The organism is Chryseobacterium sp. FR054 (assembly GCF_056844565.1).
In genome coordinates, this window is the sequence record NZ_JBXDSA010000003.1 from 515064 (window position 1) to 630406 (window position 115343).

Below are 115343 nucleotides of genomic sequence, written 5' to 3' on the forward strand. Positions count from 1 at the left end.
TAAATGAAAGTGTTTGTTAATGTGTGATTTATGATATGAATTAAAAATATTTTAACAAAATTACCCACCGTGTTGTGAAAGATGAAAAAAATATTATATTTGCCATCAAGGGGAAGTCAAACAATTGAATTTACAACCTTCGTGGTAGAAAAATACAGGCCGTGAGATCCTGTCTTCCCTTTTTTAAATAAAAACCCAATGATAACCAGAAGAAAATTTATTGCACTAGGCTCTCTAGGAGTACTCTCCGTAATTTTCCCTAATTATTTATTGTCAGAAAACAAAAACTTATCAGGTTTTCTTGATGTGAATGCATTATTGAAAAATGCGAAAGTTCTCAGAAAACAGGGTAACAGCAGCCAGGCAAAACAGATTTATCAGCAGATCATTTTACAGTACCCCAATGAAATCCGGGCTTATGACGGATTGAGAAAGGTTTTGCTTGCCCAGAAAAAAAAGGAATGGGAAGTGATATTGATGTTCAAATCCGCCCTCCTTCTAAATCCTGATAATCTTGAGATCAAGCAAAGGCTGTACAGGGAATACTTTAATGCGGCTTTGGGCAATAAAAAAATTAAAAAGGCTATTAATTTCAATGGAAGATTACTGGATGACATTAGGCAGAAATATGAGACTTTTGTTCAAAAGCATCCGGATAATAAGAATCTGCAAAAGCAATTTGTTAAAATTAAAAGATTGCTGGACTGTAATGCCGATTCACAGAATCCAAACAGTAATATATCTTTAAAGATTCACAGGAAAAGTCAATATAAAAATTTCAAGAAAAGGTTTGAAGATGTTTCCAACTCAGAACTGGAAACAAAATTAAATATATTGCTGGCGAAACCTGCTTCTCCGGACAGGAAACAGCATATCAGAGAGCTTCATAGCCTGATTGTGCAGAGGTACAGAAAAGAAAAAAATAACCAGGAAGCTCTTAATAAAGCTGTTGCTTATTATAACAGCATCGATAAACAGGATCCTCTTTTTCTAAAATATATCCGGGATCTTTCAAAGCTTCAGAAAAGATTTGATCTTTTAATCAGCATTGAAAACCAGAACCATGCTTTAAAAAATACATTTTGGTCCGGTATTGCATTGCTGGATGTTCATTTGAAAAAAGCAGAAGACCAGAATGCTCCCGTACCCTCACAGCTCAACCCGCTGCTTCAGTTTTTAGAAGCTGATGTGGATAGTCCCGATAAGAAATTTGAGCTCAACACCCGGAAAATAAAACTTGATATTCTCAGAAATCAGACGGATGCGGCCAGAGATAAAATAATGCTGCAGTGTAGGAATATGTTTGGGACTTCCAATACCCATTCTATTGACAGGATGAACGTATTGATAGCAAAATATTACGCGAAAAACGGTGATACGGAAGGGAAAAGCAAAATCCTGAATGTGGTTTTCGATCCTAAGCCATACTTCGGAAGTGCGGATCCCCTCATCAAATCAATAGCCCTGATGAATCAGAACAGGGCTTCCGGAAAACCTGTACATCTGCAAAATCTACAAAAATTAATAAATAAGCTATGACAATGAAATCAACTGCTTGTTTTCTCCTGTTCCTTTCAGGGCAGCTTTTCTACTCCCAGTTGTTGATTACGGAAGTATATTACAATACACCCTATAATGAAAAACTGTATTTCAACAAAAAAATAAACGGGGTTCCCACCTCTGAACTTATGGATGCTAAAAAACATCACCGGGGAGAGTTTATAGAAATATATAATTACAGTGATAAAGATGTTAATCTCAAAAACTGGTATATAAAAGATCTTCTGAAAACGTTCTGGCTGCCCGAAAAGGTGATTAAGAAAGGTGAATTTATGGTGATTGCCTACAGTACCTTACCTTCCAATACGACTCCTTTCACCGAATATTTTAGTACAACAGCAGGAAAAGAGAACCAGATTATCTTACAGGATGATATTATCCTCAGAAATAAAAGAGAGGAAATAACCTTAGGATATACCTTTAATGGCTACAATTTCCTTAATAAGAGCAGATATATGTGGGAGTATATTGATGAGCCTGCTCCTAATTTTATAAAAAATATTTATCAGGATCCTTCCCAGTTCTATTATATCAATTCTTTACAATACAATCCTAATACTTATCCGCATATCAACTATGAAGCCGCACCCAATCCGCTTTCTGCCAATTACGTACCTGCCACACAGAGCTACGATGATATTGTAAGAGATGATTTTCAGCAATACTATTCCTATTTGGACTGGAGCGAAAACGTTAATCTTTTAGTGGATAAAACATGTCCTGTTACGATTGAAAAAATTTCCCAAACTCCCAATGAATCAGGCACAGGCAATGGAAGTTCCTGTTTTACTTATGACAGTGCCGGTAATTTAATTGCAGGAGGCGGATGCACCAGTGAGAATATGCCGGATACCGGATCATCCGGGCTTTCTGCGGATGAGCTGGAACTCATAAAAAACAGTATCATTATATCTCCCAATCCCACAAAAGCATCAGATTCCTATAATGTAACACTTACATGGAATGGGCCTGCCTTAAATAAAATAAATAATATTCAGGTATTTAATTCATCAGGAACAGCGGTTTATGGTTTTGCTCCCGGAGCGGGGGTTAATACCACCACTTTTAACCTTCAGAATCAGCTCCCTGGAGTGTTTATCGCAAACTTTATACTTAGTACGGGGCAGGTTGTGTCTAAAAACATCTTAAAATGGTAAAAATGATGAAGCGAAAATTATATTTTTTAAGTGTATTTTTTTCAACTTTTTTGTTGCTGAAGGCGCAGGAAACGCAGGAAATTCCATTACAGTACAGTACGGCCGGATATGCGGAGAATACAACTTCCGGTTCGCTGGGAAAAACAACTCCCGATGTACTGGTTCCTTCTGTTAAAGCCGAAATGAATGTTAATGAGTCCGGCGCTCTTACCTATATTTTACCCATAGAAATCGTAAAAGGTGTACATAGCTTTCAACCTAATATCTCACTGGCGTATAATAGCCAGAGTGCTAATGGCCAGGCGGGATGGGGCTGGAATATCGTAGGGCTTTCTTCCATTACCCAGGGAGGGAAAAGTAAGGAAATCGACGGAATTACCATGGGGGTACAGTTTGACAGTACAGATCCTTATTACCTGGACGGGCAGAGATTAATCAAAGTTTCCGAAACCAATTATGCTACCCAAAGATTTTCCAAATTAAAGATCACCAAGCAGACTTCCGGGGAATTTTCTTTTGTGATTCAGTATCCGGATGGGAAAATAGCAAAGTATAAAGAATTAATTTCAGGGCAGCATTATATTTCCGTTTTTACGGACGCTTTCAGTAATGAGATTCATTATACCTATCAGGTTGAAAACAACATCCCTAATATTATAAAAATATCCTATGGAGGAACAGCTCCTTCCAATGATAAATCCGAGATTAATTTTTTATATAAAGCAAGGAAAAAAAATATTCAGGTATACAGGAACGGGATTGCCTATACCAACTCAAAGGTTTTATACGAAATCAATTCAGGGACCACCTATACTTCTCCTTCGCTGTACCGGAAATATGCCCTGTCACATGATTTTATTGAAGATAACAGTGTGGAACGTCTGCGGACTATTAGTGTCAGTAACGAAAATGGGGAGACTTTAAAACCTCTTAATTTTAATTATAATACTGTAAACCAGGGAACAGTAAGAATCGTTTCCCATATTCAGACCGGACTGGGGAGCGTTACAGGTCTGGGAAGCGTGACAATGGGTGATTTTCTTGGAAACAATACCGAAAAAATACAACCTGTTTTCCAGATAAGGTCAGCTGCTGGCGGGTATGGATTAAAAGTAGGAGCGGGCGCAGAGTCTTTCCCTGTGAATATAGAAAATAACCATTCAGGAACCCAGCTGTTTTCCGGAAAAGTACTGGATTTTAATAATAAAATTACAGAAAAAGACCAGCTGATTAATGTCTATGAAAATATTACAGGAACCGGAGATCCTAATAGTTCCAACAATCCTGGCAACCAGCAGCTTAAAGATGAAGCTGTTTTTCAGGTAAAAAATCTCATTACAGGAGAGGAAAGAAAGATAACCGTTCCTTTAAAAGGAGGAATGATAGAGGTACAAAACTATATCCCGCCGGATCCTTACGATAATTATTCTTCCGGAAGCTATGAAACTTCCTATACCAGAGATCATACCCGGAGAAATTATGTTCAGGGAGATTTTAATAATGACGGGCTTGTAGACTTTCTTATTATCGAATCCCATAATGTGAACAGAACCGACCGTGTATATTGGGCCGAAATAGGAAAAACCAATTCAGGAACGGCTGTCCAGCTGAACCCGGTTCTTTTGAATGAAGGGACCATTTCTCTTTATAATAAAGATGTTTATCCAATAGAATTCGATGGGGATGGACTGCCTGAATTACTGACGGTAGATAAGTACACGGCAAAATTTACGGTATATAAAATTGATTTTGCAGCCAATTCTTTAAGAGCTCTGGTTTCTGATCAGACGCTTTCTAATTTTGGAAGTGATACCCCTCTTTTTTTAGGAGATTTTAATGGAGACGGCCTTACCGACTTCCTTACCCCGCAAAAAGTATATGCGATTCCTGAGGATGACAATTCCGGGGTTAAGATGGGAAATACCTATTTCCAGATGCAGACGGAAGCTTTACTTTGGTGGAAGTATACAGGGAATGGTAAAACTTTCATAAAAAACCAGGAAGATTATACCCAGCAGAAAATTGCCTATTTAAAACCATCGCAAAGTAATTATATCAAGAGATCTACTTTCTGGCAGAAATTCTGGAACGGAAAACCGGACGAATATGCGTATACAAGGTATTCCACACATAATATTATCATTACCGATTTTAATAATGACGGACGTTCGGATATTATTACATTAAATAAAATAGGATCTGCAAAATATAATGTGGATGGCTCATTATCCAATGTTCCCATTAATAATCTCAGCAATATATTAACCCGGATGCCTTCTCCGCTGAATTATCAGGTTTTCAATTCTGATATTACCAACCGGATGAATTTTTATGAAAATAAAAACCTTCAGGGGGGAACTTTCCAGATGCTTACCTCCTATTCAATAGAAAATAAAAAAATATCGCCATTATCACTTATTGTTTCTGCCACCAATTTTGATTACCTGAATACATCAAAAACAGGGGTCTATATTTATGATCCTCTCGGGGGGGACCCTTTTAGCTATCAGGGAGAGTCCACAAATATTACGATAGACAATAGTAATTTTCTGGAAAAACAGATTCAGGAAGTCAATAATGGGACAGATGTCGTGCAGAGGGTCGACTACAGGAATATGATTACAAGCCCGAACAGCACTGAGTCTACCTATCTTTATAAAGCACAGGATTTTAAATATCCTTATTTCATCCATCAGGCCAATCCGGTTCTTTATATGGCCCACAAAATACATACGGTTTTTGACGGAAAGATCCTTTCTAAAGAGTACCGATATGAAAACGGGATACAGCATTTAACTGGAAAAGGATTCTTAGGATTTCAGAAAACATACACCAGTGATGCCTATGAATCTGAAATCAAAAACGGGAAATATGTTAATAAATACCCTGCAAGAGCTGTTTTCTGGAATATACTGACCGGAGATCCTGAAATGGACAATGTAACGGTGAAATCAACCTATGGAGGAATTAATAAGTTTTTCACCGAAAATACGGTAACCAATAAAAAGTACGATAAGGGCAATCATCAGTATTTAATATTATCTACGGATGAGGTTTCAAAAGACTACCTTAAAAAAATTACCATCAGTAAAAAATATGAATATGACGAAAATGATGATCTGAAATTAAAAACAGCCTATACAGATTATAGCGGTGTGGGATCTTCTATATCAAAGTACACGTACAAACCTGAATTTTCAAACGGGAACCATTATTTCTATGGTAAAATATCATCCGTTGAAAATACAACCTATAAAGACGGCCTGTCTTTTACGACCCGCGACGAATCTGATTATTTCCAGAATGGAAATGTTTCCGAAACCAGGAAATACGGAAATCAGTCCAACGCTTCACCTGTTGTCAATACCTACACCTATGACAGTGCCGGAAATACGAAAACAGAGACCGTATCTGTGGCCGGTATCGCTCCACAAACCGTCACCTATGAATATGATGCCACCAACAGGTACGTCAATAAAACCATTACCCCGGACGGGCTGTATTCAACAGCCAATATTAATGCGCTGGGCCGTACAATCTCTGAAGTATCTTCATTAGGATTAACGACTTTCTATACCTATGATACCTGGGGAAATATTACTGATATAACAGATTTTCTAGGAAAGAAAACCACCATTTCAAAATCTGTTGCTGATGCGTCTTCCGGAGGAGTCTATAATCTCCATAAGAAAAGAGAAGGAGGAGTAGAGACCATCGTTACATTCGATAAATTCGACAGAGAAATTCAGTCTAAAACCCAGTCTGTGAACAATAAATGGATGGTGTCAAAAACAGAGTATGATGTTTTAGGGAGAAAAATAAAAATATCGGAATCTGCCTTTGAGGGAGAACCTGTAAAGTGGAATACGATAGAATATGATGAGCTGAGCCGGCCTGTAAAAAATATCGCTTTCACCGGAAAAGTGATTACCACCTGCTATGAAGGGATGAAAGTAACCGTAGATGACGGCTACAAAAAATCTTCGAAAACACTGGATGCCATGGGGCATGTAGTAAGACAGCAGGACCACGGAGGAGTTTTAATATTTTCCTATTATCCTAACGGCACCCTGAAAGAAACCAATTATGAAGGAATAAAAACAAAATTTGAAATTGACGGCTGGGGAAATAAATCAAAAATGACCGATCCTTCCGCCGGAACTTTTACATACGAATATGACGGGCTGAGCAGGATTACCAAAGAAACGAACCCGAAAGGATACACCCTTTATACCTATGATGATCTCGGAAGACCTCTTACAGAGAAAACCTATGGAAATACCCCTGCCGAAAATACCAATATTGAGAAAACCTATACATATAATGGCCAGACAAAGCTTCCCGAAACCATTACAGGAACAAGTAACGGAAACACCTTCACCTATACCACCTACTATGACCAATATTACCGTATAAAAGGCAAAAAAGAGGAAACTCCTGATTTCACCTACACCTCATCCACTACTTTCGACAGTTTCGGAAGAGAGGATGTTGTAAATATTTCTACTTTTTTACCTAATTCTAATTACACTTCTGTTTCTTCTGTAAAAAATGTATATGATACCAATGGGGTTCTTATTCAGCAGAATAATAATGATACCGGAGCAATGATATGGCATCTGTCGGATATCAATGCACAGGGGAAAATTACTCAAATGGAATATGGTAACGGATATACGATAACCAATCAGTATAATCCAAGTGATTTTTCTCTTTTCAATACCAAACACCAGAATACCACTAATGGAAATGTTGCTCTTGATATAGATTATAATTATGACGTTAATAAAGGAGTTTTAAACTGGCGCAGAAATAATACGTTCGGCAAAAAAGAAAACTTTACCTATGATAAACTGAACAGGCTGCTGAGCGAGACCGTTAATGGTGTTTTAACGAACGAATATACTTATGACAAAAGAGGGAGAATAACATCCAATACAGAACTCGGAAAGTATAATTATAATGAAAGCGACTATAAGCTTCAGGGGATTAATTTTAATGCCAACGGCCAGAATGTGAATACCCAGAGAGGTTTTGCCACAATTACTTACAATGCTTTTAAAAGCCCGAATACCATTACGGGTAATAATGACGATATAAGCTTTAGCTATAATATCCTGAAGTCAAGATATTCAATGAATTATAATTATTCGGTAAGCCGGAAATTTTATACTTCCGATTTTGCTGTGGAAATATCGACAGTCAGGAACAAAATATCAGAAAAAGTAACGATTATTACCTATGTTACCGGAGACCCTTATTCGGCCAATTATATTAAAAGAGAGGTGGTCGACGGAGGCACGCTTACCGAAAACGGAAATTATTTCCTTCATCGTGATAATCTGGGAAGTATTCTTGGCATTACGAAAGCGGACGGATCTGTAGTAGAGAAGCGCTTCTTTGATGCATGGGGTAATTTGAAGGCTTTAACCAATACTTCAGGGCAGTTAATTACCGATCAGCAGCAGCTGGCTTCAGGAAATCTGTTTTTAGACAGGGGATATACAGGGCATGAGCACTTATGGAAAGTTGGGCTGATCAATATGAATGCCCGTTTGTATGATCCTGTAATGAGAAAGTTCCTAAGCCCGGATAACCTGGTTCAGGACCCTTTCAATACCCAGAATTATGACCGGTTTGGTTATGTATACAATAATCCTCTTTTATACGTAGATTTGGATGGTAATGAGATTTCTTTGGGCGTAGCGGTTGTTATTGGGGTTGCCGTTGCCCTTACCACGAAAGTCATTATCAATATGATCAATGGAATACCAATCTGGTATGGCTTAGGAAAATCTGCCTTTATGGGTGCCGTTTCCGGGGCGATAAGCTTTGGAATTGGTTCTGTGGCTACTTCGGCGTTTCAGGAAGCGGTCTCGATAGGAAAGGCTTTATTTGAAGCCGGGATGCATGCTTATACAGGCGGGATCATGTCCGCGCTGGATGGAGGCAGTTTTGGGGCAGGGGCATTAAGCGGAGCCATTTCTTCTATCATGGCAAGCAGCATACAGGGATTAGGTACAGATTTTGGTGCTTCAAAAGCAGCCGGAAAAATGGTGTATAATAATTTTGGAAAAGATTTAATGAAAACCACAATGATTGTTACCGGCGGTTTGAGTGGAGGAATAAGTGCGGCTATTGCAGGAGGAAACTTCTGGGACGGTTTTAAACAGGGGATTATTACGGCTGGATTGAATCATGTGGCACATATGACATTATCGGGAGGAAATAAGACTTTATCCGATTATGAAGAAAAAATAAATGAGAAATTGGATAGAAGAATTGCCAAATTGAATAAAAAAATATCTGATAACCAATCGAAAATTAATAATTCTACTAATGAAAATAAGATAGCAAATTTAACAGAGAAAAATATAGAGTATAATAGTCAAGTTACTGAATTAAATCAAGCCAAGTCAGTATTAACTTATTTACTTAGTGCAGAAAATTCATTTAATGTTTCCGTTGTTCGTGGAACAACATCAGTAGGAGATTTTCAAGTATATGGGACTGTAAGATGGGGCGAAAATGCTAATAGTTTAATTCTTAACCATAATGGAGTTAATACTATTATTCATGAAATGATTCACGTCTATCAAATATCTACAGGAGCATTTCGATATACATCATTTGTTGCTGGAGAAAGAATAGGTTTTTATGGTTATGGAGCAGAAATCGCAGCCTATAGAGTGTCCTATAGTCTGACTGGTTTAAGTGGAATTAATAATATTAACAATATTAATCAAGCATATATACAATCGAGAGGGTATTAAATTAAATTTAAAAAAATGAAAAAAATATTTTCGCTTATTTCGCTGTTTTGGATTATAATATTACTATCCCAAAATACTTTAACTGGAACATATCGAAGTAAAAAAGGGTCTTTGCTAAAAATAAATTCCAATAATACCTTTTTCTATCAAAAAGAGAGCATGATTACTCATGATGTTGTTATACATGAAATTAAAGGGTTTAGTTTAGGTAAGTTTAAGCAAGAAAAAGATTTATTAGTATTACAAACTATTTTTAATCAAAAAATTGCGGACTCTATAATTAATAAAGGAATCCGCATAAAAGAGGAGCGTAATATTGATAAAGATTCTGTAGAAATAATATTAAATCCTGTAAATAACATGTTAAAAGTATTTATTTGTGGAACAGGAATCGAATATAGATATAACAACAAAGATTTTAGTGGTTGTTATTTACTAAAGGACAGAAATATTGTTCCCGTTTTCTCATCTAAAGATTTCTATTTCCGGATATATCCAAATATTGATAATCCAATTATCAGAAGTGAATATCATATTAATACTATGTTTTTTGATACAAAAAAATTTAGTAAAAATGTTAATAATAACTTAGAAATAAGTATTGTATTTGATTTGCTTAATTTCTCAATGATTTCTTTTGATGGAGAAACTGTTTTGATCGGAAATAATAAACTATCTTTTTTAAATGAAGATTTCTTTAAAGAATAAAACGGTTAGTGATTAAAGATGTATTGAAGACTCTCCATATACAGGAAGCCAAAAGTTTGTAAATAATGATGGTTATCTTGTCTTGATATCATTTTCTTTTTGCAGAATACAATCCCGGAACTTTAAAAGCTATGATAGTTACATCAGGAGATTTAAGCGGAGGGGATCAGCTCAACAATTGCAGGAGGAAATTTCTGGGATGGTTTTAAACAGGGGATTATTAGTGCAGGGTTAAATCATGTGGCGCATATTGCTGCTACACCCTCTGATCTTGAATATAGTGATAAGTCTTTGACTGAATGGGTAAGAGAGACTTTTAAAGGAGTAGAAGGCGCAGACAAAATAAAAGTTAAGACGGGCAAAGCACCTAAAGGAAGAGTCTATCAGGACGGGAAAATATATGGGAAAGATAAATATGGTAATTATACGGTCCATGAATGGGGAGTACAAGATGGAAATAAACTTTATATTTCTCAGCATACATTTGACCAAGGGATTCAATGGCTCTATTTAGTTACAGGACATGAATTAATGCATTATTCCTTTGATCTATTATTTCCGACCGTAACAGCAGCATATCAACATGTTACTATACTTGATTGGCAAATAAAGCAACTAGAGTCATGGGGGATTAAAGACGGCTGGGTGTTTAAACAATCTGAAGGTCCATTAAAAAATCTTATGAATACTTACCCAAAAGCAATGGATAGTTTGATAAAAAACAGTAAGACATGGGAAAATACAGGAATGAAACTAATTAATAATATACCATGAAACATATCTTTATTACAATTTTGATATTTATTCTTTCCTTAAACTTTAGTTGTATAAGTTGGGAGAAAAAGAATCAATCAGATTGTGCAACAGAGTATTTAAAATATTATAACTATAATAATAAGAAAGTACTAAATGAAATTAATTATATGTCTAATCTTAAGGAGATAGACAATCAATCATTAAACTTTTATTTGGAAAACGGAGTAAATTCTGAAGAAATTAAACAGGATCAGATTATAACTTTACCAAGAAGTGAGTTTTTTAATAATTCTGATTTAATAGGAAATATTTCAATTTATGTTATGGGATACATTGGAGATAATAATATTAAACAATATGTAGTATTAGAAATAAATGTAGGAGAGCAGAGTCCATTATATATAATTAATCAGGTTAACAATAAAATTAAATCTGCTTTTTTGGCTTATTCCAATTATAGTACGGGTTTTAGTAGTGAATCTATTGAAACAAAAAGGCTATCTAATTTTGATTTTCAAGTAAAAGTTTATTATACTTCCGATACAAGTAGCAAAGCAAATAACTGTAATTACTTGCTCACGCTATCTAATGAGGGATATTTTACAAATACTATTAATCACGAATAGTGTATGTATCGCTCTAGAATTTTATAAAGCTTTAGTATTCTTTAGAAAAAGGTTTTTCAATCCTTTTAATTAGTAGTGTCGTTTATACATGCCTGGTTAAAATTGTATATAAATTTAAATATGTATAGGTGAAATATTTATTCATAACACTATTTGCATTTCAATTCTCATTCTGCCAGAATGATATTGGTATAAAAATCATAAATGACACTATTAAAAAGGTGTCAATTTATGATGATAACAATATATTATTAGAACTACGAAACAATTCTAATAATAGTTATTCCATTGTACTGAATCCTTTAGGGTTTAATACATCACTGGATAATTATGTAGAGCCTGTTTTTACAGGTTTGTTGGATTATGATATTTCTGAAAATAATGCTTTACTAACTCCTTTATATGGTCTGTATAATTCAGATGGGTTTCATGATCTTATTCGTGGAGATGATTATGAAACCTTTAAAAAGAAGTATGCTGATCATATTAAAGAGCCTGATGTTGATATTGCTTATCAAATTTATAAGAATACCATTTTTTTAGCCCCTAAAGAAAGAAAGGTTTTTAGTATAAAGATTGATTTCCCAATATATAAATCAAAAGTTGATAAGACTACAAAGTTTTATGATTTGAAAAATAATCATTTTTATAATTTAGAAATTTCTTTGAATAACCCCAAAGAAGTCCTAGAAAGATATTTTATTGCACCAGAAACTCATCTAAAAAAAGCTAAAATATTTACAGGAAAGATACATTCAAATAGGGTTCCTTTAATTTATCGAGTATATAATGACAAATAGTTAGTATTTACTATCTTTTTAAGTATTCTGATTAGGAATGAATACAGATTATATTTATAGATGGCTGGTTAATATTCCTCAACTCGGAGAGAATTAATGAAAACCACCATGATTGTTATCGGCGGCTTAAGTGGAGGAATCAGTGCGGCAATTGCAGGAGGAAATTTCTGGGATGGTTTTAAACAGGCGATTATTAGTGCTGGGTTGGAAAATATCATATTGTCCGTTCAATACATTTAATCTATTTTTTAAATTTTATGTGATGAAAAATATGGTTTTAAAAAATGTATTTATTATTGTTCTATTTCTCAATATAAAAGTGGGATCTCAAATATTGGTAAATAATGATCCATGCTTTCAAATTTATTTGGATAAGGAATTTATGATCAATGATTCTCCTGCTTCATATCATAAAAATTCTTTTATATTGATTAATAATACAAATAAAAATTACGTCATCAATGCCCGTGGATTTATGGGAAACTTCGGAGACGTTTATAAAAACGGAGAGAAATTAACTCCTTATTTATTTCGCCCTCCGTCTAAACCTGCGGATTGGGGTGAAAAAGAATGCAGGGATAATATTCTGATAATACCTGCAAAAAAGAGTATTAAAGCAGTATTGCACCTTTCTGCTTTGAGGGGCTGGTATAAAATATCAGATGACGCTGATTATATAGTTGACTTTGAAACGAAACATACTAAAGAATCCCCGTATTACTATGGCTGTGAAAAATATGTAGATAGTCTGATCGGTAAAGGATATAAAATTTATGAGGGAATGCTTAGAGGTAAAGTAAAATTGATTCCGGAGAAATAAGACAGCTTTGCTGTACCCGCGGCTTTAGGTATTAGCATAAGAAGAACTATGTGACCAAACTTTGAGATAAAGCATGAAAAAGCTAATATTCCCGATAGCTTTTTCGGCTTGTTTAAACCGGAAAAAATTCCGTTAATAACTGGTTAAAGCAATAGCAATGATTATTCTCTGAAACATAGGATTACTGAGAAATTATCTGTTAAACGGATATTCATTAATCCAGTGAAAACCACGCTTGTTGAGCAGATAATCTTCCTTTTTCTTTATTTCTGTTTCTATTCTTACGGTGTCGTTACCGATATTTCCTGTAAAAATAACGTTGTCTTTTTGAGTATGATAATGCAGATAAGCATATCGGCTGTCGCGTTCTGTTCTACGGAGTGTAAGTGTATTTTTTTTAGGATCTGTAACACCCACAAATGCTTCAGTACTGTCATTGTTAAGTACTACATTTGCCCGGCCGGAATAGCTGATGATCAGTTTTTTCCATCCTGTGGAATCGGTTTTGCAGGGCGGTATTTCCTGATTGTTTACCTTAAATTTTTTAACCGTATATGCGCCCTCCAGTGGTACGGAAGGAGGGGTGTAGAACAGCATTGATGAAGAACTGAATATAAAAAAAGCTACTACCAGGCATTTCAGGCCAATGAGGGTAATGCGCTTCCATCTTTTGTCGGCTGTCCGTTTTTGGAAGCGTAACTGAGACGGCTGATGCAGAACAAAAAAACGGTACAGTGCAATGGCATCGCCACTTACAATGAACACACAGAATAAAACAATATGACTGGAAAATATTTTTACAGGTACATCGTAAAAAAAGTTCAGCAGAGCCACATTGATCATCACCGTCATGGAAAAAAGTGCACCAAAGGTTTTGGTCCGCCTGAAAAGAAGTAAAAGTCCCCCAACAGTCTCCAGCAGCCCGGAAACAAAGGTATAGCCTTTGGAAGCCCCCATCATCGCCCATACCATCCCCATAGGTGACATGTCTCCGACTCTTTCTTCCAGCCGCCCTATTGAATTGGCGGGAAACTGTCCGTTATGCAGTTTTGCAAAACCGTAAGAAATCATGATCATAGCTACATAATAGCGCGCCACAACTACCGTAAACCAATGAAGATCTTTAAAGGTCCGCTGTTTTTTATCGGCAAGAAGTATAATGAGTGCGGCTGCCGCAGCTAAACCAACGTTGACAAACACTACCCAGTAATCCAACGAAGTGTCGCCACTGCCGGTCATTGTTATATATTCTACCTGCTGTTGCTGAAAAATATTTTTACACAACCATAATACCCCGTTTTTATATAATCTCTCTAAAGGCGAAAACTGCGAAGTGAATATAAAAAGATACACATAAGAAATAGCATACAGATGCAGGAAACGTAACAGAGCATTGCGCTTTCTTTGATGGGGAAAATGGGCAGCATTGTCCATGGCAGTAATATTTTTTTAAAGGTAATAAAATTGAGTTTACGAACAGCCTGTGAAGGTGATCAGAAAAAATCAAGACAGCACTGATTATTGTGCTGTCTGTTACGTTTTTCAGAGCCTTATAGAGATACAGTCTGCTGGATGACGGGGTTATTCAAAGATAGATGAACAGTCGCTTCCCACAGCTTCCACTTTTTCTCTTATACCCATTTTTTCAGCCTGCTTGATAAGTTCTTTAGGGGGTGCCTGCCCGGATTTTAAGCTATTCAGTTTATAAAATACTTTAAGTTCTTCAAGACTTAATTTTTCACCCAGATCTTTTGTAAAACAATCCGCAAATTTTTCAGACTTTTCTTTAGAGGTACCGTCTTTCATTGTTTCTTTAGCAAGATTATTACGCATTGTCTTTAGCATAGAAGCTTTGGTTGCTGTGGATTTAGACTGTGCCATTGCCAGCTGAGTACTCCCTAAGATCATAATGAAGGAAGCAAAAAAAAGTTTTTTCATTGTTATTTAGTTTAAGCACCAAAAATAAGGTTATTTTATGATAATCAAATACCTGTTTCTGTTTTCCGGTTTATTGCTCTTTTATATTTCGGTTTCAATATATGATGTTGAAAACTGGCCTAATAATTTGTTTTTAAAATAGCTTTCTTTAATAAAAATATCCGGCAGTATTTCATGTAATGAATATAAATATTGTATTAAAGCTGTGCTTTTCTCTTTTTTATTTTCTTTATCATATTTTTCAAGCAACTGTTCAGTCAGAAATGCAATTAGTGTATATTTATTTTTATCATCCGAATATATCCTGTCCCAAAAATTAAAAAGAGTTTCTATCACATCAAGAAAATACAGTTCCATATTATTGCAATGTTTAACCATATAAGAAATAACATTGAATTTAACTGGAGCTCTTTCTTTATTGTTATAAAAAAATAAATGTTGTAAATAGTCCGTTTCCCAATTTTCATAATCAATTCCCCTTAATGCCAGATTATTCAGTATTGCATTTTTTTCGTAATCAAAATAGAAGTACATATCAGTCACTTTATCCTTTTCATTTAAAATATTGGCAATTGCACCGGGATCGTCCTGAAAAATAATTTTATTATAGTTTACGAACTGGAAAGTGTACTCATTTTTTTGCCCTTCATCCATGATAAAATCTTTAATATAATAAGGCTCAAAAGGATAAGTGTTTATAAACCTATTCTTTGTATCAATACTATATCCTTTTTGATTCGGGAGGATGATTAAACTTTCATCATTGTTTTTAATCCCGAAACAGGTATAAAGCTTTTCAGCAAAATCCTTTCCGGTTATTTCTTTAAGACCATTTTTTATTAATACCGATTTTAAAACCGGGGAAATATCTTCCATGCTAATTTGTGGTGTTTAAATCGAATTTGTAAAACAGATAAGGAGATTTACTTTTAGCTCTTGCAGAATTTACAAGATTTTCTGCGTTTTTGATATCATCTGAGGTTCCATAGAATGCATTATCCTTTCTGGTAAGTATTAAAATTAATTTCTGCTCTTTTCCTGAAATACTTTTCGGAGGAGAGGTATCATCTTCATTTTTCTCATATAATTTGATCGTATTTTCTGAAATATTAAAATCACAATCATAATTTATTGAATATCCACCTGGAGATTCAGTTGGAAATTCACTTTCCATTCTGTCATCATTACTGAATGTAATTTTTTCCGGACTTATTTTTAATTCGTACCATCCTATTTTTTCTTTTATTTTCTGATAATCAGTTAGTTTGTTGTTGTCGGAATTAAGATAAATTCCTGTCCAATCTTTAAGAGATGCTGTATGGGACAAATCAGCGGAAACATTTATATTAAATTTAGAAATGATACGTTCTCTCCATTCACGGGCTTTTGCTTCGTCATTTTCTTCACGCACAGAAAACGTATCGGCTACAATCCATTTGTTATTCTCTGAAATATATTGATATAAAAATATTTTTCTGGGAATCCTGGGCGTATAGGGTGCGTCCATATGGGGAGTGTGCTTCAGATATTCCTTTGGGGTCTGAAATACCCATATATTGAAATCTTTACTAAGGGTTTTAAATGTTTGTTTATTTAAATTTTTCTCAATAACCTGATCTGCATCCTGACTGTTTATTTTGTGTACCTGCTCTGAATACCATTTTTTTGCACCTGTTTTTGGAACTAAAATGAATGTGGTTTCTCCATTCTGATATTTAAAATCAAAATTTCTGTAAATTCCATCATATTGTGTTGAAGTAATGCCCTCCAGATCATCTACCGGATAATTGATGAAATCAGGTTGAGAGCCGGAAACAGTTGTTATGGCATTGGAAGTGCCTCCGTTTTTATTATTGTTTTTCTGACAACTTATTAATTGAAATAATAAAAAAAGGATTAAAATATTTATTTTCATATAATTATAATTTTTTAGTGTAGTTTTTGGGTCTGAAGTAACCTTTCCAGCCTCCGTGCCCCCATAAGGCGCCTTTTAATCTTTTGTATTTTGCAGTTCTTGAGCAGCCGGTACCCGCATAGCCTCCGTTTTTTACCTGATCTTTCTCACTTACTGCTCCAACATTGCCTATTGCTTCTAAAATAACCACCACATCATTGGCGGAATCATAGGAATATACTATCCCGGTATGCCCTGCATCACTTCTCCTCCAAACAAAAATATCTCCTCGCTGAGGGGAAAAGTCTTTTCCGTCACTGCCTATCACTAAATCTATATTGTTATTTCCTATAACTTGTCTAAAGGCTTTTTCACTGACCATGTTATCTGTTGTCATATATTTTATGGAAGATGTAATTCCTAATTCATGCAGGTATCTGCTTACAAACTCCGAACAGTCCATTTTTGAAAGACCTTCTGCGGAATCATCTGTTCTTAAATGATCGGTTTCCTGTTTATAGGTATGATGCTGATCGGCAATTTTCTTCATTTTATTCAATACACCCTCCTCGTCTGACGTAATAGCTTCATCAACAGGGTTTAACTTTTTACATTCCTTTACGCGAAAAATAGATTTCATAGAATCCTTCTCTTTTATAGTATGCGACGGTTCAGTTGTCTTGTCATCTTCATACCAAACTCCGCCTAAAAGATGAGCAATCCTCTTGGTTTTTGATTTTGTTTTACTGTTAATTATTTTAATTACATTCAGGCAGGCTTCTTCTGTAACTCCTGATTTTGCAGGAATATACATTTTATGCAAATCCCAATCTCCCAATCCGGATAATAATGCTTCTGTGGCAGTAAACTTATCGTTATATTTTCTGCCTTCTTTAATATTCAGGATCTTCTCATTTAACGTTTTATTTACATGAGCTTCAATATCCGCATAATTATTTCTTCCTGTAATCTGAAGCATTCCTCTTCCCCGGAATCTCCAGCCTTCATTGTTTTCTTCACTTAAATCCTGATTATTTGCCGGAGCCTTGTTACCCAGGCTCTTCGCTTTGGGATTTAGCCCGTATACAAAGTTGGCGATTTTTATTTGTCTGTCTATGGAAAGAGCTCCTTCGTCTTTTTTTCTTCCCAGATCGTCTGCCATTTTAATTCCGTTTTTATTTCCAAACATATATGAAGCAGAAACATTCAGAAAACCGGTTGTTTTTAAGGCACTTATCTTATAATCCATGCTTTCACCGTTTATGGCAGGAACTAAAGAGTTTCCGCTTTCCTGCTTTGCCTGTGCAAAGAAATGAGCTTTAAGTGTACATGTATTAACATTAAATTTTTCACAGTATTCATTAAATGACTTGACGATTTCTGTGATTAATGTTGTATTGGTTACCGATGGAAATACGGCTTTTAATTCGTCCTCTGTAAGTTTTTTACACCTTGGGCAAACATCATCTTCAGTATTTTTTTGAGAATTTTGATTAACACTTGTTGCGGTTAATCCATCTTTAGCTGCGGATACTACATTTTCTATACCATTGGCTACCACTTCAGCCGCTTTTCCAATTAATCCGATTAATCCGTCAGAAGAATTGCCGGTTTTAGGATTTGGGGGACTTGTTTTGCTTACCTCTACACCTTCTTTATTATTTACTTTTTTATTGTTGAAAACAGCTGTGACAAAAAATTTTTTAGTTGAAGAACCTGCCCTGAAGAAATCCATTATTGTATTTTGTGATGCATATTCCATCATATTAAATTGCACACTCGCGATTCCGTTTTTATCAACTCTGGAGTATTTAGGGTTTTTGTATTTATCAGATTCCGGTGCCCCTTCTTCCCATAGATAAAATGTAAGTTGTCTTCCAACCAGATTGGAAGTCCTGGCTTCTGCCGTAAGATTTTCATTAAAGTTTGCTTTATTTACATTTTCTTTTCCTTTATTAAGCAAAATTACCCTGCCAATTGCAGGCTCTTTTGAAGATATGGGAGTAACGATAAGTTGGGCAACCTTTTTTGTTTCTTTTTGTTTTAAGAAATTGATGACTTCATTATGGACCATAATTTTGTATGGAATACCGATCACTTTTTCCCCGAAAGTATATGGAACCTTTTTTCCATACTTTACATTGTTGGCTACCTGTACCCATTGATTATCCGTCTGTTTAAATAAAGTCCAGACATACTTTTCTTTTTCTGTAAACAGGGGGGTGCCGAAATCCGGTATAAAATCTGAAAGCTCATAAAAATTCTTTTCTTCTGCTTTGGGCGCGATATTTCCTTTTATTGTTTTCATAATTTATAAATTATTCTACTTCAAATAAATCCGGACCATTGATTTCTTCCTTTAACTCCTCAAAATTCACAATGGGATTGTAAATATGTTGCTCTTCAGGTTTTGCTTTTGCCATATTGCTTTTCTCAACTTCAGACTGCTGGCCATGTTTTAAAATCGTAATTTTTCCTCCCATAGTACACATCAGTTCTGAAATCTCCGTCACACAGCTCTTACCCAGTATTCCTACTTTTTTGTACGTTTTTTGCCATTTACCAACGGGCGCATAAGTGCAGGGGAGATAGCCTCCTGTTGTCGGTTTCAATTTACAGTTTCCAAAAGGCATTGCCGATGGATCAAAAGTTAAATCGTCTTCCGTAACTGCGAGAAAGTCGGGGTGTCCGTCTTTATCATTCCAATAATGTTTCTGATGAGAGGTTACCTTAAATTTCGGAAATTTGAATCCCTGGTTGCATTGGCAGATTCCTTTCTGGATTACGAAATACTTGCCATCATGGAGTGAAGTGTTTTCAGACATTTTGCCGGTGTTTTATTTTTATACTATGCAAAAGATATTTTTCATCTTCAAAATGTATTTGAAGAACTGCTTCAATTGACTTCATCTGTTTCTGAAGTTTTGAGGTTTCATATCGCAATTCTATTTCAGCATCTATGGATTCTGTCTTTTCAATATTTTCCGTTCTACGCCCCATTAATAAATCTCTTAATGAAACAAAATCATCTGTTTTTCCTGAGAAAGTGGTAAAAATATTTTCTGAGTCCGAGTGATCCTGCTGAGGTGAAAAATGAAAGTTTATAGGAAAAGAATTCGGTAAAAGTATCCATTTCATTTTCCATGAGTCTTCTTTCCAAAACCATATTAAATCAGGAAACATCACCTGTATAAAAAGGGTAGAGCAGAGTCGGCTTAGTAGTAGTTCTTTATTTTGAACTACTTTCCGCATCTTATCAAGATAAATCCGGGTAACTTCCCCGACATAAAAATCTTCTAAATTACGTCTTTCTTTCTCAAATTTTTTTAATAATTCAGCATGCTGTTTAATTTCCTGGATCTGGCCGTTCTCTGTCACTAAAAAAGAAATAGGAAATAATATATCCATGCTTTCAATTGCCAGAGAGTCCATTTTAGAATCCGGTTTTTCTCTATTGAAGTTCATGTTTTTCCTGTGCCAGGAAATGATATGCCGTCCGTTTTCATTGTTTTTGAAAATAAAATCTGCTTCATAGCTAAACAACTGGACCGGTTCATCAATTTTTTCAATGGTTTCCTCAACATGATATGAATTAAATAGAAAAAAAGGAGAAAAAATTTTATAAGGCCTGGACCTGTTTTTCTCCTCTGCAGCTTCGGCCGGGCTTTTATAATTTGCCGGAATAATAAGTGTCTTTATTCCTAAAAGATTATCAAACCAAAGCTTTTCAGTGTTTAAACAGTGTTGGTTATGAAAAGTCTTTATCTCTTCGGCAGGAATATTAAAAAGAATAGATACTGATGATAAAGTATCCCCATTTTTAACCTGATATGTCAGAAAGTCTTCCATAAAATTCAACATTGTATGATATATTAAAAGTAATGATTTTTAATTCAGAATTTTTATTCTAATGTTAAATCTCAGAATTTGTAGTAATTCTACGATTTTGTAATACCTACCGGATTTTGAACTCAGATTGTAATATAAAGTTTAACTGTGGAGAGCCCGGCTAAACATTTTACTGTTTTTTGTTATTGGTGAAATTTTGTGAAAATTATTTCCTTTTGTGGAGAAATGATTTTAACTTCAAAAACCTAAATAAAGATCTTGTAAAAATATATTCAGAGGTGAGTTCTTTTTTCGTTCAACCCGCGATATCATTTTTATATTTTTATTTTGACAGAACGGAAAAAAATTGCTATATTTATTTCACAAACAGTTGATTAAGCCCTGGCGGTCTTCTGAATTTTAATCAGGATTTTTAAATATAATTAAATTGCCCATTCTTGCATTCTGGAATGACTTCATATAAATCGATTACAGAGCGACAGAGAGGAACTTCATTTAAAAAGTAAAAACAATTTACATAACCAAATAAAATTTATCAATCATGAAAAAATTAAAAACATTCAAATCAGGTACACCTGAAGTACTTACAAGATCACAGTTAAAAAACATACTGGGAGGAGGCAGTTGCTGCTGGCATACAGCAGAGTGGGATATATACCAATGTGGCCTCAGTATGTCCGATGCCCAATTTCTGGCCACTGGAGGCCTTAAGTGGTGTTGTAGCAGTTGCTCAAAATCATTTTCTGACTCCTTGACAAAGCCTGACTAAGTTTTGCGGCAGGCAATTGGAAATTATCTCAATAACTAACTTTATAATTCAAACTTCAGCAAATTTGCTGGAGTTTTTTCTTGGATAAAGATGACCCCCGAGAAGTATTTGCACTTATGTCGGCACCCGGGAAAAACCAGTCCGTTTTTATTGAAATTTTTCCAGTCATCCTTTATTTCATAGAATATTATCCACATAACCTCCTGGTTTTCAAAATAACATATTCATTATTTTTACTTTAAAAACACACCATGCTGATCAAAATATATGGAAGTGCGATTCATGGAGTTGCCGCACAGACGATTACCATTGAAGTAAATGTTGATACCGGAGGCGTTGGCTACCATTTGGTAGGCCTTCCGGATAACGCAATAAAAGAAAGCAGTTACAGGATTTCCGCGGCCCTTAAAAATGTGGGCTATAAAATTCCGGGAAAGAAAATTACCATTAATATGGCACCGGCAGACCTACGTAAAGAAGGCTCCTCTTATGATCTCAGTATTGCGGTTGGGATTCTGGCGGCTTCAGACCAGATTCTGGCGGAAAATATCCATGATTATATCATTATGGGAGAACTTTCTCTTGACGGCAGCCTGCAGCCCATTAAAGGAGTACTTCCTATTGCTGTTCAGGCAAAGGAAGAAGGATTTAAAGGGATCATCCTGCCGATACAGAATACCCGGGAAGCAGCAATTGTAGACGGCCTTGAAGTATACGGAGCAGAAAATATAAAGGAAGTTATTGATTTTTTCAACGAAGGACAGCTGCTTAATAAAATTACACTGGATGTAGAAAAAGAGTTTCAGGAGAAAATAGCTCATTTCCCTTTTGATTTTTCTGAAGTTAAAGGACAGGAAACTGCTAAAAGAGCTATGGAAGTCGCGGCAGCCGGTGGGCATAATATCATTCTGATAGGACCTCCCGGAAGTGGAAAAACCATGCTGGCCAAGAGGGTTCCGAGTATTCTGCCCCCCCTTACGCTCAAAGAAGCATTGGAAACCACCAAAATACATTCAGTTGCCGGAAAGATGGGGGCAGAGACCTCTCTGATGACAGTGCGTCCTTTCAGATCCCCCCATCATACTATTTCGGACGTTGCTTTGGTAGGCGGAGGAAGCTATCCCCAGCCCGGAGAGATTTCACTTGCCCATAACGGGGTTTTGTTTCTTGATGAGATGCCGGAATTTAAAAGAACCGTTCTGGAAGTAATGCGTCAGCCTCTTGAAGACCGTGAAGTAACCATATCCAGAGCCCGGTTTACAGTAAATTATCCTGCAAGCTTCATGCTGGTTGCTTCCATGAATCCAAGTCCCAGCGGCTTTTTTCCTGATGATCCCAACAACACTTCCTCAGTGCTCGAAATGCAGCGTTACATGAACCGGCTTTCAGGACCTCTTTTGGATAGGATTGATATTCATATCGAAGTACAGAAAGTTGAATTTGAACAGCTTTCAGAAAAAAGGAAAGGAGAAAAAAGTGAAGTGATCCGGGAGCGGGTACTGAAAGCAAGATCTGCTCAAAACATGAGGTACAGGGATTTGAATATCAGCTATAATGCACAGATGGGTCCCAAAGAACTTGAAATGTTCTGTATCCTGGATGAAACCTCACTTCATCTGATCAAACTGGCGATGGATAAACTTAATCTTTCCGCAAGAGCATATGACCGCATTCTGAAAGTGGCCAGAACTATTGCAGATCTGGAAGAAGAAGAACATATACTTTCCGGTCATATTTCGGAAGCGATACAGTACAGAAGCCTGGACAGGGAATTCTGGAATGCTTAATGGTTTGTTTTGATTTTTTTATTGTAACAGGTTAAATTTCAATGATAAAGTATGGGTTTTATTGAAATTATTTCTATATTTAGAGAATTAAAGCGTTACCCGAAAAGCTGACAGAGTAGGGACCATAAAAAAATTAATTCAATATGAAAAATCTGAAAAAATTAACAAGAGAGAGCATGAAAACGGTACAGGGTGGTTTTGCATGCTATTGCGGAACAAAGTATATGGGAGAATACTCGTCCATTACAGCATGTGCCAATGACTGTGGGGTAAGTACAGGTCCTTCAACGCCGACTACACCTACTAATCCTACTACACCTTCAACTCCGGTACTGACAAAATAATTCAGAAATATTTCCTTTTCAGACTGCCCCGGACCTTGTGTTCAGGGCAGTTTTATTTTCCCTTCTTTCCCTCCAGAAGCATCTGGATCATCTTCGTTTTCCTGCTTTCTCTGGTTTCCGGTTTCCGGGCTTCTTCAATCCAGCGGATATATTCTTTTTTGTGGGTATAACTCATGGCATCGAACAGTTTTTTTGCATCAGGATTTTCATTGAAAACAGAGGCAATATCTTCGGAGATCTCTACGGTTCTTTCTTCTTTATCTTCAGCAAGGGAAACTGCTACCTCATCTCCAAACGTTTTTCCGAGCTGTTTCCTGATTTCCCGTGGCAATCCAAGAATATGACGGTCAGACTTCATTCTGACCAGGCTTCCACGGTATTCAACAACATGATCGAATACAGCTCTTATTTTTATCTGCCCTTTCTTACCAAACACTTCTTCGGCAGAAAAAGGAAACTCTATAAATGCAGCATTCAATTCCCCGTTTTGCAGGATCACTGCCTTAAACTCTGTTGCTTTTGTTTCCATGTTCATGTATTTAAATCAAAAATAAAAAAACCGTGAAAATAATTTCCACGGTTTAAAATAGATCAGAATAGATTATCTTTTCTTTTTTTCTTTCTTCGGCATCTGAGTAGTTCCTGAATTTTTAGTCTTGGTATCAGGAGGTGTATTTTCTCCTCTTACCAGCTTTAATTCGTCGATCAGTCTTCTTGCACCTGCATATTTATCAATTGTCCAAAGAACGAAACGTACGTCAACGTTAATTGTTTTCTGCCATTCCGGTTCAAATACGATGTCTCCGCTTAATGCTTCACTGTTTCCGTCGAATGCGATACCGATAAGGTTTCCGTCTCCGTCAATTACCGGAGAACCGGAGTTTCCTCCTGTAATGTCATTGTTGGAAAGGAAGTTTACAGGCATATAACCAGCAGCATCAGCATACTGTCCGAAATCTTTAAGGTTGTAAAGGTCAATCACTCTTTGAGGAAGATCAAACTCCTCATCACCTTTTTTGTATTTTCCTACAAGACCGGCCATATCCGTATAATAGTTATCGGTAACTCCGAAATAGTTTCTGTCTTCTCTGATAGGCAGTTTATCTACCGTTCCGTAAGTTAATCTCATGGTAGAGTTAGCATCCGGATAGAATTTTTTCTCAGGCATAGCCTTCATCAGACCTGCTAAGAAAAGACGGTTGTTTTTAGCAAAATTATCATCTACCTGCACATAGCTGTCCGCCACGGCTTTTTGATCCGTTACAATTCCTTTCGCCATTTTCCAAAGCGGATCGGAATCAAGTTTCAATGCATCCGGATTTAACAAGAAATTCGTTGCAGATGTTTTGTTGGCAAAAATTGATGAATAAGCTACATTAGACAGGTTTTTAGCATCTAACCCCAGGATGGTGGCAGAAGCTACATCTTTATTGGTTACTCTTGTCTGGTAAAGCGTAGTCATTGCAACCAGCATTTCTCCTTCCAGTGCCGGATTGAAGTTTTCATATGCTGCTTTGATGGCTGCTTCTGTTTTGGCTTTCATAGCAATTCTTCCCTGCATATCCTGAGCCGCATAGGTCTTAAGAACAGATCCTAACTGAAGGGCAAGGCTGATATATTTTGCATTTCTGGTAAACTGCGACGCATAGTTTCTTTCAACATTTCTGTCTGAAACCTGCTTGTAATAAGTGCTGATATCTTCTAAAACACCGTCATACATATCATTTCCTGCCATCATAGACCATGTTCTGTATGTATTTTCGATCTTTTGTTTGTCAGAGATTGTTCCGTTTTTTTCTACCGCATCAATAGTTCCCTGTCTGTTTTTCCAGTAGTTGGCTACGGAAGCATACTGAGAAGCATAGTTAAGCTGGGTTGCCTTATCTTTATCCATATACTTCTTCATAACATCCATTGCCATTTTAGAAGCTTCTACCCAGGCCGGATAATCTTTGTTTACCATCTGCTGAATTCCGTAAGAAGTCAGATAACGGTTGGTTCTTCCAGGATATCCTAAGATCATGGAAAAATCACCAGGCTTGATTCCTTTAAGGGAAACCGGCAGAAAATGCTTAGGTTTTAAAGGTGTGTTGCTTGGAGAATATTCAGCAGGGTTTCCTGCAGCATCAGCATATACTCTGAAAACCGTGAAATCAGCAGTATGTCTCGGCCATTCCCAGTTGTCTGTATCTCCTCCGAATTTACCCAGTGAAGAAGGTGGAGCTCCTACTAACCTGATGTCTTTATAATCCTGGTATACGAAATAATAAAATTCATTTCCGTTGAAGAAATCTCTTACGACAACAGTATATTTTCCGTTTTCAGAGTTTTCAGACTGGATGGCTTTTGTTTCAGCATCAATAACAGCTTTTCTCTCGGCACCCGTCATATTGTTGTTAAGCTTGGAAGTGATTCTTTGAGTAGCATCATCCATTCTTACTAAAAATCTTACATAAAGATCTTTTGCATTGAATTCATCTTTCTGCTTCATAGCCCAGAAACCATTCTTCAGATAGTCTTTTTCCGGAGTGGAAGCTGCCGCTACGGCCCCGTAACCACAGTGGTGGTTGGTGAAAATAAGCCCCTTGTCAGAAACAATTTCACCGGTACAGAAACCTCCGAAACTTACAATTGCATCTTTTAAACTGGAATTGTTCACAGAATAGATTTCATCAGGTGTCAGATGCAAACCTTCCTTTTGCATATCGACCCCGTTAAGTCTTTTGATGAGCATTAACAGCCACATCCCCTCATCCGCCCTCATCTGAGCAAAGCTCAGCAGGAAGGTGAACAGTAGAAATAGTCTTTTCATTTTATAATATAATTTTTGTGTCGCTAATTTACTAATTTTTACGATATTCTGTCCCGGATTGGTATGAAAATGGAATGATACCCCACATGAAAAAGATACTATTATCACTTTTTGCCGTTTTGCTCTTAGGAGTTGTCATCAATTGTTCATCAGTGCCAGAAAAAAATCCGAACCTCCAGAGGCAGTGGATGCTGATTTCTTTTGATAAATTTTCAAAGGATGAATTGATGAAAAATAAGGCAGAAGTGAACCTTACGGCAGAGATGAAAAACGGAAAAATTCAGGGTGGGGCCCATATGGGATGCAACAATATGTTTTTCACTTCCGAATTTAAAAACGGAGGTAAAGTAAAGATCTCCGGAGTGGGAAGCACCATGAAAGCCTGCCAGAATATGGATCTGGAAACTGCTTTTATCCGTAAATTTGACAAAATGACGAAATACTCCATAGAAGGGCATTTCCTTACCTTATCTGATGAGAACGGAAATTCGATGAAGTTTGTAGCAGCAGATTGGGACTAGAAAAAGAAAACCGGAAGAAAGAATACTTCAGGTTTACATTTAAAGTTGAAAAACAATTTTCAGAAATAGAAAAGTCCGCAGCACGCGGACTTTTTTTTAATCTGGTCATCAGTTTTTGGGAATAGTCTTTTTGATCTCCTCTAAAGTGGCTGTATTAGGTAAGCCAATCTGGTTCCGGGAATTTTTGGGCTTCACAGTATTCGTTTGGGAGGTCTTTCTGTTAGGAATTGTTCTTTTTATTTCATCAAGGCTGGCGGTATTGGGAAGCATTGTTCCTGATCCGCCGGATATCGCTTTAGGTTTTTGATCCTGTTTTTTTACATCCAGCCCCTGTTCTGAGGCAAGTATTGTTTGTGGAGTTTTCTTTTCGGCGTTGCTCTGTGTCTCTTTCATCATTTTGGATTCCAATTCTTTAACCTGCTTTAAAGCCTGGGTCTGGTCTTCTGTTTGAGCCTGGGAAACCTGTTTGTTTTCCTGGGCGTAAATACTGGTACCCAGCAGAAGAAATAGAGTGATATATGTTGATTTCATGATAATTTATTATTTGATGTTAACTAATACCTGAATTTTTCCGGATTCATTCTGATTGTAATCCTGAAGAGCTTTACCGATCACCTGTCCGATTCTTACTTTTTCAGGATCTGCTTTCATCGCAGTTCCGGGTTCTGATGAAGTTACCAGCAGGTCTCCTCTTTTTATGGCACCGCCTTCCATACATACTTTGGTGGGAATTACCCCGATGACCCCCATGGGAACTTTACCGGAAAGATCGGAATCGATCTGTTCTTCTGCAAGAAGTACCCCTGGTTTGGTAGCATATACTCCGGCTACAAGATCAGAGTAGGGTTTTGATGACTTTTCTACGGTACGGTCTGTATTGGTTGAAATGACCAGGATATCTCCCATTTCATATTCGGAAACAGAACCTTCTACATCAAAAGCTTCAGCAACGTCTGCTCCGTTGGTTTGGGTACCTCCGTTAAAAAATCCCCGGCCTGCCTTATTGATTCTGGCCATATTGGCACCCGCACTCTGGAAGATCGCAAGGTTTCCTGAAGCTCCCGTATGATTAATCAACATTCCCGAACCAGTGCCTGTCGTAGTAATATGTACTACCGGCTGGCCGTTATTGTTATTGTAATTGGCAAATCTTCCTGCTTTACCGGTTCCGAAATTGGGAATAAAGCCTGAAACAGCATTACCGTTTCCGTCACATGAAGCTTCAATACCGTCCCCGTTTCCTCCCGCATTGGCAGTGACGGCATTTCCGTTACCTTCTGTTAAAGCAAGCACAGAAGGACCATTTCCTCCCGCATTACTGGCATAGAATAGCCCCGCATATCCACCGGTTCCTGAAGAAACGCCATAAATCCCGGCAGTACCGAAATTGGCGAAAATTGAATTGACCTCACCTTTTACAGCCGCTGATGTCCCCGTTGTACGGTCTACTTTGAAATTTCCTGCCGTTCCGTTCCCAACGGTGGTTACCGTAATTACGTCACTTTCATTATCCTGATTGAAAATATTGAATTTTCCCGCTCTTCCTGTTGCAAAGGAAGGTACCCAGGCGTACAGGGCATTTCCTGCACCGTCAATATTGGTTTCTACACCGTTTCCGTCTTTACTGGCATTGGCAGTGATGGCATTTCCGTTCCCGTCATTAATAGATACCAGTGAAGCTCCGTTCCCGGCAGGATTGGAAGCATGAAATAATCCGGCAAATCCTCCCGTTCCTGAAGAAACCCCGAAAATACCGGCAGCTCCAAAATTTCCGAATATGGTTTTTACCTCGCCTCTTACCGCAGCTGCAACACTGTTGTTGTTATCCACAAGGAATGACGCCGCGTTGCCCAGTGTATTGTCCGGAATATTACCATTTCCGTTAGTCTGCACCTCAAAAGTATTCTGCAGGTTGGTCTGGTTAAAATTTTCAAATCTTCCGGCACGTCCGGTACTGTTATTCAGTCCTACCTGTCCGTAAACCCCGATTCCGGTTCCTGCTGTACTGGTAGCCACAAATCCCCGGACTCCATATCCCCCTCCGTCATTACGTCCTACAACAGCTCCTGCAATATCACTGGTGGTTCTTCCCACGACCGCTTCTCCCGCACCATTGTTGTCTCCCACAACCCCGGCAGAGGTTTGGGCACTGGTCATCCCATGAATACTGAATCCTCCGGCTGTTGAGCTTCTGACCCCGGCTCCGGATCCTGTGGTTGATACATTTACCACCGTTCCGTTTCCTACACTGGAGGCATTAAGTACATTATTGGCATTGGCATTATTTAAAATAGAAATAGTCGCAGGAATTCCGCTGTTGCTGGTAGCTGTGAGTCCTGTTCCCGTATTGCTGTTGGCATATACCCCGGTTCCGTTGGCTGTGGAATTTCCATAAACACCCAATCCGTTGGGAGTGGTACCGTAAACACCCCAGCCGCTTCCGTTCTGGCTTCCCCATACCCCGATTCCCAATCCTCCGGTACCGTTATTGATACCGCGGACTGCAGAAGAAAAACCACCGGGAGCTGTGCTGTTGACAATTCCTCTTACTGCGGAAATACTTGAAGTGGTAGTATTGTTAATTCCTTCCAGTGAAGTTCCGTCTCCGTCATTGGTTAGCGAAAACAGAGTTGCAGCATTATTTACCGTATTGGCATAGGGAATAGTAAAAGTGCCGCCTCCACCTCCTGCAGATTTTGCATACATGGCATAAGGTACACTCAGCAGCTGGCTGGTTCCGGTGATGGTATAATTGGTGCCTCCGGCAGGATCCGTTTCTGTTTTAAGATAATAACTTCCTGACGGCCAGTTGATCGTTGAAAATACTCCTGAAAGAACCGTTCCTGTTCCTACCTCAAGGCTGATAAGACCGTTAACGTTGGTGTTTCCGGTAAGTCTTTCCGAATAAACCAGTGTTCCGGCAGGCGATCCTTCCAGCACACTTACTTTTACGGCAACAGCCTGATTGCTCAGAAGCTGGCCGGAGCCGTTTCTCATGACGGCCTGATAGCTCATCTTTTCAGGAGCCTGTGCAAGACCCATAAAAAGGCCCAGTACGATCCCAAATGAAAGTAATATTTTTTTCATGGTAATTATTTTTTGATGATTTTAAATGTTTTAAGATGTTCCCGGTTACGGCTGATCCGGATAATATATACCGCGGATGGAAGAGAGGAAAGGTTAAGCTCGGATTTTATCCGGCTGATCATATCTTTTCTGATCAGTTTTCCCTGAGCGTCAAATAGCTGATATTCTGCGTTTTTATAGTCTTCAGTGGTGAAATCAATATAAAGATAATCACTGAATGGATTGGGGTAGAGCAGGATGCCCTCTGGTTGTGCTGAAATTTCGCCGGCAGAGAGCGTTGTTATCTCATAGGCCTGCTGTACTCCTTCTGTGATCTGGGCGCTGGGACCTTTGTAAAGATAAACGGCCTGCCCGATACTGTAAGAAGCCGAACCTCCTCCGCCTGATGCATTGGTTCCTGTGGCCGGAACTGCCGACTGGGCACTTAAAAGGCTGACGGAAAGACTAAACAGGATGAGAAAGAAGCAGTGAATAGATGTTCTTTTCATATCGAATAATTTTGTGGTTATTAATAGATTACCCCTTTTTGTGAATTTGGGATTACTAAATTACCACATATCGAAAAGGGATATGGAGAAAATAGACTAACGGCAAAAAAAATCGACCAATGCCATTTTAGAGCAAAAATGTTGGTATTCAGGTGATTTACAGGTCAAAGAATGATAGGTTTTCTCTGTAAGTCCTGCCGATAGGAAGCTTTATGTTATAAATCAGCTCTACTTCATGGCAGTTTTTTCCACGGATGAGATGTCGTGGAATGGCATAGCTCCTGTGTATCCTGATGAATGAAGAAAAGGTGTTTTTGAGAAGAAGACTGCCCAATGAGTCCAGGATACAGTGTTTTTTGTCGTGGGTAATAATCCGGGTATAGTCTTTTAAAGCTTCCAGATATAAGATATCCACTATTCTGATCTGGGATATATTTCCGTTTTCTTTTATTTTGATGCAGTTTTCTCCAAGCATAGCATCAAAACATCTGCATTTTTCCTTTGTTTCAAAAAAATCAAAAACCTTCTGTATGGCATTGTGAAAGCGCTCTGTTTTCAGAGGTTTGATAAGAAAGTCTAAAGTATTGAGTTCAAAAGCGGTAACTGCTGATTCAGGATGGGAGCTGATGAAAATACAGGCCGGGATTTTAATGGCTAATTTCCTGAATTCCAGTCCGCTCATTCCATTCATGGCAGTTTCGGAGATCAGAAGATCTATGGGGAATTCAAGGTATGGTACCGCCTTTTCTGCCGAGTCAAAAGAAGCTATAATCTCTATGTTTTCGTATTGCCTGATATGATGCTGAAGAACCAATCTGTCCAGTTCATCATGATCAATGATCATACATCTGATATGGGGAGTCATGAGCTGCAGGATGTTAGTTTTTACATAAAAGCTGAATTTAAATGTTTTAAAATCAGAAAATTGCAATATAAAGTTAATATTTTTTCATAAAACATGAATATTGCAAACTTAAATTAACATTAAAAATGTGAATAATTTAAAATTGATTTTGTTTTTTTTCCTGAAAAATGGTAACTTGTGAAAATCACAAACATAGATAGAATTTAATGCTAGAAAAGAAAGAACATAATTATGAAAAGGCGGTCTTGGTGGGTTTGGTTACCAGAGACCAGGATGAGGATAAATTAAAGGAATACATGGATGAGCTGGAATTCCTTGCCTATACGGCAGGAGCAACAGTGGAAAAAAGATTCACCCAGAAATTAACACAACCGGACTCCAAAACGTTTGTAGGGAGTGGAAAAGCTCTGGAAATTAAAGATTATGTAAAAGAACATGAAATAGGAACGGTGATCTTTGATGATGAACTTTCTCCTTCACAGCTTAAAAACCTGGAACGGGAAATGGAAGTCAAAATACTGGACCGAACCAATCTTATTCTTGATATTTTTGCCCAGAGAGCCCAGACATCCTATGCAAGAACCCAGGTGGAACTGGCACAGTATGAATACCTGCTTCCGAGACTGACAAGAATGTGGACCCACCTTGAAAGACAGAGAGGGGGAATCGGGATGAGAGGACCGGGGGAAACCGAAATTGAAACTGACCGCCGTATCATCCGCGACAGGATCTCCCTGCTGAAAGATAAGCTGAAGACCATTGATAAGCAGATGGCAACGCAGCGTAATAACAGAGGAAAAATGGTGCGTGCCGCCCTGGTAGGATATACCAACGTGGGGAAATCTACACTCATGAATGCCCTTTCAAAATCAGAAGTATTCGCTGAAAACAAATTATTTGCAACGCTGGATACCACGGTAAGAAAAGTAGTGATCGGGAACCTTCCGTTTCTTCTTACAGATACGGTAGGATTTATCAGAAAGCTTCCTACACAGCTGGTGGAATCCTTTAAATCTACTCTGGATGAGGTAAGAGAATCCGATCTGCTGATTCATGTGGTGGATATTTCACATGAAAGCTTTGAAGATCATATTGCTTCGGTAAACCAGATTCTTCAGGAAATTGATGCACACAGAAAACCTATGATCATGGTTTTCAATAAAATTGATGACTTCAGCTATGAGAAAAAAGAAGACGATGATTTAACGCCGTCTACCCGGAAAAATATCTCACTGGAAGAATGGAAGAAAACATGGATGGCCAAATCCAAATATCCGACTGTTTTCATTTCTGCGCTCACGAAAGAAAATTTCCCGGAAATGAAGAAAATGATCTACGATGAGGTGATGAAGATCCATATTTCCAGATTTCCTTACAATGATTTTCTTTTCGAATATTTCGACAACGACGAAGAAGATAACAACGATTAATGAAATACCAATTTTTCCTTTTATTCCTTCTGTTTTCGGTTTTTGGGTTCAGCCAGAAATCAAAAATCGATTTAAAAAGTATCGAAAAAAACCTCAAAAACCCGGAATCTCCTTACAATTACGAGAAGCTTATTTTTAAGTACAAAGGTTTTCCTAAATCTCTGGACAGTATTGAGGGACAGTATCTTTACTATGGAAGAAATTTCAGAACGGATAAAATTCAGACCACTGATGACCGTTTTAAAAGTCTGGCGGAAGCCTTTAAACAGAATCATTTTGCAGACTGCATCAGGCTGGGTAAAGATCTGTATGATAAGGATCCTACCAATCTGGATGTAATTCTTATCCTGCTCCGTACCTATGATTCCCTGAAAGATGGCAATAACTTTGTTCACCACCTGACTCAGCTTCGGGCGCTGACTAACGGGATTAAAAATTCAGGAGACGGAAAATCTGAAAAAACAGCTTATCTGGTCAATTCCGTAGGTGATGAATACATCCTGCTGAACATCCTGAATATCGGGAAAGATTATACCCGGAGCTCAAAACCAACTAAAGACGGAATGTTTGATATCTGGGAAAAAGACGGAGACAAACTATACATCAAAATACTTTATTTAGACTTTTAAGTTTTAATTTTTTAAAAAACACTTAGTGGAGTTATATTATTCATTCTCAGCATTAATTGTATTAGCATCAATATTTGCCTACCTGAATTACAGGTTCCTGAAACTTCCGAGTACCATCGGAATTATGGTGATTGCCATTGTGGTTTCCATTTTTCTGGTGATGTTCGGAGAAACGGTACTTCCGAGAACATTCGGGCACCTGAACAAATTGATGAACAGCATCGATTTTACGGAAGTCCTGATGGGTGCCATGCTTAATTTCCTTCTCTTTGCAGGAGGAATTCACATTAATATCAATGATCTCAAAGAGCAGTTCCGCCCGGTGCTGATCTTTTCCACAGTCGGGGTTGTGATCTCCACTTTTGTCGTGGGATTTGGAATGTTCTACCTTTTGCCTTTCGTGGGAATCAAGCTGCCTTTTATCTACTGTCTGGTGTTTGGAGCGCTTATTTCTCCTACCGATCCGGTGGCTGTTCTGAGTGTTCTGAAGCAGGCAAATGTTTCAAAATCACTGGAAACCAAAGTTGCGGGAGAATCTCTTTTCAATGACGGTATGGCTGTTGTGGTATTTACCGTGGTTATGCAGCTCGCAATCGGAAAAGAAGTGGATCTGGGGGTGGAAAGTATCGGATTATTACTGATGAAAGAAGCCGGCGGAGGAATCCTGCTCGGCGTTCTTCTGGGATGGGTAACTTCCAGGCTGATGCGTGAAGTGGACGATTATATTATCTCGGTTCTGGTAACCCTTTCTGTGGTGATGGGTGGCTATCTTATCGCCAGACAGATGCATATTTCCGGCCCTTTGACGATGGTTGCCGCAGGTTTATTCATGGGGAACTTCAATGTAAGGTTTAAAATGAAATCCGTTACCCAGGACTATCTGATCAAATTCTGGGAACTGATTGATGAGATTCTGAATGCGGTTTTATTCCTCTTTATCGGTTTTGAACTTCTGATGATCAAAGATCTGAAACATTTTATGCTTCCTGGCCTTCTTGCCATTGTAGTTGTTTTACTGGCCCGGTTTATTTCGATCTGGGGCCCGACGAAATTCATGTCTTTAAGAACAAGATTTAGCCCGCAAACCGTAAAAGTTCTTGTTTGGGGTGGAATCCGCGGAGGGGTTTCCATTGCATTGGCGATGTCTGTCCCGAAAAGTGAATACAGCGAAATTATTTTAAGTATTACTTATTGTGTAGTCGTCTTTTCTATTATTGTTCAGGGGCTTACCATTGCTAAAGTGGCCAATCCCAAGCAGATTGCAAAAGAAGAAGAGGAGCAGGAAAATATTGTTTTGGAAGAACATTAATCATATGGTTTATTCTCTTCATCAAAAAGGCAGTTTTAAAAATGGCGGATACTATTATTAAAGAAATTAAGGAAGCACTGGCCGTACTTTCCATTCCTGAAAAAGCAGAATTCTTTCCCCGGTTTTTCAAAACGGGAAAAGGAGAATATGGAGAAGGGGATCTGTTTCTTGGAGTAAAAGTTCCGGATCAGAGATCGGTAGCTAAAGAGTATTATGATAAAATAAGCCTTGAAGAAATGAGTATACTGCTTTCATCGGAATATCATGAACATAGGCTGACCGCTCTTTTTATGCTGATTTCTAAGTTTGAGAAAACAAAAGATCATAGGAAAAGAGAAGAAATCATCACATTTTACCTGAACCACCTTCCTCATATCAATAACTGGGATCTGGTGGATTCAAGCTGTTATAAAATACTGGGGCGGTATGCCTTTGAAAATCAGAAAGAAAACCTGTTGAGGGATCTTTCGGATTCTGATGAAATGTGGCATAAAAGAATAGCGGTTGTAGGAACAATGCATTACATTAAAAAAGGTTCGTATGAGCTGACCAAAGAGTTCGTTACCAAAAACCTGAAGCATCCACATGATCTTATGCATAAAGCAAATGGCTGGCTGCTGAGGGAAATGGGGAATAAAAATGAACAGGAGCTGATCTCTTACCTCGGTCAATACTATAAAGAAATGCCCAGAACCTGCCTGAGATATGCCATAGAAAAGCTGGATGAAGATCTGAGACAGGATTATCTGAAAGGAAGAGTGTAAAAGCGCCTTTATCGGGTTACAAAAACCCATGAAATCCGGTATTTTAAACCGATAAAAAATTAAGTAGTTTTGTACTTTAAAAACCCAGTTATGAAGAATACAGTCAGGCTGTTTCTGCTTTGCTTTCCTTTGATGCTGCTCACCAGCTGTTTTGATATTGTAGACAAAGCCAGTGTAAAAGCAGACGGAACGGGAGAATACACCATCATTGTGAATGCCAGCAAGAGTAAGACAAGGCTGGCCTCCATTTCTAAAATGGAAACCATCAATGGAAAAAAAGTACCGAAAAGAGCTGAAATTGAAAATAAAATAAGCGAAGCGGCCAGGATTTTCAAAGCCACCCCGGGAATCAGTAATGTGAAAACAACAATGGACTTTGATAACTACATCATTAAGCTAAGCTGTAATTTTAAAAAGATTGAAAACATCAATGCCGGCCTGGAGCAGCTGAAATCAAAAAATATCCTGGGAAAGATGATTCCTACCCAGATCTACGGGCAAAGTGCTGATAAAAAATCGTTTACCAGAAATAAAGTCAATACATTTAAAGCAGATTACGACAAAATGAGCAAAGCAGATAAAGAAGTATTCAACAATGCTAAATACACTTCCGTCCTGCAGTTCGAAAATACCATAAAATCACAATCCAACAGTTCTTACCAGCTTTCTCCGAATAAGAAGGCCGTAAAGCTGGAAGCAGATGTTTTAGACCTGATCCTTCAGAAAAAACAGATGCAGAACACCATTATTTTCCAATAAAAAAGTACTTTTCAGCCATGAAATCTATTCTATTAAAAACACAGACGATCACCTTTTTACTTTTCGGTTTTGTGCTTGCTTTTGCACAGAACAGGATGAAACTTCCCAAAGAAGCCATATTTTATATGGAAATCAACGGAAAACAGCTTAATAATAAAATCAACTGGGAAAAGTTTAATCCTTTACTTCAGGAAATCACCAAAAGCAGTAAAGAAAAAGCCTCATGGAATGATTATTCCAAAACGGGGATCAAATATGATGAAGCTCAGTATCACTATGCCTGCTTCAATGATTCTGTAAAGACTTATACCGCCCATTTCATATTGGATAATACGGATAAATTCAGGGAATTCGTCAATTCTGTAAAGAAAAAAGGGCAGGAAGTTTCCCGAAAAAATAACTATTCCTATGTTGACCTGGATGATGATGTATTTGTTGCCTGGAATGATAAGCGTGCAGTACTGAGTCTTGTAAGCTATACCAGACCTTATAAGGATTTATGGACAGAAGAAGCGGTGACAGACAGCGCTGCCATTGCAGTGGATTCAGCAGCAGCGGTAGACAGTGCCTACGCCGTAGAACCGGAACGTCCTTTTAACTATAAAGAAGAAATAAAAGATCTGAAAGAGCAGATCAAATACCTTAAAGAAAGCATCAAAGAAAATAATGCTGAAATTGCGAGAATACAGAAGGATATCAAATATCTGGAAAAGCATCACCAATATCCGGAAGAGAAAAAAGAGCCTGAACTGGAAGAAGAAGGAATGACTGAAGAAGAGGAATATTCTATTGCGAAAGCAGATTCAGCCTATCAGAAAGAACAGGATTCCATCAGAAGAGAGGACTTCAAGGTTGTGAAAAAACTGGCAGAAGACTCATTCGACAGGTATTTTAGTTCAAATTTAGAAATTGAAGTGCCGAAGGATAAACTCAATTTCCGCGATCCCAATTCCGATGTCTTTATCTACACAGATTACGGGAGAATGGTGAATGAAGGTTTTTATGGCAGGATGATGAAAGGATTTAATTTCAGCCAGTTCCTGGGAAAGGCATATAATTCAGATTCTGCCTATAACCTGTATTTCGATAAGGATAAAGTAAAACTCGTCAACAATTATCAGCATAAAAATTCCGATGTTCAGAAAAGTGTTTCGGAAGTTTATAAAGGAAAGAAAAACAGGAAGCTGGCAGCGCTTATTAATGATAAAAGCTTAGGATATTATGTGATGAATGTCAACGGAAGAAAATCTTTCGATATGATGTATGAGCTGCTTAAAGATACCGGAGAAGGTGAATATCAGAAAGAGATGGAGCTGGTGATGGAAACCATGAAAATCATTCTGGATGAAGAAGCGATCAGTAAAATAGCCCCCGGAAACGGAATTTTCGTTCTGAACGAACTGAAGCCGAAAACAGTAGATTATACAGATTACGAATATGACGAAGATTATAATGAAAAAGAGGTAAAGAAAACCAAAGAAATAATGGTTCCTGATTTTACATTTGCATTTGCTACGGAAAATGAAGGCTACTGGAACCGTGTTTTCAATTTACTGGTAACCAATAAACACCTGGCAAAGAAATTTACCAGAACAGGAGATTTTTATGCTTTTAAAGATGAAAAAGGAGGTGGTTATTTTGACCATATGTTCTTTACCGTAAAAGACGGCATCGTTTATCTTACTTCTTTTAAAGACAATATCAATCCTAAAAACCAGTCGGAAACCTCTAAAAAATGGGCAAAGGATTCTTCTAAATATCCGCTTTCAGGAAGACTTGATCTTCAGAGGGTGTTAATAGGTCTTGAAAGAGAATTCAAGAGCCCTTCGGAAAGAAAAACACTGGATCTGATCAGAAAGAATGTAGGAGAGGTTTATTATAAAACAGAGGTGAAGAATAACAGCATCGAGACAGAAGTGGATTACAACATCAAAAACTCTTCTGAGAACAGCCTGATGTATTTCTTTGATCTTTTTGATGAGATCTATAAAATAAAAGAAGCTGATAAAAAGCCACCGATCCTGTAAATGAAGAAAAAAAAACTGATTGCCTGGCTGATGCTGCCGGTGGCCGCCATTATCTATTTTGTCTTTTTCCATAAAGACAGGACCTTAAAGTTTGTTCCGGAAAGTGCAGATGCAGTGGTTTTGATTGATGTAAAGAAACTGGCGGGACAGTACATTTTCAGTCTTACAACCCATCCGTCGATGTGGTTCAGGGATTCAAAAGAAACAGAAGAACATATTGCTTTTAAAGATTCGGGGATTCGTGTTCCCGATTTTTTACAGGCGTTCCACCTTAAAAATACTAAATTTACGGAGTGGTACACTGCATTTGAGCTCAAAGATCAGCCTAAATTCCTGGCCTATTTGAAACAGCAGAAATTTGCAGACAGGGGAAACAATCTGTATCAGAAAGATCAGATTTTCATTAAAATAGTGAAAGATTACTGTATTTTCGGGACTTCTGACCGGGCTTTTAAAAATACCGATGCAGCGTTTTTCAAGGCTTCAAAAGGAAAAGAACTTAGTGCGGAACAGCTCATCAGCGGAACATTGGGAAGCTTTTCTTTTATTTCAGGACAGAAGATCCGTAATTTTTCCATTGAACTCAGGGATGATGAAATTGAAGTAAGAAATGCCGGAGGATCGGCTGATTTTACATCTGCTGTTGCCCGGCTTCAGAAGACGAATCACTTTTTGGAAGCGGAACTTGATGCCGGGAATATCAGGAATCTGAGCCGTTTTTTTGATAAAAGCATCAGCGATTCGGCGGGAATCACCCGGATGAATGCCGTTGCAGATCTGGAACAGGTGAATGATACCATCATTACCTATGGTTATGATGACAATTTTAATGAGGTAGAGCAGAAAAGCTATCAGAAAATCGTTCAGCCAAAGTATGCGATTGATCTTCAGACTTCGGATCCGGAAAAAACGTGGATGTATTTTCAGAATAAAAAATGGATCAATACACAGAATCAGTTTACGGTTATTCCGTTTCAGCCCAATACCGTCTCTAAAGGCCAGAAAGAGATTATGATAAGATCTTCCGCCCGCCGGGAACCCTTTTCTCCCGCCTTGAAGGAAAATTATATTATGCTGAGAAACACTAGCTTGCTGTATTCTTCCTTAAAGAGTATAACGGACCATGAAAAGAAAATGATCTCAGATATAGAGTATATTTTTTATGGAAACAGGGCGCAGGATTATTACATTAAAATAAAAGCAGGAAAAGGAGAGCTGCCTCTCATTCTGAGGAGATAAACTGATAATTAAAAAACGATTTGTAGATGACGATGCTTTCTGAAATTATATGGATAAAACAAATCACCCATTACTTCTTGCACCTGGTGTTCCCGGTGTTTATTGCGTTGATCTTTTTCCGTGAAAACTGGAAAAAAGCATATCTTATTATGCTGGCTACCATGCTTGTAGATCTGGATCATCTTTTTGCCAATCCGGTATTCGATCCGTCCAGGAACAGTATTGGGTTTCATTTTCTGCATTCATACTATGCTATTGCTGTTTATTTTTTAATGCTGTTTTTTAAAGGAAATATCAGAATTGTGGCTGTTGGTCTTTTATTCCATATGCTGACAGATTTTCAGGACTTTAATCTGTGGGGGCATTAAAATATCATTAATATTATCTTCAGATATTTCAAAATTCATATAGTTTTTGTATTTTGTAATCACTTTATGAAATTAAAAGAATTTTTACATTACACGTATATTTTCCCCGTTCTGGCAGTAGTTTACTATTTTTCCGGATTGATGGGAGGAGGAGTTATTTATGATGTTATTGCAGGGATTCTGCTTACAGGAAGTGTCCTGTCGGCCGTGCATCATGCCGAAGTGGTCGCTCATAAAGTAGGAGAGCCGTTCGGAACTATTATTCTTGCACTCTGTATCACTATTATTGAAGTTGCCTTAATTATTTCGCTTATGGTGGCCGGTGGAGATCAGGCGATCACGCTGGCAAGGGATACGGTTTTTGCGGCTGTAATGCTTATTCTGAACGGAATTCTTGGAATCTGTATTCTTGTGGGAGGTGTAAAGTATCATGAACAGTTCTTTGCAAGGACTTCTGCAACTACCTACCTGGTGAGCATCGTCTCTATTCTGATCCTTACGCTTGTTCTCCCTAATTTTACCTCAAGTGTGAACGGCCCTTTCTATAACGAAGCCCAGCTTGTTTTTGTATCTATTGCCTGTCTGGTGATCTATGGAGTATTCCTGATGGTACAGACGGTAAGACACAGAAGCTATTTTATTGTTCCTGACGAGCATCCGGAAGAGCATTATATTCCGACATTTACAAAAACGCTGATCAGTTTCGGTTTTCTGGTAGTCTGCCTGGCAATCGTTGTGATGATGGCCAAAGGACTTTCCGGAACCATTGAGGACATGGTACAGAGCATAGGAGCTCCGAAATCTCTTGTAGGTGTGATCATTGCTGCTGTTGTGCTTCTTCCTGAAGGGGTTGCGGCCATCCGTGCTGCGAGAAGCAACCAGATACAGTCCAGCCTGAACCTGGCATTGGGATCTGCCCTGGCAAGTATCGGGCTGACGATTCCTGCGGTTTCCACAGTCTGTATTCTCTACGATATTCCTTTAGTGCTGGGACTGGATAAAAAAGATATTATCCTGCTTTCCCTGTCTGTATTTATCGTGATGCTTTCATTAAGTCGCGGAAAAACCAATATTCTTTACGGAACAGTACTTCTGGTGAATCTGGCAGCCTATATCTTTACAGTAATTGTTCCTTAAAAACAGATGATAAAGTCACGGTTTTTCAATCTTGAGTCACGGGATTATTCCATTCCGGATTTTGTTAAAGCCTTCTGGCAAGCTCCATTTTGAAAGCCATCAGTTTGGCTATATTTTCGGATTTGTAAATGGCCATATCGGCATTTTCTCCGGCAAAATTTTCTTCAATGGTCTGCCTCCAGAGTTCCAGCCACCGGTCGAAATGTTTCTGTTCCATAGCCTGGATTTCGTTGATAGGGAAGTGTACACCCATCGGATTTCCTTTGTACGACATCTGCCCGAACAGGATCGATTCCCAGAATGAATACATTTTAGGAAGGTGCTTGTCCCAGTCTACTTTGGCAATATCGTTGAAGAAAAACCCAATAGTCTCATCTTTAACGACTTTGGCGTAAAATGAATTGACAAGATGCTCAATATCTTCGCGGGATTCCAGTTTTTTCATATATCAAATATACAGTAATTTCAACGGAAAAATTCAATCATCAACTTGATAAATTTCATAGTCGAAAAGCGACTTATTATCAAAAAAAAACGGACTAAAGTTCTTAAAAAATACACTTACTGAAGCAAGGTTACTCTATTGGCTTTTAGATTCGTAAAAGTTTTGCAGAATTTCTCTTTTCTTACCGGAAATAAAAGCTCATCTGTTTATTCTACCGATACTTTAATAATGATTTTCAGCGTGAGATGTCGTTTACATTAAAAAAATAAATCATTAAAAGTTGATTTAATATAGCGGTTATTTGAAATTTAATCTTAACTTTAATAAGTTAGTTTTTTGTCACTGTTGATTAGAAAAATAGAAACAGCATAATAAATAAAATAATACTAACTTAAAAAAATCACATTATGAAAAAAATTTTAATTTCAGTAGCAGGGCTATTGGGGATCATGGGAGTGCATGCACAAAACTGGTCTTTAACCGGAAATTCAGGAGCCTCCGGAAGTTTCTTAGGAACTACTGACAACAATGCCTTACGCTTTAAAGTCAATAACAACAACAGCGGATTTGTCAACCCCTCGAATACCAGTACAGCCTTCGGACAATGGGCATTAGACTACTCATGGGGAGACGGGAACAGTGCTTTCGGCTCTTCTGTTTTAGCCCGGAATACGAGTGGTGTCCAGAATACAGCAATGGGCTTAAATTCTATGATCAATAATAAAACAGGTCACAATAACGTCGCAATGGGAGCATGGACCCTTGTAAGCAATGTGGATGGATATTTTAATACGGCCATAGGTACAAATGCCCTTTATTCCAATAGTTCCGGATTTAGCAATACCGGAGTTGGCTTCAGTGCCCTCAATAAGAATACCACGGGGGTGCATAATACGGCATTAGGGTACGAAGCACTGATTGTTACCGCAGGTGCAAGTTTAAACACTGCAGTAGGCTCAAAAGCAATGCATACCAATACCACAGGATGGTACAATGCCGCATTCGGAAGCCAGACTATGGAACTGAATACAACGGGTCAGGAAAATGCAGCCTTCGGACCGGGAGCACTCTATTCAAATACTACCGGATCTAAAAATACAGCTATTGGTTCAGATGCCGGATGGTCTAATAAAACAGGTTCAGAAAATACGTCCGTATGAAATGAAGCATTAGCGGGAAGTATTGACGGGAGTTGGAACACCGTTGTCGGAACCCGTGCATTATGGTCAACTCACAATGCCAGCGGAGATCCTAATATTTCCGGAGGAGATACTACATACGGTTATGGACATTATTCTAATAATACAATCGTAGGCTATGAAGCCATGAGAGATGCAACAACAGGCGGAAATAATACGGCTTTAGGCCTAAAGTCCCTGATTACAAACCTGACAGGCAGCAACAATGTGGCAATAGGGATGTTCGCTAACGTATCTAAAGACGGTCTCAACAATGCAGCAGCAATAGGAACCGGTGCGGTGGCTACGGCAAGCAACCAGATGCGCTTTGGAAACACCAGTGTCACAAGCATTGGAGGAACTGTAAACTGGAGCGTTTTATCAGACGGAAGAATCAAAAAGAATATTCAGCAAAATGTACCGGGCCTTACGTTTATCAATCAGCTGCAGCCGGTGACCTATACTTATGATTATTCTGCTGCGGACAAAATTATAAATGCATCTGCGAACAATGATTTCCAAAACAAAACAATACGTAATAATCAGCAGGAAATACAATATACAGGCTTTATAGCGCAGGATGTAGAGAAAGCCGCTAAATCTGTTAATTATAGTTTCAGTGGAGTAGATCTTCCTAAAAATGAAAATGATCTGTACAGCCTGAGATATGGGGATTTTGTTGTTCCTTTGGTAAAAGCAGTGCAGGAACTGAGCGCAGAGAATGAATCTTTACGAAAAGAAGTCAATGAATTAAAAGCACTGGTAGAAAAGGCTCTCGGGGCAAAAGCATCTGATGGCTCTCCAAAAGGGGATAACGCCGTCCAAAACACATCCATTGCATTATTGGAACAAAATGTACCTAATCCGTCTGATCAAAGCACTTTAATCAGGTATAAACTTCCTCAGAAATTTTCTTCTGCAAAAATTGTCATTGCAGACATGAGCCAGAGAATTGTGAGAGAAATATCGCTGGCAGCTTCAGACAATGGGGCGGTGAATGTAGATGTAAGTTCCTTGAACGGAGGCACATATTTCTATTCCTTAATTGTTGATGGAAAAATGGTAGGGACTAAAAAAATGATCAGGTCTAAATAATAAAGCGGCTGAAACAATTTTATCTGCGAATTTGTTTAAAAATTTAAATAGAAAGATTTTCCATACTTTATCAAAAGCCTTTGATAAATTTCATAAAAACAATATTTTATCTTTGCAAAGGAAAAATAGAATGGCAGAAGAGGCCAATGATATGGATTTAGATTTTTATAAAAAGCAGGCTTTACAGAAGCAGAAAGAACATAAGAAATTTTTGGACGGATTAAAGAAAAAACCGCCTAAAAACCTCGATTATGTTGTTCAGGAAACGCATGATGAAGTATTTGATGAGATAGACTGCCTTCAGTGTGCCAACTGCTGTAAAACGACAGGACCCCTGTATACCGAAAAAGACATTGAACGTATTGCGAAGCATCTCCGCATGAAACCTGCTGATTTTGAAGCTAAATTTTTAAGAGTGGATGAAGATCAGGATAAAGTGCTTCAGCATCTTCCCTGTTTTTTTCTGAACACGGATAATACCTGCTCCATTTATGAAGTAAGACCCAAAGCCTGCCGTGAATATCCGCATACCGACCGGAAAAAGATCTATCAGATCAATCATCTTATGCTGAAAAATACGGTAATATGCCCCGCAGCTTATGAATTTGTAGAAAAAATGATGAAGAACACAGGTAAATAAAGAAAAAAGATGGAGCTGAAAAATCTGAAGAATAAAAGATAACATTTTAACAATCTTTTAATAACAGTTCAGCTCCATCAATTTTTTTATTGAATAACTTACAGACGTGTGCTTAACTGTAAGAAACTTCCATCAAATTTGTTGATACAGCGTTATGCAATATCTATCTTTCTGACTGCTAAAAAGCAATATTATTTTTCCTTCAATATTCTGTCAAACGGCTTTCAGAAATAGGCTTAACCTAAAATAATTCTCATCTTCCTGCTTTTATTTTCCTTCTGGGCTTTTCTTCCAAAATTCTTCTTAAATAATGATAAAGTACGTTAAATAAGAGTGTTACGGATAATTTAATGAATAATGTGGCGTTTAAACTAAACAACCATTTAAAATATTACATTATGAAAAAGTTAATCCTGTCGGCCGCATTGATGGCAGCCGGAATTGTTACGGTATCAGCTCAGACAGAAACAAAAAAAGCGGCTGAAACTGCACCCGCCAAAACAGCTGCACAGTCCCAAACAGCTATGCCGGCAGCAACAGCAGCCACCGGAACAGTTTCCACAGAGACCGCCCCAGCAAAAGAAAGCCCTGCGGCAACAGCTACCGTTGATGCCGCCGCCCCAGCCGCCAATGCTACGATGAGTGCAGAAGTGAATACGGAAGCAACCAAGCCTTCAAAAGCTTCCAAAGAAGACAGAAAAGCCAAAAAGAAAGCAAAGTCATCAAAGTAAATATTTCAAGCAAACAGAAAGAAAATCCTGAAACATTTTGTTTCGGGATTTTTTAATGATCTGTAATGAAGATTTCCTGAATTTACTTTCTTTTTCCCTCTTCCGGCTTTCAACCTTTCTGTTTTTTACAAGGTGTTTCTTTTTACTTACTCACACTTAATAGAAATACTGCTACACTTACTGATTTGTTGTTTTTTTTGCTAAAGGCAGCATGTAGTTTTATGACTGTAATAATTTATAGATCATGAAAATATTAAAAAAACAGTCTTTAATTGTATCAGGACTCCTGTTTTTTCTGCTGAGCTGCGAAGATGAAATTCTGAAACAGAAGAGAGAAGAAAATAACGTACTGTCCAGAAGAGAATCATCGGTTTCGCTGCCATGTTCTGTTCCTTCCCTGTATAACGGGATGCTGGCCTTTGAAGATGAAAAGCATTTTACCTGTTATTATAATTATCTCAATACACTGATTTCCGGTCAGGATGAGGAGATGAATGAAGATGATTATCTGGCAGAAGTGGAGCAACACGTAGGAATCAGCTCTTTGAGAGCCGATGCTCTGGCTAAATTTGAACAGAAAAATGCAGTTGGCTGGCATACCTATCAGGAAATTCCCGAAGAGCACTGGATCACTTCAAGCGCCATTCGTTCTATTCTCAATACCAACAGGGAAGTAAAGATAGGACGGTATATTTTAAGATATATCAGCCCTGAATTTATAGCTTCCGTAAAAGATACCCAGCCGGAATTGCTGAAAAAAGTAGAAGCCCTCGGCGATAATCCGGCACTGGAAGATATTCTGAACCTGGATCTTACCCGGGAATTTATTTCTGTCACCTCTCCTGAAATCTATAACAGGGAGTTCGGAACGATCGACTTTGCAGATGCTAAAGGAGCAAGAGGTACACCCGTTCCATATTTAAGATTCAGTTTAAGTGGTACCGTATATCAGAATTTTACCTGCTCTGTTCCGGGAAAAGTAAAATTTGAAGGCTTTACACTGAGCCATGTTTCCGTTCCCCAGAGAGCCAGGTACAGAATAGAGTTCAATGACGCAACCGGAGCGTTTACGGAATTTACTTTAGGTCCCAATCAGTACATTCTTCCTGTTATAGAGCATGTATATCCGGGCGTAGCCAGTACATTTTATAATCCGGTGGTAAAAGTAAAGGCATTAAGCTCGTCCAATTCCGGCCCGAATACCTGGGATGTTACCAGAACTTTCCCGATCTATGTAAAAGGAATGAATGAGACCTGTACAATGGATGCCCGTGGCGGATTGCAGGATCTTGTCATCAATTCATCCAATGTACTGCGCGGAAAAGCAGATTATTACACCTGGAAGCCTTTCCCTTTCGGCCTGGGAGGAGCCATATCTTCTCTGGCAGGATGGACAGAACTGCATCATATCGACAAAAACGGAAACTGGAACCGCAGAAAAGATAAGCAGACCACATTATGTGTGAAATTTACAAACGGATTACTGCATCAGAATCATGGCTCATCAACGTATTTCTGTATAGATCCGATCCGCCCGTCTATGTCATATGAATGCAGATCCAATACCAACCAGAAAAGGATGGAAAAAGAGATGGGGATCTATAATACCAATACAACGGCAACAGCGGCACTGTCTTATTTTACCGTTCAGCACGAAGTAGGAACCTCGGATGGGGTGAACGGATTCTTTAAACAAACCATATACGGATGCCCTTAACCGTTGATAATGAATCTTCTGAATATAAAAAAGCGCTGTACCATACAGCGCTTTCTCCTTTCACTTTTTACTTTTTTCCCATTTTCCCGGGAACAGGCTATATCAAAAAAGGCCGGGAATTTTCCCAGCCTTTGTTTATTTTATACCACTCCCTGAGCCAGCATAGCTTCTGCAACCTTTACGAATCCGGCGATATTGGCACCTTTTACGTAGTTTACATAGCCGTCCTCATCTTTCCCGTAGTCTCTGCAAGCTTTGTGGATACCGATCATGATCTCCTTCAGTCTTGCATCTACCTCTTCAGAAGTCCAGTTAAGACGGATAGAGTTCTGCGTCATTTCAAGACCTGAAGTGGCTACACCTCCTGCATTGGAAGCTTTACCAGGTGAGAACAACACCTTGCTGTCAAGGAAATAGTTGATCGCATCTAATGTAGAAGGCATGTTCGCAGCCTCAGTTACACAAAGACATCCGTTCTCAACCAGTTTCTTAGCATCTTCAAGATCCAGCTCATTTTGAGTCGCAGATGGGAATGCTACGTCACATTTTACATCCCAGGGACGTTTTCCTGCATGGAATTCAGCAGAAGGATATTTCTTCGCATAATCCTCAGCTCTGTTGTTTCCTGAAGATCTCAGCTCTAGCAGATAATCGATTTTTTCTCCGCTGATACCGTCTTTATCATAGATATATCCGTCAGGACCGGAGATCGTTACCACTTTAGCTCCAAGTTCAGTCGCTTTCTTGATAACGCCCCAGGCTACGTTTCCGAAACCTGAAACCGTTACGGTTTTACCCTGGAAATCCTGTCCGATCGTTTTAAGCATCTGCTCAGCGAAATATACAACACCGTATCCGGTTGCTTCAGGGCGGATCAGTGAACCTCCGTAAGCAAGACCTTTTCCGGTAAGAACTCCGGTAAACTCGTTTCTGATTTTCTTATACTGTCCGAATAAATATCCGATCTCTCTTGCTCCCACACCAATGTCTCCGGCAGGTACGTCTGTTTCAGGACCGATGTGCTTGCATAATTCAGTCATGAAAGCCTGGCAGAAACGCATTACTTCCATATCCGATTTCCCCTGAGGATCAAAATCCGAACCACCTTTACCTCCTCCCATCGGAAGAGTAGTCAGAGAGTTTTTAAATACCTGCTCGAAAGCTAAGAATTTAAGAACTGAAAGGTTTACAGTAGGATGGAAACGGATTCCCCCTTTGTATGGTCCGATCGCAGAGTTCATCTGAATTCTGAAACCTCTGTTTACCTGGATCTCTCCTTTATCATCAACCCATGGAACTCTGAAAATAATAATTCTTTCAGCTTCAGCCATTCTCTCAAGAAGCTTCATGCCTGTATATTCCTTTTTGGTCATAATAAACGGAATTACAGTTACAGCAACTTCTTTTACAGCTTGTAAAAATTCTGGTTCATTAGGATTTTTTGCTTCAATTTTTGCAATAAACTCCTGGATTTTCTGGTCAATATTATATTGTTCCATATACTAAGGTTGAATATTATTGTCAACAAATTTAATTTTTTTTTCAAGATTCACAACACTCTATTTTAACATTGTTAAAAATTAAATAATAATGTTTCGAAATATTATTAAATTGATAATTTGTGTTTAAATTTTATTAAAAATTAAATGTTATGTCTTAAATAATGCAATATTAAGAAATCATTAATTCTTAAATTACGGTGAATTGTCTCCCGGAAAACGATTTTACTTTCCCTAAAAGTTCCAATTCTAAAATTACCGGTAATATTTTATGGGTAGAGATTGAAATTTTCTGTGCCAGGTCATCCAGAGAGATCTGTGGGTTTTCTTTGATAGACTGATATACCATTTGTTGATTTTCAGTGAGTTGAGGGGCGGTCTCGCTGTAAGGAAAGAGTTCTTCCATTTTCTCCCGGGGATTGTTGAAACCTAATGAATCTACAAGATCTCTTACGGTAGAAATAGCAGCCGCTTTATTCAGGAAAATCAGCTGGTTGCATCCCTGGCTGTAAGGATCTGTAATTTTTCCCGGAAGGGCAAAAACTTCACGGTTGTAATCGTTGGCAAAACTTACCGTACTCACAGAACCGCCACCAAATGCAGTCTCCACAACAATTGTTGCAGGTGAAAGACCTGCTATAATCCTGTTTCTCTGAATGAAATTCTCACGGTCGGGCTTCCTGGACGAATTGAATTCTGTAACTAATGCTCCGCCTTCCTGAAGAATCTTTTCAGATAATTTCTTATTTCCTGATGGGTATAATGTATGAAAGCCATGTGCCAGTACAGCTATTGTAGGTATTTTATGTTGAACAGACTGTTCGTGGACTTCTTTATCAACACCCAATGCCAGACCGCTTACAGACAGGTATTTTGAAGATTGGGTAGCTTCAAAAAAATCTTCGATAAACCGTTTTCCGTAAGATGTCATATTCCTGGTTCCCACAATGCTTACTTTAGGAACGGTATCATCAAAATCTCCTTTCTGGTATAAAATGGCAGGAGCATCGGGACATTCCTTGAGAAGGGAAGGAATCTCATTCAGGTGCCTCAGCCTGATCTGTATTCCGTTTTTTTCGCAGAACTTCAGTTCCTGTTCTGCAAAGTGCAGGTGCTCTTTATTTCCGATGTCAGAAACTGTTTTTCTGCCCAGGCCTTCCGCTTTGGAATATTCTTTTTTAGCTATTTTCCAGGCTTCTTCTGCACTTCCGAAAGTCTGTATCAGCCTGTGAAAAAGAATATCACCAATCAGGCTGCATTCGCGGAGGGCAATGGCGTAAAGGTGTTCTTCCGAGATCATTATGTGTTTTTTATCAAATGTAGTGAATTAAGTTTTTATTTCCTCCTTAATTCTTCCAGGCGGTCCCAGATATCGTCTCTTTTTTTATAGGGAAGCTCCATGAAATCCTCGGGATGATTTTCTTTATATTCCTGCCATAGCTTATCATCCTTTTCATTATAGTAATTGGGAAACTCCCAGATAAATTTCTTTTTTTTCTCACCTACTTTTTTGAAGGCAAATGCAATGATGCTTCCTACCACGGCTCCGGAAAGATGGGCCTGCCAGGAGATCCTGCTCGGCTCCTGAAGATTGTAGAACAGTTCTTCGGGGAACATCCCCCACACAAGACTGCCATAATATAAAACAACCAGCATGGATATGGTAAGAAGTTTCATATTCCATTTGAAGACTCCGCTGAAAAACAGGAAAAATGCCAGTACATAAACAACTCCGCTGGCTCCTATTGTACAGGTATACATATATTCACCGGTGAGAATGTCTATGGGAGGAAGCAGCCATACCAGAAGCCCGGTAGCGAGCCATCCGGTAATGAAAACCTTATTGGCTACCTGAGGATAAAACTGGTACAGCAAAAACATAAGAACAGCTATCGGAATAGAATTTCCTAAGATATGATCCATATTCCCGTGTAAAAGAGGAGAGGTAATTATCCCCAGCAACCCTTCAGGCAGAAGAGGAATAATTGCTCCGAAACAGCTTTGAAAAAATCCCTGCATCTGCAGAAAATAGCCGAACCACATTGCTGACAGCATCAGCAGAGGATAAAGAACAGCTCTTTTGGAAATTACGTTTTTAAACATGCAGAGGATATGTCAAATCAAAAGCCAATAATAAATTTCGGAAAATTTGTCGATGTATTGATATGTAAAGCGTTTATTTTAAGACAAAAGGTATCAAATTTAAAATGTCCGTCTAATATTTTGACATTGAATTTATTAAATCTGTTCTGCTTTTCGCTGTTTAAAGCCATTGATCCTTTATTTTGACAGATTTTGAAGCCTGAATTTTCGTTAAACAAAAATTATATTAATATTTTTGCATTGAAAATTATCTATTGTAATGAAGAAGTTTTTGTTGATTCTTTCCTTTTCTATGGGGATTTATGCAAGTGCACAGGAAGAACTGAAAAAAGATTCAGTAGTGACGGATACTATAAAGTACTGGTCTGTTCTTGGGAAAAACAATTTAATGATCAATCAGGCGGCCTTTTCAAACTGGGTCGGTGGAGGAGCCAACAATGTAGGCTGGCTTGCCGGGCTGAATTATAATATCACCTATGAAAAAGACAAAGATCTCTGGGAAAATATCATCGTGCTGGATTATGGGCAGAACGATACAAAAGGAGTAGGAGTAAGAAAAACACAGGATGTTATCAATATTTCTACCAATTACGGGCGGAAATTCTCCAAAAGCTGGTATTTTTCTTTAGGAGCCGGTATTCAGTCTCAGTTTTCAACAGGTTATGAGGATGGTAACAATCCGGAAGCAAAGAAAATCTCGAATTTTATGGCTCCGGGATACCTTAACCTCGGTATGGGTATTACGTACAGACCGAATGATAATCTTACGGTAACCCTTCGTCCTACCAACGCCCGATGGACCTTTGTTCTGGATAAAGATCTTCAGCTTGCCGGAAATTACGGTCTGAAGAGCGATGGCGATTCTTCTCTCCTTCAGTTCGGTTTCCTGGGAACCGCTTTGTATAAAGTAAAACTTATGGAAAATGTAAGTATCATTAATACGGCTTCCGTCTTTTCAAATTATCTGGATCATCCGGAAAGGCTGGTTCTTGCTTATGGAGCAGTACTGAATCTGAAGGTGAATAAATATATCTCATCCAATATAACTCTGGACCTGCTGTATGATCATAATCAGATCCAGAAGACGCAGCTTAAACAGACTTTGGGAATTGGTTTCGGTTATACTTTTAACAACGGTGGTAAACGTTCTGACCGTAAAGACAGCCAGTGGTGGATTAAGAAATAACTTTTTTAATGCAAGATACATCAGCGTTTCAATTTTGAAACGCTTTTTTTGTGTCTGTGTGAAATTTTAAGTAACTATAAGTTCATTTAGCTTGTTTTATAAGGTTTTCGGAAGCTATTATTCACATTTTTAGTGTATTAAATAACAGTTTTATTATTTCAAAACAAAGTGATTAGTATTTTAACAAAAATTATATGTATATTTTTGTACCGAAAAATCTTAATTATGAAAAAACTTTTATTGGCTGCTTCCATGTCTTTTGGAATCGGCATAATGGCTCAGGAAACAAAATCAGAAGCTCCTGCTGCCGATACCGTAAAGGCCTGGTCTATCCAGGGGCAAAATACATTAATGCTGAATCAGGCTGCCTTTTCCAACTGGGTAGGCGGGGGTGCCAATAATGTAGGCTGGCTTGCCGGAGTAAACTATAACCTGACCTATGAGAAAGGTAAGGATCTGTGGGAAAATATCATCATTCTGGGATACGGACAGAACAATACCAAAGGAATCGGAACCAGGAAGACCCAGGATGTCATCAATCTTTCTACCAACTACGGGCGTGAATTTGCCAAAAACTGGTATATATCAGGAGGAATGAGCCTTCAGACACAGTTTGCAGCAGGTTATGAAGATGGAAACAACCCGGATGCGGCAAAAATTTCAAACTTTATGGCACCCGGGTATCTGAATATGGGGGCAGGGGTTACCTACCGCCCCAATGATAACTTTACAATGACATTACGCCCTGCCAATGCCCGCTGGACTTTTGTCCTGGATAAAGACCTTCAGACTGCCGGAACCTATGGGCTGAAAAATGACGGCGATTCTTCTTTGTTCCAGTTCGGTTTCTTAGGGACAGCTATCTATAAGCTTAAAATTATGGAAAATATGAGCCTGATCAATACAGCTTCTGTATTTTCCAATTACCTGGACCATCCTGAAAGACTGGTTCTTGGTTACAGCGGAATCCTCAATATGAAAATCAATAAATTTGTTTCCACCAATATTACGCTGGACCTTCTGTATGATCACAACCAGATCCAGAAAACCCAGCTGAAACAGACACTGGGAGTTGGTTTTGCCTATAATATAGATAATGGTAAAAAAAGGTCAGATAATAAAGACAATCAGTCCTGGTTAAAGAAATAACGTAGGCTGTATAATATAAAAAGCACTTCATTTGAAGTGCTTTTTACGTATCAATTGTATATAAATATTAGAATTCTATATCTACTCCAAGTTTTTCCGCCAATAGCTTTGAAATCTTTTCTTTAAGCGGTTCAATATCAATGTTCTGCATTGCATCATTGGCAAAAGCATATAAAAGAAGTGCCTGTGCCTCTTTTTTAGAAATTCCCCTTGCTCTTAAATAAAACAGGGCATCTTCATTCAGCTGACCTACGGTACATCCGTGGGAACATTTTACATCATCTGCAAAAATTTCCAGCTGTGGTTTGGTATCAATAGAAGCCCCTTCACTCAGCAATACGTTGTTGTTCTGCTGATAAGCATTGGTTTTCTGGGCAATTTTATCCACAAAAACCTTTCCATTGAAAACGCCGTGCGCATTCCCGTCAAAAATCCCTTTATAGTTCTGGTAACTTTCACAGTTCGGGAAATTGTGATGTACAGCCGTATGATGGTCTACCAGCTGATCTTTACCAATAATGGTAATACCATTCATAAATGAATTGATATTGGATCCGTTATGGATAAAATCAAGGTTGTTTCTCACCAGTTTACCTCCGAAAGAGAACGTGTTTACAGTCGTTAAACTGTCTTTTTCCTGTTTTGCGAAAGTATTATCGATAAGATAAGAGGTATTGTTGTCGTTCTGAAGCTTATGCCAGTCTGCTTTTGCATTGGGATAAGTAAAGATCTCAGTTACGGAATTGGTCAGAACGTAGGTGCTGTCAAAATTGTGGTGGCTTTCGATCACCTCCACTTTCGCACCGTCTTCTACGATCAGTAGATTTCTGGTATTGTAGAAGGTGTTTTCTTCCTGATTCTGAGAAATGTAAAAAACATGGATTGGTTTTTCAATCACCACATTTTTAGGGACTTTCAGGAAAAATCCATACTTGCAGTAAGCAAGGTTCAGATTCGTGAAAGCGGTATCTTTAGATGCTATTGTATTAAAATAGGTATCAAAAATTTCTTTATGTTTCTCATCATTCAAAGCATAGTTGAATGAAAGAAATTCTACATTTTCAATAGAAATCTTTGACAGCTCTTTGTGAAGTTTACCATTTACAAAAACGATCCAGTCAAAATTTTCTTCCCCTAAATGCAGCTGATCCAGCTGTTCTTTAGTAATATTATGATGTTCTTTCGGGAAAAAATTATAGTTTTTCTCTGTGATCTCTTTTAAGTTGGTATATTTATATTCTTCGTCTTTTTTGGTAGGAAAACCCAGGTTCCCGAATTTCTGAAGAGCCTCTTTTCTGTTTTCATCCAGAAATCTGTGACGAAGCGTCTCCAGGAATTCACCGTGGTTGTCAATAATTTGATCGTATAAAGCCATTACTGATATTTCGGCCATCACACCTGATTTATATATTTAAAATAATAATTGTACTGCGGTTTTTCCGCATCTTCAGAAAGGTTTGATAAAATCCCTTCCGAGATATTTTTCTTCTTAGTTAAGAAGCCAGTCGTAACCTTTTTCTTCAAGTTCTAAAGCCAGAGATTTATCACCGGTTTTGATGATCTTTCCATCTGCAAGAACGTGAACAAAATCAGGTTGGATATAGTTGAGCAGTCTCTGATAGTGAGTAATCAAAAGTACTGCGTTTCCTTCATTTTTAAAGTGATTTACACCGTCTGCAACAATTCTTAAAGCATCAATGTCCAATCCTGAATCGGTTTCATCAAGAATAGCCAGTTTTGGATTAAGCATCATCATCTGGAAAATTTCATTTCTTTTCTTTTCTCCACCAGAGAATCCTTCATTCAGCGATCTTGAAAGAAAATTTTTCTTGATGCCCAGCTTTTCAGACTTTTCACGGATCAGGGCAAGCATTTCTTTGGCTGGCATATCTTCCAGGCCGTTGGCTTTTCTGTTCTCGTTCAAAGCGGCTTTAATGAAATTGGTTACAGAAACTCCCGGAATTTCCACCGGATACTGGAAAGAAAGGAAAATTCCTTTGTGTGCTCTCTCTTCAGGAGCATCTTCACTGATTTCTTCTCCTTCGAAAAGAATTTCTCCGCCTGTTACCTCGTAATCTTCCTTTCCGGCAATTACAGAAGAAAGGGTAGATTTTCCGGCTCCGTTCGGCCCCATGATCGCATGAACTTCCCCCGGTTTTATTTCAAGATTGATTCCTTTTAAAATTTCTGCGCCATCTTCAATTCTGGCGTGTAAGTTTTTTATTTCTAACATATATTTTAGTTTATCGCAAGGTTAGACTGAGATTATTATCTTCCTTTGCTTTTATAAGCTAAACAAAGGCGCTAACGCTTATCAATGAAATACGATTTCTATATCTAATTTTAATCTAAGCCTTATCAAGACCATTCGCTATTCTCATTACACCGTTTTTAAAAAGATGGGAATTGAAATTAATCAACATTCCTAGCTTATAGCTTCCTGATCTTAAATAATTTTTTAGTTGTGAAGCATGAAAACTGTTCAGGCTTTCAACGGATTTAAGTTCTGAAACAACTTTGTTTTCTACGGGCAAATCCATCTTGAAAGCATTTTCCAGCAGTAATTCTTCATACCGGATATTCAGAGGTTTTTGTCTTTCAACTTCTACTCCTGCTTTTTTAATTCATAAAAAAGACGCTCTTCATAAATGCTTTCAAATAAGCCCACTCCTAACTTTCTATGAATCTTTAATCCGTTTTCAAAAACAATCTTTGAAATTTCATTTTCAGTCATTTGTGTAATTTTCCGCAAAGATACATAAGTTAATTCGAGAAAATTCAATATTAAATCTTGTATTGCTTTCCTAAGCGTTAGCGCCTTTGTTTATCCTGAAAATCAACAGTTCGCTATAAAAAAATCTTAGTTTTTCTTTGCGATAAGAAAATTACCCTACTGAACCTTCAAGCGAAATTTCCAATAGTTTCTGAGCTTCAATGGCAAATTCCATTGGAAGTTTATTTAAAACTTCTTTACTGAAGCCGTTCACAATCAGAGCAATGGCTCTTTCCGTATCAATACCTCTCTGGTTACAGTAAAAGATCTGGTCTTCACCGATTTTTGAAGTGGTTGCTTCGTGTTCCAGCTGAGCGGTAGGATCTTTGATCTCAATATACGGGAAAGTATGGGCCCCGCACTCATTACCCATCAAAAGGGAGTCGCACTGGGAGAAGTTTCTGGCTCCTTTGGCGGAAGGCATTACTTTTACCTGTCCTCTGTATGAATTCTGGGATTTTCCGGCAGAGATCCCTTTTGAAATAATCGTTGATTTTGTATTTTTTCCGATGTGGATCATTTTTGTTCCCGTATCGGCATACTGGTGGTTGTTGGTTACGGCAATAGAGTAGAATTCTCCGATCGATCCGTCACCTTTCAGGATACATGAAGGATATTTCCAGGTTACGGCTGAACCTGTTTCTACCTGTGTCCATGAGATTTTTGCATTTTTCTCGCAAAGACCTCTTTTGGTTACAAAATTGAAAACACCTCCTTTTCCTTCTTCATTTCCCGGATACCAGTTCTGCACGGTGGAATATTTAATCTCAGCATTATCCATGGCAATCAGTTCCACCACAGCAGCGTGAAGCTGGTTCTCATCCCTTGACGGTGCTGTACATCCTTCAAGATAAGAAACATAGCTGCCTTCATCGGCAATCAGAAGAGTTCTTTCAAACTGTCCTGTTCCGGCCTGGTTGATTCTGAAATAGGTAGAAAGTTCCATAGGGCATTTTACTCCTTTTGGAATATAGCAGAAACTTCCGTCAGAGAATACCGCGGAATTCAGTGCTGAATAAAAATTATCTCCTCTCGGAACTACTTTTCCAAGATACTTTCTTACCAGGTCCGGGTGGTTTTTAATGGCTTCGGAAATGGAGCAGAAAATAATTCCTTTTTCCATCAGTGTGTCCTGAAAAGTAGTCTTTACAGAAACAGAGTCCATTACAATATCCACGGCAACTCCCGAAAGTCTTTTCTGTTCCTCGATATTGATTCCCAGTTTTTCGAAGGTTTTCAGCAATTCAGGGTCTACTTCATCCAGACTCGCCAGTTCCGGCTTTACCTTTGGTGCTGCATAATAACGGATCGCCTGGAAATCAGGTTTTTCATACTTGATGTTGGCCCAGGTAGGTTCCGTCATTTTCTGCCAGATTCTGAAAGATTCCAGACGCCATTCTGTCATCCATTCGGGTTCTTCTTTTTTAGCGGAGATCGCACGGATGATATCTTCATTCAATCCGGTCGGGAAATCTTCATAATCAATCTTCGTTTCCCAGCCGAATTCATATTTTTTATTTTCTAGATCGACTCTTAAATCGTCTTCAGTATATTTACTCATTACTATTTTTTAGATTTCAGATTTTAGATTTCACACCGCGGCCTGAAATCTAGTATCTTATGTCTTTTCTCTAAAGACTAAATGACTCACCGCATCCGCATGTTCTGGATGCATTAGGATTGTTGAACACAAATCCTTTTCCGTTCAGTCCTCCTGAATATTCAAGAGTTGTTCCTGCCAAATAGAGGATCGATTTTTTATCTACAATAATTTTAATGTTATTGTCCTCAAAAACCTGGTCGGAATCTGTTTTTTGGTTGTCAAACTTCAAAACATACTCTAAACCAGAACATCCTCCGCTTTTAACTCCCACTCTTATATAATCTTCAAAAGGATTAAAGCCATCCTCTGTCATCAGAAGGATCGCTTTTTCTTTTGCTTGATCTGATACTTTTATCATTGTATTTATTTAGAATGATTTAATGATGCAAAAATACAAACTAATTTCCGCAATCTCAAATTGAAGCTATCTATTTTAATGATTATGATCTTAATAGGGTGGTTTTTAGTTAAAGTTATATAAAATTTTTACCGGCAGTGCAGCAAACTCTGTTTTACGTTTAACTTTGAACCGTATTTTTTATCTATAAGTGAAACAGAAATGCAGCCGGCAAAAAGCCGGTTGGCCAAAATAAAAATAGACACATGAAAAAATTAGGAATTATTGCTTTGGCGTTCTTTATGCAGCATATTTCTGCCCAAAACAACAGATTTGTGTATCAGGTGACCATGAAACCTGATGCTGAAGATAAAAGCTATATAAAAACAGAAAATGCTTACCTCGATATTTCCCCTGAAAAGTCTGTTTTCTATTCTGAAAACAGGGTCAAAAGGGATTCTATTATGCGGAAAGCCTTTCAGGGAGGAGGGGATAGAGTAAATATCAACAGGGAACAGATGGAAGGTCTGAGAACCAATATCAATTATTCCGTTGAAAAAGATAGAAAAAGTCAGAAGACTTATTTTAAAGACAGGATAGGGCGGGATATATACTCTTACGAGGAGGACCGGCCTCTGAACTGGAAAATTTCTTCAGAAACCATGAAGATCGGAGAATATAAGGTTCAGAAAGCTGAAACTGATTTTGCAGGACGAAAATGGACGGCCTGGTTTTCCACAGATTTACCTTACCAGGACGGTCCTTACAAATTTGGCGGACTTCCGGGGCTGATTGTAAAAATTGAAGATGACAAAGGAGATTATTCTTTTGATCTGATGAGAAATTATAAGATTACGGAAGAGCCAGGCCTTAATCAGTTCGGAAATACGCTGAAAGTAAAAAGAGAAGCTTATCTGAAACAGCAGGAAAAATATAAAACTGATCCGATGTCGTTTATGATGGCTCAGGGTGGTGGTTCCGGAGTAATTGCCGCACCGGTGAGGGTTGGAGACGGAGGAAGAGGTCCCGGCGGAAGAAATCAGAATCCGGCAGAAATGAAAAAAAGAGTGGAAGAAAGAGTAAAAGAGGAAGCTAAGAGAAACAGTAATCCTATTGAGCTGAAATAAAAAGAAAAACCTGAAGATGCCTTCAGGTTTTTTTATGTTCTTAATGATTCAGAATATAGTATCTCAATTCATCCGGTAACTCTTTGAAGTCTGATCTCTATTATTTATTTCAAAAGCTGATCAAAGGTATTCCCCTGTCTGATATCTCCGGTATTATATCCTTTCATAAACCATTCTTTACGCTGTGCAGAAGATCCGTGCGTAAAGCTTTCCTGATTCACATAGCCCTGAGATCTCTTCTGGATGTTGTCATCACCAACAGCCTGGGCGGCATCAATGGCAGCCTGAATATCTCCGGGTTCCAGAATTTTTCTGGACTGGTCAATTCTTTTTGCCCATACTCCTGCATAAAAATCGGCCTGAAGTTCAGTGGCTACCGAAACACGGTTCATCTGGGCTTCGGAATATTCTCCGCTTCTTCTTAACTGATCTACTTTTTGGGTGGTTCCCAGCAACGTCTGTACATGGTGGCCTACTTCATGTGCCATGACGTAAGCTACGGTAAACTCGGTTACCTTTGCGCCGAAGCGCTGCTGAAGCTCATTAAAGAAACTCATATCCATGTATACCGTCTGATCGGCAGGACAGTAAAACGGTCCCATAGCAGACTGTGCAGGGCCGCATCCTGAACGGGTGGCATCTTCAAAAAGAACAATTCTGGGCTTTTGATATTCCATATTGTTTTCTCTGAAGATCTGTTCCCAGGTAATGATGTTCCATTTTCCCATCATATCTACCATTTCCCCGATCTTTTGTTCATTGGCAGTAAGTTCTCTTGGCTGGGAGCTGCCGGAAGACTGTGTGCTGCCGGAATTCAGTATACCGGAAGGATCTCCTCCCAGGAAAAAAACAATGGCTGCTATAATTAAAGTTCCGAGTCCGCCACCTACAATCATTCCTCCTCCGCCACCACCGGAACCTCGGCGGTCTTCAACGTTTCCGCCTCTGTCGTCTGTCCATCTCATAGTAATAAATTTTTTTGAATTGTAAATTTAAAATAATATCGTCACTAAATGACTACTTTTGTGAAAAATTAAAAACTACGTGAAAAAAATTAATAGTTGCCTGTTACTGACTGGAATATTGTCACTTACAGCATGTAAGGAAGTAAAAGAAGATGAAGTAGAGAAAGTAAACAGGAAAGGGGCTGTTGAGACCCAGCTTTCGGTTGAACATATTGATAATGCAGATGTTCTGATTACAAAGCATAAAATATGGAAAGATGATAAACTTTTTAAAGAGATCATTAAAAAAGATACCATTCCAAGTCTTGGAGATACATTGGTAGGAGGAGAAGACGCTGACGGGAATAGCCATATTGTGAAAACGAAAAAAGATTACGAATTCTTTATAACGGTTCAATAATGAAAAAATCCGGATCTATAAAATTACTTTTTGTAACAGGAATTCTGGCTGCCTGTTCTCAGGAAAAACCTAAAAATCAGAATGAAAAAAAGGTCTATATGAGGTCTGATACCACAGCTTCCTATTCCAGGTCTCATGGTTTTGTGACGGGACTTCTTCTGTACCATGCATTCAGACCTTATGGGGCATACAGCTATGGTTCTTATCAGAAAACAGGATATTACAGTGATGCCATCAGCAGCAAATCCAATATCGGGAGAAATACCTATAAAGGAAATGTGGTGAGGGGTGAACTGGGGAGAAGCGGATTCAGTGCATCATCATAAGCTATGGAAAGAATACAGTCACAATTCAGAAAAAACTGGCAGCATAAGCTGGAAAATCTGGGATTCGGGTATCATTCTCTGGACGGGCTTTACTGGGATGAAAGCCACTACTATCAATTGAGTCCGGAAGAGATCAATAAAATTGAGACGGCAACTGCGGAACTCTGGCAGATGTGCCTGGAAGCTGTGGATTATATTATTGAAAAAAATCTCTGGACAAAATTCAATATTCCTGAATGGTTCAGAAAATATATCATCACAAGCTGGGAAGAAGATCATCCATCGGTATATGGGAGATTTGATTTCGGTTTTGACGGAAAGAATCTTAAACTGCTGGAGTTCAATGCGGATACGCCCACTTCACTGTATGAGGCTTCGGTGATACAGTGGTACTGGCTTCAGGAAATGTATCCGTATAAAGACCAGTTCAATTCCATTCATGAAAAGCTGGTTGCTTACTGGACTTATCTTAAGAAATACATGAATCCGCAGCATATTTATTTTGCCTCACTTACCAATATTGAGGACGTTACGAATGTGGAATATATGCGGGACTGTGCTTCCCAGGCAGGTTTTGATACAGAATTTATCCCTGTCCAGGATATTGGCTGGGCAGACGACATTGCAGAATTTATTGCCGGAGACCGCTCCGTTATGGAATATATTTTCAAGCTTTATCCATATGAATGGATTCTTGAGGACGGATTTGGAGAAAAATTAGTAAAAAACGGATTCAGATCACAATGGATTGAACCTGCCTGGAAGATCCTGCTTTCTTCCAAAGCAATTCTGCCTGTACTCTGGGATATGTATCCCGGGCATCCTTATCTTCTGGAATCTTATTTTGAACAGAGGCATCTGAAGGATTTTGCCAAAAAACCGATCTATTCAAGGGAGGGAGCGAATGTTACTCTCACCAGAAATCATATTCCGGTAGAGCAGAATTCAGGAGTGTACGGAAAAGAAGGCTTTATTTATCAGCAACTGTTTGATCTTCCTGATTTTGGCGGAAATTATCCGGTCATAGGAAGCTGGGTAATCGGACAGGAGCCTGCCGGAATCGGGATCAGGGAAAGTATTCACCTGATTACCAATAACCAGAGCCGTTTTGTGCCTCACCTTATCGGTTAAGCTGCTTTTCTTTAAGCCAGTATGACGTAGACTGATAGGCGGAAACCGTTTCGTCTACCAGTTTCTGTTCCGGCTTTTTCAGCAGTTTTTCGTTATAATAAAGCTTGAATTCCGGAGCGAGACTGCTTGGTTCAAGGTCTAAGGAATACTGCTTTACTTTTTTCACCGGAGAAATAATAGTCAGACGGTTATCTTTTACAAACCCTAAATCCTGGTAAGTAGCAATATAAGCTTTCGGCTGGAATTCTTTCCTGAAAACATCCTGTCCCAGGAACTTAGATTTATAATTAAAATTAAGCATTCCGAACAGGGTAGGCATCACATCGATCTGCGACATCAGCTGATCAAATTTCTGAGGCTGAATGAAGCCTTCTGAGAAAATCATGGCCGGAATTCTGTACTTATCCATCGGAAGTTCCGTTTTTCCTGCACTGGAAGCACAGTGATCGGCAATGATCACAAAGACTGTATTTTTGTACCAATCCTGTTTTTTAGCCATTTCAAAGAACTTTCTGAGGGAATAATCGGTGTATTTTACACCTCCGTCCCTGGATTTTGCTGTTCCCGGAATATCAATTCTTCCTTCAGGATAGGTAAAAGGTCTGTGATTTGAAACCGTCATCCAGTGATTGAAAAACGGCTTTCCTGATTTGGCTTCAGCATTCATCACCTGAATTGCCTTTTTGGCCATATCTTCATCCGCAACGCCCCAGACATTCGCAAAGGTGATTTCTTCCGGTTTAAAGCTGTTTCTGTCAACAATATCATAGCCGTTTCCTCCGAAGAAGTCTTCCATATTGTCGAAATAGCTGTAACCGCCGTACAGGAACTTCACATCATATCCTTTGGATTTGAAAACGCTTCCTGTGGTAAATTTATTTTTATTGTCATCTCTTTTAATGATACTTTCTCCGGCTGTTGGGGGGATACAGAGGGTAAGGGCTTCAAGACCTCTTACGGTTCTGTTTCCGGTTGCATAGAGATTGGTAAACATCAGTGACCGGTCTGCCAGACTGTCAAGGAATGGAGTAATCTTTTTGGTTCCGCCATAATGTTCCATGAAATCTGCGGAGAGACTTTCAATGGAAATCAGGACAACATTTTTTTTCACTTCAGGCTGTTCGGAAACAATATTCCTCTGTAAAGCCTGTTGAGCATATTGGCTTAAAAAGTTCTTTTCTGCCTGTTTTTGGTCGATCTGCTGGTAAAACTGGAAGTAATCGAGTTCATTATGGGTGAATGCCCAATAGAATTTAGGCAGCCCGTTGTCTTCAATCTCATCGGCAAATACATTGTCAGAACGGATCTGCATCAAGGAAGATATGGAAAGGAGACTGATTCCGCAAAGCACGACAAAAGTTCCCAGCAGGATCATTTTCTGCTTCATATCCGGAAGATCCAGAAGTTCTCCTTTTGTTTTTTTATAGATAAACCATGTAACTAAAGCTGTAAGGGATATGATGATTGAAAACAAGGGAATAATCGGGTAGCTTTCCATGATGTTTCCGATGACTTCATTGGTATAGATCAGGTAATCTACGGCAATGAAATTGTAGCGTACTCCGAATTCATTATAAAAGAAATATTCACTTACTGTATTGAAAATAATCACAAGTACATACAGGAACAGGGTAATAAAATATAAAATATTCCGGATTTTGATTCTCTGGGCTGGGAGAAAAAGCATAAGCCCGAAAAAGAGTGTCTTTATACCAACGAAAGTGAGGGCTACTTCTGAAATGGAGCCACCGTACTGTTTGAAAATATTATTCGGAACAAGCCAGATGTACAGGAAAAACAGTACAAGTGCCCCGAAAATAATGTAACCGTATGGTTTTTTATACTTAGAGTCAGACAGAAACAAAAAGTAAACGGCCAGAAGTGAGCTTGCCAGAATAAATACAAAGATATCATTCAGGAGGCCGATGCCCAATACTCTTATGATTTCAAAAAAACTGAAACTTGCTGTTGTAATCGGATGAAAAAAGAATACGACTCTCAGTATCAGCGATATAATAAGATAAAATATTCCTAAATACAGAAAAGGAGTTATTTTTTTTGAAAACATCTTGTTTAAGTCTAAGTTAATTCCCACAAAGATAGTTTTTGTATACAACTTTTAGTAATAAAAAGTAAAAACATGATATTTATTAGACTTTTTTTAATTTTTTTTAAAATATGTTAAGGTGGGAAAGAGTATGAAGATAATGATGTTTAAACACGGTCTATTAAAAAAGGACTATTAAAAAATAGTCCTCTGTATCGTTAAGCTGTATTAACAGGTTTAAGAATGTCCGAATCCGATATTTCCTTTCTTTTCAGAAAGATTCTTTTTGAAGTCGATCATTCTGAGAGCGGTTACGGCAGCTTCTACGCCTTTGTTTCCAAGATCCCCGCCGCTTCTTGCCACAGACTGTTCTTTGGTATCGTCTGTCAGTACACAGAAAATAGTAGGGGTATCTGTCATGATATTGCAGTCTTTGATTCCCTGTGCCACTGCCGAACATACATAATCAAAATGCGGGGTTTCTCCGCGGATTACGCACCCGATAGCAATGACCGCATCATATTTTCTTTCTTTGCAAAGCTGCATACTTGCATAACTTAATTCAAAAGCACCGGGAACCGGGAAAAGTTTAATATTTTCCGGTTTTACGCCTTCTTTTTCAAGAATTTCCAAAGCTGCATCACGAAGATTGTACGTTACAAAATCATTCCACTCAGAAAAAACAATGCCGATAGAAAAATCTTCGGCATTGGTTATATGAAGTGGCTTGTAATCTGAAAGATTAACTGTTGCCATTTTTTAAAAATATTTAGTCATTTCTATATAGGAGTCAGACATTCCGTTGTCATAATCCTGGTATTTCTCATCAATAGTAGAGAAGTATTTTTTAGCTTCTGCATTTTTCTTTAATCCCAATGCCACAATTCCTGCCTTTCTTGTGAAATAGTAAGTAGTGTAAGGATCACTTGATGCTCCGGCTGCTTTGTCTAATAAAGCCAATGCTTCATCATTCTTGTTAAGTCCGGATTTTGCATCTGCCATTGCTCCGTATTTCAGGGCCATCAATGTTTTATTATCAGATGAAAACTGATCGAAAAGATCATAAGCTTCCTGGAATTTTCCTTCTTTGAATTTCAATAATCCTGCATTGTATCCTGAAAGCTTTCCTATTTCCGTATTTGAATATTCGTTGTATGTTCCTACAAATCCAGGATTGGCTGCAGATTTTCCGCCTAAAGCTTCTTTATCTTTCCCGTCCATCAGGTTTTTCTGAGCAGCAAGGAAACTTTTTACAGCTTCAGCGTTCTTAGGAGCTACTACAAACTGCTTGTAAGCAAAAAATCCTAAAACACCCAATACCAAAGCACCAAAAACAATACCCAAAGGTTTTGAATATTTTTCAAGAAATCTTTCAGTGTTTAAAGCTTCTCTGTCAAGGTCTTTGAAAAACTCAACGGTTTCCTTACCTTCTTGCTCATTCTGAGCATTCTTTCCCAATTTTGCCATAAATTTCTAAAAATTGAAATGCAAATTTAATTGTTTCTGAATGATTTACAAAATACTTTGTAAGTATTATTGATTTTATTTGAATAATTAAGGTGAATTGTCAATGGTGAATCATAAAAACGAATCGGCTCCGGTCCGAATGACCTTTCTGATAATTAACTTTTATATTGTTACCAGCCGTTGTCATGCGGAGCGGAGCCGAAGTATAGGTTTAAAGTTTAATATTCTAAAATGTGATAAACTTCCGCGTTGAATTTTTTTAGCTTTTCATCACCATTCAATCCGGTCAGTCCGATCAGGAAACTGAACTGAGATACGGTTGCCCCTTGTTTTTCAACCAGTTTGGCTGCTGCTTCTGTGGTTCCTCCCGTTGCTAAAAGATCATCATGAATCAGGATTCTCTGTCCCGGTTTTATCTGTCCTTCGCGGGTTTCAATGGTGGCACTTCCGTATTCCAGATCATAACTTTCTGAAATGACAGGCGGGGGAAGTTTTCCTGCTTTTCTGATCAGGATAAAAGGAACTTCCAGCGCTACTGCAATGGCAATTCCGAAAAGATATCCGCGGCTTTCTATTCCGCACACGGCATCTACTTTTCCTCTGCTGAAAGCGGCGAGCTCTGCAATGACATCCTCATAAAGTTTAGGATCCAGAAAAATAGGGGAAATATCCTTGAACTGTATTCCGGGAATAGGAAAATCCGGAATGTTTTCAATGGTTTCGTTGAGTCTTGTGATCAGTTCTGCTGATGCCATTTATGGATTTATTTTATAGCTGGAGATTTTCCAGTCTCCGTTTACGTTTTTAAGTCCGAAAGTCACCTTCAGTGAAGTTGTTTTTCCGTTTTTATCCGTTACGTCATAAGTAGCATTTACACTGGCACTATTGGCTGTTGTTCCGTTGGTGCTGATGTTTTTTACACTTACGTTTTTCACGGCCCCGAATCCTGAATTAGGATTGGAGAAAGATTCATAGCTTCCCCATCCCGGATTGTTGGAGGCATCATAAGCTGCCTTAAGGTTTTGCGAACTTACATTGCTTAAGAATTTGCTTACTGTATTTTTCGGATCAGCAGCAGGCTGTTTAGGGTTTGCCGGTGTTGCCGGTGCTGTACCGGGGTCTGTGGAAGTTCCGGAAGCAGGCGTATTAGGATCAATTACAGCAGTAGGATCCTGGGTGATGGCTGTGGAATCTGTTTTTGGAGCAGCTGGCACTTTAAGAGCGGATGGATTTACCTCAAGTCCGATCTTAGACATTTTGAAAGTTTTGGCAGTTGTTTTTACAGAAACCGTAATGTCTATTTTATTGTCCACGACTTTTCCAGCCGGAATTGACGAGAATTTCAGGTTAAATCCTTTGAAATTATTATCCTGCATCAGGTTTTTAGCCGTAGAAAGCTTTACTCCGTTGCTGAATACTTCCAATGTTGTCTCAAGCCCCGCTCCGGTGAATGAAACAGGCTTTCCTGAAGCATCTACCAATCTCGGAACAATCTGGATCGCAGTAGGAGCTCCTGTTCCGTCATCTCCCGTAGGATTTGCCGTAATAGCCAGTGAACCTGCTTTTACGTCATTAGCATCTGTTTCTTTTGCCTTATCATCGCCGAAGATATTCATTTCTCCAAGAGACGGCGGAGCTGTACTTGCCCATTCAATACCGTTTTTCCGGGCTACTCCGTCAGCCATTTCCAGAATCTCCGGTACTTTTTTACCGTCGATAAGTTTTCCCAGTGCTTTAAGTTCCTCCACATCACCTTCTGCTTCCACACCAAAGGTCTTCAGAATGTACAGCGCTTCATTGAATTTGATCTGGTTAATCGTTGAAAGGCTGGAAGTCATATCATTGATACTTGACTGCAGCGTTTTAGTATTCGTAGCATCTACATGATCTTTTTTGCATGCCGTAAACAGCAACAAACTGAAAACAAGTAGAAAAGAAAACTTTTTCATTTTTATTTGGTTTGTTGCAAATTTAGTAAAACCTTTATTAATAGTGGATTTTTATTTTCGTTTTGTCAGTTTTTTGAATTTATGGGTTCTTTTAATGTTCTTTTGAAATTATTTTTCTGTTCTGTTTTCCTGTTCTTTCAGGTCGTCTTTAAAGAATGAACTGAAAATCGTCTGCATGTTAGGAAATGAAGGCTCTTTCCAGAAGGAAGTCTTATAATTACTCTGATTGTTTCTGAATTTTACTTTTTCAATATCATCATCATTGTTAAAACTCATTTCGGTAGGATAGAAATTGTTGTAAAGGATGATCTGTGTATAATCCGGCTCACTTTTATGTTTCAGCTTTATAAAGCCTACTTCGTTGTATTCTAAAAAGTCTCGCAGGTTTTTTTCTGAATCTTTTTCAAAAGACATATTAAGGATGGTTCTGATATCAAAGAATCTGAATCCGAATAGTGAAAATTCTTTTTCCTGGAGAGCCTGACCTGTTACTTCAATCTGATCTTTACGGTCTCCTTTCAGTTCTTTTACGGTATTTTTCTTTGTTTTGTATTCTTCGGGGTTTCCTACATTTTTAAGCTTTGGAATCTGAAGGGAATTTCCGTAATCCCAGGATGCGGTCTGTTTTTTTTCATTTTTGGCATCCGTCAGCCTGAAGACTCTGTACTGTTCAACATTAGCGCTTTTCAGTTTCTTTGTTTTATTATCGAAAATGTAGGTGGCTACACCGTCTGCATAGCTGTTAAGTTTATTATTGACAGTTACGTAGGCATTGAAGTTTCCTTTAATGAAAATATATTTTGCCGGTTTCGTGTTTTTGATCACCACGGTTTCGATCTCTTTTACCTGATCGTTGATTTTGATTGTCTCCTGACTGAAATCGGCATACGAAAGAGTAGCAACCGGAAAATTATTATATACCAGCTGAAATTTTTCCTGATCCGGACTCAATGCTTTTTTATCAATCTTTCCATCAATATCTGAGTAGGCGAGAATACTCCCGTCTTTACCAAATACTGAAACCTTTGGAAGAGGTGCATTTGTTTTTTCGGAAACGAAAGTAATGGTCTGTGCCCTGATGAAGCTGAATAGAAATATAAATACGGAATAAAGTAAAAATTTTGTTTTCATAATAGGAAGTTGTTTTAATGGTTTGCTCTTCTTTATAGACGTACAAATTTCAGAATGGTTGCCTGATGACTTTGGCGCATAAAAAAAGACTGATTGTTACAATCAGTCTTTTTTTCTTTATTTCTGTTACAGAATCCTTAGAAAGGATACTCGTAAATTTCAGATTCGTGTAAGAATGGGTTTCCTGTAGGAATCAACTTCAGTTTGGATAAAGCTGAAAGTACAGTAAACATAAATAATCCGACAACAAACAGAACAGCTCCCAGGATTAACAGGAATACTTCAGGAGTTTTCCAGTATGGTCCTACCGTTCCAGGCATTACCATGTTGAAGTAGTCCAGAATGTGTCCTAAAATAACTACAACAGCCATTGTTGTTACTACTTTGTAATTTCTCTTGATGCTGCTGCTTACTAATACCAATAACGGTAATAAGAAGTTGATGATCAGCATTGGTAAGAAAGTAGGAGAGTAGTGCTGGAATCTTCCGAAGAAGTAGTTCACCTCTTCCGGAACGTTGGCATACCAGTAAAGCATGAACTGTGCAAACCATGTATACGTCCAAAGCATACTTGTAGCGAAAAGGAATACTCCTAAATCGTGTAAGTGGTTATCATTGAACTGTGGAAGGAAACCGTTTTTCTTAAGATAAACACTTAAAAGAATGATTACCGCAATACCACTTGAAAGGCAGCTCACCATAGAATACCAGATATACATGGTAGAGTACCAGTGAGGGTCAATAGACATCAACCAGTCCCAAGCCCATGCTGCAGAAGCAAATCCGAAGAATGCAATGTAACCTACGGACCATCTGTAAAGCATCTGATACTCTACTTTAGACTTGGTTTCGTCTACTTTCTTAGACTGAGCTTTAAGTTTCCAGGCGAAGAAAGAAGCACCGATTACATAGATCAGAGTTCTTACTGCATAGAAAGGGATATTTAAGAATTTCTTCTTTTCAAACAGGATCACATCGAAGTGAGCATCTTTAGGATCTGTTAAAGCCGGATCCATCCAGTGGAAAAGGTGTCCGTTATGAGTGATATTCAGAATCATCATGATAATCAGAATAGCACCTCCGTAAGGAATAAAAGAAGCAATAGCCTCCATTACTCTTGTAATAATAATTGGCCAACCTGCATGTGCAGCGTGCTGAATACAGTAGAAAAACAGTACCGCACAGCTTACTCCAAAGAAAAATACAGCCACAAAGTGAAGAGAAGCTAAAGGCTGGTTGTGAACCTGCATTTTAGCATGCTCCAAATGAGCCTGGTGATCCTGTGGACCTACCATTTCACTTGAATGCGTAGGGGCAGTATGACCTGAAGCATGAACAGCTTCCATCATTTCTCCAATTTTAACATCATCCAGACCATGGTTCATGAAATAACCGGCACCGAATAGAATTAAACCTACAACAAGAAGTATTATAGAAGTTGATTTTAATTTTGGTGAAAAACTATACATTTCTTTTCTTATTTTTTAGTTTCGGTAGTCGTTTCAGTTTTCGCTGCTGCTGGAGTTGCCGTAGCGGCTGCCGGTGCTGCTGCTCCTTTTTTGAAAGCATTCATCACATACATGGCTACTCTCCATCGGTCACCAGGGTTCAGCTGTCCTGCATAAGACCCCATCGCGTTTCTACCGTTAGTTAATACATAATGAACAGATCCTACAGTGATTTCTCTGTCTGCATAGTTTGGAACTCCTGAATAGGCTCCGCTCTGTACTATTGGTCCCTGTCCGTCTCCTCCTGTACCGTGACAAGCTGCACAGGTACGCTCAAATAAGAACTTTCCTCTTTCGATATCTTTTTCTGCATTGGCAGGATTCAAAGGTGAGGCAGCAATTTTTTTGGAAGCGTCATACCCTGCGTTGTACTCGTCAACATTTTTAGGTAAAAGACTTTCTTCAAAAACTCCGTCTTTGTTCTGAGCTACGGTTCCTTCTACCGGAGAAAGCCCGGTTGCTCCGTTGTTTTTAACGAAAGCAGGAATTTCATTTTCATGATCGGAATAGGCATCCTCAGCTTTCATCAATGGATCGTAAGCTACAGGAAAATACATATCCGGGAAATATACTAATGGTGTATTTTCTTTTGGTCCGCAAGAGTTAAGTAAAACGGTTGTTAAACCTAAAACTGCTGTAATTCTTAATACGTTCTTTTTCATTTTAAGCATCTTTAACAGTTATTTCTTCAACTCCGGTTTCAATAAGCAACTGTTTTACAGATTCTACATCATCAGTTACAAATTCCATCAGAAACTTGTCATCGGTAGTTCTTGGATCTGGGTTCTGAGCCGGAGCTCCCGGATACATTTTGTTTCTAACCAGGAAAGTTAAAGACATCATGTGAGCGGCACAGAATACCATTAATTCAAACATTGGAACTACGAATGCAGGCATATTGTGTCCCCAGTCAAAAGCCGGTTTACCACCGATATTCTGAGGCCAGTCATGGTTCATTACATACCAGGTTATAGTAGCACCAATCGTTACTCCGTAAAGCGCATATATAAATGCGGCATCAGAAATTCTGGTTTTCTTTAACCCTAAAGCTTTGTCAAGTCCGTGAACCGGAAACGGAGTATAAACCTCGTTTATTTTGATTCCTTTATCGTTGAATGCTTTAACGCCGTTCATTAAATCGTCGTCGTCAGCATAAAGTCCGTATACAATTTTAGTGGTGCTCATCTCCTTCTTTTGCTTTATAAGTTTCACCTGAGATTTTCAAAATCGATTTTAATTCGGCCTGTGCAATTACAGGGAATGTTCTCGCATATAATAAGAATAATACAGAGAAGAATCCGATTGTTCCTAAGTATACACCCACATCAATGATCGTCGGCTTAAACATAGTCCATGATCCTGGTAAGTAGTCTCTTGAAAGGTTGATAACGATGATATCAAAACGCTCAAACCACATACCGATGTTGATGATCAATGCAACGATGAAAGTCCAGATAATGTTCGTTCTTAGTCTCTTGAACCAGAATGAAGCCGGAACTACAAGGTTACAGATAATCAGTGACCAGAAAGCCCACCAGTAAGGTCCAACAGCAGCACCTGGAGAAAGATAAGTAAAGTCTTCAAATCTTGATCCGGAATACCATCCGATGAAATATTCAGTAGCATAAGCCACCGTTACCATACCACCGGTTAAGATGATTACGATGTTCATAATTTCGATATGATACATAGTAATATAATCTTCCAGGTGACACACTTTTCTTGCAACCAACAAAAGGGTCTGTACCATTGCGAATCCTGAGAAGATCGCACCGGCAACGAAGTAAGGAGGGTAAATTGTAGAGTGCCATCCTTTAATAACCGAAGTTGCGAAGTCAAAAGATACGGTAGTGTGTACTGAGAATACAAGCGGCGTTGCCAAACCTGCAAGAACCAAAGAAAGTTCTTCGAATCTTTGCCAGTGTTTTGCTTTACCACCCCAACCGAATGCAAGGAATGTATAGATCTTTTTAGTCCACGGAGTTTTCGCTCTGTCTCTGATCATTGCAAAGTCAGGGATCAGTCCCATGAACCAGAATACTGTTGATACTGAGAAATACGTAGAGATTGCAAATACGTCCCAAAGTAGAGGAGAGTTGAAGTTCCCCCAAAGAGAACCGAACTGGTTTGGTAAAGGGAATACCCAATATCCTACCCAAACTCTACCCATGTGAATTACAGGGAAGATCGCTGCCTGTACAACCGCAAAGATCGTCATCGCCTCTGCAGATCTGTTTACAGACATTCTCCATCTCTGTCTAAATAATAATAATACTGCGGAGATTAGGGTCCCGGCGTGACCGATACCTACCCACCATACGAAGTTGGTAATATCCCAACCCCAGTTAATAGTTCTGTTAAGCCCCCATGCTCCAATACCTGTTCCGATAGTATAAGCGATACACCCGAATCCATAGATGAATAGAACTAAGGCAGCATATAATGAGATCCACCATAATTTACCTGCTCTTTCTTCGATAGGTCGTGCGATATCTTCTGTGATATCGTGATAAGTTTTGTGACCAATAATTAGAGGTTCCCTTATCGGAGCTTCGTAATGTCCTGACATTTTTTACCTATTTATTATTTAAACTTTATTTTTCTACTCTGTTTCTTACTTTAGTGTGATAGAACACATTTGGCTTGGTTCCGATCTCCTCTAGTAAATAATATCTTCTGTTGCTGGAGTACAATTCTCTAACTTCAGATTCTTTGTCATTCATGTCTCCAAAAGTCATTGCTCCGGTAGAACAAGCTTTAGAACAAGCTGTTTGGAATTCTCCGGCTTTCACTTTTCGTCCTTCTTTCTTAGCTTCAAGAATAGTTGTCTGAGTCATTTGGATACACATAGAACATTTCTCCATTACCCCTCTGGTTCTTACCACTACATCCGGGTTAAGTACCATTCTTCCAAGATCGTTATTCATATTGAAATCGAACTTGTCGTTAAGGTTATATGTAAACCAGTTGAAACGTCTTACTTTATACGGACAGTTGTTGGCACAATATCTGGTACCGATACATCTGTTGTAAGCCATATGGTTCTGCCCCTGCTTACCGTGTGAAGTAGCCGCTACCGGACATACTGTTTCACAAGGAGCGTGGTTACAGTGCTGACACATTACCGGCTGGAAGATCACATCAGGATTGTCTGCCGGGTGGTTTAAGGCTCCTCCTTCTTTATTGAATGCAGTACCGTATAATTCCGGTACAGCCAGTCCATCTTTCAATCCTTCGTATACCTCTACTTTTTGTTTTGAAGAATAGTAACGGTCAATTCTTAACCAATACATATCTCTGGACATTCTGATTTCTTCTTTACCTACAACAGGAACGTTGTTCTCAGCCTGACAAGCAATAATACATGCTCCGCAACCCGTACAGGAGTTCAAGTCGATAGATAAGTTGAAGTGAGGACCATCTGTATCGTCGAAAGCATCCCAAAGGTCAATCTTTCTTGCCGGAAGTGCTCCACTGATGGTGTGATATTCCAATGGCTTATTCCATCCATTATGTTCATCATCAAATGCTACGTTTAGGTAATCTGCCAAAGGAACTTCTTTAGCGATCTCATAACGGCCCATTAATGTATTCTGAAGCTGGATTCCTGCGAATTCGTGATCTTCTCCTGTTTTTTCGATCTTAACTCCTGAAACAGCTAAGTTAGAACCGTCAAATAAAGGATAAGCATTTACGCCCGTATCAGCAGTTGCTCCTGAGTTTTTCTTACCGTATCCAAGCGCAAGACCTACTGATCCTTCTGCCTGTCCCGGTTGGATGAATACAGGAACATCTTTTATCGTTACTCCGTTTACCGTAAGGTTCACAATAGAACCGTCCAGCTGCATTCTTGCATTAAGATCGTTATCAATAGCGAACTTTTCCGCGTCTTTTGGAGAAATTGTCAGATAGTTATCCCAGGACATTCTTGTGATAGGATCCGGTAATTCCTGAAGCCAAGGGTTGTTGGCCTGAGTACCGTCACCTATTGAAGGCTTGGTGTATAATACCAGTTCTAAATCAGAAGCTTTGAAGTTTCCTAATTCAGCAGCAGCCTGAGCACCGTTTCCTCCTGTGTAAGCTAGTGTTGTAGCGTTGGAAGACGTATTGATCCCGTTATATAAAGCTTTGTTGAAAGAGGTTCCTCCTAAAATAGAAGGTGCATTCGCTTTTAAATAGTCGTAATAGCTGTTGGCAGCGTTATTTTTACCATTCTTCCAAACCAATAAAGATTCTTCAATCTGTCTTGATTTGTAGATCTTCTGGATGGTAGGCTGCATTAATGAATATACTCCGGTCTGAGGCTCAATATCTCCCCAGGATTCTAACCAGTTAGCTACCGGGATAACAGCTTTCGCTGCCTTGTACATTTCATTTTTCTTATCTGCAACTGCAATTACGTAAGGAACTTTAGTTAAAGACTTCTTGAAATCTTCTCCTTTCGGATGAGAGTAGATAGGGTCTACATTGTTTGCGATCAATACGCCAACCTGACCACCGTTTACCCATCCTAAAAATTCCTGGTATCTTGCATTATTAAATTCTTTAAGTAAGTTAGCTTTACCTGTGAAAGCTACTGAATTTAACTTCTGGTTGATTAAGTGCGCTAAAACCTGAGCACCTTTGGAACCGTCAGCGAAAACAACAGCTTTGCTGCCTTTTGCATTAAGTTCTTTTGCAATCTCAGAAGCTGCTTTATCTGAAGTACTGGCTCCTCCTACGATTACATTGTAAACTTCAACTAACGTTTTGTTTACAGCACTTGGCTTTAATCTGTATCTTGAGTCAGCGTTAGCTCCCGTTAAAGACATGTTGGATTCCACCTGAATGTGTCTCAACATGTTCGGACCTGGCTTTCTTGCTGCTGCATAAGAGGTTTCCAAGCTTGCTGCGTTGTAGTCTCCTAAGAAATCAGCCTGGAAAGAAACTACCAGTTCAGAACCTTTAAGGTCGTAAACCGGTAACGCTCTCTGTCCGAACACTTCCTGAGCTGCATCTAGAGCCGCAGAGTAAGGGAAAGCATCATAAGTTACTAATTCTGCTGTCGGATATTTAGCTTTAAAATCAGCGAATAATTTTTTGAAAGTAGGGGAAGGTAAAGAATGCGATAGAAGCACGATCTTTTTACCTGACGCCTTAGCTTCATTCAGTCCTTTAATAACGAAGCTGTCTACCTTATCGAAAGTTTCGTCTTTACCCTCAAATTTAGGCTGCTTTACTTTATCGTTATCATAAAGAGAAAGTACACTTGCCTGGGCTCTTGCGTTAGTTTTACCTAAATCACCGGCAGCCGGGTTCGGTTCAATTTTAATCGGTCTTCCTTCTCTGGTCTTTACTAAAACACTGGCGAAATCGAAGCCGTCAAAATAAGTTGAAGCGTAATAATTTGGAATCCCCGGAATGATGTCATGCGGTTTTACCACATAAGGAATCGTTTTAATAACCGGAGCTTCGCAGGCAGCTAATGTTACCGCTGCCGTTGAGAATCCTAATAATTTTAAGAAATCTCTTCTTGAAGTACTAGATCCGTTCTGTTCAGCATCTCCAAGGAAATCTTCTACCGGAATTTCTTCCTGAAACTCTTTCTGAGCCAGCTTATTGTTTAAAGCCGGATCTTTAAGTTCATGAATACTTCTGAATTGTATTTTGTTTGAAGCCATTTATACTTCTAATTTTTTAGTTATTAATAATGACATTTACCACACTCAAGACCTCCAATTGCATCTACCGTGATCTTACCTCCGTCTTTAGGGTATTGTTTTTTCAACTTGTCGTGTAGATTCTTGAAGTACTCTTTATTATAACCGTTGTTCATATCAATCTCAGTTGTTCTGTGACATTCGATACACCATCCCATGGTAAAGTCATTAGCCATCTGAACAACATTCATGGTATCGATTTTACCGTGACAAGCTTTACAAACAACGTCAATTTTGTTGTTAGGATTTTTCTTGTTGAAAGAGTTGATGATCGCCTGCTCACCTGCTACTACGTGCTGAGAGTGGTTGAAGTAAACGAAGTCTGGCATGTTGTGGATTCTTGTCCATTCAACCGGCTGTGTTTTTCCTGTGTACTGTTGTTTTGCAGGATCCCAGCCTGTTGCAGCATAAATCTTCTGGATTTCTCCGTCGTAGAATGCTTTGTCTTTTCCTGGCTCAAGGTATTTACCGTTGTATTCGGAAATGGTTCTGTGACAGTTCATACAAACATTCATAGAAGGGATTTCAGATACTTTTCCGTATTTAGCACTTGAGTGACACAGCTGACAGTCGATTTTATTTTCTCCAGCATGGATTTTGTGCGAGAAGTAGATAGGCTGTTCAGGTTTGTATCCTTTGTAAACCCCGATCCACATGATCCAGTTCCAAACGCCGTAAGCGGCTAAAATAGCAAGGATACCTAATGCTGCTTTACCTACATAATGGTATTTCTGATAGATTTCACTGAAAGATCTGACTCTTGTTTCGTTTAATCCGGCTAAGTCTTCAGACTGTCCCAGTTTAACGAGTTGTCTCAGTTTAATTAAGATCCAGACTAATAAACCTGCGATCGCTAAAAGAGAAATGATCACAATGTTTGTTGTGGATTTGTCTGCCGGAGCAGCTGCAGTTTCTCCTCCCGGAGTAGTTTCTGCTGTTTTTTCCGGTTCTGGAGCCGGAGGATTAGTTGTAAAAGCTAAAATGTCGTCAATATCCTTCTCAGAAAGATTAGGAAAGACCTGCATTTCAGTCTTGTTGTACTTTTCAAAAATTTCATTGGCGTATTTATCACCAGAAGCTCTAAGAGCTTTGTTGTCCTTGATCCACTTGTGAAGCCAATCTCTGTCTACACCACCTTCTGTCTTTACACGTTCTACAACTCCTTTAAGGGGAGGTCCTATTACCTGTTTATCCAGCGCGTGACATGCAGTACAATTCGCTTTGAAAAGTTTCTCACCATTTTTAGGATCGCCGTCTTGCCCGTAAATTGAAGCACTGGTTGATAGCAATAAGCCTATTGCGATCAACGTTTGTTTATAATGCTTTCTCCAACTAATCATTTAAATTATCTTATGTTAGTAAAATATTGAACATTCAATCAATTCCGCAAAAATAATATTTTTAACAGGAATTTAACGGTATATGGAAAAGGGAAAATATCATTTACGTTTAATTTGTATTGATTCTAAATAACTGTGTTTGGTATAATTTTTTAATTTGTATAAATTTGCGGAAACAAGTTTAAATGAGAAATTTAATCAAAATATTTTCAATAGTATCGTTGTTCGGATTTTATACCGTTGAGGCACAGCAGGTTGTTAAAAAAGATACCCTTGCGGGAACTGAGCTTACCATGACCATGGACTCTAAAGTGAGTGCTGCCCTGGAAAGTATCGAAGGAAAATGTTCCAAAACAGCTTCTGCAAATATTGTGAAAGATAATACCTTGGACAGCAGCAGCAATACAGGTACAAAACCGACTAAGATTTACGTTCCGAACAGGGAGCTTACGAATGCGGAAATCTGCCGTAAAAATCCTAGAATTTTAGGCTTTAAGATTCAGATCACCACGGTGAAAAGTAATGAGGAAGCCAACGAGGTAAAGTCTTATTTCAGAAAAAGATTTCCTAATCTGAAGGTTGAAACAGATGCTTCTTTAAGACCGAATTATAAGATCCTTGCAGGGAGTTATTTCACAAAGCAGAGTGCTGCTTCCGATCTTTCAAAAATCAGGGAATATTTTAAATCTGCGATTGCAGTGCAGTACAGAATTTTCTGCTCGGAAGCAAAATAGATCCATGATCATATATCTTAAAAACTCCGGAATCTCCGGAGTTTTTTTATTGATAGTAGGTGTTCAGGAACCAGAAGAAATCGGCCATACGTATTGTGTTGTTTACCGCCAGGAAAACAAATAAAATTCCCATCAGCACTGTTAAGAAAGTTATGATCTGAGAACTCTTTCTGAAGGCATAAAAAAGCCATCCCAATAATAACGGATAGACAAAAACAAAATGTCCGCCGTAGATGTAAGAAGTGTGAAGGCCAAATCTCATCATGCAGTGAATGATGATGTCCAGCAGGAAAGAAATCACCAGAATCTGAACCAGTTTGTTTTTGAAATTTTTAATATAGCTCCAACATACAAGTATGAGAATAATGGCGATAAAGACATAGGAAAATATGGATGAATAGGGTTCCATTAAGAGTCCTTTGAAATCGAAACCTTTCATATTGTGCTTATCTGTGATCATAAAGCTGGGGAACAGGATATTACCTCCGAAAAAGAAAGAAAGGATCATATCCCAATCCGGAATAGATTCTACATTGGAGAACTTTTCATACTGCTGGCTGGTTTTTGAAAAAATATTCTGATACTTAAAATCAATTCTGAATAAGTATAAAAATACAAAGCAGAGGGAGGTAATGGTTATCCGGAAAACAGCATTGCCTGTTTTTTTCCAGTTTCTGAAAAGATCTTTTTCAAAAGCCACAGGAATAAAGACTTTTACCAGATTGGTGATGGTAAGCCCGCCAATGGAAACTCCGGCGAGTACCATCGCTGAACCTGCAATTTTCCCGTCTTTTTTAAGTTTTACAGCTGCATAATAGTGAAATAAACTTAGCAGAAGCAGGGTGTAAGTAAAATTTTCAGGGGTAAATGAAAGAAGAATATCGGTGGAAAAAAATCCAAAAAATAAAATAATCAGTAAGCTTATTTTTAAAGGAAGCCCAATGATATTTTTCAGGTATTTAAAAACCTGAACGATGGCCAGGCTCACTGCCATGTTGCTAAACCACGCAAGACTAAGCCTGAATGTGGAATCCATTTTTCCTCCTGAAATAAAGAGAGCGGTTTCTCTTATCCAGTTAAAAAAATAGTAGGAGAGCGGATGTCTTTCAAAGCTTCCTCCGGACATTACAATAGCTTTGTTGTCGAAGCTGAAATAGGCATCCCACGGAATTCTGCTGTCGAAGATAATTCTGTAATGAAGGGCAATGTAGCTTCCCAGAACTCCATAACCAATAAAAAATAACAGGAAAACAGCCGCTTCAGAAGAAGAGGACGGGAATACCAGTTTGAAAAACCGGATGATTTTTGTTTTAATAAAAGACACGGATCTGTTTTTTTGCAAAAGTAAAAATAAAAAACCTCACCGGATTGGTGAGGTTTATGATATTAATAAGTAAAATTATTGTTTGATTACTTTTTCAGTAGCAGATGTTCCGTCTGCAAATTCGATTTTCACAAGATAAGTTCCTTTTGCCAGAGCAGAAAGATCTGTTTTATCGGATTCTGTTTTGTGGGCTACTTTACCGGACATATCAAAAACAGTGGAAGATTTGATCTTTTTATCTGTTTTGATATTAATTTCTCCTTTTGTTGGGTTAGGGTAAACGGAAATACTGGATTTTGCTTTTGAGACTTCATTGGTAGCAAGTACTCCGTTGGCCGTTACTTTTACATCATCCAGCATAAACATATATTTGTCTGCAGACATATACTGGAATCCTATTCTTATAGTCTGTCCGGCATAAGCATCTAAATTCAGGGTAACTTCCTGCCAGTTGGCATAAGGGGCAACTCTTGCTGCTGTTCCTGAAATAATGGTAAAGTTGGCTGCGGAAGTAGGGGTTCCGCTTCCTGTATATACTCCTACTTTATAACTTTCTGTAAAGCTAGAAGACAAAGCTTTTACCCAGAATGTAAGAACGTTGGTGTTGGTCCCCAGCGTTATTGCAGGAGAAATAAGCCAGTCATTGTTGGCACTGATGCCACCTGCCGGTGATCCTGCCCATGATGCGGCATATTTCTGTCCGGAGTGAGGTGTGAAGTTTCTTATCTCTTCATCTGCCGGTGTTGAAGTTAAATTGTTGGAAACATTGCAGGCTGAAGGATTGAAAATCTGGAAAGCCATTGGCTCTCCCGCGTTGGGCCAGTTAGGGGTCCATTCAGGATCTGTTTGTCCTCCGATTACAGGGCCTCCACCATAATAAGTGCCTAAGCCGTCTATGTCAAGAGTCTGCCAATTTCCAATACCACTGATGGCAAAATTGGTATACGATTCAAAACCTTCGTTTAGTAAAACGGTCTGAGCACTTCCATAAACAGAAGATAAAGCAAGTAAAGAAAATAGAATTCTTTTCATAATATTAATTTTTTCTAAAATTACTAAAAAAAACAAAATGAAAATCTTAAAATTTTATAAAATGTTTAAAAGAAGCTGAATTGTGTTAAGAACTACAAGAAAGTGTAGAGCATCCTACCGTGCCGTCGTAGGCGGATGGCCTTTTCGCGGAAAGTTCAGGATAAATCTCTTCGTAGGGATTTTCCAGAGCTCTGGTGAGTTTGTTCAGCATTTCAGTTTTGCCGGTGGTAACTTCTTCAATGCATTCATAAAGAAGATAATTTCTGAGAATAAATTTTGGATTTGACTTTTTCATTAGAGCCAGAGATTCTTTCTCTGAAATTTTGTTGGAAGCAAGCCTGATCTGATATTGCTGTATAAAGTTGTTCAGTTTTCTCAGTTTTTCTTCAGTCCACACAGAATAGGAAACATTTTCAAAAAGTGACCGGACATCCTGTCCTGCGGACAATTTTTCAAGCTGGCTGAAAAACAGCGTATGATCCAGCTGGAGTTCCTGCATTAAGCCCTGCCAGTTGGTGAAAAAATCTTCATCACTTTTGCGGAGTTCATCAAAACCAAACTTTCTGCACAGCATTTTATCGTGAATTTCCCAGAAATAGGAGCCATAATGGTTTAAAGTATCCTCCAGGAATTTTTCATCCTTTATCAGCGGATGAAGTGCATTGGCCAGCTGCCAGAGGTTCCACTGGGAAATCTGCCCCTGTTTCCCGAAAGCATATCTTCTTCCCGGAAGATCTGTTGTGTTTGGCGTGAAATTTAAGTCATATTCATCCATCATGGAATAGGGTCCGTAATCAATGGTCAGTCCCAGGATAGACATATTATCTGTATTCATTACTCCGTGTACAAATCCCACACGGAACCATTCGGACATTAAATCTGCAGTCCTTGTACAGACAGCGGCGAAGAAATCCCTGTATTTCTGTACGCCTTCCGATGTAACTTCCGGGAAATAATGATCTATGGTAAAATCAACAAGGTCCTGTAAGGTGTCATATTCTCTCTGGGCTGCTATCAGCTCAAAATGTCCGAAACGAAGGAAACTTTCGGCGGTTCTTATAACCACAGCCCCTTTTTCCAGCTGAGGATTACCGTTATACATTATATCTCTTATGATATCTTCACCGGTAAACGCAAGACTTAAAGCTCTGGTTGTGGGAACTCCCAGGTGATACATAGCCTCACTCATCAGGTATTCCCTGACAGAAGATCTCAGTACTGCTCTGCCATCCGCGTGCCTTGAATAGGGAGTGGCTCCGGCTCCCTTCCACTGTATCTCTGTTTTTTTTCCGGAGGTATTGGTAATTTCTCCTGCCAGTATGGCTCTTCCGTCTCCGAGCTGCCCGGCCCAGTTTCCAAACTGATGTCCGGCATAGGCGGTGGCATAAGGATGGATGTTCTCCGGAAGATTATTGCCGACAAGAAAATCCAGATCGCTGTCTTCATATCGTCCAAGCCCTATTTCATCCGAAAGAGGCTGGTTAAAAGCAATCAGTTCGGGATGATTAAAACCGGCAGGAGGGATCGTGGCAAAGAGTACTCTGGGTGTATTTCTTTGCATAGGGTTACCGGAAAAGTCTCCGGGAAATATTTCAGTAAAAGGCTGTCTGATCTGTTCAATATTCATCCATCAAAGGTATTAATTAAAAAAGAAAAGACCTTTCAAATTGCTGAAAGGTCTTGTGTATTGGTAAAAGAGAATTTATTTATTGAAATCTACATTATCTGATGAATGAAGGTTTTCGTTGATATTTTCTTCTTTCTTTTCTGTGTTGTTTTTTGGAGCAGGATCTGCAGGTCTCGGATTTTTGATCTCATCAATGGTCTGGAGACCTCCGTCATCGCCATAGCCTTCACCAAGCCCTTTGAGGTTGGAACATCCGTCTTTCCAGTCAGATGGTCGTGTAAACTTATCATCCGGAGTAATTCCTAAGCTTTTATCTGCCCATACTTTTTTCATGAAGATAGCCCAGATCGGTAATGCCATTTTAGCACCCTGTCCTTCACCGGTTCCATAGAAGTGGGTGGCTCTGTCTTCCCAGCCTACCCAGGCACCGGTAGCCAGTTTAGGAGTGATTCCCATAAACCAACCGTCAGAGTTATTCTGTGTGGTACCTGTTTTGGCAGCGATTTCCACTGCTTTTGAAATTCCTCTTCTTCCTAATTCTCCTGAAGCAGTTCCGTATTGGGTAACACCTTTCATCAGTTCAATCATGGTGTATGCATACATTGGATTCATTACTTCTTTAGGCTCCACATTAACCTCCTTGATTACTCTTCCGTTGGCATCTTCAATTCTCCAGATCATCTCCGGCTTGCTGTAATTTCCATAGTTGGCGAAAGTACTGTAAGCTCCCAGCATTTCATAGATGGTAATATCTGATGAACCCAGTGCAATGGTATTGTTTCTCGGAATATCTTCTGTAACGCCCAGGTCTCTTGCTGTCTGGATTACAGCGTCTACTCCTGTCATTTCTATAAGACGTGCTGCTACCGGGTTTTGAGAATGAGCCAATGCGTCTTTCAGGGTAAGCATTCCTCCTCTTCCCGGTATGTGCCATCCTTTGTGGTCATAGGTTCCGTTGGAAACCGTTGAACATGGGGTCATTCCCAATTTCATAATGGCGGTTGCATATACGAAAGGTTTGAAGGTAGATCCTACCTGTCTTTTTCCCTGCTTGATGTGGTCGTACTGGAAATGCTGCCAGTCGATACCGCCTACCCATGCCTTGATTTCTCCGGTTCCAGGAACCATAGACATTAAGCCGGCCTGGGCAATCTGTTTGTGGTATCTGATAGAGTCCCACGGAGACATTTCCACTTCTTCCTCACCATTCCAGGTAAATCTTGAAGTCTTGATCGGCTTTTTAAATTCCATAATGATGGAATCTTCAGCCATACCTTCAGCTTTTAAAAGCTTGTAACGGCTGGTTCTTCTTACAGCCTGCATCATTACATCATTGATCTGTTTACTGCTCAGATAGTAGAATGGGCGGTCTTTTCTTCCTCTCTGTTCGGCATCAAACCTTTTCTGAAGATCCGTTAAATGTTCCTTGATAGCCTCTTCAGCATATTTCTGCATTTTGGAATCAAGGGTTACATATATTTTTAACCCGTCTTTATAAAGATTGAGTTTTTTGCCGGTCTCCTTTTCATGAGATTCAAGGTATTTGTCAATCTCTTTTCTTAAATAAAACTTATAGTAAGCAGAGTAGTCTGCATTAATATTTTTAATAGGGTGGTAATCTACCTGAATAGGTGTGCTGGCCGCTTTATCATAAGTAGCCTGGTCTATATAGCCTGTTTCAAGCATTTGCTGGAGAACCACATCTCTTCTTCGCTTGGCCCGTTCAGGATTCCTCATCGGGTTGTTGGCAATCGGTGCTTCCAGCATGGCTACAAAAACTGCGGCTTCAGGAAGGGTAAGTTCCGAAGTTTTTTTGTTGAAGTAGATCTTAGAAGCCATTTCAATACCATTCGCATTGTAAGTAAAGTCGAATTTATTGAAATAAAGGGTAATGATTTCTTCTTTAGTGTAGCGTTTTTCCAGACTTACCGCAACAGACCATTCCTTAAGTTTCTGAATTCCCCTTTTGATAGGGTTCTTGGAAGGGTTTTTCGTGAATAAAAGTTTAGCCAGCTGCTGGGTAATGGTAGAACCTCCTCCACGGTCTCCACCATATCGTATTGCTCTTAAAATAGACTTTAAGTCAATACCGGAATGTTCTTTAAAACGTTCATCCTCTTTAGCCTGAAGCGCATAGATCAGGTAAGGGGGAAGGTCCTTATAAACGATAGGCTGTGTTTTTTCCTTTTCAAATTTGCCTAAGATCACTCCGTCTGAGGAAATGATTTCGGAAGCGACAAAAATGTCGGGATTTTCCAGTTCTTTTACGTCAGGCATTTCCCCAAGAAAACCCTGGGAAACCGCAAAGAAAAGTCCTGAAATTCCTAAAACTACCGCAATGAGTCCAATCCAAATAAATTTAACCCATCTTTTCCAGGAGCCATTTTTCTTATTTTTGGGAGGAAGAGGGAAGGTTTTCCCTTTGTTTCCTGCATTTTGTTTGTTGTCTTCCATGTATGGTTACGGTTTAGCCGTTTCTATTTTTACTCCAACATCCTCAATTCCCGGAAGGTTGTCATTCCGCATCGCCTGAATCAGCCCGATCTGATATTTTCCTTTTGCCGGAAATTTATAATTCGTTCTATACTGAAACAGAACTTCCTTTGTGTCACCAAAACCTGTACCAAGCCATTCGCCGTTTGGTTTTGCCAGAATATAATTCAGGGTATCCGTCTCTTTCTTTTTGTTCTGAAGGTTGGTGAAATTCACAATAAACCTTAGATTGCTGTAAGGATAACTGTTGTTGTTTCTTACAACAAATATAATATTTTTAAGATTCTGCGGATCTGAAACTTCAAGATTAAATTTCTGTTCACTTTTCTTATCCCATTTGTTGTTGATGGGATTCATGATCACTTCTTCTCCTGAAGAAGAATGGCAGCTAAAGAAAAGGATAAGGCTGAATAATCCTAAAATTTTACGCATCTTTATCTTTTTTTGGAGGGAATTTCTTTTTGAACTTTTTCTTGTTCGGATTGTTGTTCTGAGATTTTTTCTCGCCATCAGCTCTGGCTTCTGCCTTTTCTGGCTGTGCTTTTTGCTGTGGCTGTGGTTTGGGCTGTCTCTGCTGATTTCCAGATTGGGCATTCGGGTGTTCCGGTTTTTCAGAACGTTCCCTTTTATCCTGTCTTTCCGGTCTGTTTCTTTTTTGTCCCTGTCCCTGATTTTGAGGATTATTATTTTGCTTATTCTGGTTGTTTCTGTTCCTGTTATTTCTGTTTTTCTTTTCGAAACGGTCTACATTATTCTCCTGGATCAGGTCTATACTCTGCATAGGCGTGTCAGGCTGTTTAAGGTCCTCTAAAGGAAGGGTCTTCTCTCCGCGTTTGTTTTTCGAGATCAGTTTCTTTACAAGGTCGATGTCAAAATCATACCATGCAATAGAGTTTTCTACATAGGCAAACCACATTTTCTTTTTGAAAACGTCTATTTTGATGCAGAAAGCTCTTCCTTTTTCGGTGTCTAAAGTGGTTGAAGAAGAAGGAAAGTGGCTCAGTGCGTCCAGGTAGCTGTCTAATTCGTAATTAAGGCAGCATTTAAGCTTACCGCATTGTCCGGCCAGTTTCTGAGGATTGATACTCAGCTGCTGGTATCTTGCCACATTGGTGTTTACCGATCTGAAATCCGTAAGCCATGTAGAACAGCAGAGTTCTCTTCCACAGGATCCTATTCCTCCGACTTTCGCTGCTTCCTGTCTGAACCCGATCTGTTTCATGTCGATCTTTGTTCTGAAAGCACCGGCATAATCCTTGATCAGCTGCCTGAAGTCCACACGGTTATCTGCTGTATAATAAAATGTGATCTTTGATGCATCACCCTGATACTCTACATCTGTAACTTTCATCTCAAGACCGATGCGCTGTGCGATCTTTCGGGCCTCGAGTTTTACGCCGTCCTCTTTTTTTCTTGCTTCCTGCCAGACCTCAAGGTCCTTCTGGTTGGCCTGTCTGTATATTTTAAGGGCAGATTCCTCAGAAAATTTTTTCTTTTTCATCTGGATCTTTACCAATTCTCCCGTAAGGCTTACTACGCCTACATCGTGTCCCGGGCTTGATTCTACTGTTACTACGCTACCTATATGTAAAGGAATATTGTTTACATTCTTAAAAAACGATTTTCTGTCATTTTTGAATCTGACTTCTACAAAATCACACCTGTTAGGTGCAGGATTGTTGATGTCAGAAAGCCAGTCAAAAACACTTAATTTATAACTATTCCCGCAGGTATTTACATTTTCACAGCCATTCGCGGTCTTTTTAGGGCCGCACGAATGTGCAGAATCGCCGGATGTTTTGCATCCACAACTCATATCGCTATTATTTGTTTATAATCTTGCAAATTTATGTAAATTTATCTTTATGCAATTCTAAAATACTTAAATATTCAATATCATCATTGTTTAACTTTAAACGTTAAAATATTAATTTATTGCAGTGAATGGTAAATATCTAAAAATTATTGTTTTATAAAAGATAAATTTCAAAGTATTATTTTAAACATAATTTTCTTTTGGGATATTGTTTAAAATATTGGGAATTATTAACAAGCGTATTTAAAATAATTTTATATTTGGGTTATATAATAATAGTCTATGAAAAAAATATTAGTATCAACTGCTTTATTGGCGGGTGTTTTAGCTTACGCGGGAGGCTTCAGGGTTTCTCTGCAGGGGGTGAAACAATTGGCAATGGCGCATACTAGTGCTCATGCCGAAGATGCAAGTGTGGCATTCTTTAACCCGGCGGGTATGTCATTCATTCCTTCTAAACTGAGTATTGTTGCGGGAGGATTTGGTGCAAGTAATAAGGTAACTTTTCAAAACCTGAATACTTTGCAGAGTACGGAAACTGATAATCCTCTTGGAACACCTATTTATGCTGCAATTGCATATAAGCCGATAGAGAATTTATCAGTTGGTTTTAGTTTTTCAACACCTTTCGGAAGTACCATTCAGTGGCCGGAAAACTGGGAAGGGAAAGAAATGGTTCAGAAACTGGAGCTGAAAAGTTTCTACTTCCAGCCGATGGTTTCTGTGAAACTGGCTCCTTGGCTGGCATTCGGTGCAAGCTATATTTATGCGAAAGGAAAAGTAGACTGGGATAAAGCCGTTACACAATTCGGCGGAAGCCTTAATATCAATGACGAAAAAGCTTCAGGACACGGATATGGCTTTGGGTTTTACTTCAGACCTGATCCTAAACTGGATGTGAGTGTGGCTTACCGTTCTCCTGTTGATATGAAAGCTAAAAAAGGGACAGCAACATTCCGGTTCCCGTCAGCCAATATTTATCCGCTTTTAGGATTGGATCCAAGTACCGGACAGGATAAATTCACTGCAACCCTTCCTTTGGTAGAAGAATACACCATTGGTCTTACCTATAAAGTAACTCCTAAGTGGTTAATTTCTGCGGATTTTAACTATCATGGATGGGAAAGATATGGTAAACTGACATTGGATTTTGCAAATGCTCCGGTTGGAAATCAGGCAGACCCTACTGTTCTTGTAGCTCCTAAAAACTTCAGAAATTCCAAAACTTTCAGATTGGGAACGCAATATGCATTCAGCAATATGATCTTTGGACGTTTGGGAGCTTATTATGACGAATCTCCTTATACCAATGATAACTTTATCCCTGAGACTCCTTCATTCAATACCTATGTGATTACCGGAGGTCTTGGATTTAAATTAAAGCAATTCGGAGTTGATATAGCTGGTGGATATGCTATACCTCAGGCCAGAGACGTGAATAACGCGAATCTTGGTTTCTACGGACAGGCAAAAGCTAAAGCATTCTACTTTGGTTTAGGTTTATCTTATAATCCTTTTTAATTAAAAGACTATGAAAAAAATTATAATATCAACACTTGCTGTTTCTGCACTTCTTTTTACAACAAGCTGTAACAACGATTTTGATACTGATGTAAAAGATATTAAGGTAACGAACGGTGAGGCGAATTTTTCAAAATATGTAGCCTTAGGAAACTCACTGACATCAGGTTTCAGAGATAATGCCTTATATATTGACGGACAGAATGAATCCTATCCGCTGATGCTGGCTACTCAGATGAAGCTTGCCGGTGGAGGAGAGTTCAAACAGCCGATGATGCCTAATAATAGCGGAGGTTTTACCAATCTTGCCAATCCTGCAACAGGTGATTTTTACGGCAAAATTATGTTAGGAGTAGGCTGTAATAATGCTCTGGCTCCAAAGCCGTCTGCACCGGGTGCTCCGTTAGATAATATTTCTTCCGGCGGACCTTACCAGAATCTTGGAGTGCCGGGAGCAAAATCTTTCCATTTGGGATTAAGCAATTACGGAGCGTTAAATCCTTATTACTCAAGATTCTCAACAGGAGTAAGTCCGGTTGCTGCTGCGGTTGCCCAGGCACCTACTTTCTTCTCATTATGGATCGGTAATAACGATGTGCTTTCCTATGCTACCAGCGGTGGAACGGGAGTAGACCAAACCGGAAATGCCAACCCTCTTACTTACGGAAATAACGACATTACAGATCCTGCTCTTTATAAGGCTACAATTAATTCTTATGTAACCGCTCTTACAGCTAACGGAGCAAAAGGTGTTTTGGCGAACATTCCTAATGTAACCACCATTCCGTTTTTCACTACGGTACCAAGTAAGCCTATCTCGAATCTTTCCGATGCGCAGGCAGCACAGCTGAATACTGCTTATGCTCCTTATAATGCGGGAATTCTGCAGCTGAAAACGATGGGGATAATTACGGATGCGGAATATCAGAGCAGAGTAATTAAATTTACTGCCGGAAGCACTGCAAACGGAGCGGTAATACTGGATAAGGATCTTAAAGATCTTACTGCATTTAATCCTGCATTGAAATCTTACAGACAGACCACAGCTAATGATTTTATCATTCTACCTGCTTCAAACCTGCTTAAACCTTTCGATGCAACATGTAATCCGCAGGGGATCAGTGCCGGTACAGCAGTTCCTTTAGAAGATAAATATGTTCTTACAGAAAAAGAAACGGCAAAAGTAATGACGGCTACAAAAGCATATAACGAGGCGCTCAGAGATATTGCTTCAACCAAAGGGCTTGCTTTTGTAGATGCCAATGCTAAAATGAATGAACTGGGCGGGCAATCCGGAATTTCCTGGGATGGGGTGAGATACACTGCCAAATTCGTTACCGGAGGAGCGTTTTCACTGGATGGTGTTCACCTGACGGGTAGAGGATATGCTGTAATTGCCAATGAATTCATTAAAGCAATCAATGCAAAATATAAATCTACTTTACCACAGGTAGATCCGAATAAATATTCAGGAGTTAAATTCCCGTAATCATACACGGAAATAAAAACTTAGAAACCACAGGAGTAAATCTTGTGGTTTTTTTTTAAATTTGCAAAATCTTTAAAAAGTAAAAATGGCCGATCAGTTAAGTTATTTATTTTGTACAAGGACGAGCAGGGACTTGGCAGAAAAAATTGCCCAGTATTATGGGAAAGAATTAGGAAAAATCAACTTTCAGGAGTTCAGCGACGGGGAATTTGAGCCCGTTCTGGATGAATCTGTAAGAGGGGGAAGGGTTTTCCTAATCGGATCTACTTTCCCTCCTGCCGACAATCTTCTGGAGCTTCTCCTGATGATTGATGCAGCGAAAAGAGCTTCTGCAAAGAGCATTACCGTCGTAATTCCTTACTTCGGACTTGCAAGACAGGACCGAAAAGACAAGCCAAGAGCTCCGATCGGGGCAAAACTGGTTGCTAATCTGTTGACAGCAGCCGGGGCTACAAGAATAATGACGATGGACCTGCACGCAGATCAGATCCAGGGATTCTTCGAAATTCCGGTAGATCACCTGTATGCTTCTACAATTTTCGTAGACTATATCAAATCTCTGAATCTGGATAATCTTACGATTGCTTCTCCGGATATGGGAGGTGCAAAAAGAGCAAAAAACTATGCGGGACATCTGGGCGCAGAAGTCGTAATTGCCTATAAAGAAAGAAAAAAAGCAAACGTAGTAGAAGAAATGTTCCTTATCGGGGATGTAGACGGTAAGAACGTAATCCTTATTGATGATATGATCGATACTGCCGGAACACTCTGTAAGGCAGCTGAGATCCTGATGGAGAAAGGAGCCAAAACAGTAAGAGCTATGGCTACTCACGGAGTGCTTTCAGGAAAGGCTTACGAGAATATTGAGAAATCAAAACTATTGGAAGTTATTGTAACTGACTCAATTCCTGTGCAAAATAATTTGTCATCTAAAATAAAAGTGCTATCTTGCGCCCCGTTATTTGCGGACGTAATGAAGATGGTTCATGAGCATCAATCAATTAGCAGTAAGTTTGTTATTTAATTGATTTTTAGCGGGTTGCAAATTTAATCAGAAACAAATTTTTAAATTTTTTATAAATGAAATCTATTACAATTCAAGGTACAAAAAGAGAAAGCGTGGGCAAAAAGTCTACAAAAGCTTTACGTGATGCTGAATTAGTTCCTTGTGTTGTTTACGGAGGTGAAGCACCTTTGAACTTCTCTGCAGAAGAGAGAGCCTTCAAAGGATTGGTATATACTCCTGAAGCACACACGGTATCTATTGAAGTTGACGGAAAAACTATTCCAGCTGTTCTTCAGGATATTCAGTTCCACCCAATTACAGACAAAATTCTTCACATCGACTTCTACCAGTTATCTGCTGATAAGCCGGTAATCATGGAAGTTCCGGTAAGAATTACAGGACGTTCTAAAGGGGTTGTTGCCGGTGGTGTTCTTCGTCAGTCTTTCAGAAAACTGAAAGTGAAAGCTATTCCTGCAAACCTTCCTGATGAGATCGTTGTAGATGTAACTCCACTAAGAATTGGTAACAAACTTTATGTAGGAGGAATCAAAACTGAAGGATATTCTTTCATGCACCCTGACAATGCAGTTGTTGTAGCTGTTAAGATGTCTAGAAATGCAATGAAAGGTGGTGCTGCTGCAATGGATGATGAAGATGAAGAAGAAGCAGAAGAAGTGGCAACTCAATCTCCTGATGTTCCTGCAACAGAAGAGAAATCTGCAGAATAAGAATTGCTTATTTAAACCATATAAAACCTGTCGTTTACGGCAGGTTTTTTTGTTTTCAGAAAATTGATGAGTGGCTTCTCCATCCTGTCTTATCGGTTTTACCTGTTCGGGATCATCGAATATTTCTATCAGATGACAACGATCAGCTCCTAAGCAGGTGCTTCCTTTCGGAAAAAAAGCCGTAAATTTGAAGTGTTCTAAATAAGGACGTTTTAATTTAAAAAATAAATAAATGTTTGACATTCAGGAAATAAGAAGCCAGTTTTCTATATTGGGCAGGGAAGTGAATGGTAAGCCTTTGGTTTATCTTGATAATGCAGCTACATCTCAAAAGCCGGACTCGGTTTTAGAAGTCTGTCACGCATATTATACAGAGATTAACGCGAATGTTCATCGCGGAATTCATACGTTAAGCCAATTGGCAACTGAAGAAATGGAACTTTCCAGAAGAAAGATCCAGAAATTCATCAATGCGGAACACGATTTTGAAGTGATCTTTACAAAAGGAACAACTGAGGGACTGAACCTCATCTCTTATATCCTGACACAGAAGTTAAAGAAAGATGATGAGATCATTATTTCCTATCTCGAACATCATTCGAATATTGTTCCGTGGCAATTGCTGTGTGAAAGAACAGGCGCTAAACTACGTGTTATTCCTATGGATGAAAACGGTGTGCTTCAGCTGGACTACCTGGATCAGTTTTTAAGTGAAAAAACGAAGGCGGTTTCCGTAAATCAGGTTTCCAATGCATTGGGAATTGTAAACCCTGTTGAAGAGATCATTGCAAAGACCAGAAAAAATACGGATGCTTATATAGTAATTGACGGAGCGCAGTCTGCCCCTCATTTCGATATAGATGTTCAGAAACTGGACTGTGATTTCTTCGTATTCTCCGGCCATAAAATGTATGCGCCGATGGGAACGGGAATTTTATACGGAAAACGTGAAATTCTTGAAGATCTGCCGCCCTTCCACGGAGGAGGAGAGATGATTGCTACCTGCTCGTTCGACGGAACCACTTATGCAGGACTTCCTTTTAAATACGAAGCCGGAACACCAAATGTAGGTGGAAATATCGCTTTAGGTGCAGCCGTTGATTTCATGGAAAAAACAGGAAGACAGAACATTCAGAATCATGAAAATGCATTGCTGGAATATGCACAGAGACAGCTTTTACAATTGGAGAACATTAAGATCTATGGTGAAAAAGCCAAAAGAACCGGTGTGGTTTCCTTTAATCTGGAAGGAGTGGGAATTTCTTCAGACGTGGGAATGATCCTTGATAAAATGGGTATTGCCGTAAGAACAGGACACCACTGTACACAGCCGATCATGAATTTCTTTAATATTGCCGGAACGGTAAGAGCCAGTTTTGCAGTATACAATACTTTTGAGGAAATCGATCTTCTTGTAGAAGGCGTTAAGAAAGCACAGCGCATGTTGTCATAATACAAAAATTAACCTCTGAACATTCAGAGGTTTTTTTATGAATTATTTCCAGAATTCCCACCATTTTTTATGGAGGGCATTGTCATTCTGATTGTTTTCATGAGTATCATCACCGTAGGTTAATGAATATTCTTTTATGTTCATTAATTTTTTAATTCTATTGGCGTGTGGGCTGTGGCTCAGTATTTCATCGGTCAGCATGCAGTAAAGAACTTTTTGATTTTTAGAAAACTGTTGATAGTTCTGTTCCACAAAGTTCAGGATCTTTCGCTGATACTCACCATGTTCTTTGGCTATTTTGAGATAGATTACCAGAGCCTGTTCTCTTTTGCTGTCCTCGTGGGTAAATATGATATTTTCGATATACTGGAAATTTTCTTTTTTGCTCTTTCCGTACATGTGAGGAACCACAATGTCTGAGAAAAATTCGCTGTATTCCTTTGAATGGGTGGCGTAAATTCTTTCGAAGAGTAAGACATCGGTAACCTCATCTATATCGCATTCCCGGGCTATTTCTTTAAGCTTCTGAAGTGTTGTGATAAAAAGTCCCGGGTCTTTACTTTGCCGGAACTCAATGATCTGATCTGCACACAGAGATATTTTCTCATATAACTCAGTATTAATCTGCTGCTTTTTCTCTTCACTGGTCTGATGAACAAAGTTCATAAAATCTTCAAAATCAGGATTATTCTTGTTTTCCATAGGTTTAGTTTTTTTGATGTAAAAACCTCATAAGTTTAACTCATGAGGCTTATTATTTAGAATTGTATTCAGTCTGTATTTAAAATTCGGAATTGGGTTTCCAGTCTACAACTGCTCTGATGAAGGCCTCTGCATTTTCTACTGGGATATTAGGAAGAATTCCGTGCCCGAGGTTGGCGATATAACGGTCTTTCCCGAATCGGTTGATCATTTCGGTTACCATTTTCTTGATCGTTTCCGGAGTGGAGTGCAGTCTTGCCGGATCAAAATTCCCCTGAAGGGTCATCGTGTGATTCGTTAATGTTCTTGCAAACTCAGGAGTGATGGTCCAGTCAACCCCCAGTGCAGATGCTTTGGACATAGTCATGTCTTCCAGGGCAAACCAGCATCCTTTTCCGAATACCACAACATGAATTAAAGGACTTAAAGCCTCAACGATCTGGTTGATATACTGCCATGAGAATTCCTGGTAGTCAGCAGGAGAAAGCATTCCTCCCCACGAATCGAAAACCTGAACTGCAGAAACGCCTTTCTCTACTTTTCTCTTAAGGTAAGCAATAGTAGTATCTGTAATTTTCTGAAGGAGTAAATGGGCGGCTTCAGGCTGCTGGAAACAGAATGACTTGGCAATGTCAAAAGCTTTGCTACCTTTGCCTTCCACGCAGTAGCACAGAATCGTCCACGGAGAACCTGCAAACCCGATTAATGGGATTTCATTGTCCAGTTTCTGAAGAGTCAGTTCAATAGCATCAAAAACGTATCCTAATGTGTCGTTTACATCGGGAACTTCAATATTCTGAACCTGTTCTGCCGTTCTGATCGGGGTATCCAGCCACGGGCCAACTGATTCTTTCATTTTAAAATCGATTCCCATTGCCTGAGGAACCACTAAAATATCAGAAAACAGGATCGCTGCATCCAGGGGAAACCTTCTGATGGGCTGTACCGTGATTTCGGCGGCAAGCTCAGGAGTCTGGCATCTTGTAAAGAAATCATACTGATCACGGAGAGCAATGAATTCCGGGAGATATCTTCCGGCTTGTCTCATCATCCATACCGGCGGTCTTTCAACGGTTTCTCCGCGGAGTGCTTTTAAATATAAGTCGTTTTTAATCATAATTTATTTAAACTAAAACTGCCGTCCTGTTTTTTTCGGACAGTCATTATTAAATAGAGGTAACGTTCGGAAGCTATTGGGTAAACCTTTTAAAGTTCCTTTTTTATCAGTTCTAAAATGGAGGTAAGCGTGTTGCCTTCCGAAGTAAATATCTCCTCTTTTGTATATTTTCTGAGCTCTCCGGAAGTGGTTTCGCCTATTGAAAAAATTTTCATGCCGTCCAGAGAATTCAATTTTGCAAAACTACGAACTCCGCTCGGACTAAAAAAAACTGCGGCATGATATTTTTCAGAAACTGAAGGATATAACTCTTCCGTATTATAAACGGTGATCTTTTTATACCTGATATTCTGTAAAGGAAGATCTTTGTCCAGAACATTGATGGCGAGATTGCCACAGAAGTGAAGAAACTTTTCGTGCTGGCATTTCCCGATAATAAAGCCGGATAATGCCTCCGCATTTTTCAGTACTTTAAAGGTGCCGAAACCATGTTTTCTAAGCTCACGTTTGGTCTTTTCACCTACGCAATAAATTTTATTGTAATTTTTTGCGGTAAAATCTTCGTTAGGCTTAAATTGATTTTTAAAGAATGATTTCACTCCGTTCACACTTGTGAAGATCAGAGAGTAGTTTTTTAAATCAAAAGGAGCAGTTCTTATAGATTCGGTTCTGATCACCTCAATACATTCAGCCGAAATATCCGATCCTAGTTCTTTGGATAACAGTGTTTCATCTATGATTTTGGTAAACAGAATTTTCATTGTTAAATTAAGGTTTATCTTTTAAATGCAGATCAGTGACTAATAATCTCACTTTTTTCATAAAATCTTTTCCCGGATCATCCTTGATGGTAAAATACCCCGGATCCGTTTCTTTCCAAAGTCCGGAACCTCTGAATGCCCCATACTCCGAATGGCCTATCAGGTACTCTATCCTGTATTTTTTTGTTAAATACCTTATCAGCTGGGCATTGGCCAGAGCCTGCTTTTCTGTGAGCGGCTGCGTTCTGCTTCCTATATTTTCAACTCCGATGGCGCAGTAATTGATTCCTATCGTATGTCTCGCAAACATATCCGGTTCCATAAGCTGGTAAATGGTACCGTCCCTGTCAACAATAAACTGCGATGAAACATTTAAAGTGCTCTGTTTTTTCAAAGTACCCCTGGCAGACTCCAGGTGGGTTTTATTGAAGTACCTGTAATTGGTTTCAACGGTTCCGCCAGCCGTATAATGCAGTACGATGATTTTGGGTGAAATTATAGGAGTGCTTTGAGTAATATTATAATGATCTTTAAGATATTCCAGGCTTAAACGTATTCTCTCCCGGGAATAATCTATCGGTTTGCTGATGATTTTGAATTCACTGGTTTGGGCTTTTGTACAGCATGTCACCAATACCAGTAAAGCACAGATGAGGTTTTTCATAATGCAGTTTATTTCTGGTATTGATAATGTCCTGTAACGGTATATTTAAAAAGACAGTCTTCCATCACCTGTCCGCCTCCGATATTGTGTACAATCAGAAATCTCTTTCCGTCAGCAGATTTTTTATTGACAACAATTCCGATATGGGTAAGATTTCCGGGAAGAACCCAGGTTACAATATCTCCGGGAATATACAATGCCGGATTGGTTTCCGTAGATTTTACCTTTCCGAATCTCGAAAAAAAGACAGCAAGATTGGGAACCCTTCTGTGATCGATATTAGTGTCCGTCTTTTTCAATCCCCAGGTTTTCGGATATTTTGAAAAATTTTTCGCCATATCTTCGTGTACTTCCTTCTGCAGGTCTATGTTCAGTTTTCTATACGCTCTTATAATGACATCCGTGCAGACTCCTTTGTCGGAAGGAATATCTCCGTTGGGATATTCAATCACAAAATAGGTTGGATCATATTTTATGGTGTTATCTATAAGGCTTAAAGCAGAATTGGAAAGTTGAAGCGCAAAAGTATTCTGCGCATTTGCTGTAAATACACAAAATAAAAACAGGAATAAAAAAAAGGATTTTTTCATTGCTCTTCACCGGGTGTAAAAATATGAATCTGTCTGAAGTTCGTCTAATAAGAATTCTTAATTTCAGCCATCAGTTCTTTTCCGCCGTTTTCAAGTACTATTTTGGCAAACTTTTCTCCGAAATTTTCGGAATCATTGTACTCGAAATTCTCATCAGTAGCGATGCAGTTCTTTCCGTCCAGTGAGCAGAGCGCGGCTTTAAAGCGGATCTGGTTTTCGATGATTTCAGCATAAGCTCCGATTGGGGCGGTACATCCTCCTTCCAGTGTGCTCAGGAAATTACGTTCCATTTCTACACAGATCTGGGTAGGTTTATGATTGATCTGAGCCAGAATTTCATTGATCTCTTTTTTATCGGAATGTCCGGCAACTGTGATTACGCCCTGCGATGGTGCGGAAATCATTAATGGAAGCATTTCATAATCAATGTCCATCTTCATTCTTTTGATTCCGGCCAAAGACAGAATGGTAGCGTCAAAATCACCGTCTTCAAGTTTCTGAAGGCGGGTCTGGATATTGCCACGGATATCTGAGAACTCGGCATTAGGATAATTTCTCAGCCAGAATGCTCTTCTTCTGAGGCTGCTGGTAGCCAGCTTAAGTTCGTGGAATTCTTTATTTCGTGCCGATTCCTTACGGATAAGAACATCCTGAGGATAGTCTCTTTCCAGATAAGCGATCAGTTCAATATTCTGAGGAAGCTGTGTGGGAACATCTTTCAGAGAGTGTACGGCAATATCGATCTCGTCATTTAATAAGGCAACATCGAGGTCTCTCGTAAAAACTCCGGTGATTCCCAGAGAATACAGCGGCTGGTTCAGGTTCTTATCGCCGGAAGATACGATAGGAGTGATTTCCGTTAAATAGTTATTATTCTGAAGGTGCCTCGCAACCTCCCTGGCCTGCCAAAGTGCAAGTGCGGAATTCCTTGTTCCGATTCTAATGCTTTTCATTGAATTCGTTGTTTGGTTGTTCAACTAATATTTCGTGCATTAATTTACTAATTTCTTCGGCTTTTAAAGGGTTGTCTATAATATATTTTGCAAAACGGTTGGTAATTTTCTGGATCATCTTGTCAGAAAGCTCCATGTCCGTGATGTTTATGTATTTATTTTTTCTGTAAAAATTATGCATTTCGTTGCGTTCCATGTTCTTTAAAACTGCTTTGAAATGATGGATATTCGGGGCCAGCTTCCTTTTTTTCTCCCATTCGATGAAGTCTTTCATCAGTTCTTTGATGATCTTCTCCGCTTTGGGAATCTCTTTTTCCCGCTGCTGAATGGTTTCCTGGATCTGCTTGGAGAGTTCATCCACATCAATCAGCGTTACATTTTCATTCTCCGTCACATCTTTTTCTACATTATGCGGAATAGAAAGATCGATCACTAAAGTTTCCTTGCCATTCGGAAAATGGGACTTGTTCACAATAGGGTGCTTGGCACCTGTTGCTACGATCAGAATGTCTGTATTTCTTAATTCCTTGTCAAAATCAGAATAGTCAACGTGAGGAATGTTATATTTCTGGGAAATTTTTTCAGCTTTCTCCTGGGTCCGGTTCGCTATTTTAATTTTCGGCTGATAAACGTGTTTTACCAGATTTTCAACTGTATTCTGCCCGATTTCACCTACCCCTAAAAGAAGGATGTTTTTCTCTGTAATTCTTTTCTGGCTGTTCAGGATATAGTGTACAGCAGCATAGGATACAGAAGCGGCCCCGTTGGAAATTCCCGTTTCATTCTTGATCCTTTTCGAAATCTGGATGGCTGCATTGATTGCCCGCTCCAGATACGGATTGGAGTTCTGTCTTTCTTTCTTAAAGCGGCTGTATGCTTTTTTGATCTGCCCGATGATCTCAAAATCACCGATGATCTGGCTTTCCAGTCCTGCTGCTACTCTGAAAAGATGAATCAGAGCTTCTTCTTTGGTAAGAATATTGGCAAACTGAAGGAAATCTGTGAGATGTACTCCGATCGTTTTGCAGTATTCCTCTGCTACCAGAAGATAATTGGGAGAAGTGGTGTAAATTTCGGTCCTGTTACAGGTGGATACCACAAAAGCATCCCCAAGATCCTCAGTGTGAATTCTGGTGACGAAGTTTTTAATGTTCTCATCAAAGAATGCGAACTTGCCCCTCGTTTCTACATCAGCCTTCTCGTAGCTGATGGAAAGCACTGCAAAATTCGATGTTTGATGGATGTTGGAATACTGTAACATAAGCAGTCGCAAATTTACGCTTTTTTTAATTAACCGTCCTCTGATAATGTATATGATAATTATCGTAAAAAACTATCTGGCAGCAGACGATTATTGATGCTTTTTATTAAATTGAAATGAAGAAGACAACTGAAAAGTTGTTTTAACTTGTATTCATAAATAAACGGATCTGTTTTCGGCCGGTTTTTCTGTGATTTTACCCCTTCCGTGTCTTTCCGTGAAATTTGGTTTAAATCAGACCCTGTAAATGATTAGTGCAAAAGTTAATAAATGATTATAAATTTTAATAAAATTTTAACCAAATTATGTGCTTGTTAAATTTCTTTAGTAGTGTTAAATTTATATCTTTGTAAACTTAAAATCAGAAGAAAAATATGAGTTTATTCGATATGTTTACGCAAGAAATTGCGATAGACCTGGGAACTGCCAATACCCTTATCATCCATAATAACAAAATTGTTATAGATCAGCCGTCAATTGTTGCAATTGAACGTTCTACGGGTAGACCGATTGCTGTCGGGGAGCAGGCTAAACATATGCAGGGTAAAACTCACGAAGATATAAAGACTATCCGTCCGCTGAAAGACGGCGTTATTGCAGATTTCCATGCTTCGGAGCATATGATCAAGGAGTTTATCAAAAAAATTCCCGGAATTAAAGGTAAATTCATTCAGCCGGCACTGAGAATTGTGATCTGTATTCCTTCGGGCATTACCGAAGTTGAGAAAAGAGCCGTAAGAGACTCTGCACAAAAAGTGAATGCAAAAGAAGTAAGGCTGATTTATGAGCCAATGGCTGCTGCGATAGGAGTAGGAATTGATGTTCAGAAGCCTGAAGGAAATATGATCATCGATATAGGCGGAGGTACTACGGAAATTGCTGTGGTAGCTTTAGGTGGTATCGTATGTGATAAATCTGTAAAAATTGCAGGAGATGTATTTACCAATGATATTGCTTACTATTTAAGAACTCATCACAATCTTTACATCGGGGAAAGAACTGCGGAAAGAATCAAAATTGAAGTTGGTTCTGCCGTTGAAGATCTTGATGTGGATATTGAAGATATTCCGGTACAGGGTAGAGATCTTATCACAGGTAAGCCGAAAGAGATCATGGTGGGCTACAAAGAAATTGCACGTGCACTGGATAAATCCATCATCAGAATTGAAGATGCCGTAATGGAGACACTTTCTCTTACACCACCGGAACTGGCAGCTGATATTTACAAAACAGGTATTTATCTTGCCGGTGGGGGCGCATTACTGAGAGGTCTTGCGGACAGACTGCACAAAAAGACCGGTCTTCCTGTATTTGTTGCAGAAGATCCGTTGAGAGCTGTGGTACGCGGAACCGGTATTGCCCTTAAGAATATGGATAAATTCAATTTCTTAATTAAATAATTCTAACTTTTTACGACTTTATATCTGAATGGGATTTTTGCTGAGATTATTTTCGAAGAATGCTCTTTTTGTCTTCTTCATATTCCTGCAAATTATTGCTCTCATTCTGATATTCTCTAAAAACGCCATGCAGAGATCCTGGATCGCGGGCCAGTCGGCTGCGCTGAATTCCTGGGTTTCCGGCTATATAGACGAAGGGGTTTCCTATCTGAAGCTGAAACAGATCAACGAAGATCTGGTAGCCCAGAACAAAGCCCTGATGACTGAACTCTACGGTAAAGAAGGAGCGAAAAATCCTGTTTTCAGAAAGGTTCACGATACTTTAGGTGGCGGGCAGATCTATACTTTTGTAGATGGTGAAATTGTTTCCAACAGTATCAACAGGCGGAATAATTATTTTACAATCAACCGCGGCCGGAGAGACGGTGTTTTTCCGCAGATGGGGGTTATGGCGCCGAGAGGAATTGCCGGAATAGTTATCAATTCCACAGACAGTTATGCGCTTGTACAGTCAGTACTGAGTGTTAACAGGATCAGAATTAATGCTTCTCTGAAAAACTCCGGATATTTTGGAACTTTAACCTGGAACGGAGACAACTCAAGAGTAATGCATCTTGCGGATATTCCGAAATATGTCGCTTTAAAAGTAGGAGATACCGTACTGACAGACGGTAAATCGGCTATTTTCCCGAAAGGGGTGATGATCGGAACCATTGCAGGCTATTCCGTGGATAATAAAACCGGTTTCTGGGATATTTCTGTCGAGCTGAGCGAGAAAATGGGCGCTTTAAGCAAAGTATATATTGTGAAGAACCTTAAAAAAGCAGAGGTTCAGAAAATTCAGGATACTCTCCAGGCTGTAATAAAAAAAGAAAATGATTAGCAGGACTTTATTTACCGATATATTGATCATGATTTTCCTGGTTGCATTGCAAGTTTTTGTATTGTACAAGATCACGATTTTCGGAAAGTATACACCGGTCATATACCCGGTGTTTGTCATGTTTTATCCTTTCTTCAGAAATAAATTCCAGTTTTTGGCGCTAAGCTTTCTGATCGGCCTTTCGGTAGATATCTTTCTTCATTCCGGAGGGATCAATGCGTTTGCTACAACGCTTATCGCTTATTTCAGAACCCTGATATTCAGAACTTCCACAGATACTTCCACAGACTTTTTTTCTTTTCAGTCCCTCCAGTGGGCGCAGTTTTTGCTGTTTCTGTTTTCCAGTATCTTCCTGCATCAGCTTGTGGTGCAGTATATTGAATTTTTTAAATTAAGCAGGTTTTTTGAAATATTACTTAATGTTGTGATAACAAGTATAATTTCCTTTATATTTATCGTTATTTATGCATTAATATTTAAAATCAAACAAAAAGTTTGAACACACGTTATTTAAAAATCTTTTCCATTCTCGTTGTCATCGCTCTTATTTTTATAGCGAGGCTTGCCTATTTACAGTTATTTACAGACCGTTATGCCCTGAATGCAGCCAATACTTCCATTAAAACAGAATATGTAATCCCGCAGAGAGGGGTTATTTTTGACAGGAACGGAAAGATCCTGGTGGGAAATCAGCCTGCTTATGAAATTTCGTTTACCCAGGCCCTGATGAAGCCTGATTTTGATACTCTGGGCTTTTGTAGTCTTATGCAGATTTCAAAAGCAGATTTTATCAGCCGGATCAATCTTATCAAAAAAGAAAAATATTATTCCAAGCTCACTCCGATGACGTTTATCAAAAACCTGAGCCGGGAAGATATTGCCAGAGTACAGGAAATTATTTTCAAATATCCGGCATTCAGCATTGTTTCAAGACCTCAGCGTCAGTATGAAGTTTCTACTTCCGGAAACCTTCTGGGGTATACCAGTGAGGTAAATGAACGCGAAATAAAAAAAGATTCTGTATACTATTTGCCGGGAGATTTTATCGGAAAAACAGGAGTTGAAAAATCTTACGAAAAAGAACTTCGTGGAGTAAAAGGAGTGAAGTACATCCAAAAAGATATAAGACTCCGCAATATCGGTTCTTATAAAAACGGATCTTTGGATAAAGATGTAATTACAGGTAAAGATATTACCCTGACCATTGATTATGATCTTCAGAGGATGGCTGAAGAAATGCTGGTCAACAAGCATGGGGCAATTGTAGCTTTAGACCCTAATAATGGGGAAGTATTGGTTGCGGCAACCGGACCGGATATTGATCCGAACCTTTTCACGGGACCTAATAAATCAAAAAATCTGTATGCCCTGTCAAAAGATACGCTTTACGAAAACAAACCTACTTTTGACCGTTCTTTACAGGCCGGGTATCCGCCGGGATCAACTTTCAAACTGTTGACTGCCCTGGCGGCAATGCAGATGGGAGTAATGGATGAAAAGACGATTTTCCCCTGTGGTGGCGGATTTTTCTATAAAGGTAAAAGAATTAAAGGTCATGGCGGAGCAGATCCGTTGATTCCTTCCATTCAGGTTTCCAGTAACTGTTTCTTCACCTATGCGTTTATTGCAATCATCAAAAAGTATCCGGGAAATCCTTCAAAAGGTGTTGATGAATGGAAAAAGATCATGAGCAGCTTTGGAGTTGGAGAATTCTTGAATAATGATTTTGCTGTGGGCGCTAAAGGAAGAATACCTTCAGGAGACTTTTATGAGAAAAGGTTTAAAGCCATTATGAAAGCAAGTGGTTCCCAGAGAACTGATTTTAAAAACTGGGATGAAATGTCAACCGGTGCTATCTATAACGGGATGGGGCAGGGAGATGTTCTGGTAACCCCTATTCAGCTGGCCAATTATGTAGCAGCTATTGCGAACAAAGGATGGTATTATACCCCTCATATTGTAAAGGCAATTGACGGAAAACCAAATCCTGATCCAAGATTTAAAGTTAAACATAAAACACTGGTTGATGAAAAGCATTTCGAGCCGGTTCTGAAAGGAATGGAAGCCGTAGTTTTAAGAGGAACTGCAAGAGGGCTGAAATCCAACGACTTTACACAATTAGCCAAAACAGGTACGGCACAGGTTCCGCAGGGAAAGGATAATTCTATCTTTGTTCTGATTGCCCCGGCTGATAAACCTAAAATTGTTGTGGTGGCAGTAATGGAGCATGCCGGATTCGGAGCTACATGGGCTGGCCCTGCCTGTACAGTTATTGCTGAAAAATATATTACAGGTGATTTGAAAAGAGAAAATCTTTATAAAAAAATGATCACCTCGAGTTTCATGCCGGAGTATAAAAGGCAATGGATTGCAGATTTAAAGCGTAAAGGTCTGTATGTTGACCCCAAACCTGATTCCATCAGGCAAAAGAGAATAAAAGATAGTCTGGATCGGGTGAAGCAAGAGAAAGCAAAACTTCAGAAAAAGATAAACGAAGAAACTAAAAACAATAAAAAACCTGTAAAACAATGAAATGGGCAGAAGGAATAGATAAATTAGGTCTCGGACTGTATTTCCTGCTCTGCATTTTTGCCATTGCCAATATTTACAGTGTGGATCAGAAGCTGGGAGAAAAACAGCTGATATTCTTTTGTATCTCTCTGTTTGTAGGACTTGTCATATTTGTAGGAAGAAGTAAGTTCTTCGAGAATATGTCAGGAATCATTTATATTGGCGGGGTTTTAATGCTTGCGGGTCTTCATGTCTTTGGAACTGAAATTTTAGGACAAAAAAACTGGTATAAATTCGGAAGTTTCACCATGCAGCCTGTGGAATTTGCAAAAATAGGAACGGCCCTTATGCTGGCAAACTATGTTTCAGGGCCGGATTTTGACCTTAAGAATACAAAATCATTATTCACAGCTTTAGCAATAATTGGTATTCCTGCTGTTGCTGTATTATCCATTCCCGATGTAGGATCATTGCTTGTATTTACGGCATTTTTTATTGCACTGTATAGAGAAGGTCTGTCCGGGAAGCTTTTTCTGATTGGTGGGCTTTTTGGCGGGGTATTTCTTATAGCCAATTATCTTAATGATCCTTTGCAGTGGAGCTTATGGTACTTTTCAGTGTTTATTATTATAGTGGGCGGGCTGTGGTTTGCATTTAATGCAGCCATGCTTCGTAAAAATGTATATACTCTTTTACCGGGCGTGGGGATCGTTCTTTTATTGGCGGTGCTGTCATTTGTTTCACCTGTTATTTTTGAGAAGCTACCCAAACACCAGCAGGAACGTGTGGAGGTTTTGTATAAAGGTGAAAAAGAATTCCGGGATACTTCCGGGTATAACTTATTGTATTCAAAAACGGCCATCGGTTCCGGAGGAATGTTGGGTAAGGGATTCCGTGAAGGATCAGTTACTCAGGGAAAATTCGTTCCTGAGCAGGAAACCGATTATATTTTCTGTACTGTGGGTGAAGAATGGGGGTTTTTAGGAAGTGCGGCCCTTATCCTTTGCTATATGGTTTATATAGGCAGGATCTACTATCTGGCAGAGAAACAGAAAGCTACTTTTAACCGTGTATTCGGATATTGTTTTGCTTCGATCCTGCTGATGCACTTCTCGATCAATTTAGGAATGGTGATGGGGCTTTTCCCTACGGTGGGTATTCCGCTTCCTTATTTCAGCTACGGAGGAAGTTCTTTGCTGGCATTCTCTATGATGACGTTTATTTTCTTTAAGCTGAATTATTCGGACAAGAACAGCCTTGTTTAGAAATCTGCTTTTATTCAATAGAAATTACTGAAATCATTATTACTTTTGAGGAAGAATATTTTCTCAGCATAACTCCTGTACATTTATGAAAGATATATACACTTGTGATCAGAATTTTGATAACACAGACTTTGTCCGGTCTCCATTGGAAAAAGGGGAATATGAAAACTGCACCTTCAGGAACTGTAATTTTGAATATGCGGATATTTCCGGTTTTACCTTTACCGATTGTGAATTCACAGGATGTAATCTGAGTATGGCCAAACTTGTTAATACAGCTTTCCGTTCTGTTCATTTTAAGGAATGTAAAATGCTGGGACTTCAGTTCAGTGAATGTAACGGATTCGGTCTTTCATTCAGGTTTGAAGACTGTATGCTGAACAATTCTGTGTTCTATGGGACTTCCGTGAAGAAAACACTCTTTAAAAATTCAAAATTAACCGAGGTAGATTTCACGGATTGTGACCTTTCAGGTTCAGTATTGAGCGGGTGTGATCTTTCAGGTGCGATTTTCGATCATTCTAACCTTGAAAAAGCAGATTTTCGGTCCTCATTCAATTATTCCATAGATCCTGCCGTAAACAGGCTTAAAAAGGCTAAATTTTCATTATCTGAAGTATATGGTCTGCTGTATAAGCTGGATATTGAGATTGATAAAGGCGCTTAAAGGATTTTTTTAATTAATCGCTAAGGCAAACTAAGGTATAATAACAGCGTATTTTTAAGGTAGACAAACCGCTTCTCTTATTTCTGAAATGCAAAGACTTTGTATTGCTTTGCTGAGTTTACGCCCTTGTTGCCTTAATTGATACGCTCTTATAGTTAATTCTTTGTCTTGCCTTGCGGGAAATATATTTTCAATTTGTATTTAACTCATGCCCGTTCATCCGGCTTCAATAGAAATTTAGCTTCAAATAGGGTATTATATTCATTACAATAAAAAAACCGTCAGGATTTCTGACGGCTTCATTATTTAAATCAATTATTTAAAATTAAAAACTTGCAGCGGCTGCTTGAGTGGTGGATGCTAAATTGTTGTATGCATCTCCGTTCTCGTTAATGACTCTTTTGGCAAATCTGTATTTAGGTCCCCAATAAGAATCGTTCAGTGACGAGACCATCACTCCTTTTGAAGTGGCAGCGTGAATAAACTTTACCTCGCCTTCTTCAGTTACACTTTCTACAATACCTACGTGAGAGATTCTTCTTCCGTGAGAGAAGAAAATAAGATCTCCTTTCTGAAGATTCTCCTTCTCAATTCTTTCCCCTTCCTGAGCCTGGGAAGCCGCTACTCTTGGTAAGCTTAATCCTGCCGCAGCTCCGAATACAGAAAGAACGAAAGCTGAACAGTCAATCCCTTTTCTGGTCATTCCTCCGTATCGGTAAGGAGTTCCCAGGTAGGTTTCAGCTTCTGTAAGGATATTGTCGATAGTTTTATTGTATTTGACTGCCTTAGCAATCTCAGAATTTTTAATGGCCTTTTTCGCGTTGGCGATAGATGCAGCTTTTTCAGCAAGGAAAGAATCAATAAGTCTCTGCTTATCCTGCTCCATTTTCTTGTTGTCGATAGAAGCTAGTTTGGCATCTGTTTTGTATTCTTTAGTGTAAGTTGCCGGTTGTGAAACTACATAATTTGTAGCGCAAGACTGTAATGAAACTGTAGAAACTAAAGCAACTAAATAAAACAAAACTCTTTTCTTCATATATATTTGATTATCCGTGTTAAAAAGGAATATTTATTTTCAAAAGCATTACAAAAGTAGAGATTCCGGCCAAAAGACCCCTGATATGATAATTGTCAGGATCTTATTTTAACACTATTTAACATATTATTTAGGTATGTTAAAGAAAAACAAACCGCAACCGCCTGTTTTTGGTGAGTCCGCGGTTTTTTTTATTAAGATTCTTTAACAAACACTGTCGATTTTCTTCTATGAATCGGGGTTTGTGAGTTTAAACTTCAATTTTTCAGGCTGTTAACAAAACAAAAAAAATCCCCGGAAAACCGAGGATTTAAAACTAATATGGAACTTTACAGATGTTATTTTGTAAATAACATTTCTCTATATTTAGTCATTGGCCAAAGTTCATCATCCACCATCATTTCAAGATCATCAGAAGCTTCCCTGATGGCATCGAATAACGGTTTTACTTTGTTGCAGTAATCTTCTGCCTGCTTCTGACTGTCTGATACAGCTTTCGCTGCCTCTCTGGCTTTAATAAGCGCTTCAACGCCCAGTTTAATTTTGGCAACATTTTCAGAGATGCTGGTAATTAAGCTCATCTGCTCTTTTGCCAATGATTTGAATTCTTTGTCTCCGAAGATTTCTTTCAATCCTTTAACGTTCTCAATTAACCTGTTCTGGTAATTCAAAGCGGAAGGAATGATGTGGTTTCTTGCGATATCGCTTAATACTCTTGCTTCAATATCAATGACCGTAGAGTATTTTTCTAATTTGATCTCGTTTCTGGCCTCCACTTCTCTGTGAGTGAATACGCCTACTTCTTCATAAAGGTCAAGGAACTTTTTGTTCATTTCCTGTTTAAGTGCTTCAGGAGTGGTTTTTAAATTGTTCAGACCTCTCTTTTTAGCTTCTTTAGCCCAGTCGTCAGAATATCCGTCTCCTTCAAACATGATGTTTTTACACTGTTTGATGTATTCTCTCAATATATTGAAGATTGCTTCGTCTTTCTTAAGACCTGTTTCAATAAGAGCATCCACTTCTTTTTTGAAATCGTTCAGCTGTTTGGCAGCAATGGTATTCATTACCGTCATAGATTCGGCACAGTTGGCAGAAGAACCTACCGCTCTGATCTCGAATTTATTTCCTGTAAAGGCAAAAGGAGAAGTTCTGTTTCTGTCCGTATTGTCCAGAAGGATCTCAGGGATCTTTCCTACAACGTTTAATTTTAATTCTGTTTTTTCCTCAGGGCTTAATTTTCCGTTGGTTACTTTTTCAAGTTCTTCCAGTACACTGAACAGCTGGCTTCCGATAAATACGGAAATGATTGCAGGAGGTGCCTCATTGGCTCCAAGTCTGTGGTCGTTGCTTGCCGATGCGATGCTTGCTCTCAAAAGGTCAGCGTATTCATATACAGCCTTGATGGTATTCACGAAGAAGGTAAGGAACTGTAAGTTTTTCTTAGGATTTTTTCCCGGGCTTAACAGGTTTTCTCCGGTATCTGTTGCTAAAGACCAGTTGTTGTGCTTTCCGCTTCCGTTTACTCCCGCGAATGGCTTTTCGTGGAACAGGATATGGAAGTGGTGTTTGTGGGCTACTCTTGCCATGATGTCCATCAGTAAAGAGTTGTGGTCTACCGCAACGTTTACTTCTTCAAACATCGGAGCCAGTTCAAACTGGTTGGGTGCTACCTCATTATGTCTTGTGGTTACCGGAATTCCCAGTTTCATACATTCTATTTCCAGCTCTTTCATAAAGTTCATTACCCTGGTAGGAATAGAACCGAAATAGTGGTCATCAAGCTGCTGTCCTTTTGCAGGAGAATGTCCTAATAATGTTTTCCCTGTGATCACAAGGTCAGGACGTGACTGGTATAATGCAGAGTCAACTAAGAAATATTCCTGCTCCCATCCTAAAGTAGGAGTTACCTTCGTTACGTTTTTATCAAAATACTGCATTACATTGGTTGCAGCTTCGTCAACAGCATTCAGAGCTCTTAAAAGCGGTGCTTTATAATCTAAGGTTTCCCCTGTGTAAGAAATAAAGATCGATGGGATACAAAGGGTAGTTCCCATGATGAATGCAGGGGAAGTAGGATCCCATGCGGTATAACCTCTTGCTTCAAACGTATTTCTGATTCCTCCGTTCGGGAAAGAAGAAGCATCAGGTTCCTGCTGGATCAGTAGGTTTCCGCTGAATCTTTCAATTGCTCTGCCTCCTTCAATCGGGGTAAAAAAAGAATCGTGCTTTTCCGCAGTAGTTCCCGTCAAAGGCTGAAACCAGTGCGTATAGTGGGTCACTCCTTTGCTCATCGCCCAGTCTTTCATTGCCACGGCTACCTGGTCTGCAATATGTCTCTGGATCTTGGTTCCTTTCTTTACAGCATCCATAATAGACTGGAATGCTTCCTTTGTAAGATATTCTCTCATGGTTTCTTCTGAGAAAACATTCTGACAGAACAGTTCTGACAGTTTCACGGGAACCTCAACAGAGTTATCTCTTCTGAAGTCCTTAAATGGAAGGGTTTCTAACGCTTTGAATCTTAAAGTTGACATAATAAGGTTATTTTTACAGGGCAAATTTACAAAAAAAATGATTCGAAAATATTTTTACCCTAAAAAAATAAGGGGTTGTCTTGTTTTTTATGAAAATTTAGCGTTGTTTGGGTGTTTTTTTATAGGGTGTAGGTGTTTTATTGTCGCTATATACCGGGAAAAGTGGAGCTAATGCTGATTTTTAAAATCTTTTCTGAAAATTAACAGGAATATGGGCAGAAAAATAAGAAATGACCAGAGAGTGTCTTTTAAGCATTCCGTATCGTAAACATGGAAAGTATAAAGTAAGGTATTCGTTACGATGATAGTCAGAAGGTAAGCCCAGCCCTTTTTGGAGAAAATACTTTCCGTTATGAAAAACATAACCAGCATCTGAGCGACAATGATGAGCGGAAATCGTTCAAACATTCCATAGATTCCGGGGAAGAAGGCAAACAGCATTACTTTTATTATATGAAAGAAATGGGGTTCTTCATCAAATTCAAATAAAAAGAACACTGCTCTTACAGGGTAATATATAAAAATATGACTAAGCCATATCTTCCAGAAAAGAGGAATTTTTTTGAGTATGTTTTTCATTCGGCTGATTAGTTTACAGCAGAAGACCTGCCGGAATATAAATATAAGAAGAAGTCCCCATATTTGAAACACCTCTTTCCTGATGCAGGTTTAAACAACTTATTAAAAGATAGTTAAAATAAGTTGAGCGGAGATTTTGTATATTTGTGTGAAATTTATTTTATGACAAATTCTAGAGCAAGAGAAACAACAGAGGCTATTGAAAGATTATACATCTCTATGAGACATTTATTTTATAGAGGGTTTTTCAAGCCGGGAGGTGTTTCGGGAGAGAGCATCAGAAGCTTGCTGAAAACAATCAATCCGGAGATTTACGGTTCCATGAATATTCCCAATAAGCTGGAACTTGACGGTTTGATGTATGTTTTAGACAGGCTTCCGGAAGGGATCGAGGAATGTGCTTTTATTCATCTTACGTCAGATGAAGGGTTTGATAAAGGAAGTTTCGAACCTATTGTTCCTAAAAAGAGAAGAAGAAACTGTTATAGAATAGACGAACACCAGATGAATATTGAGGTTCTTTTGGGCCGTTCCGAAATTTATGACATTCTTACCCACCTTACCTTCTTATTTATAGAAGCTGATAAAATCCGTAATCTGGCTTTCATCCAGGATGAAAACTGGAAACCTACGCGTGCCTTCAAGATCATTGAAGAAGTGGTGAAAGGCGAAAAGAAATTCAGCAGAAAGGAAAAAGAAGTAGCATTAATCCACCTTTCATCTTTAATAGGAAGAACTTTTGCCGAAACATTAAGCGCTTATAATACTTTCGGGGATGATCAGAACCCTGACCGTCTGTTCAAGATCATCTACAACTTAGGAAAAGTAAGTCTTGAAGATGCCAAACAGACCAGAGAAAGAGAAATTCATTTCAGCGCTATATTAAAGGAAAGGGTAGGACACCACTATTTCGGGGAAAAATGGGCAAATAAAGTAAAAGAAGTCCTGTTTGATAACGATCTTCATATGCGTCCGCTGCACATTATTTCTGCCAATATGCACTCTGTAAAGAATATGCTGTATGCCAATGATGCACTGAAGAAAAAACAGACCAAAGAGGTAGATTATAAACTGTACGGAGATATTTCCGATAAAAAAGAACTTCGCGACAAGGTTTCCAAATATGCTTTGGATGAAGGGATGATCTACATTAATGATAAGAGCGGAAGTAATATTGATGTTCAGATTATCGATCTGAGCAAGACCGACCTTAAAAACACTCCGTTCGGAGATCTGAAGTTCGGAGGGGATGACGTGGTGATGGTTTTTGATTACGCCTTCGGTGAGCAGGCCTATGAAGTAATGGATGAACTGCTGAGACCTTACGAACATAAGGGAGAAGTATACATGATGAAAGTAAAGTCTGTGTCCATTATGGGGAAAGCCGGAATTCTTGCCGGCGGAAAAGGGGATATTATGATTCCTACCTCTCATATTTTTGAAGGAACGGCAGATAACTATCCTTTTGAAAATGCCCTGAAGCTTGATGATTTTAAAGATGATGAACTGAAAGCCTTTGAAGGCCCGATGATCACTGTTTTAGGAACATCACTTCAGAACAGGGATATTCTTTCCTATTTTATGAATACTTCATGGAAAGCAATTGGTCTTGAAATGGAAGGAGCGCATTATCAGAAAGCTATTCAGGTAGCTTCTAAGATCAGACACCATATTTCACCGGATCTGTTTGTAATGTATGCTTATTATGCATCGGATAATCCTTTGGAAACAGGAAGTACGCTTTCTTCAGGAGGTTTAGGTCTTACAGGAGTAAAACCAACGTATCTGATTACTTTGAGAATCCTTGAAAAAATTCTACAAAGCGGAAAGAAAGAAATTTCGGCTAAAAAATAATTGTAATTAAAATTATAAAAATCAACCTCAGATGTTTTTGCATTTGAGGTTTTTTGTTTTTAGATCTAAATATTTAAAGGGGTAATATATAAAGATCCGGTAGAAAAATTCAGAAAAATCTGCATAACCTGTCCAATCATAGAGTTAAAAACAACTCTTTAATTACTTATCTTTAGGTAAATCAAAATATCAAAATCATGAGCTCAGCTTCACAATTAGCTAAAAGATTCAGAGAAGTCCTGCTGGACGGTCTCTGGATTGCGAATACCAATTATAAAAACCAGCTTTCTGATGTTAGCTGGGAACAGGCGGTCACAAGAGTAGGCACTTTAAATACGATAGCTATGCTCACCTTTCATATTCATTATTATATTGCAGGAGTTAAGAATGTGCTGGAAGGGGGTGAACTCGAAATAAAAGACCAGTTCAGTTTTGATCTCCCGCCTATTGAATCTCAGGAGCAGTGGGAAGAACTTTTAAATAAACTGTGGACAGATTCAGAAAAATTTGCCGTATTGGTTGAGCAGATACCCGATGATAAAATAGATGAGGTTTTCGTGGATGAAAAATACGGAACCTACCGAAGAAATATAGACGGGATGATTGAGCATGCTTATTATCATTTGGGACAGATTACTTTGATCAGAAAATTGCTTTCCGGTATTTAAAGCTGAATACCTGTCCTTTTATTTTGTATCTTCATTGTACAGAAAATATTAAAAATGCTTATCAATCAGTCTCTTATATCAGATATAAAATCCATTATCACAAAGTCGAAAGATAATGTGATTCGGGCTGTGGATCATCAGCGTACTCTGATGTACTGGCATATTGGCAGGAGAATTTTTGAAGAGGAACAGGAGGGGAAAGATAGGGCTGATTATGGTAAATATCTTACCCAACTTATTGCAACAACTTTAGAGCCTGAGTATGGTAGTGGCTTTTCCAGACGACAGATTGAGCTTTTTAGACAGTTTTACCGTGTTTTTCCAATTGCGAATGCACTGCGTTCGCAATTGAGCTGGACACAATACAAATTATTGATAAGGATTGACAATGAAGATAAAAGAGAATTCTATATTGCAGAAACTGTCAAAAATAACTGGACTTCCAGACAGCTTGAACGCCAGATTTACAGTAATTTATATGAAAGACTTTTGCTGAGTAATGACAGGGAAGCTGTTCTGGCTGTCGCTAAAAATGAAAAACTGCCTTCTGATGCCAGAGAAATTATTAAAGATCCTATGGTATTGGAGTTCCTTGGGCTAAAAGCAGATTCCTCTTATTATGAAAAAGATCTGGAGCGTTCAATTATTACCCACTTACAGGATTTCCTGCTGGAACTGGGTAATGGTTTCTCATTTGTAGCCAGACAGAAAAGAATACATATTGAAGGGGATGAGTTTTTTGCGGATCTGGTTTTTTATAACAGGCTGCTGCAATGTTTTATCATTATAGAGATTAAAACAGCCAGACTGACGCATCAGGATATAGGGCAGCTGCAGATGTATGTTAATTATTATGACCGTGTGGAGAAACTTCCCCATGAAAATCAGACCATCGGTATTTTACTCTGTGCCAGTAAAAATGATGCGGTTGTAAAATTCACACTGCCGGAAGACCGGAAACAAATTATTGCAAGCCAGTATGAACTGTATCTGCCCACTGAAAAACAGCTTCTGGATGAAGTAAAAAAAGAACTGGAAAATTTTGGGAATGAACATGAGGTCTAATTAATACCGATGCAAAAAAATATAACAGAAAACATTTAACCAACCAGATAAAAATCAATCTAAAACCATAATGAACAGAATAAAACCTCAGATAGCCCCTTGTTTGAGGGTTTTATTTAATTTACCTACCTTTAGAAAAAATAAATTTTAAATGAAAAAATCGGTTGCAATCCTTTTTGCGTTTATCATTTCACAATTTCAGGCCCAGCAGGGTGCCTACTATCAGCAGGCAGCGAAGTACAAGATGGATATTGATGTTAATGCTGAAAAATTTACCTACCAGGGAACCCAGACTTTAGAATATACCAATAACTCACCGGATGAACTGAAGGAGGTGTATTTCCACCTGTACTGGAATGCTTTTAAACCCAATTCCATGATGGATCAGCGGGTGGCAGGCCAGGGGAAAAACGGAGATTCCAGGCTTCAGAAAGACGGTATTTCAAGACTGGCTTCTATTCCTAAAGAGGAAGAAGGTGCTCAGAATATTCACTGGATTAAACAGAATGGAAAAAATCTGAAGTTTGAGATCCAGGAAACGGTAATGAAAGTATACCTGGCAGAACCTATTAAGCCTAATTCCACAACGACTTTCACTATGGATTGGGATGCTGTCATTCCGCAACAGATCAGAAGAAGCGGTAGAAATAATAAAGAAGGGGTGGATATGACCATGACCCAATGGTACCCGAAGATTGCGGAATATGATTATGACGGATGGGCAACCTTTGATTATATCGGAAGAGAGTTTCATGCTCCGTTTGCCGACTTTGAGGTAACGATAAAGATCAACAGAGATTATGTGGTAGGAGCCGGAGGAATTCTTGAAAATCCTTCTGAAGTGAAAGGTTATACAGCGGATGCTAAAATTAAAGCCGATAAAAACAAAAAAGCAGTCTGGAAGTGGACGGCAAAAAATATACTGGATTTTGCATGGAGTGCAGACAGGGATTACTCGGTAGAAAGTTTTGATGTTCCTGAAGGTCCGAAAGTGTACCTGGTATACCAGAAAAATGACAAAACAAAAGTATGGGCCGAAGCACAGCCTTATCTTACAAAATATTTCCAGATGATGAATACGCATTTCGGAAAATACGTTTATCCTGCCTACGCCTTTATTCAGGGTGGAGACGGTGGAATGGAATACGGAATGTGTACCATGATTCTGGGAGAAGCTAAAAGCATTAAAGACTTAATGGGGCTGATGGCCCACGAAGGTGCCCATTCCTGGTATCAGCAGATGCTGGCCACCAATGAACCGATGCGCCCGTGGATGGATGAAGGGTTTACCAGTTATGCAGAAGGATTTGTGATGCACCAGCTATTTCCTGAAGACCTTCCCAATCCTTTTTATAAAACCATAGATGCTTACAGAAAGTTCCTTAAAAAAGGGATTGAAGAACCGGCAGTATGGCTGGGCGACCATCATGATAACGGGACTTCCTATACCTATGCCTCTTATGTAAAAGGAGAGTTGTACCTGGTACAGCTGGGGTATATCATGGGAGAAGAGAACCTGGCAGAAACACTGAAACAGTATTACGACCAATGGCACCTGAAACATCCGTCAGACAGGGATTTTCTCCATATTGCGCAGAAAGTTTCAGGAATGGATCTTAAATGGTTCCATCATTACTGGATCAATACAACAAAAACGATTGATTACGGCATTAAGGAGGTGAAGTATGATGCAAAGTCTACAACCATTACACTGGTTAATAACGGGCAGGTTCCTATGCCGGTAGACTTCAGTATTGTGACTGCCGATAAAAAAATTGTCAACTATCAGATTCCTGTAAACCTTACCCACACATGGAAAGGAAAAGATATCTACGGTGATCTGAAAATTCAGCCTTACTGGCCGTGGACACAGAAAGAATATACATTTACTATTCCGTATACAAAATCACAGTTAGCAGCACTGGCTGTCGATTTCAGTCAGAGAATGGCCGATGTCAACCCGGAGGACAACTTTATTGAAGTGAAATAACCGGAAAAAACTAAAAAGGGGAATATTTTTGAATGTTCCCCTTTTTTAATGCGTGAATTTTACCGTTTACCATATTATTTCCGGCTGGCAGTCTTCAGAAGATCTGATGCAGAATGGCCGTGCCGTGCATGGGTCAGGCGGACATACAGTTCCGGGGCATAGCGCGGGTACACCGCTTGGCATCGGGCAGGAAACATAATCACCGCCATGAATGGTTTTTAACCCTTTTCTCGAAAGTTTCTTTAAATTTTTCATAATAACTCATTGTTTGGTGAGTATCAAATGTAAAGAATTATAATGAGAATTAATAGTCCCGGTAAGCAAATGAGGAATGTTTTTTAGTAAATGCAGCCGGAATTCTATTAAATGCGTTACCGGCAACCATTAAATTAATGGTAATATTGATTATATTTTAAGGAGAAAGCCTTATTTTTACAATCTTTTTTTAACCCGTAACTGTTTAGAAAATCAAATGAATTCAATCGTCATCAACGTAGGAAACAGCAACATAAGATTCGGACTTTTTAACGGAGACAACTGTGATATTTCATGGGTGATCAATACCAAACCGTACAGAACGGCAGATGAACTGTATGTACAGATGCTGATGCTGTATCAGACCTACAAAATAGAGCCTGCGGAGATCAGTAAGGTCATTATAGGATCAGTGGTACCTCAGCTTACCAAAGTGATCAGCTCGGCCATTAAAAAAATTCATGGTATTCTGCCGGTGATTGTAGACCGTAATACCCCTTCGGGAGTTCAGGCAAAATCCAAACAGATGGGAACGGATATTTATGCCAACCTTGTGGCGGCTCACAATATGTATCCGAACAGAAAGAAAATCGTGATTGATTT

General features: G+C 38.8%; 100 protein-coding genes and 1 pseudogene (1 of these 101 only partly in view). 49 read left to right on the forward strand and 52 right to left on the reverse strand.

What is annotated here, in order from left to right; translation table 11 throughout:
• Positions 1-198: 198 nt before the first annotated feature.
• The 9 genes from AC106S_RS15275 to AC106S_RS15315 all read left to right on the forward strand — a co-directional run bounded on the left by AC106S_RS15275 (position 199) and on the right by AC106S_RS15315 (position 13200).
• Positions 199-1539, forward strand: a complete 1341-nt coding sequence (locus AC106S_RS15275) for a tetratricopeptide repeat protein (protein WP_482440316.1) — start codon at positions 199-201, stop codon at positions 1537-1539.
• 2 nt (positions 1540-1541) lie between these two features.
• A complete protein-coding gene (locus AC106S_RS15280; protein WP_482440318.1) occupies positions 1542-2717 on the forward strand; it encodes a lamin tail domain-containing protein in 1176 nt (391 codons plus the stop codon).
• A 2-nt stretch (positions 2718-2719) separates the two neighbouring features.
• A complete protein-coding gene (locus AC106S_RS15285) occupies positions 2720-9490 on the forward strand; it encodes an RHS repeat-associated core domain-containing protein (protein ID WP_482440319.1) in 6771 nt (2256 codons plus the stop codon).
• A gap of 15 nt (positions 9491-9505) precedes the next feature.
• On the forward strand, positions 9506-10198 hold the full coding sequence (locus AC106S_RS15290) for a hypothetical protein (RefSeq protein ID WP_482440321.1): 693 nt from the start codon (positions 9506-9508) through the stop codon (positions 10196-10198).
• 240 nt (positions 10199-10438) lie between these two features.
• Entirely contained in the window at positions 10439-10972 is a 534-nt protein-coding gene (locus AC106S_RS15295) for a hypothetical protein (protein ID WP_482440322.1), read from the forward strand.
• On the forward strand, positions 10969-11580 hold the full coding sequence (locus AC106S_RS15300) for a hypothetical protein (protein WP_482440324.1): 612 nt from the start codon (positions 10969-10971) through the stop codon (positions 11578-11580). Before AC106S_RS15295 ends, AC106S_RS15300 begins: the two co-directional genes overlap by 4 nt.
• Before the next feature lie 128 nt (positions 11581-11708).
• Entirely contained in the window at positions 11709-12380 is a 672-nt protein-coding gene (locus AC106S_RS15305) for a hypothetical protein (protein ID WP_482440326.1), read from the forward strand.
• A gap of 96 nt (positions 12381-12476) precedes the next feature.
• Positions 12477-12620, forward strand: coding sequence for a hypothetical protein (locus AC106S_RS15310; protein ID WP_482440328.1), 144 nt, complete (start codon positions 12477-12479; stop codon positions 12618-12620).
• Positions 12621-12642: 22 nt separating this feature from the next.
• Positions 12643-13200, forward strand: coding sequence for a hypothetical protein (locus AC106S_RS15315; protein WP_482440329.1), 558 nt, complete (start codon positions 12643-12645; stop codon positions 13198-13200).
• Between the two features lie 192 nt (positions 13201-13392).
• On the opposite strand, the gene AC106S_RS15320 is transcribed toward AC106S_RS15315, so the two are convergent.
• From AC106S_RS15320 to AC106S_RS15350, 7 genes are all read right to left on the reverse strand, one after another.
• On the reverse strand, positions 13393-14634 hold the full coding sequence (locus tag AC106S_RS15320) for a hypothetical protein (RefSeq protein WP_482440331.1): 1242 nt from the start codon (positions 14632-14634) through the stop codon (positions 13393-13395).
• Between the two features lie 147 nt (positions 14635-14781).
• Positions 14782-15138, reverse strand: a complete 357-nt coding sequence (locus AC106S_RS15325; protein ID WP_482440333.1) for a hypothetical protein — start codon at positions 15136-15138, stop codon at positions 14782-14784.
• An 81-nt stretch (positions 15139-15219) separates the two neighbouring features.
• The gene (locus AC106S_RS15330; protein ID WP_482440335.1) at positions 15220-16014 is read right to left on the reverse strand and encodes a hypothetical protein; all 795 of its coding nucleotides are present in this window, start codon (positions 16012-16014) and stop codon (positions 15220-15222) included.
• A gap of 1 nt (position 16015) precedes the next feature.
• Positions 16016-17053, reverse strand: a complete 1038-nt coding sequence (locus tag AC106S_RS15335) for a hypothetical protein (RefSeq protein ID WP_482440336.1) — start codon at positions 17051-17053, stop codon at positions 16016-16018.
• Between the two features lie 4 nt (positions 17054-17057).
• The gene (locus tag AC106S_RS15340) at positions 17058-19340 is read right to left on the reverse strand and encodes a CHAP domain-containing protein (protein ID WP_482440337.1); all 2283 of its coding nucleotides are present in this window, start codon (positions 19338-19340) and stop codon (positions 17058-17060) included.
• A gap of 10 nt (positions 19341-19350) precedes the next feature.
• Positions 19351-19857 carry a DUF4280 domain-containing protein gene (locus tag AC106S_RS15345; protein ID WP_482440339.1) on the reverse strand — a complete coding sequence of 169 codons (507 nt, stop codon included), beginning with the start codon at positions 19855-19857 and terminating at the stop codon, positions 19351-19353.
• Positions 19850-20881, reverse strand: a complete 1032-nt coding sequence (locus AC106S_RS15350; RefSeq protein WP_482440340.1) for a LysM peptidoglycan-binding domain-containing protein — start codon at positions 20879-20881, stop codon at positions 19850-19852. Before AC106S_RS15350 ends, AC106S_RS15345 begins: the two co-directional genes overlap by 8 nt.
• Positions 20882-21901: 1020 nt before the next feature.
• On the opposite strand from AC106S_RS15350, the gene AC106S_RS15355 reads away from it, so the two are divergent.
• Together AC106S_RS15355 and AC106S_RS15360 are read left to right on the forward strand one after the other, a co-directional pair.
• A complete protein-coding gene (locus tag AC106S_RS15355; RefSeq protein WP_482440342.1) occupies positions 21902-23437 on the forward strand; it encodes a YifB family Mg chelatase-like AAA ATPase in 1536 nt (511 codons plus the stop codon).
• Between the two features lie 143 nt (positions 23438-23580).
• A complete protein-coding gene (locus AC106S_RS15360) occupies positions 23581-23781 on the forward strand; it encodes a bacteriocin-like protein (protein WP_482440343.1) in 201 nt (66 codons plus the stop codon).
• A gap of 52 nt (positions 23782-23833) precedes the next feature.
• Here the strand turns inward: AC106S_RS15360 and AC106S_RS15365 are convergent, their stop codons facing one another.
• Both AC106S_RS15365 and AC106S_RS15370 read right to left on the reverse strand, forming a co-directional pair.
• Positions 23834-24310 carry a YdeI/OmpD-associated family protein gene (locus AC106S_RS15365; protein ID WP_482440345.1) on the reverse strand — a complete coding sequence of 159 codons (477 nt, stop codon included), beginning with the start codon at positions 24308-24310 and terminating at the stop codon, positions 23834-23836.
• Between the two features lie 72 nt (positions 24311-24382).
• Entirely contained in the window at positions 24383-26593 is a 2211-nt protein-coding gene (locus AC106S_RS15370; protein ID WP_482440346.1) for a S46 family peptidase, read from the reverse strand.
• 86 nt (positions 26594-26679) lie between these two features.
• On the opposite strand from AC106S_RS15370, the gene AC106S_RS15375 reads away from it, so the two are divergent.
• Complete coding sequence (locus tag AC106S_RS15375) at positions 26680-27114, forward strand: META domain-containing protein (protein WP_482440347.1); 435 nt, start codon at positions 26680-26682, stop codon at positions 27112-27114.
• 108 nt (positions 27115-27222) lie between these two features.
• Here AC106S_RS15375 and AC106S_RS15380 read toward each other — a convergent pair whose 3' ends face one another.
• From AC106S_RS15380 to AC106S_RS15395, 4 genes are all read right to left on the reverse strand, one after another.
• Positions 27223-27645, reverse strand: a complete 423-nt coding sequence (locus tag AC106S_RS15380; protein ID WP_482440348.1) for a hypothetical protein — start codon at positions 27643-27645, stop codon at positions 27223-27225.
• Between the two features lie 9 nt (positions 27646-27654).
• Positions 27655-30201 (reverse strand): beta strand repeat-containing protein, encoded by a 2547-nt coding sequence (locus AC106S_RS15385; protein ID WP_482440349.1) that lies wholly within the window; start codon positions 30199-30201, stop codon positions 27655-27657.
• A 5-nt stretch (positions 30202-30206) separates the two neighbouring features.
• On the reverse strand, positions 30207-30689 hold the full coding sequence (locus tag AC106S_RS15390) for a T9SS type A sorting domain-containing protein (RefSeq protein ID WP_482440350.1): 483 nt from the start codon (positions 30687-30689) through the stop codon (positions 30207-30209).
• Positions 30690-30846: 157 nt separating this feature from the next.
• Entirely contained in the window at positions 30847-31554 is a 708-nt protein-coding gene (locus AC106S_RS15395) for a LytR/AlgR family response regulator transcription factor (protein ID WP_482440351.1), read from the reverse strand.
• A 206-nt stretch (positions 31555-31760) separates the two neighbouring features.
• Between AC106S_RS15395 and hflX the strand changes: the two genes are divergently transcribed.
• The 9 genes from hflX (at position 31761) to AC106S_RS15440 (ending at position 41216) form a co-directional block, all read left to right on the forward strand.
• Positions 31761-32984 (forward strand): GTPase HflX, encoded by a 1224-nt coding sequence (hflX, locus tag AC106S_RS15400; protein WP_482440352.1) that lies wholly within the window; start codon positions 31761-31763, stop codon positions 32982-32984.
• Complete coding sequence (locus tag AC106S_RS15405) at positions 32984-33613, forward strand: DUF4919 domain-containing protein (RefSeq protein ID WP_482440353.1); 630 nt, start codon at positions 32984-32986, stop codon at positions 33611-33613. Before hflX ends, AC106S_RS15405 begins: the two co-directional genes overlap by 1 nt.
• A gap of 25 nt (positions 33614-33638) precedes the next feature.
• Positions 33639-34922 (forward strand): cation:proton antiporter, encoded by a 1284-nt coding sequence (locus AC106S_RS15410; RefSeq protein WP_482440354.1) that lies wholly within the window; start codon positions 33639-33641, stop codon positions 34920-34922.
• Positions 34923-34963: 41 nt separating this feature from the next.
• On the forward strand, positions 34964-35686 hold the full coding sequence (locus AC106S_RS15415; protein WP_482440355.1) for a DNA alkylation repair protein: 723 nt from the start codon (positions 34964-34966) through the stop codon (positions 35684-35686).
• 90 nt (positions 35687-35776) lie between these two features.
• On the forward strand, positions 35777-36445 hold the full coding sequence (locus tag AC106S_RS15420) for a hypothetical protein (RefSeq protein WP_482440356.1): 669 nt from the start codon (positions 35777-35779) through the stop codon (positions 36443-36445).
• Positions 36446-36462: 17 nt separating this feature from the next.
• Positions 36463-38472, forward strand: a complete 2010-nt coding sequence (locus AC106S_RS15425; protein WP_482440357.1) for a hypothetical protein — start codon at positions 36463-36465, stop codon at positions 38470-38472.
• On the forward strand, positions 38473-39711 hold the full coding sequence (locus AC106S_RS15430; protein WP_482440358.1) for a hypothetical protein: 1239 nt from the start codon (positions 38473-38475) through the stop codon (positions 39709-39711). It abuts the gene before it with no gap.
• A 32-nt stretch (positions 39712-39743) separates the two neighbouring features.
• Entirely contained in the window at positions 39744-40079 is a 336-nt protein-coding gene (locus AC106S_RS15435; RefSeq protein ID WP_482440614.1) for a DUF6122 family protein, read from the forward strand.
• Positions 40080-40145: 66 nt separating this feature from the next.
• Positions 40146-41216 (forward strand): calcium:cation antiporter, encoded by a 1071-nt coding sequence (locus AC106S_RS15440; protein WP_482440359.1) that lies wholly within the window; start codon positions 40146-40148, stop codon positions 41214-41216.
• Between the two features lie 64 nt (positions 41217-41280).
• On the opposite strand, the gene AC106S_RS15445 is transcribed toward AC106S_RS15440, so the two are convergent.
• Positions 41281-41661, reverse strand: coding sequence for a group III truncated hemoglobin (locus AC106S_RS15445; RefSeq protein ID WP_482440360.1), 381 nt, complete (start codon positions 41659-41661; stop codon positions 41281-41283).
• Between the two features lie 407 nt (positions 41662-42068).
• Here AC106S_RS15445 and AC106S_RS15450 point away from each other — a divergent pair, with 407 nt between their 5' ends.
• The 5 genes from AC106S_RS15450 to AC106S_RS15470 all read left to right on the forward strand — a co-directional run bounded on the left by AC106S_RS15450 (position 42069) and on the right by AC106S_RS15470 (position 47022).
• A complete protein-coding gene (locus tag AC106S_RS15450; RefSeq protein ID WP_482440361.1) occupies positions 42069-42821 on the forward strand; it encodes a hypothetical protein in 753 nt (250 codons plus the stop codon).
• 165 nt (positions 42822-42986) lie between these two features.
• Positions 42987-43934: a tail fiber domain-containing protein gene (locus AC106S_RS15455; RefSeq protein ID WP_482440362.1), complete on the forward strand. Its 948-nt coding sequence runs from the start codon at positions 42987-42989 to the stop codon at positions 43932-43934.
• A 151-nt stretch (positions 43935-44085) separates the two neighbouring features.
• On the forward strand, positions 44086-44574 hold the full coding sequence (locus AC106S_RS15460) for a YkgJ family cysteine cluster protein (protein ID WP_482440615.1): 489 nt from the start codon (positions 44086-44088) through the stop codon (positions 44572-44574).
• A gap of 398 nt (positions 44575-44972) precedes the next feature.
• On the forward strand, positions 44973-45305 hold the full coding sequence (locus AC106S_RS15465; protein ID WP_482440363.1) for a hypothetical protein: 333 nt from the start codon (positions 44973-44975) through the stop codon (positions 45303-45305).
• Between the two features lie 244 nt (positions 45306-45549).
• Positions 45550-47022, forward strand: coding sequence for a hypothetical protein (locus tag AC106S_RS15470; protein WP_482440364.1), 1473 nt, complete (start codon positions 45550-45552; stop codon positions 47020-47022).
• 140 nt (positions 47023-47162) lie between these two features.
• Here AC106S_RS15470 and gdhA read toward each other — a convergent pair whose 3' ends face one another.
• The 3 genes from gdhA to AC106S_RS15485 form a co-directional block, all read right to left on the reverse strand.
• Positions 47163-48521, reverse strand: coding sequence for an NADP-specific glutamate dehydrogenase (gdhA, locus tag AC106S_RS15475; RefSeq protein WP_482440365.1), 1359 nt, complete (start codon positions 48519-48521; stop codon positions 47163-47165).
• A 190-nt stretch (positions 48522-48711) separates the two neighbouring features.
• Complete coding sequence (gene dprA / locus AC106S_RS15480; protein ID WP_482440366.1) at positions 48712-49821, reverse strand: DNA-processing protein DprA; 1110 nt, start codon at positions 49819-49821, stop codon at positions 48712-48714.
• 35 nt (positions 49822-49856) lie between these two features.
• Positions 49857-50624: a rhomboid family intramembrane serine protease gene (locus tag AC106S_RS15485; RefSeq protein WP_482440367.1), complete on the reverse strand. Its 768-nt coding sequence runs from the start codon at positions 50622-50624 to the stop codon at positions 49857-49859.
• Between the two features lie 259 nt (positions 50625-50883).
• On the opposite strand from AC106S_RS15485, the gene AC106S_RS15490 reads away from it, so the two are divergent.
• Positions 50884-51810 (forward strand): DUF3078 domain-containing protein, encoded by a 927-nt coding sequence (locus AC106S_RS15490; RefSeq protein ID WP_482440368.1) that lies wholly within the window; start codon positions 50884-50886, stop codon positions 51808-51810.
• A 225-nt stretch (positions 51811-52035) separates the two neighbouring features.
• Entirely contained in the window at positions 52036-52959 is a 924-nt protein-coding gene (locus AC106S_RS15495; protein ID WP_482440369.1) for a DUF3078 domain-containing protein, read from the forward strand.
• A 67-nt stretch (positions 52960-53026) separates the two neighbouring features.
• On the opposite strand, the gene sufD is transcribed toward AC106S_RS15495, so the two are convergent.
• The 5 genes and pseudogenes from sufD to AC106S_RS15520 all read right to left on the reverse strand — a co-directional run bounded on the left by sufD (position 53027) and on the right by AC106S_RS15520 (position 57693).
• Positions 53027-54334 carry a Fe-S cluster assembly protein SufD gene (gene sufD, locus AC106S_RS15500; RefSeq protein ID WP_482440617.1) on the reverse strand — a complete coding sequence of 436 codons (1308 nt, stop codon included), beginning with the start codon at positions 54332-54334 and terminating at the stop codon, positions 53027-53029.
• A 114-nt stretch (positions 54335-54448) separates the two neighbouring features.
• Positions 54449-55192: a Fe-S cluster assembly ATPase SufC gene (sufC, locus tag AC106S_RS15505; RefSeq protein ID WP_482440370.1), complete on the reverse strand. Its 744-nt coding sequence runs from the start codon at positions 55190-55192 to the stop codon at positions 54449-54451.
• 115 nt (positions 55193-55307) lie between these two features.
• A pseudogene (locus AC106S_RS15510) lies at positions 55308-55693 on the reverse strand (GxxExxY protein).
• Positions 55694-55844: 151 nt separating this feature from the next.
• A complete protein-coding gene (gene sufB / locus AC106S_RS15515) occupies positions 55845-57293 on the reverse strand; it encodes a Fe-S cluster assembly protein SufB (protein ID WP_482440371.1) in 1449 nt (482 codons plus the stop codon).
• 70 nt (positions 57294-57363) lie between these two features.
• Positions 57364-57693, reverse strand: a complete 330-nt coding sequence (locus AC106S_RS15520; RefSeq protein WP_482440372.1) for a HesB/IscA family protein — start codon at positions 57691-57693, stop codon at positions 57364-57366.
• A gap of 245 nt (positions 57694-57938) precedes the next feature.
• Here AC106S_RS15520 and AC106S_RS15525 point away from each other — a divergent pair, with 245 nt between their 5' ends.
• Positions 57939-58799, forward strand: coding sequence for a GLPGLI family protein (locus AC106S_RS15525; protein ID WP_482440374.1), 861 nt, complete (start codon positions 57939-57941; stop codon positions 58797-58799).
• A 104-nt stretch (positions 58800-58903) separates the two neighbouring features.
• On the opposite strand, the gene ypfJ is transcribed toward AC106S_RS15525, so the two are convergent.
• Positions 58904-59764: a KPN_02809 family neutral zinc metallopeptidase gene (ypfJ, locus tag AC106S_RS15530; protein ID WP_482440375.1), complete on the reverse strand. Its 861-nt coding sequence runs from the start codon at positions 59762-59764 to the stop codon at positions 58904-58906.
• A 79-nt stretch (positions 59765-59843) separates the two neighbouring features.
• On the opposite strand from ypfJ, the gene AC106S_RS15535 reads away from it, so the two are divergent.
• The 3 genes from AC106S_RS15535 to AC106S_RS15545 are packed head-to-tail and all read left to right on the forward strand — an operon-like array spanning position 59844 to position 61621.
• Positions 59844-60164 carry a hypothetical protein gene (locus AC106S_RS15535; RefSeq protein ID WP_482440376.1) on the forward strand — a complete coding sequence of 107 codons (321 nt, stop codon included), beginning with the start codon at positions 59844-59846 and terminating at the stop codon, positions 60162-60164.
• Positions 60164-60490 (forward strand): hypothetical protein, encoded by a 327-nt coding sequence (locus AC106S_RS15540; protein WP_482440377.1) that lies wholly within the window; start codon positions 60164-60166, stop codon positions 60488-60490. The genes AC106S_RS15535 and AC106S_RS15540 overlap by 1 nt, the downstream gene beginning before the upstream one ends.
• A 3-nt stretch (positions 60491-60493) precedes the next feature.
• On the forward strand, positions 60494-61621 hold the full coding sequence (locus tag AC106S_RS15545; protein ID WP_482440378.1) for a glutathionylspermidine synthase family protein: 1128 nt from the start codon (positions 60494-60496) through the stop codon (positions 61619-61621).
• On the opposite strand, the gene AC106S_RS15550 is transcribed toward AC106S_RS15545, so the two are convergent.
• From AC106S_RS15550 to AC106S_RS15605, 12 genes are all read right to left on the reverse strand, one after another.
• Complete coding sequence (locus AC106S_RS15550) at positions 61611-63689, reverse strand: LTA synthase family protein (RefSeq protein WP_482440379.1); 2079 nt, start codon at positions 63687-63689, stop codon at positions 61611-61613. The two genes, AC106S_RS15545 and AC106S_RS15550, sit on opposite strands and share 11 nt — an antisense overlap.
• Positions 63690-63905: 216 nt before the next feature.
• Positions 63906-64424 (reverse strand): 6,7-dimethyl-8-ribityllumazine synthase, encoded by a 519-nt coding sequence (gene ribH / locus AC106S_RS15555; RefSeq protein ID WP_482440380.1) that lies wholly within the window; start codon positions 64422-64424, stop codon positions 63906-63908.
• Positions 64425-64427: 3 nt separating this feature from the next.
• Positions 64428-65135: a YfgM family protein gene (locus AC106S_RS15560; RefSeq protein WP_482440383.1), complete on the reverse strand. Its 708-nt coding sequence runs from the start codon at positions 65133-65135 to the stop codon at positions 64428-64430.
• Between the two features lie 218 nt (positions 65136-65353).
• Positions 65354-65890, reverse strand: coding sequence for an adenine phosphoribosyltransferase (locus tag AC106S_RS15565; RefSeq protein WP_482440386.1), 537 nt, complete (start codon positions 65888-65890; stop codon positions 65354-65356).
• Positions 65891-67084 carry a hypothetical protein gene (locus AC106S_RS15570; protein WP_482440390.1) on the reverse strand — a complete coding sequence of 398 codons (1194 nt, stop codon included), beginning with the start codon at positions 67082-67084 and terminating at the stop codon, positions 65891-65893.
• Between the two features lie 108 nt (positions 67085-67192).
• On the reverse strand, positions 67193-68215 hold the full coding sequence (locus AC106S_RS15575) for a hypothetical protein (protein WP_482440394.1): 1023 nt from the start codon (positions 68213-68215) through the stop codon (positions 67193-67195).
• A gap of 137 nt (positions 68216-68352) precedes the next feature.
• Positions 68353-69684 carry a quinol:cytochrome C oxidoreductase gene (locus AC106S_RS15580; protein WP_482440398.1) on the reverse strand — a complete coding sequence of 444 codons (1332 nt, stop codon included), beginning with the start codon at positions 69682-69684 and terminating at the stop codon, positions 68353-68355.
• An 8-nt stretch (positions 69685-69692) separates the two neighbouring features.
• Positions 69693-70394 carry a c-type cytochrome gene (locus tag AC106S_RS15585; RefSeq protein WP_153397147.1) on the reverse strand — a complete coding sequence of 234 codons (702 nt, stop codon included), beginning with the start codon at positions 70392-70394 and terminating at the stop codon, positions 69693-69695.
• Positions 70387-70908 carry a DUF3341 domain-containing protein gene (locus AC106S_RS15590; RefSeq protein WP_062698310.1) on the reverse strand — a complete coding sequence of 174 codons (522 nt, stop codon included), beginning with the start codon at positions 70906-70908 and terminating at the stop codon, positions 70387-70389. The genes AC106S_RS15585 and AC106S_RS15590 overlap by 8 nt, the downstream gene beginning before the upstream one ends.
• Positions 70895-72292 (reverse strand): NrfD/PsrC family molybdoenzyme membrane anchor subunit, encoded by a 1398-nt coding sequence (gene nrfD / locus AC106S_RS15595; RefSeq protein ID WP_027381049.1) that lies wholly within the window; start codon positions 72290-72292, stop codon positions 70895-70897. The genes AC106S_RS15590 and nrfD overlap by 14 nt, the downstream gene beginning before the upstream one ends.
• Before the next feature lie 25 nt (positions 72293-72317).
• Positions 72318-75383 (reverse strand): TAT-variant-translocated molybdopterin oxidoreductase, encoded by a 3066-nt coding sequence (locus tag AC106S_RS15600; protein WP_482440404.1) that lies wholly within the window; start codon positions 75381-75383, stop codon positions 72318-72320.
• 23 nt (positions 75384-75406) lie between these two features.
• Complete coding sequence (locus tag AC106S_RS15605; protein WP_482440406.1) at positions 75407-76762, reverse strand: c-type cytochrome; 1356 nt, start codon at positions 76760-76762, stop codon at positions 75407-75409.
• Between the two features lie 185 nt (positions 76763-76947).
• On the opposite strand from AC106S_RS15605, the gene AC106S_RS15610 reads away from it, so the two are divergent.
• On the forward strand, positions 76948-77496 hold the full coding sequence (locus AC106S_RS15610; protein WP_482440408.1) for an SPOR domain-containing protein: 549 nt from the start codon (positions 76948-76950) through the stop codon (positions 77494-77496).
• A 46-nt stretch (positions 77497-77542) separates the two neighbouring features.
• On the opposite strand, the gene AC106S_RS15615 is transcribed toward AC106S_RS15610, so the two are convergent.
• The 6 genes from AC106S_RS15615 to AC106S_RS15640 form a co-directional block, all read right to left on the reverse strand.
• Positions 77543-78820 carry a DUF6080 domain-containing protein gene (locus tag AC106S_RS15615; protein WP_482440410.1) on the reverse strand — a complete coding sequence of 426 codons (1278 nt, stop codon included), beginning with the start codon at positions 78818-78820 and terminating at the stop codon, positions 77543-77545.
• A 75-nt stretch (positions 78821-78895) separates the two neighbouring features.
• Positions 78896-79852, reverse strand: a complete 957-nt coding sequence (locus AC106S_RS15620; RefSeq protein WP_482440412.1) for a choice-of-anchor J domain-containing protein — start codon at positions 79850-79852, stop codon at positions 78896-78898.
• A gap of 85 nt (positions 79853-79937) precedes the next feature.
• Positions 79938-81479, reverse strand: coding sequence for a protein adenylyltransferase SelO (locus AC106S_RS15625; RefSeq protein WP_482440414.1), 1542 nt, complete (start codon positions 81477-81479; stop codon positions 79938-79940).
• 75 nt (positions 81480-81554) lie between these two features.
• Positions 81555-83933, reverse strand: a complete 2379-nt coding sequence (locus tag AC106S_RS15630) for a penicillin-binding protein 1A (RefSeq protein WP_482440416.1) — start codon at positions 83931-83933, stop codon at positions 81555-81557.
• A 6-nt stretch (positions 83934-83939) separates the two neighbouring features.
• Complete coding sequence (locus AC106S_RS15635; protein ID WP_482440418.1) at positions 83940-84404, reverse strand: gliding motility lipoprotein GldH; 465 nt, start codon at positions 84402-84404, stop codon at positions 83940-83942.
• Entirely contained in the window at positions 84397-85788 is a 1392-nt protein-coding gene (locus AC106S_RS15640) for a PSP1 domain-containing protein (RefSeq protein WP_482440419.1), read from the reverse strand. Before AC106S_RS15640 ends, AC106S_RS15635 begins: the two co-directional genes overlap by 8 nt.
• Positions 85789-86070: 282 nt before the next feature.
• Here AC106S_RS15640 and AC106S_RS15645 point away from each other — a divergent pair, with 282 nt between their 5' ends.
• The 5 genes from AC106S_RS15645 to AC106S_RS15665 all read left to right on the forward strand — a co-directional run bounded on the left by AC106S_RS15645 (position 86071) and on the right by AC106S_RS15665 (position 91985).
• Positions 86071-87309: an OmpP1/FadL family transporter gene (locus AC106S_RS15645; RefSeq protein ID WP_482440421.1), complete on the forward strand. Its 1239-nt coding sequence runs from the start codon at positions 86071-86073 to the stop codon at positions 87307-87309.
• 10 nt (positions 87310-87319) lie between these two features.
• Positions 87320-88798, forward strand: a complete 1479-nt coding sequence (locus AC106S_RS15650; protein WP_482440422.1) for an SGNH/GDSL hydrolase family protein — start codon at positions 87320-87322, stop codon at positions 88796-88798.
• A gap of 85 nt (positions 88799-88883) precedes the next feature.
• Positions 88884-89822: a ribose-phosphate pyrophosphokinase gene (locus AC106S_RS15655; RefSeq protein ID WP_482440423.1), complete on the forward strand. Its 939-nt coding sequence runs from the start codon at positions 88884-88886 to the stop codon at positions 89820-89822.
• Positions 89823-89878: 56 nt separating this feature from the next.
• Positions 89879-90532: a 50S ribosomal protein L25/general stress protein Ctc gene (locus tag AC106S_RS15660; protein ID WP_482440425.1), complete on the forward strand. Its 654-nt coding sequence runs from the start codon at positions 89879-89881 to the stop codon at positions 90530-90532.
• Between the two features lie 232 nt (positions 90533-90764).
• A complete protein-coding gene (locus AC106S_RS15665; RefSeq protein WP_482440426.1) occupies positions 90765-91985 on the forward strand; it encodes an aminotransferase class V-fold PLP-dependent enzyme in 1221 nt (406 codons plus the stop codon).
• A gap of 42 nt (positions 91986-92027) precedes the next feature.
• On the opposite strand, the gene AC106S_RS15670 is transcribed toward AC106S_RS15665, so the two are convergent.
• The 7 genes from AC106S_RS15670 to hemA all read right to left on the reverse strand — a co-directional run bounded on the left by AC106S_RS15670 (position 92028) and on the right by hemA (position 98033).
• The gene (locus tag AC106S_RS15670) at positions 92028-92687 is read right to left on the reverse strand and encodes a hypothetical protein (RefSeq protein ID WP_482440427.1); all 660 of its coding nucleotides are present in this window, start codon (positions 92685-92687) and stop codon (positions 92028-92030) included.
• A gap of 79 nt (positions 92688-92766) precedes the next feature.
• Positions 92767-93804 carry a uroporphyrinogen decarboxylase gene (gene hemE, locus AC106S_RS15675; protein WP_482440429.1) on the reverse strand — a complete coding sequence of 346 codons (1038 nt, stop codon included), beginning with the start codon at positions 93802-93804 and terminating at the stop codon, positions 92767-92769.
• 89 nt (positions 93805-93893) lie between these two features.
• Positions 93894-94565, reverse strand: coding sequence for a uroporphyrinogen-III synthase (locus tag AC106S_RS15680; RefSeq protein WP_482440430.1), 672 nt, complete (start codon positions 94563-94565; stop codon positions 93894-93896).
• A 7-nt stretch (positions 94566-94572) separates the two neighbouring features.
• Positions 94573-95229: a peptidoglycan recognition protein family protein gene (locus AC106S_RS15685; RefSeq protein ID WP_482440431.1), complete on the reverse strand. Its 657-nt coding sequence runs from the start codon at positions 95227-95229 to the stop codon at positions 94573-94575.
• An 8-nt stretch (positions 95230-95237) separates the two neighbouring features.
• Positions 95238-95819 carry a DUF1287 domain-containing protein gene (locus AC106S_RS15690; protein ID WP_482440433.1) on the reverse strand — a complete coding sequence of 194 codons (582 nt, stop codon included), beginning with the start codon at positions 95817-95819 and terminating at the stop codon, positions 95238-95240.
• A gap of 44 nt (positions 95820-95863) precedes the next feature.
• Positions 95864-96772, reverse strand: coding sequence for a hydroxymethylbilane synthase (gene hemC / locus AC106S_RS15695; protein ID WP_482440434.1), 909 nt, complete (start codon positions 96770-96772; stop codon positions 95864-95866).
• A complete protein-coding gene (gene hemA, locus AC106S_RS15700) occupies positions 96759-98033 on the reverse strand; it encodes a glutamyl-tRNA reductase (protein ID WP_482440436.1) in 1275 nt (424 codons plus the stop codon). Before hemA ends, hemC begins: the two co-directional genes overlap by 14 nt.
• A gap of 374 nt (positions 98034-98407) precedes the next feature.
• Here hemA and AC106S_RS15705 point away from each other — a divergent pair, with 374 nt between their 5' ends.
• The 6 genes from AC106S_RS15705 (at position 98408) to AC106S_RS15730 (ending at position 104759) form a co-directional block, all read left to right on the forward strand.
• The gene (locus tag AC106S_RS15705) at positions 98408-99433 is read left to right on the forward strand and encodes a rod shape-determining protein (RefSeq protein WP_027381028.1); all 1026 of its coding nucleotides are present in this window, start codon (positions 98408-98410) and stop codon (positions 99431-99433) included.
• A 28-nt stretch (positions 99434-99461) separates the two neighbouring features.
• Entirely contained in the window at positions 99462-100316 is an 855-nt protein-coding gene (mreC, locus tag AC106S_RS15710) for a rod shape-determining protein MreC (protein ID WP_482440438.1), read from the forward strand.
• Positions 100309-100815: a rod shape-determining protein MreD gene (locus AC106S_RS15715; protein ID WP_482440439.1), complete on the forward strand. Its 507-nt coding sequence runs from the start codon at positions 100309-100311 to the stop codon at positions 100813-100815. The genes mreC and AC106S_RS15715 overlap by 8 nt, the downstream gene beginning before the upstream one ends.
• A complete protein-coding gene (locus tag AC106S_RS15720) occupies positions 100812-102848 on the forward strand; it encodes a peptidoglycan D,D-transpeptidase FtsI family protein (protein WP_482440440.1) in 2037 nt (678 codons plus the stop codon). Before AC106S_RS15715 ends, AC106S_RS15720 begins: the two co-directional genes overlap by 4 nt.
• The gene (rodA, locus tag AC106S_RS15725; protein ID WP_482440442.1) at positions 102845-104092 is read left to right on the forward strand and encodes a rod shape-determining protein RodA; all 1248 of its coding nucleotides are present in this window, start codon (positions 102845-102847) and stop codon (positions 104090-104092) included. Before AC106S_RS15720 ends, rodA begins: the two co-directional genes overlap by 4 nt.
• A gap of 85 nt (positions 104093-104177) precedes the next feature.
• Positions 104178-104759 carry a pentapeptide repeat-containing protein gene (locus AC106S_RS15730; RefSeq protein ID WP_482440443.1) on the forward strand — a complete coding sequence of 194 codons (582 nt, stop codon included), beginning with the start codon at positions 104178-104180 and terminating at the stop codon, positions 104757-104759.
• A 325-nt stretch (positions 104760-105084) separates the two neighbouring features.
• Here the strand turns inward: AC106S_RS15730 and AC106S_RS15735 are convergent, their stop codons facing one another.
• The 3 genes from AC106S_RS15735 to AC106S_RS15745 form a co-directional block, all read right to left on the reverse strand.
• Positions 105085-105795 carry a C40 family peptidase gene (locus AC106S_RS15735; protein ID WP_482440445.1) on the reverse strand — a complete coding sequence of 237 codons (711 nt, stop codon included), beginning with the start codon at positions 105793-105795 and terminating at the stop codon, positions 105085-105087.
• A 338-nt stretch (positions 105796-106133) separates the two neighbouring features.
• Entirely contained in the window at positions 106134-108329 is a 2196-nt protein-coding gene (locus AC106S_RS15740) for a glutamine synthetase III family protein (protein WP_482440446.1), read from the reverse strand.
• A gap of 168 nt (positions 108330-108497) precedes the next feature.
• On the reverse strand, positions 108498-108908 hold the full coding sequence (locus tag AC106S_RS15745) for a hypothetical protein (protein ID WP_482440448.1): 411 nt from the start codon (positions 108906-108908) through the stop codon (positions 108498-108500).
• 162 nt (positions 108909-109070) lie between these two features.
• Between AC106S_RS15745 and AC106S_RS15750 the strand changes: the two genes are divergently transcribed.
• The 4 genes from AC106S_RS15750 (at position 109071) to AC106S_RS15765 (ending at position 114485) form a co-directional block, all read left to right on the forward strand.
• On the forward strand, positions 109071-110762 hold the full coding sequence (locus tag AC106S_RS15750; protein ID WP_482440450.1) for a DUF6909 family protein: 1692 nt from the start codon (positions 109071-109073) through the stop codon (positions 110760-110762).
• Between the two features lie 197 nt (positions 110763-110959).
• Positions 110960-111430, forward strand: coding sequence for a DUF1572 domain-containing protein (locus AC106S_RS15755; RefSeq protein WP_482440451.1), 471 nt, complete (start codon positions 110960-110962; stop codon positions 111428-111430).
• A 54-nt stretch (positions 111431-111484) separates the two neighbouring features.
• Positions 111485-112495, forward strand: coding sequence for a PDDEXK nuclease domain-containing protein (locus AC106S_RS15760; protein WP_482440453.1), 1011 nt, complete (start codon positions 111485-111487; stop codon positions 112493-112495).
• Positions 112496-112646: 151 nt separating this feature from the next.
• Entirely contained in the window at positions 112647-114485 is a 1839-nt protein-coding gene (locus tag AC106S_RS15765; RefSeq protein WP_482440454.1) for a M1 family metallopeptidase, read from the forward strand.
• A 66-nt stretch (positions 114486-114551) separates the two neighbouring features.
• Here the strand turns inward: AC106S_RS15765 and AC106S_RS15770 are convergent, their stop codons facing one another.
• Positions 114552-114740, reverse strand: a complete 189-nt coding sequence (locus AC106S_RS15770; protein ID WP_482440456.1) for a bacteriocin-like protein — start codon at positions 114738-114740, stop codon at positions 114552-114554.
• A 217-nt stretch (positions 114741-114957) separates the two neighbouring features.
• Between AC106S_RS15770 and AC106S_RS15775 the strand changes: the two genes are divergently transcribed.
• On the forward strand, positions 114958-115343 hold the 5' portion of the coding sequence (locus tag AC106S_RS15775) for a type III pantothenate kinase (RefSeq protein ID WP_482440457.1). 373 nt of this gene lie beyond the right edge of the window; only the first 386 of its 759 coding nucleotides appear in the window; its start codon is at positions 114958-114960; the stop codon falls past the right edge of the window.

Excerpts from the sequence above, each read along its gene's own strand:
- AC106S_RS15330 (WP_482440335.1), bottom strand. The coding sequence starts at position 16,014 with ATGGAAGATATTTCCCCGGTTTTAAAATCGGTATTAATAAAAAATGGT.
- AC106S_RS15705 (WP_027381028.1), top strand. The coding sequence starts at position 98,408 with ATGAGTTTATTCGATATGTTTACGCAAGAAATTGCGATAGACCTGGGA.
- AC106S_RS15565 (WP_482440386.1), bottom strand. The coding sequence starts at position 65,890 with ATGGCATCAGCAGAACTGATCACAAGACTCAACGAAACCATTGAAAAC.
- AC106S_RS15380 (WP_482440348.1), bottom strand. The coding sequence starts at position 27,645 with ATGAAATCAACATATATCACTCTATTTCTTCTGCTGGGTACCAGTATT.
- AC106S_RS15430 (WP_482440358.1), top strand. The coding sequence starts at position 38,473 with ATGAAGAAAAAAAAACTGATTGCCTGGCTGATGCTGCCGGTGGCCGCC.
- AC106S_RS15320 (WP_482440331.1), bottom strand. The coding sequence starts at position 14,634 with ATGGACAATGCTGCCCATTTTCCCCATCAAAGAAAGCGCAATGCTCTG.
- AC106S_RS15440 (WP_482440359.1), top strand. The coding sequence starts at position 40,146 with ATGAAATTAAAAGAATTTTTACATTACACGTATATTTTCCCCGTTCTG.
- AC106S_RS15635 (WP_482440418.1), bottom strand. The coding sequence starts at position 84,404 with ATGCGTAAAATTTTAGGATTATTCAGCCTTATCCTTTTCTTTAGCTGC.
- AC106S_RS15285 (WP_482440319.1), top strand. The coding sequence starts at position 2,720 with ATGATGAAGCGAAAATTATATTTTTTAAGTGTATTTTTTTCAACTTTT.
- AC106S_RS15670 (WP_482440427.1), bottom strand. The coding sequence starts at position 92,687 with ATGGAAAACAAGAATAATCCTGATTTTGAAGATTTTATGAACTTTGTT.
- nrfD (WP_027381049.1), bottom strand. The coding sequence starts at position 72,292 with ATGTCAGGACATTACGAAGCTCCGATAAGGGAACCTCTAATTATTGGT.
- dprA (WP_482440366.1), bottom strand. The coding sequence starts at position 49,821 with ATGATCTCGGAAGAACACCTTTACGCCATTGCCCTCCGCGAATGCAGC.
- AC106S_RS15360 (WP_482440343.1), top strand. The coding sequence starts at position 23,581 with ATGAAAAATCTGAAAAAATTAACAAGAGAGAGCATGAAAACGGTACAG.
- gdhA (WP_482440365.1), bottom strand. The coding sequence starts at position 48,521 with ATGGAACAATATAATATTGACCAGAAAATCCAGGAGTTTATTGCAAAA.
- AC106S_RS15620 (WP_482440412.1), bottom strand. The coding sequence starts at position 79,852 with ATGAAAAGAATTCTATTTTCTTTACTTGCTTTATCTTCTGTTTATGGA.
- AC106S_RS15325 (WP_482440333.1), bottom strand. The coding sequence starts at position 15,138 with ATGAAAAAACTTTTTTTTGCTTCCTTCATTATGATCTTAGGGAGTACT.
- AC106S_RS15655 (WP_482440423.1), top strand. The coding sequence starts at position 88,884 with ATGGCCGATCAGTTAAGTTATTTATTTTGTACAAGGACGAGCAGGGAC.
- AC106S_RS15355 (WP_482440342.1), top strand. The coding sequence starts at position 21,902 with ATGCTGATCAAAATATATGGAAGTGCGATTCATGGAGTTGCCGCACAG.
- AC106S_RS15435 (WP_482440614.1), top strand. The coding sequence starts at position 39,744 with ATGCTTTCTGAAATTATATGGATAAAACAAATCACCCATTACTTCTTG.
- hemE (WP_482440429.1), bottom strand. The coding sequence starts at position 93,804 with ATGATTAAAAACGACTTATATTTAAAAGCACTCCGCGGAGAAACCGTT.
- AC106S_RS15375 (WP_482440347.1), top strand. The coding sequence starts at position 26,680 with ATGAAAAAGATACTATTATCACTTTTTGCCGTTTTGCTCTTAGGAGTT.
- AC106S_RS15540 (WP_482440377.1), top strand. The coding sequence starts at position 60,164 with ATGAAAAAATCCGGATCTATAAAATTACTTTTTGTAACAGGAATTCTG.
- AC106S_RS15425 (WP_482440357.1), top strand. The coding sequence starts at position 36,463 with ATGAAATCTATTCTATTAAAAACACAGACGATCACCTTTTTACTTTTC.
- AC106S_RS15760 (WP_482440453.1), top strand. The coding sequence starts at position 111,485 with ATGCTTATCAATCAGTCTCTTATATCAGATATAAAATCCATTATCACA.
- AC106S_RS15365 (WP_482440345.1), bottom strand. The coding sequence starts at position 24,310 with ATGGAAACAAAAGCAACAGAGTTTAAGGCAGTGATCCTGCAAAACGGG.
- AC106S_RS15275 (WP_482440316.1), top strand. The coding sequence starts at position 199 with ATGATAACCAGAAGAAAATTTATTGCACTAGGCTCTCTAGGAGTACTC.
- AC106S_RS15745 (WP_482440448.1), bottom strand. The coding sequence starts at position 108,908 with ATGAAAAACATACTCAAAAAAATTCCTCTTTTCTGGAAGATATGGCTT.
- AC106S_RS15590 (WP_062698310.1), bottom strand. The coding sequence starts at position 70,908 with ATGAGCACCACTAAAATTGTATACGGACTTTATGCTGACGACGACGAT.
- AC106S_RS15575 (WP_482440394.1), bottom strand. The coding sequence starts at position 68,215 with ATGAAAACAAAATTTTTACTTTATTCCGTATTTATATTTCTATTCAGC.
- hemC (WP_482440434.1), bottom strand. The coding sequence starts at position 96,772 with ATGAAAAGCATTAGAATCGGAACAAGGAATTCCGCACTTGCACTTTGG.
- AC106S_RS15690 (WP_482440433.1), bottom strand. The coding sequence starts at position 95,819 with ATGAAAAAATCCTTTTTTTTATTCCTGTTTTTATTTTGTGTATTTACA.
- AC106S_RS15550 (WP_482440379.1), bottom strand. The coding sequence starts at position 63,689 with ATGTTTTCAAAAAAAATAACTCCTTTTCTGTATTTAGGAATATTTTAT.
- AC106S_RS15665 (WP_482440426.1), top strand. The coding sequence starts at position 90,765 with ATGTTTGACATTCAGGAAATAAGAAGCCAGTTTTCTATATTGGGCAGG.
- AC106S_RS15600 (WP_482440404.1), bottom strand. The coding sequence starts at position 75,383 with ATGGCTTCAAACAAAATACAATTCAGAAGTATTCATGAACTTAAAGAT.
- AC106S_RS15715 (WP_482440439.1), top strand. The coding sequence starts at position 100,309 with ATGATTAGCAGGACTTTATTTACCGATATATTGATCATGATTTTCCTG.
- AC106S_RS15610 (WP_482440408.1), top strand. The coding sequence starts at position 76,948 with ATGAGAAATTTAATCAAAATATTTTCAATAGTATCGTTGTTCGGATTT.
- AC106S_RS15315 (WP_482440329.1), top strand. The coding sequence starts at position 12,643 with ATGAAAAATATGGTTTTAAAAAATGTATTTATTATTGTTCTATTTCTC.
- hflX (WP_482440352.1), top strand. The coding sequence starts at position 31,761 with ATGCTAGAAAAGAAAGAACATAATTATGAAAAGGCGGTCTTGGTGGGT.
- AC106S_RS15730 (WP_482440443.1), top strand. The coding sequence starts at position 104,178 with ATGAAAGATATATACACTTGTGATCAGAATTTTGATAACACAGACTTT.
- AC106S_RS15755 (WP_482440451.1), top strand. The coding sequence starts at position 110,960 with ATGAGCTCAGCTTCACAATTAGCTAAAAGATTCAGAGAAGTCCTGCTG.
- AC106S_RS15390 (WP_482440350.1), bottom strand. The coding sequence starts at position 30,689 with ATGAAAAGAACATCTATTCACTGCTTCTTTCTCATCCTGTTTAGTCTT.
- AC106S_RS15570 (WP_482440390.1), bottom strand. The coding sequence starts at position 67,084 with ATGAAAAAGTTTTCTTTTCTACTTGTTTTCAGTTTGTTGCTGTTTACG.
- AC106S_RS15490 (WP_482440368.1), top strand. The coding sequence starts at position 50,884 with ATGAAGAAGTTTTTGTTGATTCTTTCCTTTTCTATGGGGATTTATGCA.
- AC106S_RS15290 (WP_482440321.1), top strand. The coding sequence starts at position 9,506 with ATGAAAAAAATATTTTCGCTTATTTCGCTGTTTTGGATTATAATATTA.
- AC106S_RS15660 (WP_482440425.1), top strand. The coding sequence starts at position 89,879 with ATGAAATCTATTACAATTCAAGGTACAAAAAGAGAAAGCGTGGGCAAA.
- AC106S_RS15585 (WP_153397147.1), bottom strand. The coding sequence starts at position 70,394 with ATGCTTAAAATGAAAAAGAACGTATTAAGAATTACAGCAGTTTTAGGT.
- AC106S_RS15310 (WP_482440328.1), top strand. The coding sequence starts at position 12,477 with ATGAAAACCACCATGATTGTTATCGGCGGCTTAAGTGGAGGAATCAGT.
- sufC (WP_482440370.1), bottom strand. The coding sequence starts at position 55,192 with ATGTTAGAAATAAAAAACTTACACGCCAGAATTGAAGATGGCGCAGAA.
- AC106S_RS15640 (WP_482440419.1), bottom strand. The coding sequence starts at position 85,788 with ATGAGTTGTGGATGCAAAACATCCGGCGATTCTGCACATTCGTGCGGC.
- AC106S_RS15345 (WP_482440339.1), bottom strand. The coding sequence starts at position 19,857 with ATGTCTGAAAACACTTCACTCCATGATGGCAAGTATTTCGTAATCCAG.
- AC106S_RS15625 (WP_482440414.1), bottom strand. The coding sequence starts at position 81,479 with ATGAATATTGAACAGATCAGACAGCCTTTTACTGAAATATTTCCCGGA.
- AC106S_RS15280 (WP_482440318.1), top strand. The coding sequence starts at position 1,542 with ATGAAATCAACTGCTTGTTTTCTCCTGTTCCTTTCAGGGCAGCTTTTC.
- AC106S_RS15525 (WP_482440374.1), top strand. The coding sequence starts at position 57,939 with ATGAAAAAATTAGGAATTATTGCTTTGGCGTTCTTTATGCAGCATATT.
- AC106S_RS15650 (WP_482440422.1), top strand. The coding sequence starts at position 87,320 with ATGAAAAAAATTATAATATCAACACTTGCTGTTTCTGCACTTCTTTTT.
- AC106S_RS15560 (WP_482440383.1), bottom strand. The coding sequence starts at position 65,135 with ATGGCAAAATTGGGAAAGAATGCTCAGAATGAGCAAGAAGGTAAGGAA.
- AC106S_RS15605 (WP_482440406.1), bottom strand. The coding sequence starts at position 76,762 with ATGATTAGTTGGAGAAAGCATTATAAACAAACGTTGATCGCAATAGGC.
- ypfJ (WP_482440375.1), bottom strand. The coding sequence starts at position 59,764 with ATGAGATGGACAGACGACAGAGGCGGAAACGTTGAAGACCGCCGAGGT.
- AC106S_RS15405 (WP_482440353.1), top strand. The coding sequence starts at position 32,984 with ATGAAATACCAATTTTTCCTTTTATTCCTTCTGTTTTCGGTTTTTGGG.
- AC106S_RS15545 (WP_482440378.1), top strand. The coding sequence starts at position 60,494 with ATGGAAAGAATACAGTCACAATTCAGAAAAAACTGGCAGCATAAGCTG.
- AC106S_RS15495 (WP_482440369.1), top strand. The coding sequence starts at position 52,036 with ATGAAAAAACTTTTATTGGCTGCTTCCATGTCTTTTGGAATCGGCATA.
- AC106S_RS15470 (WP_482440364.1), top strand. The coding sequence starts at position 45,550 with ATGAAAATATTAAAAAAACAGTCTTTAATTGTATCAGGACTCCTGTTT.
- AC106S_RS15465 (WP_482440363.1), top strand. The coding sequence starts at position 44,973 with ATGAAAAAGTTAATCCTGTCGGCCGCATTGATGGCAGCCGGAATTGTT.
- mreC (WP_482440438.1), top strand. The coding sequence starts at position 99,462 with ATGGGATTTTTGCTGAGATTATTTTCGAAGAATGCTCTTTTTGTCTTC.
- AC106S_RS15680 (WP_482440430.1), bottom strand. The coding sequence starts at position 94,565 with ATGAAAATTCTGTTTACCAAAATCATAGATGAAACACTGTTATCCAAA.
- ribH (WP_482440380.1), bottom strand. The coding sequence starts at position 64,424 with ATGGCAACAGTTAATCTTTCAGATTACAAGCCACTTCATATAACCAAT.
- AC106S_RS15460 (WP_482440615.1), top strand. The coding sequence starts at position 44,086 with ATGGATTTAGATTTTTATAAAAAGCAGGCTTTACAGAAGCAGAAAGAA.
- AC106S_RS15580 (WP_482440398.1), bottom strand. The coding sequence starts at position 69,684 with ATGTATAGTTTTTCACCAAAATTAAAATCAACTTCTATAATACTTCTT.
- AC106S_RS15450 (WP_482440361.1), top strand. The coding sequence starts at position 42,069 with ATGAAAAAAATTTTAATTTCAGTAGCAGGGCTATTGGGGATCATGGGA.
- AC106S_RS15485 (WP_482440367.1), bottom strand. The coding sequence starts at position 50,624 with ATGTTTAAAAACGTAATTTCCAAAAGAGCTGTTCTTTATCCTCTGCTG.
- AC106S_RS15765 (WP_482440454.1), top strand. The coding sequence starts at position 112,647 with ATGAAAAAATCGGTTGCAATCCTTTTTGCGTTTATCATTTCACAATTT.
- AC106S_RS15740 (WP_482440446.1), bottom strand. The coding sequence starts at position 108,329 with ATGTCAACTTTAAGATTCAAAGCGTTAGAAACCCTTCCATTTAAGGAC.
- AC106S_RS15300 (WP_482440324.1), top strand. The coding sequence starts at position 10,969 with ATGAAACATATCTTTATTACAATTTTGATATTTATTCTTTCCTTAAAC.
- AC106S_RS15415 (WP_482440355.1), top strand. The coding sequence starts at position 34,964 with ATGGCGGATACTATTATTAAAGAAATTAAGGAAGCACTGGCCGTACTT.
- AC106S_RS15350 (WP_482440340.1), bottom strand. The coding sequence starts at position 20,881 with ATGGAAGACTTTCTGACATATCAGGTTAAAAATGGGGATACTTTATCA.
- AC106S_RS15455 (WP_482440362.1), top strand. The coding sequence starts at position 42,987 with ATGAGAGATGCAACAACAGGCGGAAATAATACGGCTTTAGGCCTAAAG.
- AC106S_RS15520 (WP_482440372.1), bottom strand. The coding sequence starts at position 57,693 with ATGATAAAAGTATCAGATCAAGCAAAAGAAAAAGCGATCCTTCTGATG.
- AC106S_RS15385 (WP_482440349.1), bottom strand. The coding sequence starts at position 30,201 with ATGAAAAAAATATTACTTTCATTTGGGATCGTACTGGGCCTTTTTATG.
- AC106S_RS15335 (WP_482440336.1), bottom strand. The coding sequence starts at position 17,053 with ATGAAAATAAATATTTTAATCCTTTTTTTATTATTTCAATTAATAAGT.
- AC106S_RS15685 (WP_482440431.1), bottom strand. The coding sequence starts at position 95,229 with ATGAAAAACCTCATCTGTGCTTTACTGGTATTGGTGACATGCTGTACA.
- AC106S_RS15630 (WP_482440416.1), bottom strand. The coding sequence starts at position 83,933 with ATGGAAGACAACAAACAAAATGCAGGAAACAAAGGGAAAACCTTCCCT.
- AC106S_RS15735 (WP_482440445.1), bottom strand. The coding sequence starts at position 105,795 with ATGAAGAAAAGAGTTTTGTTTTATTTAGTTGCTTTAGTTTCTACAGTT.
- AC106S_RS15420 (WP_482440356.1), top strand. The coding sequence starts at position 35,777 with ATGAAGAATACAGTCAGGCTGTTTCTGCTTTGCTTTCCTTTGATGCTG.
- AC106S_RS15770 (WP_482440456.1), bottom strand. The coding sequence starts at position 114,740 with ATGAAAAATTTAAAGAAACTTTCGAGAAAAGGGTTAAAAACCATTCAT.
- AC106S_RS15750 (WP_482440450.1), top strand. The coding sequence starts at position 109,071 with ATGACAAATTCTAGAGCAAGAGAAACAACAGAGGCTATTGAAAGATTA.
- AC106S_RS15445 (WP_482440360.1), bottom strand. The coding sequence starts at position 41,661 with ATGAAAAAACTGGAATCCCGCGAAGATATTGAGCATCTTGTCAATTCA.
- AC106S_RS15370 (WP_482440346.1), bottom strand. The coding sequence starts at position 26,593 with ATGAAAAGACTATTTCTACTGTTCACCTTCCTGCTGAGCTTTGCTCAG.
- rodA (WP_482440442.1), top strand. The coding sequence starts at position 102,845 with ATGAAATGGGCAGAAGGAATAGATAAATTAGGTCTCGGACTGTATTTC.
- AC106S_RS15395 (WP_482440351.1), bottom strand. The coding sequence starts at position 31,554 with ATGACTCCCCATATCAGATGTATGATCATTGATCATGATGAACTGGAC.
- sufD (WP_482440617.1), bottom strand. The coding sequence starts at position 54,334 with ATGGCTTTATACGATCAAATTATTGACAACCACGGTGAATTCCTGGAG.
- sufB (WP_482440371.1), bottom strand. The coding sequence starts at position 57,293 with ATGAGTAAATATACTGAAGACGATTTAAGAGTCGATCTAGAAAATAAA.
- AC106S_RS15645 (WP_482440421.1), top strand. The coding sequence starts at position 86,071 with ATGAAAAAAATATTAGTATCAACTGCTTTATTGGCGGGTGTTTTAGCT.
- AC106S_RS15340 (WP_482440337.1), bottom strand. The coding sequence starts at position 19,340 with ATGAAAACAATAAAAGGAAATATCGCGCCCAAAGCAGAAGAAAAGAAT.
- hemA (WP_482440436.1), bottom strand. The coding sequence starts at position 98,033 with ATGTTACAGTATTCCAACATCCATCAAACATCGAATTTTGCAGTGCTT.